This window comes from Photobacterium kishitanii, from assembly GCF_000613045.3.
Classification (GTDB): domain Bacteria; phylum Pseudomonadota; class Gammaproteobacteria; order Enterobacterales; family Vibrionaceae; genus Photobacterium; species Photobacterium kishitanii.
The window spans coordinates 2,303,322-2,418,664 of the sequence record NZ_LN794352.1 but is presented as its reverse complement, the minus strand read 5'-3'; the positions used below and the strand labels follow the sequence as shown (position 1 = coordinate 2,418,664).

Annotated in this window: 100 protein-coding genes, 1 pseudogene, 1 riboswitch and 1 other annotated feature (1 of these 103 only partly in view); of the genes and pseudogenes, 58 read left to right on the top strand and 43 right to left on the bottom strand. The window is 40.0% G+C overall.

The window, feature by feature from the left end; all coding sequences use genetic code 11:
• Positions 1-2,221: the 5' portion of a nitrate reductase gene (locus PPBDW_RS11300; RefSeq protein ID WP_036795559.1), read on the bottom strand. The gene continues 443 nt to the left of window position 1, outside the view; the window shows 2,221 of its 2,664 coding nt (coding positions 1-2,221); its start codon is at positions 2,219-2,221; the stop codon falls past the left edge of the window.
• A 470-nt stretch (positions 2,222-2,691) separates the two neighbouring features.
• Between PPBDW_RS11300 and cobA the strand changes: the two genes are divergently transcribed.
• From cobA to PPBDW_RS11265, 7 genes are all read left to right on the top strand, one after another.
• Positions 2,692-3,516 (top strand): uroporphyrinogen-III C-methyltransferase, encoded by an 825-nt coding sequence (cobA, locus tag PPBDW_RS11295; RefSeq protein WP_181316379.1) that lies wholly within the window; start codon positions 2,692-2,694, stop codon positions 3,514-3,516.
• Positions 3,517-3,530: 14 nt separating this feature from the next.
• Positions 3,531-6,074: a nitrite reductase large subunit NirB gene (nirB, locus tag PPBDW_RS11290; RefSeq protein ID WP_036795558.1), complete on the top strand. Its 2,544-nt coding sequence runs from the start codon at positions 3,531-3,533 to the stop codon at positions 6,072-6,074.
• 12 nt (positions 6,075-6,086) lie between these two features.
• On the top strand, positions 6,087-6,434 hold the full coding sequence (gene nirD, locus PPBDW_RS11285; protein ID WP_036796448.1) for a nitrite reductase small subunit NirD: 348 nt from the start codon (positions 6,087-6,089) through the stop codon (positions 6,432-6,434).
• Between the two features lie 9 nt (positions 6,435-6,443).
• Positions 6,444-7,913, top strand: coding sequence for a NarK family nitrate/nitrite MFS transporter (locus PPBDW_RS11280; RefSeq protein WP_036795557.1), 1,470 nt, complete (start codon positions 6,444-6,446; stop codon positions 7,911-7,913).
• A gap of 27 nt (positions 7,914-7,940) precedes the next feature.
• Positions 7,941-9,710 carry a bifunctional protein-serine/threonine kinase/phosphatase gene (locus PPBDW_RS11275; RefSeq protein ID WP_036795555.1) on the top strand — a complete coding sequence of 590 codons (1,770 nt, stop codon included), beginning with the start codon at positions 7,941-7,943 and terminating at the stop codon, positions 9,708-9,710.
• A gap of 131 nt (positions 9,711-9,841) precedes the next feature.
• Entirely contained in the window at positions 9,842-10,921 is a 1,080-nt protein-coding gene (locus tag PPBDW_RS11270; protein WP_081278767.1) for an efflux RND transporter periplasmic adaptor subunit, read from the top strand.
• The gene (locus PPBDW_RS11265) at positions 10,918-13,998 is read left to right on the top strand and encodes an efflux RND transporter permease subunit (protein WP_036795553.1); all 3,081 of its coding nucleotides are present in this window, start codon (positions 10,918-10,920) and stop codon (positions 13,996-13,998) included. Before PPBDW_RS11270 ends, PPBDW_RS11265 begins: the two co-directional genes overlap by 4 nt.
• 43 nt (positions 13,999-14,041) lie before the next feature.
• On the opposite strand, the gene PPBDW_RS11260 is transcribed toward PPBDW_RS11265, so the two are convergent.
• Complete coding sequence (locus PPBDW_RS11260) at positions 14,042-14,746, bottom strand: GntR family transcriptional regulator (RefSeq protein ID WP_036795552.1); 705 nt, start codon at positions 14,744-14,746, stop codon at positions 14,042-14,044.
• A gap of 354 nt (positions 14,747-15,100) precedes the next feature.
• Between PPBDW_RS11260 and PPBDW_RS11255 the strand changes: the two genes are divergently transcribed.
• The 3 genes from PPBDW_RS11255 to nagE (PPBDW_RS11245) all read left to right on the top strand — a co-directional run bounded on the left by PPBDW_RS11255 (position 15,101) and on the right by nagE (PPBDW_RS11245) (position 18,813).
• The gene (locus PPBDW_RS11255; RefSeq protein ID WP_036795551.1) at positions 15,101-16,438 is read left to right on the top strand and encodes a family 4 glycosyl hydrolase; all 1,338 of its coding nucleotides are present in this window, start codon (positions 15,101-15,103) and stop codon (positions 16,436-16,438) included.
• An 81-nt stretch (positions 16,439-16,519) separates the two neighbouring features.
• Entirely contained in the window at positions 16,520-17,359 is an 840-nt protein-coding gene (locus PPBDW_RS11250; protein WP_036795550.1) for a carbohydrate deacetylase, read from the top strand.
• A 77-nt stretch (positions 17,360-17,436) separates the two neighbouring features.
• Complete coding sequence (gene nagE, locus PPBDW_RS11245) at positions 17,437-18,813, top strand: N-acetylglucosamine-specific PTS transporter subunit IIBC (RefSeq protein ID WP_036795549.1); 1,377 nt, start codon at positions 17,437-17,439, stop codon at positions 18,811-18,813.
• 91 nt (positions 18,814-18,904) lie between these two features.
• On the opposite strand, the pseudogene PPBDW_RS11240 reads toward nagE (PPBDW_RS11245), so the two are convergent.
• Positions 18,905-19,449 (bottom strand): annotated as a pseudogene (locus tag PPBDW_RS11240) (YhgN family NAAT transporter).
• A 599-nt stretch (positions 19,450-20,048) separates the two neighbouring features.
• On the opposite strand from PPBDW_RS11240, the gene PPBDW_RS11235 reads away from it, so the two are divergent.
• Entirely contained in the window at positions 20,049-20,543 is a 495-nt protein-coding gene (locus PPBDW_RS11235) for a hypothetical protein (protein ID WP_036795548.1), read from the top strand.
• 73 nt (positions 20,544-20,616) lie between these two features.
• Here PPBDW_RS11235 and rsmS read toward each other — a convergent pair whose 3' ends face one another.
• The 4 genes from rsmS to dinG form a co-directional block, all read right to left on the bottom strand.
• Positions 20,617-20,787, bottom strand: a complete 171-nt coding sequence (rsmS, locus tag PPBDW_RS11230) for a pleiotropic regulatory protein RsmS (RefSeq protein ID WP_082386824.1) — start codon at positions 20,785-20,787, stop codon at positions 20,617-20,619.
• Positions 20,788-20,855: 68 nt separating this feature from the next.
• Positions 20,856-21,407 carry a primosomal replication protein PriC gene (gene priC / locus PPBDW_RS11225; protein ID WP_036795545.1) on the bottom strand — a complete coding sequence of 184 codons (552 nt, stop codon included), beginning with the start codon at positions 21,405-21,407 and terminating at the stop codon, positions 20,856-20,858.
• A gap of 24 nt (positions 21,408-21,431) precedes the next feature.
• Complete coding sequence (locus tag PPBDW_RS11220; RefSeq protein WP_036795544.1) at positions 21,432-22,205, bottom strand: TSUP family transporter; 774 nt, start codon at positions 22,203-22,205, stop codon at positions 21,432-21,434.
• Positions 22,206-22,234: 29 nt separating this feature from the next.
• Positions 22,235-24,313: an ATP-dependent DNA helicase DinG gene (dinG, locus tag PPBDW_RS11215; protein ID WP_036795543.1), complete on the bottom strand. Its 2,079-nt coding sequence runs from the start codon at positions 24,311-24,313 to the stop codon at positions 22,235-22,237.
• 536 nt (positions 24,314-24,849) lie between these two features.
• Between dinG and PPBDW_RS11210 the strand changes: the two genes are divergently transcribed.
• Positions 24,850-25,833 (top strand): porin, encoded by a 984-nt coding sequence (locus PPBDW_RS11210; RefSeq protein WP_036795541.1) that lies wholly within the window; start codon positions 24,850-24,852, stop codon positions 25,831-25,833.
• Between the two features lie 152 nt (positions 25,834-25,985).
• Entirely contained in the window at positions 25,986-26,627 is a 642-nt protein-coding gene (locus tag PPBDW_RS11205; protein WP_036795540.1) for a YccT family protein, read from the top strand.
• Positions 26,628-26,743: 116 nt separating this feature from the next.
• On the opposite strand, the gene PPBDW_RS11200 is transcribed toward PPBDW_RS11205, so the two are convergent.
• Entirely contained in the window at positions 26,744-27,091 is a 348-nt protein-coding gene (locus tag PPBDW_RS11200; RefSeq protein ID WP_036796446.1) for a dksA-type zinc finger protein, read from the bottom strand.
• A 368-nt stretch (positions 27,092-27,459) separates the two neighbouring features.
• On the opposite strand from PPBDW_RS11200, the gene PPBDW_RS11195 reads away from it, so the two are divergent.
• The 5 genes from PPBDW_RS11195 to recR all read left to right on the top strand — a co-directional run bounded on the left by PPBDW_RS11195 (position 27,460) and on the right by recR (position 31,954).
• Positions 27,460-27,864 carry a YbaN family protein gene (locus tag PPBDW_RS11195; RefSeq protein WP_036796445.1) on the top strand — a complete coding sequence of 135 codons (405 nt, stop codon included), beginning with the start codon at positions 27,460-27,462 and terminating at the stop codon, positions 27,862-27,864.
• Positions 27,865-27,990: 126 nt separating this feature from the next.
• A complete protein-coding gene (gene apt, locus PPBDW_RS11190) occupies positions 27,991-28,536 on the top strand; it encodes an adenine phosphoribosyltransferase (protein WP_036795539.1) in 546 nt (181 codons plus the stop codon).
• Between the two features lie 274 nt (positions 28,537-28,810).
• Positions 28,811-30,985: a DNA polymerase III subunit gamma/tau gene (dnaX, locus tag PPBDW_RS11185; RefSeq protein WP_036795538.1), complete on the top strand. Its 2,175-nt coding sequence runs from the start codon at positions 28,811-28,813 to the stop codon at positions 30,983-30,985.
• A gap of 36 nt (positions 30,986-31,021) precedes the next feature.
• Entirely contained in the window at positions 31,022-31,351 is a 330-nt protein-coding gene (locus tag PPBDW_RS11180) for a YbaB/EbfC family nucleoid-associated protein (protein ID WP_036795536.1), read from the top strand.
• A 3-nt stretch (positions 31,352-31,354) separates the two neighbouring features.
• Entirely contained in the window at positions 31,355-31,954 is a 600-nt protein-coding gene (gene recR / locus PPBDW_RS11175) for a recombination mediator RecR (protein ID WP_036795534.1), read from the top strand.
• Between the two features lie 89 nt (positions 31,955-32,043).
• Here recR and PPBDW_RS11170 read toward each other — a convergent pair whose 3' ends face one another.
• Positions 32,044-32,592, bottom strand: coding sequence for a regulatory protein ToxS (locus PPBDW_RS11170; protein WP_036795532.1), 549 nt, complete (start codon positions 32,590-32,592; stop codon positions 32,044-32,046).
• The gene (locus PPBDW_RS11165; protein ID WP_036795531.1) at positions 32,583-33,455 is read right to left on the bottom strand and encodes a winged helix-turn-helix domain-containing protein; all 873 of its coding nucleotides are present in this window, start codon (positions 33,453-33,455) and stop codon (positions 32,583-32,585) included. The genes PPBDW_RS11170 and PPBDW_RS11165 overlap by 10 nt, the downstream gene beginning before the upstream one ends.
• 192 nt (positions 33,456-33,647) lie before the next feature.
• Between PPBDW_RS11165 and htpG the strand changes: the two genes are divergently transcribed.
• From htpG to PPBDW_RS11145, 4 genes are all read left to right on the top strand, one after another.
• Positions 33,648-35,549, top strand: coding sequence for a molecular chaperone HtpG (gene htpG / locus PPBDW_RS11160; protein WP_036795530.1), 1,902 nt, complete (start codon positions 33,648-33,650; stop codon positions 35,547-35,549).
• A gap of 142 nt (positions 35,550-35,691) precedes the next feature.
• A complete protein-coding gene (adk, locus tag PPBDW_RS11155; protein WP_036795529.1) occupies positions 35,692-36,336 on the top strand; it encodes an adenylate kinase in 645 nt (214 codons plus the stop codon).
• A gap of 216 nt (positions 36,337-36,552) precedes the next feature.
• Positions 36,553-37,524, top strand: a complete 972-nt coding sequence (gene hemH, locus PPBDW_RS11150) for a ferrochelatase (RefSeq protein ID WP_036795527.1) — start codon at positions 36,553-36,555, stop codon at positions 37,522-37,524.
• 150 nt (positions 37,525-37,674) lie between these two features.
• Positions 37,675-38,979 carry an inosine/guanosine kinase gene (locus PPBDW_RS11145; RefSeq protein ID WP_036795526.1) on the top strand — a complete coding sequence of 435 codons (1,305 nt, stop codon included), beginning with the start codon at positions 37,675-37,677 and terminating at the stop codon, positions 38,977-38,979.
• 69 nt (positions 38,980-39,048) lie between these two features.
• On the opposite strand, the gene asnB is transcribed toward PPBDW_RS11145, so the two are convergent.
• The 5 genes from asnB to nagB form a co-directional block, all read right to left on the bottom strand.
• Positions 39,049-40,719 carry an asparagine synthase B gene (asnB, locus tag PPBDW_RS11140; protein ID WP_036795525.1) on the bottom strand — a complete coding sequence of 557 codons (1,671 nt, stop codon included), beginning with the start codon at positions 40,717-40,719 and terminating at the stop codon, positions 39,049-39,051.
• A gap of 322 nt (positions 40,720-41,041) precedes the next feature.
• A complete protein-coding gene (locus tag PPBDW_RS11135; protein WP_036795524.1) occupies positions 41,042-42,637 on the bottom strand; it encodes a cation:proton antiporter family protein in 1,596 nt (531 codons plus the stop codon).
• Between the two features lie 148 nt (positions 42,638-42,785).
• Positions 42,786-44,000: a DNA-binding transcriptional regulator NagC gene (gene nagC / locus PPBDW_RS11130; RefSeq protein WP_036795523.1), complete on the bottom strand. Its 1,215-nt coding sequence runs from the start codon at positions 43,998-44,000 to the stop codon at positions 42,786-42,788.
• Between the two features lie 3 nt (positions 44,001-44,003).
• Positions 44,004-45,140 carry an N-acetylglucosamine-6-phosphate deacetylase gene (gene nagA / locus PPBDW_RS11125; protein ID WP_036795522.1) on the bottom strand — a complete coding sequence of 379 codons (1,137 nt, stop codon included), beginning with the start codon at positions 45,138-45,140 and terminating at the stop codon, positions 44,004-44,006.
• Positions 45,141-45,158: 18 nt separating this feature from the next.
• On the bottom strand, positions 45,159-45,959 hold the full coding sequence (nagB, locus tag PPBDW_RS11120; RefSeq protein WP_036795521.1) for a glucosamine-6-phosphate deaminase: 801 nt from the start codon (positions 45,957-45,959) through the stop codon (positions 45,159-45,161).
• Positions 45,960-46,216: 257 nt separating this feature from the next.
• Between nagB and nagE (PPBDW_RS11115) the strand changes: the two genes are divergently transcribed.
• The 3 genes from nagE (PPBDW_RS11115) (at position 46,217) to glnS (ending at position 52,422) form a co-directional block, all read left to right on the top strand.
• Complete coding sequence (gene nagE / locus PPBDW_RS11115) at positions 46,217-47,686, top strand: N-acetylglucosamine-specific PTS transporter subunit IIBC (RefSeq protein ID WP_036795519.1); 1,470 nt, start codon at positions 46,217-46,219, stop codon at positions 47,684-47,686.
• A 175-nt stretch (positions 47,687-47,861) separates the two neighbouring features.
• Positions 47,862-50,525, top strand: a complete 2,664-nt coding sequence (locus tag PPBDW_RS11110; RefSeq protein ID WP_036795517.1) for a beta-N-acetylhexosaminidase — start codon at positions 47,862-47,864, stop codon at positions 50,523-50,525.
• A 232-nt stretch (positions 50,526-50,757) separates the two neighbouring features.
• Complete coding sequence (gene glnS, locus PPBDW_RS11105) at positions 50,758-52,422, top strand: glutamine--tRNA ligase (RefSeq protein WP_036795515.1); 1,665 nt, start codon at positions 50,758-50,760, stop codon at positions 52,420-52,422.
• 76 nt (positions 52,423-52,498) lie between these two features.
• On the opposite strand, the gene PPBDW_RS11100 is transcribed toward glnS, so the two are convergent.
• On the bottom strand, positions 52,499-53,539 hold the full coding sequence (locus PPBDW_RS11100; RefSeq protein WP_036795514.1) for a linear amide C-N hydrolase: 1,041 nt from the start codon (positions 53,537-53,539) through the stop codon (positions 52,499-52,501).
• A gap of 171 nt (positions 53,540-53,710) precedes the next feature.
• The gene (gene fur / locus PPBDW_RS11095) at positions 53,711-54,157 is read right to left on the bottom strand and encodes a ferric iron uptake transcriptional regulator (RefSeq protein ID WP_036795513.1); all 447 of its coding nucleotides are present in this window, start codon (positions 54,155-54,157) and stop codon (positions 53,711-53,713) included.
• 196 nt (positions 54,158-54,353) lie between these two features.
• Between fur and PPBDW_RS11090 the strand changes: the two genes are divergently transcribed.
• Positions 54,354-54,866, top strand: coding sequence for a DUF4442 domain-containing protein (locus tag PPBDW_RS11090; RefSeq protein ID WP_036795512.1), 513 nt, complete (start codon positions 54,354-54,356; stop codon positions 54,864-54,866).
• 64 nt (positions 54,867-54,930) lie between these two features.
• Here PPBDW_RS11090 and fldA read toward each other — a convergent pair whose 3' ends face one another.
• Complete coding sequence (gene fldA / locus PPBDW_RS11085) at positions 54,931-55,458, bottom strand: flavodoxin FldA (RefSeq protein WP_036795511.1); 528 nt, start codon at positions 55,456-55,458, stop codon at positions 54,931-54,933.
• A 328-nt stretch (positions 55,459-55,786) separates the two neighbouring features.
• Positions 55,787-56,551, bottom strand: coding sequence for an alpha/beta fold hydrolase (locus PPBDW_RS11080; protein WP_036795510.1), 765 nt, complete (start codon positions 56,549-56,551; stop codon positions 55,787-55,789).
• A gap of 104 nt (positions 56,552-56,655) precedes the next feature.
• Between PPBDW_RS11080 and seqA the strand changes: the two genes are divergently transcribed.
• Positions 56,656-57,198 (top strand): replication initiation negative regulator SeqA, encoded by a 543-nt coding sequence (seqA, locus tag PPBDW_RS11075; RefSeq protein WP_036796444.1) that lies wholly within the window; start codon positions 56,656-56,658, stop codon positions 57,196-57,198.
• A gap of 30 nt (positions 57,199-57,228) precedes the next feature.
• Positions 57,229-58,875: a phosphoglucomutase (alpha-D-glucose-1,6-bisphosphate-dependent) gene (pgm, locus tag PPBDW_RS11070; RefSeq protein WP_036795509.1), complete on the top strand. Its 1,647-nt coding sequence runs from the start codon at positions 57,229-57,231 to the stop codon at positions 58,873-58,875.
• A gap of 81 nt (positions 58,876-58,956) precedes the next feature.
• On the opposite strand, the gene PPBDW_RS11065 is transcribed toward pgm, so the two are convergent.
• Positions 58,957-59,742 (bottom strand): DUF1853 family protein, encoded by a 786-nt coding sequence (locus PPBDW_RS11065; RefSeq protein WP_036795508.1) that lies wholly within the window; start codon positions 59,740-59,742, stop codon positions 58,957-58,959.
• A gap of 126 nt (positions 59,743-59,868) precedes the next feature.
• Here PPBDW_RS11065 and PPBDW_RS11060 point away from each other — a divergent pair, with 126 nt between their 5' ends.
• Both PPBDW_RS11060 and PPBDW_RS11055 read left to right on the top strand, forming a co-directional pair.
• Positions 59,869-60,072, top strand: a complete 204-nt coding sequence (locus tag PPBDW_RS11060) for a DUF2517 family protein (protein ID WP_036795507.1) — start codon at positions 59,869-59,871, stop codon at positions 60,070-60,072.
• A 207-nt stretch (positions 60,073-60,279) separates the two neighbouring features.
• Complete coding sequence (locus tag PPBDW_RS11055; protein ID WP_036795506.1) at positions 60,280-61,038, top strand: Nif3-like dinuclear metal center hexameric protein; 759 nt, start codon at positions 60,280-60,282, stop codon at positions 61,036-61,038.
• Between the two features lie 104 nt (positions 61,039-61,142).
• Here the strand turns inward: PPBDW_RS11055 and PPBDW_RS11050 are convergent, their stop codons facing one another.
• The gene (locus tag PPBDW_RS11050) at positions 61,143-62,432 is read right to left on the bottom strand and encodes a citrate synthase (RefSeq protein ID WP_036795505.1); all 1,290 of its coding nucleotides are present in this window, start codon (positions 62,430-62,432) and stop codon (positions 61,143-61,145) included.
• 410 nt (positions 62,433-62,842) lie between these two features.
• On the opposite strand from PPBDW_RS11050, the gene sdhC reads away from it, so the two are divergent.
• The 8 genes from sdhC (at position 62,843) to sucD (ending at position 72,436) form a co-directional block, all read left to right on the top strand.
• Positions 62,843-63,223 carry a succinate dehydrogenase cytochrome b556 subunit gene (gene sdhC, locus PPBDW_RS11045; RefSeq protein ID WP_036795504.1) on the top strand — a complete coding sequence of 127 codons (381 nt, stop codon included), beginning with the start codon at positions 62,843-62,845 and terminating at the stop codon, positions 63,221-63,223.
• Positions 63,217-63,564, top strand: a complete 348-nt coding sequence (gene sdhD, locus PPBDW_RS11040; protein WP_036795503.1) for a succinate dehydrogenase, hydrophobic membrane anchor protein — start codon at positions 63,217-63,219, stop codon at positions 63,562-63,564. The genes sdhC and sdhD overlap by 7 nt, the downstream gene beginning before the upstream one ends.
• Positions 63,564-65,330, top strand: a complete 1,767-nt coding sequence (gene sdhA / locus PPBDW_RS11035) for a succinate dehydrogenase flavoprotein subunit (RefSeq protein WP_036795502.1) — start codon at positions 63,564-63,566, stop codon at positions 65,328-65,330. The genes sdhD and sdhA overlap by 1 nt, the downstream gene beginning before the upstream one ends.
• 15 nt (positions 65,331-65,345) lie before the next feature.
• A complete protein-coding gene (locus tag PPBDW_RS11030; protein WP_036795501.1) occupies positions 65,346-66,059 on the top strand; it encodes a succinate dehydrogenase iron-sulfur subunit in 714 nt (237 codons plus the stop codon).
• 106 nt (positions 66,060-66,165) lie between these two features.
• Positions 66,166-68,997: a 2-oxoglutarate dehydrogenase E1 component gene (sucA, locus tag PPBDW_RS11025; protein WP_036795500.1), complete on the top strand. Its 2,832-nt coding sequence runs from the start codon at positions 66,166-66,168 to the stop codon at positions 68,995-68,997.
• A 26-nt stretch (positions 68,998-69,023) separates the two neighbouring features.
• A complete protein-coding gene (odhB, locus tag PPBDW_RS11020; RefSeq protein ID WP_036795499.1) occupies positions 69,024-70,244 on the top strand; it encodes a 2-oxoglutarate dehydrogenase complex dihydrolipoyllysine-residue succinyltransferase in 1,221 nt (406 codons plus the stop codon).
• A 153-nt stretch (positions 70,245-70,397) separates the two neighbouring features.
• The gene (gene sucC, locus PPBDW_RS11015) at positions 70,398-71,564 is read left to right on the top strand and encodes an ADP-forming succinate--CoA ligase subunit beta (RefSeq protein ID WP_036795497.1); all 1,167 of its coding nucleotides are present in this window, start codon (positions 70,398-70,400) and stop codon (positions 71,562-71,564) included.
• Complete coding sequence (gene sucD, locus PPBDW_RS11010; protein ID WP_036795496.1) at positions 71,564-72,436, top strand: succinate--CoA ligase subunit alpha; 873 nt, start codon at positions 71,564-71,566, stop codon at positions 72,434-72,436. Before sucC ends, sucD begins: the two co-directional genes overlap by 1 nt.
• A 90-nt stretch (positions 72,437-72,526) precedes the next feature.
• On the opposite strand, the gene znuB is transcribed toward sucD, so the two are convergent.
• Together znuB and znuC are read right to left on the bottom strand one after the other, a co-directional pair.
• Positions 72,527-73,312, bottom strand: a complete 786-nt coding sequence (gene znuB, locus PPBDW_RS11005) for a zinc ABC transporter permease subunit ZnuB (RefSeq protein ID WP_036795495.1) — start codon at positions 73,310-73,312, stop codon at positions 72,527-72,529.
• Positions 73,312-74,070: a zinc ABC transporter ATP-binding protein ZnuC gene (gene znuC / locus PPBDW_RS11000; protein ID WP_036795494.1), complete on the bottom strand. Its 759-nt coding sequence runs from the start codon at positions 74,068-74,070 to the stop codon at positions 73,312-73,314. Before znuC ends, znuB begins: the two co-directional genes overlap by 1 nt.
• A 162-nt stretch (positions 74,071-74,232) precedes the next feature.
• Here znuC and znuA point away from each other — a divergent pair, with 162 nt between their 5' ends.
• The 5 genes from znuA to PPBDW_RS10975 all read left to right on the top strand — a co-directional run bounded on the left by znuA (position 74,233) and on the right by PPBDW_RS10975 (position 79,543).
• On the top strand, positions 74,233-75,174 hold the full coding sequence (gene znuA, locus PPBDW_RS10995) for a zinc ABC transporter substrate-binding protein ZnuA (protein ID WP_054262061.1): 942 nt from the start codon (positions 74,233-74,235) through the stop codon (positions 75,172-75,174).
• 2 nt (positions 75,175-75,176) lie between these two features.
• On the top strand, positions 75,177-76,538 hold the full coding sequence (mepM, locus tag PPBDW_RS10990) for a murein DD-endopeptidase MepM (protein ID WP_036795490.1): 1,362 nt from the start codon (positions 75,177-75,179) through the stop codon (positions 76,536-76,538).
• A gap of 253 nt (positions 76,539-76,791) precedes the next feature.
• Positions 76,792-77,019 (top strand): FeoA family protein, encoded by a 228-nt coding sequence (locus tag PPBDW_RS10985; protein WP_036795487.1) that lies wholly within the window; start codon positions 76,792-76,794, stop codon positions 77,017-77,019.
• Positions 77,019-79,304 (top strand): Fe(2+) transporter permease subunit FeoB, encoded by a 2,286-nt coding sequence (gene feoB, locus PPBDW_RS10980; RefSeq protein ID WP_036795486.1) that lies wholly within the window; start codon positions 77,019-77,021, stop codon positions 79,302-79,304. Before PPBDW_RS10985 ends, feoB begins: the two co-directional genes overlap by 1 nt.
• Complete coding sequence (locus PPBDW_RS10975) at positions 79,301-79,543, top strand: FeoC-like transcriptional regulator (protein ID WP_036795484.1); 243 nt, start codon at positions 79,301-79,303, stop codon at positions 79,541-79,543. The genes feoB and PPBDW_RS10975 overlap by 4 nt, the downstream gene beginning before the upstream one ends.
• 147 nt (positions 79,544-79,690) lie before the next feature.
• On the opposite strand, the gene PPBDW_RS10970 is transcribed toward PPBDW_RS10975, so the two are convergent.
• Positions 79,691-80,125 carry an HIT domain-containing protein gene (locus tag PPBDW_RS10970; protein WP_036795482.1) on the bottom strand — a complete coding sequence of 145 codons (435 nt, stop codon included), beginning with the start codon at positions 80,123-80,125 and terminating at the stop codon, positions 79,691-79,693.
• A gap of 169 nt (positions 80,126-80,294) precedes the next feature.
• On the opposite strand from PPBDW_RS10970, the gene PPBDW_RS10965 reads away from it, so the two are divergent.
• A complete protein-coding gene (locus PPBDW_RS10965) occupies positions 80,295-80,900 on the top strand; it encodes a DUF924 family protein (RefSeq protein WP_036795480.1) in 606 nt (201 codons plus the stop codon).
• A gap of 77 nt (positions 80,901-80,977) precedes the next feature.
• Here PPBDW_RS10965 and argS read toward each other — a convergent pair whose 3' ends face one another.
• Entirely contained in the window at positions 80,978-82,708 is a 1,731-nt protein-coding gene (gene argS / locus PPBDW_RS10960; RefSeq protein WP_036795478.1) for an arginine--tRNA ligase, read from the bottom strand.
• Between the two features lie 412 nt (positions 82,709-83,120).
• On the opposite strand from argS, the gene PPBDW_RS10955 reads away from it, so the two are divergent.
• Complete coding sequence (locus PPBDW_RS10955; protein WP_036795477.1) at positions 83,121-83,705, top strand: VOC family protein; 585 nt, start codon at positions 83,121-83,123, stop codon at positions 83,703-83,705.
• A 79-nt stretch (positions 83,706-83,784) separates the two neighbouring features.
• Here the strand turns inward: PPBDW_RS10955 and purU are convergent, their stop codons facing one another.
• Positions 83,785-84,618, bottom strand: coding sequence for a formyltetrahydrofolate deformylase (gene purU / locus PPBDW_RS10950; protein WP_036795476.1), 834 nt, complete (start codon positions 84,616-84,618; stop codon positions 83,785-83,787).
• Positions 84,619-84,824: 206 nt separating this feature from the next.
• On the opposite strand from purU, the gene yoaA reads away from it, so the two are divergent.
• From yoaA to rnd, 6 genes are all read left to right on the top strand, one after another.
• Complete coding sequence (yoaA, locus tag PPBDW_RS10945; protein ID WP_036795475.1) at positions 84,825-86,768, top strand: DNA repair helicase YoaA; 1,944 nt, start codon at positions 84,825-84,827, stop codon at positions 86,766-86,768.
• Positions 86,769-86,783: 15 nt separating this feature from the next.
• The gene (gene tsaB / locus PPBDW_RS10940; RefSeq protein WP_036795474.1) at positions 86,784-87,485 is read left to right on the top strand and encodes a tRNA (adenosine(37)-N6)-threonylcarbamoyltransferase complex dimerization subunit type 1 TsaB; all 702 of its coding nucleotides are present in this window, start codon (positions 86,784-86,786) and stop codon (positions 87,483-87,485) included.
• Between the two features lie 396 nt (positions 87,486-87,881).
• On the top strand, positions 87,882-88,451 hold the full coding sequence (locus tag PPBDW_RS10935) for a Slp family lipoprotein (RefSeq protein WP_036795473.1): 570 nt from the start codon (positions 87,882-87,884) through the stop codon (positions 88,449-88,451).
• A 5-nt stretch (positions 88,452-88,456) separates the two neighbouring features.
• A complete protein-coding gene (locus PPBDW_RS10930; RefSeq protein ID WP_036795472.1) occupies positions 88,457-89,326 on the top strand; it encodes an alpha/beta fold hydrolase in 870 nt (289 codons plus the stop codon).
• A 182-nt stretch (positions 89,327-89,508) separates the two neighbouring features.
• Positions 89,509-91,200, top strand: a complete 1,692-nt coding sequence (fadD, locus tag PPBDW_RS10925) for a long-chain-fatty-acid--CoA ligase FadD (protein ID WP_036795471.1) — start codon at positions 89,509-89,511, stop codon at positions 91,198-91,200.
• Positions 91,201-91,354: 154 nt separating this feature from the next.
• Positions 91,355-92,479, top strand: a complete 1,125-nt coding sequence (rnd, locus tag PPBDW_RS10920) for a ribonuclease D (protein WP_036795469.1) — start codon at positions 91,355-91,357, stop codon at positions 92,477-92,479.
• 58 nt (positions 92,480-92,537) lie between these two features.
• On the opposite strand, the gene minE is transcribed toward rnd, so the two are convergent.
• The 3 genes from minE to minC are packed head-to-tail and all read right to left on the bottom strand — an operon-like array spanning position 92,538 to position 94,347.
• Positions 92,538-92,801, bottom strand: a complete 264-nt coding sequence (gene minE, locus PPBDW_RS10915) for a cell division topological specificity factor MinE (protein WP_036795468.1) — start codon at positions 92,799-92,801, stop codon at positions 92,538-92,540.
• A 6-nt stretch (positions 92,802-92,807) separates the two neighbouring features.
• Positions 92,808-93,620 carry a septum site-determining protein MinD gene (gene minD, locus PPBDW_RS10910; RefSeq protein WP_036795467.1) on the bottom strand — a complete coding sequence of 271 codons (813 nt, stop codon included), beginning with the start codon at positions 93,618-93,620 and terminating at the stop codon, positions 92,808-92,810.
• A 25-nt stretch (positions 93,621-93,645) separates the two neighbouring features.
• On the bottom strand, positions 93,646-94,347 hold the full coding sequence (minC, locus tag PPBDW_RS10905; protein WP_036795466.1) for a septum site-determining protein MinC: 702 nt from the start codon (positions 94,345-94,347) through the stop codon (positions 93,646-93,648).
• 222 nt (positions 94,348-94,569) lie between these two features.
• On the opposite strand from minC, the gene PPBDW_RS10900 reads away from it, so the two are divergent.
• Entirely contained in the window at positions 94,570-94,842 is a 273-nt protein-coding gene (locus PPBDW_RS10900) for a YcgL domain-containing protein (protein WP_036795464.1), read from the top strand.
• A gap of 15 nt (positions 94,843-94,857) precedes the next feature.
• Positions 94,858-95,829 (top strand): lytic murein transglycosylase, encoded by a 972-nt coding sequence (locus PPBDW_RS10895; RefSeq protein WP_036795462.1) that lies wholly within the window; start codon positions 94,858-94,860, stop codon positions 95,827-95,829.
• A gap of 216 nt (positions 95,830-96,045) precedes the next feature.
• On the opposite strand, the gene PPBDW_RS10890 is transcribed toward PPBDW_RS10895, so the two are convergent.
• Positions 96,046-96,441: an H-NS family histone-like protein gene (locus tag PPBDW_RS10890; RefSeq protein ID WP_036795461.1), complete on the bottom strand. Its 396-nt coding sequence runs from the start codon at positions 96,439-96,441 to the stop codon at positions 96,046-96,048.
• A gap of 378 nt (positions 96,442-96,819) precedes the next feature.
• A riboswitch (Lysine riboswitch) is annotated at positions 96,820-97,001 on the top strand.
• A gap of 108 nt (positions 97,002-97,109) precedes the next feature.
• On the opposite strand from PPBDW_RS10890, the gene PPBDW_RS10885 reads away from it, so the two are divergent.
• Both PPBDW_RS10885 and PPBDW_RS10880 read left to right on the top strand, forming a co-directional pair.
• Positions 97,110-98,696, top strand: coding sequence for a Na+/H+ antiporter NhaC family protein (locus PPBDW_RS10885; protein ID WP_036795459.1), 1,587 nt, complete (start codon positions 97,110-97,112; stop codon positions 98,694-98,696).
• Positions 98,697-98,871: 175 nt separating this feature from the next.
• Positions 98,872-99,450 (top strand): thymidine kinase, encoded by a 579-nt coding sequence (locus PPBDW_RS10880; RefSeq protein WP_036795458.1) that lies wholly within the window; start codon positions 98,872-98,874, stop codon positions 99,448-99,450.
• Positions 99,451-99,520: 70 nt separating this feature from the next.
• On the opposite strand, the gene hisIE is transcribed toward PPBDW_RS10880, so the two are convergent.
• The 9 genes from hisIE to PPBDW_RS10835 all read right to left on the bottom strand — a co-directional run bounded on the left by hisIE (position 99,521) and on the right by PPBDW_RS10835 (position 107,746).
• Positions 99,521-100,141 carry a bifunctional phosphoribosyl-AMP cyclohydrolase/phosphoribosyl-ATP diphosphatase HisIE gene (gene hisIE, locus PPBDW_RS10875; RefSeq protein ID WP_036795456.1) on the bottom strand — a complete coding sequence of 207 codons (621 nt, stop codon included), beginning with the start codon at positions 100,139-100,141 and terminating at the stop codon, positions 99,521-99,523.
• Positions 100,138-100,911, bottom strand: coding sequence for an imidazole glycerol phosphate synthase subunit HisF (hisF, locus tag PPBDW_RS10870; protein ID WP_036795454.1), 774 nt, complete (start codon positions 100,909-100,911; stop codon positions 100,138-100,140). The genes hisIE and hisF overlap by 4 nt, the downstream gene beginning before the upstream one ends.
• Before the next feature lie 9 nt (positions 100,912-100,920).
• Positions 100,921-101,655: a 1-(5-phosphoribosyl)-5-[(5-phosphoribosylamino)methylideneamino]imidazole-4-carboxamide isomerase gene (gene hisA / locus PPBDW_RS10865; RefSeq protein ID WP_036795452.1), complete on the bottom strand. Its 735-nt coding sequence runs from the start codon at positions 101,653-101,655 to the stop codon at positions 100,921-100,923.
• A 20-nt stretch (positions 101,656-101,675) separates the two neighbouring features.
• Positions 101,676-102,332, bottom strand: a complete 657-nt coding sequence (gene hisH, locus PPBDW_RS10860; RefSeq protein WP_036795451.1) for an imidazole glycerol phosphate synthase subunit HisH — start codon at positions 102,330-102,332, stop codon at positions 101,676-101,678.
• Complete coding sequence (hisB, locus tag PPBDW_RS10855) at positions 102,332-103,402, bottom strand: bifunctional histidinol-phosphatase/imidazoleglycerol-phosphate dehydratase HisB (RefSeq protein ID WP_081045102.1); 1,071 nt, start codon at positions 103,400-103,402, stop codon at positions 102,332-102,334. Before hisB ends, hisH begins: the two co-directional genes overlap by 1 nt.
• A 21-nt stretch (positions 103,403-103,423) precedes the next feature.
• Positions 103,424-104,464, bottom strand: a complete 1,041-nt coding sequence (gene hisC / locus PPBDW_RS10850) for a histidinol-phosphate transaminase (RefSeq protein ID WP_036796442.1) — start codon at positions 104,462-104,464, stop codon at positions 103,424-103,426.
• An 8-nt stretch (positions 104,465-104,472) separates the two neighbouring features.
• Positions 104,473-105,774 carry a histidinol dehydrogenase gene (gene hisD / locus PPBDW_RS10845; protein ID WP_036795449.1) on the bottom strand — a complete coding sequence of 434 codons (1,302 nt, stop codon included), beginning with the start codon at positions 105,772-105,774 and terminating at the stop codon, positions 104,473-104,475.
• Positions 105,775-105,777: 3 nt separating this feature from the next.
• A complete protein-coding gene (hisG, locus tag PPBDW_RS10840) occupies positions 105,778-106,674 on the bottom strand; it encodes an ATP phosphoribosyltransferase (RefSeq protein ID WP_036795448.1) in 897 nt (298 codons plus the stop codon).
• A 59-nt stretch (positions 106,675-106,733) separates the two neighbouring features.
• Positions 106,734-106,869 (bottom strand) — a sequence feature (His leader region).
• Between the two features lie 352 nt (positions 106,870-107,221).
• Positions 107,222-107,746 carry a YchJ family metal-binding protein gene (locus PPBDW_RS10835; RefSeq protein WP_036795447.1) on the bottom strand — a complete coding sequence of 175 codons (525 nt, stop codon included), beginning with the start codon at positions 107,744-107,746 and terminating at the stop codon, positions 107,222-107,224.
• Positions 107,747-107,960: 214 nt separating this feature from the next.
• Between PPBDW_RS10835 and PPBDW_RS10830 the strand changes: the two genes are divergently transcribed.
• Complete coding sequence (locus PPBDW_RS10830) at positions 107,961-108,857, top strand: sulfite exporter TauE/SafE family protein (RefSeq protein WP_036795446.1); 897 nt, start codon at positions 107,961-107,963, stop codon at positions 108,855-108,857.
• Positions 108,858-108,943: 86 nt separating this feature from the next.
• Here the strand turns inward: PPBDW_RS10830 and lpxH are convergent, their stop codons facing one another.
• On the bottom strand, positions 108,944-109,684 hold the full coding sequence (gene lpxH, locus PPBDW_RS10825; RefSeq protein WP_036795445.1) for a UDP-2,3-diacylglucosamine diphosphatase: 741 nt from the start codon (positions 109,682-109,684) through the stop codon (positions 108,944-108,946).
• 44 nt (positions 109,685-109,728) lie between these two features.
• Complete coding sequence (locus tag PPBDW_RS10820; RefSeq protein WP_036795443.1) at positions 109,729-110,223, bottom strand: peptidylprolyl isomerase; 495 nt, start codon at positions 110,221-110,223, stop codon at positions 109,729-109,731.
• Positions 110,224-110,414: 191 nt separating this feature from the next.
• On the opposite strand from PPBDW_RS10820, the gene cysS reads away from it, so the two are divergent.
• Both cysS and glpQ read left to right on the top strand, forming a co-directional pair.
• The gene (gene cysS, locus PPBDW_RS10815) at positions 110,415-111,794 is read left to right on the top strand and encodes a cysteine--tRNA ligase (RefSeq protein WP_036795441.1); all 1,380 of its coding nucleotides are present in this window, start codon (positions 110,415-110,417) and stop codon (positions 111,792-111,794) included.
• Positions 111,795-112,140: 346 nt separating this feature from the next.
• Positions 112,141-113,223: a glycerophosphodiester phosphodiesterase gene (gene glpQ / locus PPBDW_RS10810; RefSeq protein WP_036796441.1), complete on the top strand. Its 1,083-nt coding sequence runs from the start codon at positions 112,141-112,143 to the stop codon at positions 113,221-113,223.
• Between the two features lie 80 nt (positions 113,224-113,303).
• On the opposite strand, the gene PPBDW_RS10805 is transcribed toward glpQ, so the two are convergent.
• Positions 113,304-114,122: an ion transporter gene (locus PPBDW_RS10805; RefSeq protein WP_036795439.1), complete on the bottom strand. Its 819-nt coding sequence runs from the start codon at positions 114,120-114,122 to the stop codon at positions 113,304-113,306.
• 186 nt (positions 114,123-114,308) lie between these two features.
• On the bottom strand, positions 114,309-114,947 hold the full coding sequence (locus PPBDW_RS10800) for a YchE family NAAT transporter (RefSeq protein ID WP_036795438.1): 639 nt from the start codon (positions 114,945-114,947) through the stop codon (positions 114,309-114,311).
• Positions 114,948-115,343: the final 396 nt, after the last annotated feature.

Genomic DNA, 115,343 nt, shown 5'->3' with positions numbered 1-115,343 from the left:
GATAACCCGCTTTAACCTTTTTACATACCCAATAGAGTGCTGTTGGTGATGGTAAGTCAGCTAATGTCACGGCTTCTGTCGTCGTTAAAATAGCATCAGTGGTGTAGGTGAGTGGTGTCAGTTGAACCGCTGTTGCTTTAAACTGCGGCTGGCCAGAAATAGGATCGCATTGTTCGTCGATGAGGGCGCAGACACTACCTGATGATGACGTTTGTTGGGTCCAATGAATGGCAATAAAAACCTGCCTAGGTTTAACATCAGTACTAATACGTACGCGAAAAATAGCTTTGCTGTATTGACTCGTTACTGTGACTAATTGATTATTATTTAGCTTATAGTGGTCAGCATCTGTTGGATGGACAGATATCAGCGGTTCTTGAATATGGCTGGCAAGAGAAGCCGAAAGCCCTGTACGAGTCATCGTGTGCCATTGGTCTCGAATTCTGCCTGTATTAAGTAATAGCGGGTAGGCTGTTGAATGATGAGTGATGGCAGGGCGATAAGGTGTTGCAATAAAGCAAGCTTTGCCATCTTGGGTAGGAAAAATGCCATCACTAAATAACCGCTGCTGGTTAATACCATCATCATTAATTGGCCACTGCTGTGGTAACAAATTATCGTAATCGTGGTCTGTTAGGTGGCTAAGTCCACTGAGATTAAGTAGCCGTGGCGTTTGGTGAGGGTGATTATTTGTTGCCGTTAAAGCGACATGCTCTGCAAATATTTGTGCTTCATTGGTGTAATTAAAACTATCACCAAACCCCATTCTTTGAGCCACCTGAGTGATTATCCACCAATCAGGTTTAGCTTCACCTTGAGTCGGCAATAAGCGTCGCTGACGGGAAATATAGCGTTCAGAATTAGTGACGGTACCTGATTTTTCACTCCAACCTTGAGCTGGAAGCTTAATCGTAGCGTGACGCAAAGTATCATTATTGTTGACGCAATCAGAGACGATCACACAAGGACATTGGGCTAATGCTCGATTAATTTTATTGCTGTTAGGTAAACTTGCTGCTGGATTAGTAGCGATGATCCATACCGCTTTTATTGTGCCATTTGCAATAGCATCAAACATATCAACGGCTTTAAGACCGGGCTTAGTGGCCAAGTTATTAGTTTGCCAAAAGTCACTCAATAGCTGCCAATGATCTTGGCGATCAAAACTAAGGTGTGCCGCTAATGTTGTCGCTAAACCGCCGACTTCACGTCCCCCCATAGCGTTAGGCTGACCTGTGATTGAAAAAGGAGTTGCTCCCAGTTTACCTATCCGTCCCGTTGCTAAATGACAATTGATGATAGCATTAACTTTATCTGTGCCTGATATTGACTGATTAACCCCTTGAGAATATACCGTTACGGTTCGAGGGTGGTTGGCGAAGAGTTGATAGAAAGTGCGTAGTTTTTCTGCACTGATGCCAGTTAATTGACTGACGTTTTCATCGTTACTCAAGGTTGCTGCTGTTGTTAATGCTGCTTCAATGTTATTGGTGTGCGCATTGATATATTCTTGATCAATATAGTTATTGTTATTTAAGTAATTTAATAAGCCATTAAATAGTGCTATATCGCTACCAGGAGTTATCGCAAGGTGTAAATCCGCAATGTCACAACTTGCAGTATGGCGAGGATCAATCACCACAATTTTAGTGTTGTGCTGTTGTTGTGCTAGTTTAAGTCGCTGAAAAAGAATGGGGTGGCACCAAGCAAGGTTAGATCCAGTTAAAATTACCACGTCTGCCGCTTCTAAATCATCATAACAGCCGGCGACACAATCTTCCCCAAACGCACGTTGATGTCCAGCCACTGCTGATGACATACATAAGCGCGAATTTGTATCAATATTAGCGGTGCCAATAAAGCCTTTAGCCAGTTTATTAACGACGTAATAGTCTTCTGTGAGTAATTGCCCTGAAACATAAAACGCAACGGCACTAGGACCATAGCGATTAATAATAGATTGTAGCTGGGTAACCGTCTCATCCAATGCTTCATTCCAGCTAACGGGTTTATTTAATATTTGTGGCATTAGCATGCGATTATCATTAGTAAGTGTCTCTGTTAAGGTTAATGCTTTAGCGCATAACTTACCTTTATTAGCCGGATGTTGTTCGTCACCTTTTATGTCAAGTTGACCTTGGTTATTTATTCGTGATTTTATTCCACAGCCTACACCACAATAAGCACAGGTTGATTTTACCCATGAGCTTTGATTATTCATTGATGATGGCTCCTTTATTTATTTAGATAAAACAAATAGCGCAGTTAATTAAAGGCAATATATGTACCAATAGTTTCTAAGTTATTGTTTGTTGTCTTTTAATTGAATTTAACTTGTTGATTTTAATGTTTATTTAAGTATTTGTGTCAGTGGTTGTATTATTATTGTTTTTGTCAGCTTTTAATTGTTAATCATTTTGGTGCAGTGCATTGTTAATAATGCACCATAATGGTGTTTGTTATTTTTATAGTGTGTTTTGTTTTTAGTGAATAAGTTTATATTTATTTTTTAATTCAGCGTGTTGGCAGTGTTATTTATTATTTGTCTCGTGGTGGCATTAAGCTTGCTGTATGGATAAATAAGCAAAATAAAATAGGCGAAGTCAGTAAGTTTTCGTTAAAAATAATAAGAGGTGAACTGTGAAGCCATTGAAGCCGCAACAATATTCGTTAGTTACCAATGACGCTAAGATTCAATGGTGTCAGGTGACACAATCGATTGATGATCAAGGTCAACAGGGAATCGTTACCTTAGTGGGTGCCGGTCCTGGTGATCCGGAACTATTAACACTAAAGGCATTAAAAACTCTCGAAAATGCGGATGTAGTGGTTTATGACCGTTTAGTGAGTGCTGCAGTTATGGCGCTTATTCCATCTCATAGTCAAACTATTTACGTGGGTAAAGCCAAAGGGCAACACAGCATAACTCAATTAGGGATCAATCAGTTATTGGTACGGTTAGCCCAACAAGGGAAGCAAGTGTGTCGTTTAAAAGGCGGAGATGTATTTGTGTTTGGTCGTGGTGGCGAGGAAATACAATATTTACGCCAACATAGTATCGAGGTTGACGTTGTACCAGGTATTACTGCAGCAGGGGGGTGTAGCGCGTATGCGGGGATTCCATTAACCCATCGCGGGGTATCTCAAGGCTGCACATTAGTTACTGTACACACTGAAAGAGATCTTGAGGTTCAATGGCAAGCTTTAGCCAAGCTTAACCATACATTAGTGTTTTATATGGGATTATCTAAAGTTGAACTTATCTGTCGCCAACTCGTAAATGCGGGGTTAGTCGCAGCGACACCTGCAGCGATAATCGAAAAAGGGTGTACTGATGAACAGCGAGTGATTAAGGCCACCTTAGCAACGTTAGCTGAGCAAGTTAATCGTCATCAGATTGGCTCACCTGCATTGATTATTATTGGTGAAGTGGTGAGTTTGAGTGACAGCTTAGCATGGCATCAGCCCAGAATGGATGCACTTATGTTGATGAATAAGCCTCAGAAGTTGGCATAGAGAAGGAGATCATCATGGATAGAAAACGGATTGTTATTGTTGGTAATGGCATGGTTGGCCATCATTTTATTGAGCAGGTATTGGCATCTGATGGCGCTGATGGCATAGATTTAGTCACGTTTTCAGAAGAAGATCGTTTAGCTTATGATCGCGTCCAGCTTAGTCATTATTTTAATGATAAAACAGCGGCAGACTTAGCCTTAGCACATGAGGCCGATTATCAACAAGCTGGAGTCAGTTATCATATTAACCAACAGGTGACGGCGATTGATCGTGAACATAAATATATTATCACTGAGCAAGGAAAAAAGATTACTTATGATCAGTTGATATTAGCTACCGGATCATACCCTTTTGTCCCCCCTATTGCTGGTAATGATGCTGAACATTGTCATGTGTATCGTACTATTAATGATTTGAAAGCGATTGCAGCATCAGGTAAACAAAGTCGAGTAGGGGTAGTGATTGGTGGTGGCTTACTTGGACTTGAAGCTGCAAATGCACTGCAAAATATGGCACTGGAAACTCATGTGGTTGAATTTGCGCCACAGTTAATGGCGGTACAGCTGGATGAAGGTGGTGGGGCGTTATTACGTCAAAAAATAGAAGCATTAGGCGTTAATGTTCATACCAGTAAAGCAACTGAGAAAATTGTTACTGGTGATCAATGCCGTTATAAGCTTATTTTTGCTGATGGTACTGAGTTAGATACCGATATGGTGGTGTTTTCTGCAGGTATTCGTCCTCAAGATACATTGGCTAAACAAGCAGGATTATCCATAGGTGAGCGCGGCGGGATAGTGATTAACGATCAATGTCAGACCAGTGATGCTGATATTTATGCTATTGGTGAGTGTGCGTTATGGAATAACCGTATTTTTGGTTTAGTCGCACCAGGTTATAAAATGGCACGCGTTGCTGCTTCGATTGTGTGTGGTCTTGATGCTGTATTTACCGGTGCTGACATGAGTACCAAATTGAAATTATTAGGCGTCGATGTTGCGAGTATTGGTGAAGTACATAATGTTGATGCTTCTCAGGTATTTACCTTGTCAAATGATATTGAGCAGAGTTATCAACGGATTATTGTCTCAGAACAAGGGGATAAATTATTAGGGGCAGTATTAGTGGGTAATGTTGAGCAGTATTCTCAGCTATTGCAACTGACATTGAACCAATCGCCGTTACCGACGCCACCGTCATTATTATTAATGCCAGAGGCGTTAGCAGCGACCACACAAATGACAGCTGTTGATGATGTGCTTGGCGATAAGGCACCAGTATGTTCATGCTTTGATGTTAATAAAGGTCAGATTTGTCAGGCGGTTGCTGATGGTTGTGTCGATATGGCTCAACTTAAAACCATGACTAAAGCGAGTACTGGGTGTGGTGGATGTGCCAGCTTCGCTAAACAAATACTGGAAACTGAATTAGCGGCGTTAGGGCATCAAGTTAATCACCATTTATGTGAGCATTTTAGTTATAGTCGTCAGCAATTGGCCGATATCATTCGAGTTAAAAAGATCAAAACGTTTAGCGCCTTATTAACTGAATATGGCTCAGGGTTAGGCTGTGATATCTGTAAACCTGCTATCAGTTCAATTCTAGCCTCATTTTGGAATGATTATATTCTTGAACCACAACATGTCGGTTTGCAAGATACCAATGATATTTACCTTGGTAATATGCAAAAAGACGGTACTTATTCTGTTGTACCTCGTATTCCTGCTGGTGAAATTACCCCCGAAAAACTGATTATCTTAGGACAAGTTGCCCAACAATTTAAACTCTATACCAAAATAACCGGCGGACAACGGATTGATTTATTTGGAGCACAGTTACACCAATTACCTCAAATTTGGCGGTTACTTGTTGATGCAGGGTTTGAAACTGGACACGCTTATGGCAAATCGGTGCGAACAGTAAAATCGTGTGTAGGATCAACTTGGTGCCGTTATGGTATGGCCGATAGCATGGCGTTTGCGATTGATCTTGAAAATCGTTACAAAGGCTTACGATCCCCGCATAAGCTTAAGTTTGCCGTTTCTGGTTGTACTCGCGAATGTGCAGAAGCTCAATCAAAAGATATTGGCGTGATTGCCACTGAAAAAGGCTGGAATTTGTATGTAGCCGGTAATGGCGGTATGCGTCCCCGTCATGGTGATCTATTTGCATCGGATCTCGATAACGACACTTTGATCAGGTATATCGATCGCATATTAATGTTTTATATCCGCACTGCCGATAGGCTGCAACGAACGTCAGTATGGCTAGAAAACCTTGAGGGTGGAATTGATTATTTACGCCAGGTCGTCATTGATGATGCGTTAGATATTAACGCTGAACTTGAGCAAGAAATGGCATCTAGTTTAAGTAATTACCAATGTGAATGGAAAACTACGCTTGAGTCACCGCAAGAGCTACGTCGGTTTCAGCATTTTATTAATAGTCGTCAACCTGATTTGGGCTTGGCTTACCATACTGTTCGTCAGCAGCGTACTCCCATGACTTGGCCTAAAAGCGGTGAGCCTATTACGATCGTTAATATTACTGAATAAGGATAAATAATGATTAATCAATGGATTACTGTGTGTGATGAAAACGATTTATATCTTGATGCTGGGGTGTGTGCGTTAGTCAATGGTCACCAGATAGCACTCTTTTGGTGTGGTCATAATAATACTCTGTATGCGATTAATAATTATGACCCGGTTGGTAAAGCGAATGTGCTTTCACGGGGTATTCTTGGTTCACTAAACGGCACAGTTGTCGTGGCTTCGCCGTTATATAAACAACATTTTTGCCTTGAAAGTGGTCAATGTTTAGAGCTCGCTGAAACCTTAGTACCTACATACCCAGTGCGACGTTATAACGGTAGTGTTCAGGTGCAATTGATCGTTTCTTTACTCGGTAAATAGGGAACAGTGATGTCAAATTATATTAAGTTTAATTTGTTCTCTTTTCGCGGCAAGATGAAAATACTCCATATAAGTTGGTTGGCATTTTTTATTACCTTTATGGTGTGGTTCAATTTCGCACCCTTGCTGCAAGCGGTAAAAACCTCTTTAGGATTAACCACAGAACAAATAAAAACCTTATTAATATTAAATGTAGCGTTAACTATTCCTGCGCGGGTTGTAGTGGGTATGCTCACAGATAGATATGGGCCTCGAATAGTGTATAGCTTGCTATTAGTACTATGCGCGATTCCTTGCTTTGTATTTGCGTTTTCAACCACCTTTATGCAAGCCGCGATAGCGCGTTTTGCACTTGGCTTTATTGGGGCTGGTTTTGTTATCGGTATTCGATTAGTGTCGGAGTGGTTTCCACATCATGAATTAGGGACTGCGGAAGGTATTTATGGTGGTTGGGGTAATTTTGGCTCTGCTGCTGCAGCGTTTACATTACCAACATTAGCATTATGGTTTGGTGGTGATGAGGGTTGGCGTTATGCCATGGCTGTTACGGGTGGCTTAAGCGTTATATTTGGCGTGATATTTTATTTCACAGTGACAGATACTCCTAAAGGTGCAACGTATTATAAATCAAAACATATTGGTGCAATGGAGGTGACATCTCGAGGAGATTTATGGTTATTAATTATCATGAAAATCCCGATGTATGCCGCGATGGCGTTATTGGTGTGGAAGCTGTCATCACCTGCGATTGGTATGTTAAGGGCTGATATTAGCTATGGTATTTATATCGGCTTAATTGGATTTTATTTATTTGATATTAAACAATTGTGGCAGGCTAATCGAAAGATATTAATTAAGCCAGTGCCAACCATCCACCGCTACTCTTTTCGACAAGTTGCGGTGCTGAATGTGTTGTATTTTACGACCTTTGGTTCTGAGTTAGCGGTGGTCTCCATGCTACCGTTATTTTTTGCAGAGATATTTACTTTAACACCAGTTATGGCAGGAGTGGTTGCGTCTTCTTATGCGTTTATGAATTTGGTTTCTCGTCCCGGTGGTGGTTGGTTGTCAGATAGATTTGGCCGTAAATCAACCTTACTTATTTTAACCGCTGGTTTGGCAATAGGCTATTTGATAATGGCAAATATTAGTGCCAGTTGGCCATTATGGGTCGCAGTAGCAGCAGCAATGATTTGTTCTTTTTTTGTTCAGTCTGGTGAAGGTGCTGTGTTTGCAGTAGTGCCATTGATTAAACGACGTATGACAGGCCAAATTGCAGGGATGACCGGTGCTTATGGCAATGTTGGTGCAGTGTGTTATTTGACTATTTTATCATTGGTTGAATACAGTACCTTTTTTGTCATTATTGCGTTAACAGCCATATTAGGTTTTGTAGCATTATTGGCATTGAAAGAGCCCTCAGGAAAAATGGCGGAGATTAATGATGATGGTAGTGTGACTTTAATTGATGTGGGTTAATGGTGCTGTTGAATAAGGAATAGTGCGATGGGATCAAATCTGGCAGTGTGTTGTGGCGGTTATTCTGATGCTGGAACAAAGCCGCAGAATCAGGATGCTTTCGCGGTGTTATCGCCTTCAAAAACGGTAGAGTTACAACATAAAGGGGTCGTCGCTTGTATTGCCGATGGGGTTAGTTGTAGTCATCGTAGTTATATTGCCAGTCAATTAAGTGTTACTCACTTTATTGAAGACTATTTAGCTACCGCGACCACATTATCAGTAAAAGATGCTGCTTCTTCAGTATTAAATACTCTTAACTTATGGTTGTTTCATCATGATCAACAAGCAGGTTTACCACAAGATGCAGCTGTGACTTCATTTTCAGTGGTGGTTATTAAATCTAATACTGCTCATATATTTCATATTGGAGACTGTCGCGTTTATTTATGGCGTGATAATGATTGTCGTTGTTTAACCCAAGATCATCGTCGTAATCATCATGATGGTCAACATTACCTTACTCGCGCACTTGGTATGGACTCACACTTACAAGTGGATTATCAGGCAGTAGCATTAAATGTGAATGATAAAGTAGTAATGACCACTGACGGCGTTCATGATAGCTGTGATGTTCCACAATCTCTTGATAAGATGTTCTATTCTGCTAAAACACCTTCATCTACTCCAGCTACTTCATCGTTATTTACTCAACAAAGGCGACGGTGTTTAGAGCAACAAGCACATCAGTTAGTGACGAATGCACAGCAACAAGGATCACAAGATAATGCCAGTTGTGTGATCTTAGATATTGTAGCGTTGCCGATGTTAGCCCTTGATGAAGTACTCGCCGAATATGTCAATAAAACTATTCCAGTGGCACTTAATGTGGGGCAAAGGATCGATCAATTTGTTATTTGTCGAGTACTTGATGCTGGATGTCGAAGTCATATTTATTTAGCACAGTCAGATGATGATAACGGTTATTATGTGTTAAAAATGCCATCACCTAATATGGTTGATGACAGTGAATATCTACATTGTTTTGTGCGTGAAGGTTGGCTTGGGCAGCAATGCCAACATGTTGGTGTAATGAAAATATTTAACCATAATGCACAGTCAGTGTTTCTATACCATGTATGTGAATTTGTTGAAGGTTTAACCCTGCGGCAATGGATGATAGATAACCCCCTGCCATCATTGACGACAGTAAGAGTGATTGTTGCTGAAATTGTGACAGTTATACGTACTTTACAACGACAGGGTATTTATCACGCCGATATCAAACCCGATAACATTATGTTGCGCCCTGATTTAAGTGTGACCTTGATTGATTTTGGTAGCGCGTGGATCAATGGCTATCAAGAATTAGCTTCAACACTTATCGGCTATCATCCACATGGTGATTTAAATTATTTAGCGCCAGAATGTCATGCTGGTGGAAAACCATCATTGCTAAGTGAGCAATTTTCGTTAGGTATTGTTATCTATGAAATGCTTACTGGTTCATTACCATACCAACGCTTGACGCCACATTCTGTTGCACCTGTAGCAATGAAAATGGATTACACTGCGATAAGACGCTACCGACAAGATTTACCGATATGGTTAGAGTCTACTCTTAAGAAAAGCTGTCATCCTTATGCCCAATATCGCTATCAAGCACTCTCTGAGTTAGTGATGGCATTAAGTACCCCCGCCTCGTTATCCACTATGTTGCAGCAACCGTTAATTGAGCGAAATCCATTATTATTGTGGCAATGTATTAGCACAATATTATTGGTGATTGTGTTGCTACAAGGTTTTTGGTCATCATAAATGTAAAGCAGCGTAAAGTTGAGTTGTGATGGTGTATTCAAAAAAATAGCTTTGCTAAACTACTATTCCTTTAAGGTATGTAGTGCTGGTTTATCCTAGCGCATGTTGTTGAATGTTCTAGGAAGTAGATCATGATAAAACGAACATTGGTTTCAATGCTGATTATTACCACGTTAGCATTTGTGGTTGTGGGCTGCGATAGCGATTCAAATGCTTCTCCCAATACGGCAAGTGCACCCGCGGCACAAGTTGAAACCCAAATCATCAAATCACGGACATTGATCAAGCAAGTTATGGGCTATGGGGTAGTTAATAGCGCTAATGTCGTGACCTTGAAAAGTTTACAAACTAATAAAATAACCGCAATTTTATTTACTGATGGCCAAACGGTAGTGAAAGGACAACTGTTAGTTCAGTTAGATCCTCGAGTGGCTGCTGCTAAGGTAGCTCATGATCAGGCATTATTAGCGACGGCTAAATTAGCTTGGCAACGACAGGCGCAATTGAGCGCTAAAGGCGTTGTTTCCCGTAGCGCTTATGATAACAGTGAAAGTAGTTATAAGCAGGCATTAGCCTTGTTAACCCAAGATAAAACCTTGTTAGCTGAATTAGCCATTAAAGCACCGTTTAATGGCGTGATTAGCCAAACGGATTATCATGTTGGTGATGTGGTGACGGTTGGTAATAGCATTGCTACCTTATATACCCCACACCAACTAACGGTTGAATATCAATTATCCGCACTACAACGACAAGACTATAAAATTGGTCAGCAAGTTGTTGTGAGTTCAGAACTGGTGCCATCAATTCAGGCTATAGGCACAGTGAGTTATATTGCACCGAATACCGCCACTGGGTTAGTGACGTTGAAAGCACAGTTACCGCCAGATACCCCATTTTCTCCAGGGCAAAACATTAAAGTTGTGCAACAAACGCAATTATTACCTCATCAAGTAACGATTCCGACATCCGCTTTAATGACCAATATCCAAGGCGCACAAGCGTTCGTGGTCGTTAATAATAAGGCACGTTTACGTGACGTTAAAGTCGGGGGATATTACGATGGCTATGTACAAATTGCTTCTGGGTTAGTGGCGGGAGAACAATTAGTTGTTAATGGTCAAAACTATTTACGTACTGATCAAAAGGTTACAATTGTTAACCCTAAACAGCCTCAAGTAAAAGCGCAATCGCAAGTAGGTAAAGCATGAAATTAACTGAACTTTGCTTACGCCGTCCGGTGCTATGTACCGTATTGTGGTTAATTCCAGTATTTATTGGATTGCTGTTTTGTCAAAAATTGCCGTGGCGTTATACCCCTCAAATTAGCCAATCTAAAATTCAAGTATCAGTACATGATAGTGCGCTTGCTGCACAAAATATGATGACTGAAGTGTTGATTCCAATTCAAAATGCGATTGCTGGTACCGAAGGGATCAGCCACCTATCAGCGACTGCACGGCAAGGTCGCGGCAGTATTATTATTGATATTGCTGCCAGTGTTAATGAAAGTGAAATCGATACTTTGGTGAGTGAGATCCATAATGATATCGGTAATATAGAAAGTAAGTTACCCGATGATATTTCTCCGCGTGTTTCCAAATCAGATGATCAGGGTATGCCTGCAATGCTGATTAGTTTAACGCCTGGACCACATCAAGCTGAATATGAATTTCATCAATATGGTATCGATACACTGTTACCTCAGTTAGAACAATTACCTGCCGCTGGTGCCGTCAGTGTTGCTCCTAGTTCAGGGCAATCTGTTTTAATCACTTTAAATCCAGATAAAGTGCAATATTACGGTTTGACGTTAAATAATGTCATTAATAAGATCGCTGATGTTGACAGTATCACTGCGCTAAGTGGTCAAACATCAGGTTCTCAAAGTCAATATCAATTGGTATCGACTGGAGCAATCTCAAATTTAAATGATATTAAAAATACTATTGTTGCGATGTATAACCAGCAACCCGTTCGGTTGTCACAGGTAGCAACGATTGTTATTGGTACTCCAAGCAGCCAGCTTGAGATTAAGCCACTGGTTGATTTTTCAAACCAAAGTGCGATGTTGTTTGTGCTTAATCCCCAGTATACCGCGACCGCAAATCCATTAGTGTTATCGCAGCAAGTTCATCAGTTACTTAACTCAACAGCCTTGCCAAGTGGTATGAAAGCCACGGTATTATTGGATAAATCGACTTTTATTATTACATCACTCAATGACGTCTACTTTGCGATTGGTCTCGCGGTATTGTTAGTCGCTGGGGTTATCTGGCTCTTTTTAGGTAATCTACGGATAGCGTTGATCCCGATTGTAACCATTCCAGTGTGTTTATCATGTTCGTTTATTATTCTCAAACTAGCGGGGTTTAGTATTAACTCCTTAACCTTATTGGCAATGTTATTGGCTGTAGGGTTAGTGGTTGATGATGCGATTGTGGTGGTTGAGAATGTTCATCGTCAGTTGCGGCATCATTCTTCAGTACGTAAAGCCACCGTTATTGCTTGTCGCCAAATTGGGTTTGCGATTATTGCTACTACGCTGACATTAGCTGCGGTTTATATTCCAGTAGGATTAGTTGATGGCATTACGGGACAGCTGTTTCAACAGTTTGCATTTACCTTAGCGGGTACGGTGGTTATTTCAGGAATCGTGGCATTAACGTTATCGCCAATGATGTGCAGTAAAATGATGAATCATCAACCAGCAGGTCGGTTTGAAGTGTGGATTAATGAACAGTTAACTCGGCTGGCAATGGTTTATCAACGAGTGTTAGCTGCGACAATTGATTACCGCAAAACGACCTTAGTGGTGATGGTGGTTATTTTAGCCAGTAGCTATTGGCCATTTATGCAGACACCATCAGAAATGTTACCAGCTGAAGATTCGGGTCAAATATTTTTGTTTCAACCTTTAGTTGGCAGCAATGATGATGCGAGCGAACAAAAAATGATTGATAACATGAATCAACAATTACGCCAGATCCCTGATATTGCACATGTGGCAATTTTAACCAGCAGTGACTTTATTCGTGGTTTTGTCACTTTAAAACCTTGGGAGCAGCGCAAGTTATCGGCGTTAAAAATCAGTGAAATGATCAATGCTCGCTTAAAAGTGGGGGGCAATATGGTGTTTACTGGTGTGATCCCTGCGATTGACACTGGCGGTGGTCGACGCGGCAATAGTAATGGTATTGACATAAATGTTAGTAGTAGTGCTGATGAGCAAACACTGGCAAAAGAAATGACAGAAGTTACTCATAAAATTCAGCAGTCGCCATTATTTGATCATGCAAGAAGTGCACTAAAATTCGATCAGAATCAATTTAGTATTAATATTAATCGCGTATTAGCGTCGCAATATGGTGTGCCGCTGCATAATATTCAGCAAGTGCTTAAGTTAGCAATGAGTGGTAAGTCATTCAGTAATGATATGAGTTACCAAGGTACAAATTATCCACTCCATTTGCAATTAGACTCAGCTTACACTTTAACGCCGGATGCGATAAAACAGCTTATGATCAGTAATAATAAAGGCATATTAGTGCCATTATCTGAACTTATTAGTATTAAAAATCAACTGGGTCCGCGCTCTCTTGAGCAATATGATCGTGCGACATCGGCTTCATTATCAATTCGATTAGCCGATGGTGTCAGTATTGGACAGGGCATAAAGGCATTAAATCAGTTGTTACCAAATGTATTACCCGCGAATGCGCGTTATAGCTATGTCGATAGCGCTAAGCAATACTTAGATGCTAATCAACAAATGTTATTCGTGTTTGTGGCGGCGTTGGTATTTATTTATATGGTGTTGAGTGCGCAATTTGAGAGTGTGGTTGATGCATTAGTAGTAATGCTGTCATTACCAATTACGTTATCTGTGGCATTGTGGGCGTTATATTTTAGTGACTATAGTTTAAATGTGTATTCACAAATAGGGTTAGTCACACTCATTGGTTTGATTTGTAAACATGGCATATTAATTACTGAATTTGCTAATGAATTACAGGCGCAAGGCCTATCACCCCGTGAGGCTATTCTAGAAGCGACAAAAACCCGCTTAAGGCCAATATTAATGACATCACTGACCATGATTTTAGGGACCTTACCTTTGCTATGTGAGGCTGGTCCTGGTGCAAATGCGATGGGATCGTTAGGGATAATTATTATTGCCGGAATGGCGTTAGGTATTGTTGATCCTTTATTTGTGGTGCCAAGTGTGTATTTGATGGTGCAAAAGTTAAAACGAACTAAAGCACCGATTTCAACATCAACGGTTTAAATATACCTGTACGCTAATGGTGGTTGTTACCATTAGCGTATTTTTATCGAGTCGCAATAAATTCAAAGCTGTATTGTTTAAGCGTGAAATAATTAATTGTGTACTCAAATAAACAACCGTCCGCTAATTCACCAGTAGATATTGCCTTAAGTAAGGGGGTTGTTGGTGTAACATTAAGCAGTTTAGCGAGTTCTCTATCCGGCATTTCTGGCATAATTGATTGATAACTATTAGCAATTTTGTAGCCTTTAGACTCAATATAGGCATATTTTGAAGCCATCATCACTTGCAAGGTAAGATCAGGAAAGAGGGCGACTGGCATATAAGTTCGCTCCATCATTTCAGGCTCCCCATCAATATTACGGATACGTACAATATGATAAACTCGTTCATTCGCTGCGAGCTTTAATTTTTCTGCAACAATCGAGTCTGGTTCTAATATTTCAAATGTTAGAACATCAGAAGATGGGGTTTTACCTTGCGCATTAAGTTCTTGATAAAAACCACGTAATGCAATTGCATTATGTGTTGCTTTACATGGGTTTTTTACAAATGTTCCACGTCCCTTAATACGTGTTACTACCCCTTGTTCAACAAGTAGCGCTAATGTTTTACGCACAGTGACGCGGCTGACACCATAACTATGTTGTAATTCTAGTTCAGTTGGTAGCATATCCCCATCAGTATAAATTTGAGATTGAATCTTCTCAAATAGATCATCAAAGATGCGTAAATATATTGGTTTCAAAACGTATTCTCTCTAATCACAGTAGCCTTAGTATACCTAAATCTTGATATCTTCGTCCTAAAAGTTCTTTGAGATAGACCATTATTGTTATTATTGAATGATACATATTGAATACATTTGACTGTTTGGGTTCTATATAATGCCAGTTTTGATGCTGGTGTTTTTATTTTAATCTTTTTAAATCAAAGTTTTGATGTTTATTTTTTGCTGATTTTTAAGTGAATTCTCCATTGTTGAAACCTATATTTATAGTGATGTTGATCATATAAATCACAATTGAAGCTTTAAATGTATCCTATATGTTTTATTGTGTTGGCTCTTTCTAATACATATATAGAACATTAAGGATGACGTATGGAACGTAAAAATCTTACAATCGTTGGTGGTGGCTCGACTTACACTTTAGGCATTTTGATGAGTTTGATTGAAGAAAAGGTTACTTTTCCGCTCAAGTCTATTCGTTTTTATGACATTGATAGTGAGCGTCAGCGGTTTAATGCCGAAGCGGCAAAAATACTGCTACAAGAGCTATACCCTGAAGTAGAAGAAGTGATTTATACCACCAATAAGGATGTGGCTTTTACTGGAGCGGATGTGTTGTTTTTACAAATTCGAACTGGTGGTTTAGAGATGCGTGAAAAAGATGAACAAATCGCGCTTTCTCACGGTTGTGTTGGTCAAGAAACCTGTGGTGCTGGTGGTATGGCTTATGGGCTACGTTCTATTGGCGATATGATTACATTGGTTAAAGATATTCGTCAGTACGCACCAGAAGCTTGGATTTTAAATTATACGAATCCAGCAGCTATTGTGGCAGAAGCAACAACCAGAGTGTTCCCTGATGATAAAAAGCTAATTAACATGTGTGATATGCCTTGTATTATCATGGAAAGTTATGCCGATATGTTAGGTTGTGAGTTATGGGATCTTGTACCTGAGTATTTTGGTCTTAACCACTATGGTTGGTTTACTCGCATTTTACATCGTAATGGTGAAGATCTTACTCAAAAGATAAAAGACTGTATTATTAACCAAGGTTTTTCGGCAACGTCGAACTTTATTGCTAATGAACCATCATGGCAAGAAACCTTTAAAAATATGCAAACCATGTTAAAAGATAACCCTGAATTCTTACCTAATACTTATTTGCAATATTATTTATATCCTCAGAAGATGGCGGCAAAAGAAGATATAAATAATACTCGTGCGCGTCAGGTTATTGATGGTAGAGAAAAAGAAATGTATACCATCTGTAAAGATATTATTGATAGCGGTACGGCAGCGAATGCAAATTTAGAATCAGATACACATGGCGTTTATATGATTCGTGTCGCTGAATCGGTAGTGTTCAATAAAGGTTATCGTTATCTTTCTATAGTAAAAAACAACGGCATTATTAGCAATCTGCAAGACGATGCTATGGTTGAGGTTCCAGCATCTTTGTATAGTGACGGTGTTAAACCTTATGCTATTGGAGAGATTCCAACTTTTCAAAAGGCAATGATTGAAAGCCAACTTGGATATGAGAAGCTTGTTGTTGATGCATGGTTTGAAGGTTCACGCCAAAAATTAATTAATGCTTTAACATTAAATCGTACTGTCATAAATGTGCCTACAGCTATAAAGATTGTTGATGATGTTTTAGCTGCAAATAAAGCATATCTTCCTCAGTTTTTTAATGATAATAAATAACTAAATATAATTATTGATATAGTATAGCTGCAATAATATAACTATTGTTGCAGTTATTTTTATATTTGTATTGAGGTAAATATGAAAATAAAAGTAATTAACAATGCCGATGATTTCGGTTATTCAAATGCTATTAATTACGGTATTATTGATGCGCATGTGCAAGGGATATTAAAATCGACAACTATAATGGCAAATATGCCAGGGTTTGAACATGCAATACAATTATACAAACAGCATTCGACACTCGCTATTGGTGTACATTGTAATTTAACCTGTGGAAATCCTTTATCAAATAATAGTAAATTAATCGATGAATCAACAGGTTGTTTTTTTGGTAGAAGCCGATATTATGAAACAGCTATAGATATTGATCGCCAAGCAATTTATAACGAATTAACATTACAAATCGATCGAGTTTATGCTGCAGGAATTAAACCTACTCATTTGGACTCTCATCATCATATACATACCCATCCACAGATATTACCTATATTGGTTGAGTTAGCTGAGAAATATCAGTTACCACTTCGCAATGTTACTTGGCTTGAATCACAACAAGCAGGGAATATATTTAATTGTAATTATCAGCCGTCATTATGGTATAAAAAGAAAGATATATTATCGACAAATAAAATACTTATTGATGCTTATTTAGATAAATGTGTGCCATTAGATAACTATGATGATCTTGACGATATTATCGTAAAACAAACTATCGATAGATTGGAAGAATGCCGAAATGAAAAAATAGAAGTGGTTGAAATTATGTGGCATCCCGCTTATTTAGATAAAAATATATGTCAGCATTCATCTGTTAATAAACCGCGGATCTATGAATTACAGGCATTATTAAGTGATAAGTTGCGTGATTATTTTAAGATGAACTGTGTATTGTGTGATTTCTCCGAATTAAACTAGATAATAAATAATACCTCTATTGATAATACCGTAATGGTATTAACGCTAACTTCTTATTATAAATAAGGAACAATTATATGAGTCCTCTTGGATATTTCCAAAAGCTCGGTAATGCTATTATGTTTCCTATCGCAGTATTACCGATAGCTGGTATTTTATTGCGAATTGGTCAGCCAGATTTATTAGATATTGCATTTATCGCACAAGGTGGCCAAGCTGTTTTTACTAACTTAGCATTATTATTTGCGATGGGAGTCGCTGCTGGTTTTTCTAAAGATCATTCAGCGGCTGCTGCGATTGCTGCTGCTGTTGGTTATTTTATTATGATGGCAGCAATAAAAACATTGAATGTCGATATTGATCCAGGTGTTGCTGGTGGCATTGTTATTGGTGTTTGTGCTGGTTTGCTTTATAACCGTTTTCATGCAATTAAATTACCAGAGTTTCTTGGTTTCTTTGGTGGTAAACGTTTTGTTCCCATTATCACAGGGTTAGTGGCGCTGATTTTAGCTTATGTATTTAGTGTGATCTGGCCACCGATTCAAGGTGGAATTAACCATCTTGGAGAGTGGATCCTGACCAGCGGTGCACCTGGTGAGTTTGTTTACGGTGTTGCTAATCGTTTATTAATTCCGGTGGGCCTACATCATATTCTGAATAGTATGGTTTGGTTTGTATTTGGTAGTTTCGATCCCGGTACTGGTAAAGTTGTGACCGGAGAAATTTCCCGTTTCTTTGCTGGTGATGCTTCAGCTGGACGTATTCTTAGTGGATTCTTCCCTGTGATGATGTTTGGTTTACCAAGTGCATGTTTAGCTTTTTATGTAACAGCAAAGAAAGAAAATAAAGCGATAGTCGGTGGAATGTTATTAAGTGTCGCATTAACTGCGTTCCTAACGGGTATTACTGAGCCTATTGAGTTTATGTTTATGTTTCTTGCTCCGGCATTGTATGTGATTCATGCGGTATTGATGGGGATCTCGCTAGTTGTCGCTTCAATGTTGAATGTACATATGGGCTTTAGTTTCTCAGCAGGATTAATTGACTATATTCTTAACTATAATGCACCAGCAGCGAAGAATGCATGGGAAATCATACCGCTCGGTTTGGCAATTGGCGCAGTGTATTTTGTGATCTTTGTTGCAGCTATTAAGATGTTTAATCTTAAAACACCAGGTCGTGAAGAGTTATGTCACCAAGCAGCTAAAGGTAAGCAAGATTACGATAGCCTTGCTGTTGATTATCTTGCAGCGCTTGGTGGGAAAGAGAATCTTACTGAGATCTCATCATGCATTACTCGATTACGGTTAGGTATCGTTGATCGTCAAATTATTGATGATGCGAAGTTAAAACAACTGGGTGCGAAAGGAGTCGTCAATGTTGGGCCTAAACATTTACAAGTTATCATTGGTTCACATGCAGAAGGCGTAGCAACCAAGATGAAAGCATTATGATCTTTATTGAGATAACAACGTTTATAACGTTGTAATTGAGCTAAAATCCCCTTTAGTAGTACGTGATCTTTATTGCTACTAAAGGGATTTTCTATTTAATATGTAATAAATAACTTTGTATGCCGTTTAAGAACATTTGTACTGCCAACATGAGTAGTATCATCCCCATTAAGCGCTCAATTGCTTTTAGACCTCGCTCTCCAATCAGGCGTTCAAATACTTCACCAAACATTAAAATGATAGCTGATACGGCCCACGCTAATATTACAGCTAACGACCAATCTAACATTCTGCTGGTATCTTGATGAGCAAACAGGATCAAAGTAGCTAATAAAGAAGGACCCGCAAGAAGGGGGATAGCTAACGGTACAATAAAAGGTTCTTCTCCAGCAGCAGATTGTTTTTCTTGTTCTTGAGTGGGGAAGATCATTTTGAGTGAAATTAAAAAAAGAATAATCGAACCAGCAATAGAGATTGATTCGCGCTGTAATTTTAGGAAGTTAAGGATGGATTCACCCGTAAATAAAAATAATAGCATGATGGCAAGCGCAATTAGTAGTTCTCTAATTAGAATTACTCGCCGGCGTTTTTTTCTATATGACGCAGAAATGATGAAAAAACGGGTAGGTTACCCATTGGATCCATAATGAGAAACAACGTGACTGCTGCTGAAAATATATCCATGAAATGAGACTTTTAAATATGTATTTTGATAAAAGAAACACTATAGCATTATTGATATTATAGTTTGTTACTTTTACTTATTATGCTTAACAAGTGGAATTTTTTTTCAACAAAAATTGATTTTAAAGCATTTTTTATCAACTAATACGATTAAATATGCATAATCATGTAACGAAGAAAACTGTTATTATACGTAAAATTAACTAAACTTGAGTTGATAGGCGAGGGGTCTTAAGGTTGATGTCCGTCACCTTGTGGGTAATATTGGTGCGCTAGGTTAATTTGTATGGATACTAGCTGTTTTGTGCTCAATAAAAAAATAAACGTTGAGGGAAATTAACGTTTTTATATTGCTAGACAAATAGTTACAATTGGTTGATTGAAAATCAACCAAACGGTGCTTTATTTTTGTTGGTGAAAACGGCAGAATGAGCATACATTTGAGCTCTGTCGCCTATTTGAACTAATTTTTGATAAAATATATAGCAGTTTATCGAGTAGGTGGTAATGTCTCACCGCATTCCGAATTCTTAAAGTAAAAGGTTACAAATATGTCTGATGTACCAGAGTCTGTTGCAAACGTTGCCGCTGTAGCTCAGCCAGTTGCTGAATCTTCAGGTTCTATCTGGGGTTATGTTGCAGCAGGTAGTGTAGCGTTATTGGTGCTAGCGGGTATCTTCGCTTATCGTAAAATAAACCAACCAGCATTTGTTATTAAGCAGGTTCGTAAGAAAAACCTAAAAGAAATGAAAAAGCAGGGTACTGAAAACTCTGAGTTTATGGTTGATATGGATCGTTTACTAGATTCTATTCTGCGTTATACAACTGAAAATAAAAAGAAAGGTTCAGATGTAGTGACATTGCTTAAACCATTGAACGATAAAGAGCGCATTAAAACGCCACGTGATATGTATCAATCAATGATTTTCATTGCTAATGACATTAATGATGCGGCACTTGCTAAAGATTTGAAAAATAAATCAAAGCAAGTGAAATCAAGTTCAGCATTGATGGCAGGTTTGTTAAAGCGTGCAGGCATTAACTAATTTATTTTTAAGATAATACCGATACTTTGAAGGGCTGATTTATTCAGCCTTTTTTTATAATTGTTAATTACCATTATGCTGGTTGTGGTTGAAGTTTTTTTTCAAAATCATGACGAACAATATCGAGTGCAGACAATACTATTTTAGGATCGATAGCGTTATCTTCTAATAAGCAAATTAGATCAACGGCTAATTTAATCTCAGCTGGCGCATTTTCTAATGGTGATACTGGGGAGTTACTCATTAATCAATCTCTGGTTAAGTGTTATTTAAGTGTAGTGTGTTAACTAAATAGTATTGGTGCCTGTAAAATTAACCTTTTCTTTCTCGACGATTAATTTCTTCTTCTAGTTTTACTATCGCGGTTTGACAACGGCTTATACGTCCTTCTAATACAAGAATTTCTTTTTGTGATTGTTGTTGTTCAAACTGAGAACCACAGCGATTAAGTAATGCTTCTTTATCTCTTAACATAGATTTTAAGCGTCGTTCCCAATCACGATGTTGATTAAGATCTTGGTAAATTTCATTAATAGATCGTCGCTTACCTATTGCCTGCTTAGGCTCATTTTTACGAATTTGCTGGGTGGCAAATTCTCGTTGAACGGCATGAATTTGAGCGATTAACTTTTCACAAACATGTTGTGTGCGTTCGGGCAATAATCGGCCAGCTTGTTGTTCTTTTTGTAATGCCGCTAATTCTTGTGCAATTTCTGTCACGCAAGGGGTTAATAACTTACTGCGATGACGAAATAATTGCTGATCGAATAATGGTCGTTGTGCTTCACCTCGTATACGGTCGGTTTCTGCAGCTTGGTGTTGTAACTGTTCAATGAGTATTTGTAGTCGAGAAAGATCAATCATTGTAATACCTATAAATGGCGATTATTAAAACCAAGCTTGCCAAGCCAATTTAGCCGCAAGAATAAATACGACAGTAATAAAAACTGGACGAATAAACTTAGCGCCGAAATGAATCGCAGAATGTGCCCCGAGGTAGGCACCTATCATTAAACAGCTTCCCATAATTAAGCCTAATGCAATGTTTACATGACCTAAAATAATAAAAGTCACCAATGAGGTAATATTGCTGGTGAAATTCATCGCTTTAGCGAGGCCACAGGCACGTAGCATATCTAATCGATATAATACTAAGCTTGATACCGTCCAAAAGGCGCCAGTTCCAGGGCCTGCTAAACCATCGTAAAATCCTAAGCAGGATCCTTGTAGCCACTGTTTACATTTAAATGTTTTAGTCACCGCAGGAAGTTGGGTTTGATCTGGATTTGGATGAGGATGCCATAAGCTATATATTGCAACGGCAAAAATAACTAGAGGCAGCGCTTTTTCTAACCAAGCGCCGCTGATGAGGTTAACGATAAGAGTGCCAATAATTGCCCCGAGAAAGGTTGCAACAAAAGATGCTCGCCAAAATAAAGGGTTAAATAATTGCTTTCTATAATAGGTCCATGCAGCTGTTGATGAGGCAAAACTGGCAGCCAATTTGTTGGTGCCAAGTGCAATATGTGGTGGCAGGCCAAGAGAAAGTAGGGCGGGGACGGTAAGCATACCACCACCGCCAGCTACTGCATCAATAAAGCCAGCTGCTAATGCAACAATGCCAAGTATTAGCAAGGTACTTGGCTCAATCATATCAATCATTTAAATGCTTTTTATTATGGTTAAGATGATTAGTTGTATTCAATAACGCGTTTAAATGGAGGCAAAGAATCGAGCAGTGCTTTTCCATAGCGTCGATTGATAATACGACGATCTAAAATGACTACTCTACCAGAGTCGAGTTCTTTTCGCAGCAAACGACCCACTGATTGAATCAGTTTTTTACTGGCTTCAGGTACTGAAATTTGTAAAAAAGGATTACCACCACGGCTTTCTATATATTCAGCGTGTGCTTCTTCGACGGGAGAAGTCGGCACGGCAAACGGAATTTTGGTAATAATCAAGTTTTTTAATAAATCACCTGGTAAATCAAGCCCTTCAGAAAAACTACCGGTACCAAATAAAATGCTTGGCAGACCATTTTTACAATTTTCTTTATGTTTTTTTAGGGTTTCATTGCGTGATTCTTCACCTTGAACTAATAATTGCCATTTGTTTTTCTTGGCGAGTGGGCGCAGTGCATCAGCGACTTTATTCATCTGCCAATAAGAGGAAAAGAGCACTAAACTTGCTGTTTCTCCTTCAAGGTATTCCGGTAACACTTCAATCAGTAAATCGGTAAATTGTTCAGCTTGAGGCTCAAGTTTTAATGCCGGAATGACTAAACGGGCATTATTTTGATAATCAAACGGTGATGCTAATGCGAGAAAGCGGGTACCTTCTGTTTCTGATATTCCAGCTTGGCGGCAGAAGAAGGTGAATTGATTTAATGCGCGTAATGTTGCTGAGACTAAAATCGCACCAGCTGCACGACTCCATAGTAATTGATCGAGTCGATAACCAACCTCTAATGGCGACACTTCAATAATGTAGTCATTTTCACGTTCAGGGCTTTTTTCTATCCATCGCGCGAGTGGTGCCCCTTTTTTATGGTTTGGTTGTGCCATAAGTGACCAAACTTTTTCTAAGTTTTCAAGGCGTTGTAAATAAAAACCAGTTTCAGTAAGTGCTTGCTCACCTAAGCGAGGAATAATGATGTTTTCTTTAGTACGCTCTGCGATAAGATCTTGGATTTTACCTAATGATTGTAGCGCTTTCTTACTGGCTTCTTTACAACCTTTAGCTTCTTCTTCGAGCCATTGTGGTAATTCACCATGCTCAAAGCGATAGACGCCATCTTTGTTAAATTTGCTTGCGTCAATATTATTAGCAATTTGGTTTAAGGTCGGTACCAAGTGTTGAATACTGTCCTGAATCGCGTTCTGAAATCGATTAGCTTTTTGGTAATCAGCTAATTCAGCAAATTTAGATACAATTTGATTGAGCTTTTCAAGCCAAGTTGCCGCCCCTTTTAAACTTGCAGCTGCTGAGGAGAAATCACGCGCAACTTGTGGTAAATGGTGTGCTTCATCAATCACATAAATAGTTTGTTCAGGTTCCGGTAGAATAACACCGCCGCCTAACTCAATATCAGCCATTAGTAACGCATGGTTGGCAACAATCACATCTGCTTTATCGAGGTGCTCACGTGCTTTAGCAAATGGACAGCTACGATGTTTTGGCATTCCTGCATGACAACTGTGTTTATCTGCCATTATTTGTTGCCATACTTTATCAGGGATCGTTGTTGGCCAACTATCTCGATCACCATCCCATTTATTTTGCTCGGTCGCTTTTAGCATGCGCTTGAGTAAGTCGAGATCTGATTTTTTCGGCTTTTCTTCCCACATCCCCAGTTGTAATTCACTATCTGTTGAACAACTAGCTTCTAATTTATGGTTACAACAATAACGTTGACGACCTTTAGCGAGAATAAAACTAAATTCACGGGGAAAAATCTGGTTAAACAGGGGTAAGTCTTTGGTGATTAATTGTTCTTGCAGAGCTACTGTCGCGGTTGAGATCAATAGTTTCTTATTGTTGAACAACGCAAATGGAATTCCACCAATTAAATAAGCTAGCGATTTACCGATACCCGTCCCTGCTTCAGCCACCAGAATGCGATTTTTTTTGTGGTATTCACCCGCAAGTGTTTTAGCAATTTCTGCGACTAAATAATTTTGTGCGCGACGAGGAATAAAGTTATCGAGTTGATGGCCAAGGTTGGTGTAACACTGTTTGATATCGCTTTTTATGGTGTTGTGCAGCATGGTTGAAACTTCATTAGGACCGGGAAATGCATTATAGCATGAAGCGCTAAATGTGAGCGGTAACAAAATTTAAGCTATTTATGTTTTAAAGTGAGGAGTTGCTCACGATTTTTTATTTCAGTTACATTTGCTTTGTAGTTGCAATCTGCATGCAAAATAAAATTCCATAAATGAAACAGTTTGCTAGTTTTTTGTTCTGAGGTTTGTTATTTATTGAGTTTATTAGTTATGCAAAACACATTTATTTACAGCTATTACAGTAATGTTAATTGCATTTTTTTACTTATTTTATTGTGATTAATATCGACCTATTTCTGCTTAAGTTATTGTTTTTGTGATGTGTTTTATGTTTTTTTATATTTAATTTAGATTATTTGACAGAAATATTGAACTTCTGTCAGGATGTGAGCCATAAAGTACTCCCCCAGAATATTTCACTGTATTGTTTTTAAAACAGTACATATATCAGGGGAATATAAAGGACAGGGAATCTCAGGATTGAGATTTACAACAATAAGAAAGGCAGTGGACATATCATGAAAAAAACTCTATTAGCTCTAGCAGTTCTAACTGCAGCTGGTTCTGCAAATGCTGGCATCAATCTTTATGACGCAAACGGCGTTAAAGTTGATTTGTCTGGTGCTGTTGAAGTGCAACTTTACGATAACTTTGAGAAGCACGGTGACTCAACTATCCGTCTAGATGATGGTGACCTAGCACTTAACGCAACAGTTGCTGTGTCTGAGAACCTAAACGTTGTTTCTGGTACTGCATTCAAATACGAAAGCCGTGATCTACAGAACTACGAGCTATGGGCTGGTTTTTCAGGTGACTTCGGTACGCTAACATTTGGTCGTCAACTTCTAGTTTCTGATGATTCAGGTATCGGTAAAGATTATGAGCTAGGCGCTGGTCAAATTGACTGGGTACAAACTGATGGTGACCGTGTTGCTAAGTACGTTTACGATAACGGTACTTTCTACACTGCTGTTTCTCATGAAATGGATAATAACAACAGCACAACAATTACTGATGGCCGTGTTGGTTTCCGTACTGGCGGTCTAGACATTCGTGCATACGGTTATGACGGTAAGCGTATTAGTGCAGAAGGCTTTACTCTTGGTAACAATAACGGTACACCAGTTATTATTCCTGAGAAAGCAGGTGAGAATGTTCGTGGTTACAACCTTGAAGCACAATATGCAATGGGTGCAATTAACCTAGCTGCATCTTTTGGTCAAATTGAGTACAAAGCTGCTGATACTAAAGTAACAGATAAGAAGATTGATCTGTACGAAATCAACGGCTCTTACACTATCGACAAAACAACAATGGCACTTGGCTATGTACGTGGCGAAGATAAAATTGCTCACGGCAACGTAATCAACAACGTATACGCAAACGTAACACAACAGCTGCACAGCAATGTACGTGCATATGTTGAAGTTGGTTATGCTGACGATAAGAAAGATTCTTTAGAAGATTTCGGTTACGTTGCTGGTCTAGAAGTTAAATTCTAATTAAGCCATAACGTATTGATTGATAAAGCCGCCTTCTTGGGCGGCTTTTTGCTAGGTTCATTTTTGCCGATAATCATTGCTATCACACTAATTTATAGTGGTAGTGATAACAATGATCAGCCAATAAAATATAGATATATTAAGGATCAATAATGAAAAAAAAATTATGGCTATTAATGGCGCTGTTTTCAGCCTCTACCCAAGCGGCAACTTTATCTGTAGCAGATAAGATTGAGTTATTAGCTATTGATGGTAAAGAAGTACAAAGCCAAGGTTGGTCGACGGTCGATAGTGTTGAATTATCGGAAGGTAAACACCAAGTAGTGGTGCGTTTTGATGGTGAAGTTAAGCGTGGATCAAAATCAACGATTTATACAACTCGTCCTTATTTATTTGAGATTGATTTAGCGAAAACTGATGTTGAAATTACGTTGCCGCGTCTAACGACTGAATCACAAGCAAAAGCTTTTTTTGAACGAGGCGCTAAGTGGCAATTAGCTACCGAGGACGGCGCGGTACAACCATTAGTTGGTGTTGAACTACAAGGCGAAGGTTTTGCTGCTTACAGTGATATTGAAGCGCTCGTTGCTGCTTATAATAGTGATAATGGCATTGTTATCGAAAAAGGTAATGCGGTAGATTTACAACAAGTTGCCGTTAGTGTTGATAATAAAACGGGTAAAGTTGAAATTACGGGTGATGCTTTAACACAGCTAAAAATGTGGTACACCAAGGCTTCAAATAATGATAAAAAAGCATTTAAAATCTGGATGGCAGAAAAAGACTTTAATTAAGCAATTAGAGAGATTAATCATTCACTACTGATGTAACCAAGTTGTAGCTTTAACGTAAAAGGCAACCGAGGTTGCCTTTTATTGGTTGATATTTAAAGTATAGCCTTTAGCGATATTTAATCATGGTGATAACGACTATGCTCACGACATGCTTTACATCGAGGTTGAGCGGGATCTTGTTCAAGATCACTGTATTCAATCTCTTCTTCGCAGTCGGCACATAAACCATACATACCTAATTTAAATGAGCATACAGCAGCATCCACTTGTTCTAATCGTATTGCCATATCAAAAAGATTAGGAATAAAAGACGATTTAGCCATTACGATGAGATCATTAAGATCTGTATCATTAACTGCTGTAGTATTGTTGTTTAAGTGATTGATTAACATTTCATTTTTTAATTTTTCTGCTAGGGATAGATATTCGGTCTCTAGCGGATACTGAAAATTTTTATAATTCATATCTGTAATAGCCATAGTGATGATATTCAATAGGAAAGCCAGCGAGATAATATGATTAGCTGTGCTTTGATTGAGTGTTGTTATACTGCGGCTAAATAAAAATCTAATGCAGTACCTCTAAGTGTTATTAGTCTAATCGAGATTTAGTATTCTGTTGTGATTTGAATCAATTCTTTAAACGAATTTAATAAATATTGGTTAATTTTTGCTGTGATATAGTACTCATCAATGAATGGTGATAGATGTTAACAATTAAAGTTAATTGTTGTTACAATACGCGAGTTGCGCAATAGAAAAGGTATATAAGTTGTTAAATATATTGATTGAGGTGACAAACCTTGAATGAAGAAGTTGCGGTGAAGAGTCGAATGATACGCTATGTTTTAGTGGCTATTGGCTGGATTGCTGTCGCCTTGGGAGTGATGGGGATTTTTTTACCTTTATTACCAACAACGCCCTTTTTATTACTTGCCAGCGCATGCTTTATGAGAGGATCTCCTAAGCTAAATCAGTGGCTGCATCAACATCCACAACTTGGACCTATTTTAGTTAATTGGCATCAACATGGTGCAGTTACATCCGTTGTAAAGCGACGAGGGATGATAATGATTGTGCTAAGTTTTACCTTCTCAATTTTTATGGTGCCATTGTGGTGGCATAAAGCAATGTTGCTTACTGGTATGATGGTTTTGTTATTCTGCTTTAATCGTTTGCCAGTGGTTGAACTCCGACCTGATTCTACGTCAGTTGCCGAACCAGACGAAAACCCATAAAATGCGTACTTATTACATAAAAATACAGCTGTTATTAACGGCTCTATTTTTATGCTTTCGTCTGCAATCTGCAGGCTCTAACTTAAGATTACTCTGTTTGCAGTAAGAGTAAGTACGGAAAGAATGATGAATCAAGAAACATTAAACCTAATTACTAACAGCATTAAATCAATTCAAGATTATCCTAAGCCAGGTATTCTTTTTCGTGATGTCACTAGCCTAATGGAAGTACCTGAAGCATACCGTGCCACTATCGCTATTTTGGCTGAAAAGTATCAAGATCAAGGTATCACTAAGATCATTGGTACTGAAGCGCGTGGTTTCTTGTTTGGTGCACCGCTAGCATTAGCATTAGGGGTGGCATTTGTACCTGTTCGTAAGCCTGGTAAATTACCGCGTGAAGTGATCGCTGAAAGTTATGAGCTTGAGTATGGTAAAGATACATTAGAAATTCATAAAGATGCGATTGTTGCTGGTGATAAAGTGTTACTGGTGGATGATTTACTGGCTACTGGTGGTACGATTGAAGCAACGACTAACTTAGTTCGCCGTTTGGGCGGCGATGTTCAGGATGCGGCATTTGTTATCAACTTACCGGATATTGGCGGTGAAGCGCGTCTACAAGGTTTGGGACTTAACGTTTATTCTATTTGTGATTTCCCTGGTCATTAATTAGTAATAACACCTTATTATTTTCTCAATTAAGGTGTTGTTGGCTAATCATTGGGCGCTTACTCTAGCGCCCTCTCGCTCACTAACGGGCACTATGCTAGCATTGCGTTGAATTCAATGTTTTACATACCTCATTACTATTTCGTTTATTTTCTTTGTTTTATAATGATCAATATCGGTTACTATCATTATAGCTATGATAGCGAGAATAAAAGAAAGAGTGGTGAGTTTCGTTACACCAGATGCAGTCCAGATTGATTAAGGTTATTTATAAATGAGTTATCAGGTTCTGGCCCGAAAATGGCGTCCCTATCAGTTTGCAGATGTGGTTGGACAATCACATGTATTAACTGCGTTAGGTAATGCCTTAGAACAAAATCGGCTTCACCATGCTTATCTTTTTAGTGGTACTCGTGGGGTAGGTAAAACGACTATTGCACGTATTTTTGCTAAAGGACTAAATTGTGAGCAGGGCATCACGTCTACACCTTGTGGTAAATGTACAACTTGTCGTGAAATCGATGAAGGGCGTTTTGTTGATCTGCTAGAAATTGATGCTGCATCACGTACAAAAGTTGAAGATACGCGCGAATTATTGGATAACGTCCAATATAAGCCGGCACGTGGGCGCTTTAAAGTTTATCTTATCGATGAAGTACACATGCTTTCGCGTCACAGTTTTAATGCCTTGCTAAAAACATTAGAAGAACCGCCTGAATATGTAAAATTTATTTTGGCGACCACTGATCCTCAAAAACTGCCAGTAACGATTTTATCTCGTTGTTTACAATTTCATTTAAAGCACTTAGATCATCAGCAAATTCACGCTCAATTAGATAAAGTATTAACAGAAGAAAAAGTTGAGTATGAAACACGCGCTCTGGCGTTATTAGCTCGTGCTGCCGAAGGTAGTATGCGTGATGCATTAAGTTTGACTGATCAAGCGATTGCATTAGGTAATGGCCATGTCAGCGCTGAAACTGTTGCGGCAATGTTAGGTACACTTGATACTGATCAAGCGCTATGTTTATTAGAAGCGGTTGCGACGGCTAATGCAAATACAGCAATGGCAAGTTTGCAACAATTAGCGTCGATTGGTATTGAATGGGATAGTTTATTGCGTGAATTATCAGCACAATTACATCGTGTTGCAATGTTTCAAGCATTACCCGCAAGCCTTGATGATAGCTTGCCTGATGCCGAGCGAGTGAATTTACTCAGCCAACTGATGACACCACAAGACGTACAATTATGTTATCAGATTTGCTTACAAGGTCGCCAAGATCTGTCGTTTGCACCTGATGGCCGTACAGGCTTAGAAATGGTGCTATTAAGGATGCTTGCTTTCCGTCCTGTGAGTGGTGGCAGTATTACCCCACAGGCAATTGTAGTACCAAGTAGTCAACCGACAGCGAACAATCAATCAACACCGTTAGCTGCGCCTATTAATGCACCTGCGAGTGGTGTTTCGCGAGTACAAGCGTTAAAAGCACAAATGCAAACGCCATCAGTCGCTAATAATGTTCCGCCAACAGCAATGCCTGTTCCAGAACAGCAGCTGCCAGCACCTGTTGCTCCAATGTCAGCATCAGAGCAACAACCAATGGCGCCAGTGGCTTCGGTACCGAATCAGGCTATGGCTGATACAGCATCTGTTACACCAACAATGCCAGTACCAACGCAACCACAGCCAGCCACTGCTCGACCATCGGCCGCATCAGGGTTATTAGCTGCTCGTAATCAGTTACGTAGCCAAACTAAACGTGGTCAAGAAGGGCAAACTGCAGCGGTATCGCCAAAAAAGGTTTTAACGGCGCCAGCTAAAAAAGTCGCAACCTCAGTGATGGATCGGATTGCAAATAAGCAAACGACTATGCCATCAATGAAAACGAATGCGATGCCGGCGTCGACAGCTTCTGATCGGGTTGCAGAAGATGATGAGTATCGCTGGAAGCCAATGGCAAAGCCAGCAGCAGACACTGTGCTTAAGCCTGAGTTGACACCGCGAGTATTGAAGCGCGCTTTAGAACATGAAAAAACGCCAGAGATGGCGAAATTACTTGTCAATGAAGCTGCAAATCAGGATAGTTGGTCACAGTTAGTAACCCAGCTTGATGTGCCAAAATTAATTCAGCAATTAGCATTGAACTCTGCTTTTGAACGTACAGATGATCACATTACATTGTATTTACGTTCTGCCCAGAAGCACCTGCAAGCAGAGCGAGCAACGATGCAATTGAATAGTGCCTTGAATGAGGTGCTACAAACACCGGTACAATTATCAATTGTTTTGGGTGAGCAGGGTCAGACACCACTAGAATTACGCGAAAGTTTGTATCAACAGAAATTGCTACAAGCTCGAGAAAGCTTAGCGAACGATCCTAATGTTAATTTCATTTGTCAGCGTTTTGCTGCACAACTGGATGAAGAAAGTATTAGACCGGTTTAACGATTTTTAACCAGACCAGATAGAGAGAGAGAAGATATGTTTGGTAAAGGCGGTATGGGCAACATGATGAAGCAGGCGCAGCAAATGCAAGAGCGCATGCAAAAGATGCAAGAAGAAGTCGCAAACATGGAAGTTACCGGTGAATCTGGTGCTGGCCTTGTTAAAGTGACTATCACTGGTAGCCATAGTGTACGTCGTGTTGAAATTGACGAAAGCCTAATGGAAGATGACAAAGACATGCTGGAAGATTTGATTGCTGCTGCATTTAATGATGCTGCGCGTCGTATCGAAGATACACAAAAAGAGAAAATGGCAGGTGTTACCGGCGGTATGAATTTACCAGCTGGCTTTAAGCTGCCTTTCTAATCAATGCGAACCAGTCATTTACTGGAGCATTTAATGGAAGCCTTACGTTGTCTACCCGGGGTTGGTCCTAAGTCAGCACAGCGAATGGCTTTTAATTTGCTACAACGAAATCGTCAGGGTGGCTTACAGCTAGCTGATGCGTTAAATCAAGCCATGACAGAAATTGGTCATTGTCGAGATTGCCGTACGTTTACTGAAGATGATATTTGCGCGATTTGCGAAAACCCTCGTCGTAAAGAAAACGGTATTATTTGTGTGGTCGAAAGCCCGGCAGATATTGTAGCGGTAGAAGCGACGGGACAATTTTCAGGACGTTATTTTGTATTAATGGGCCATTTATCACCACTTGATGGTATTGGTCCGGCTGATATTGGGCTTGATACGCTAGAATTTCGTTTGCAAAAAGAAGCAATTAATGAATTGATTTTAGCCACTAACCCAACAGTTGAGGGTGAGGCAACGGCTCATTATATTGCGGAACTTTGTCATGAATATGATGTGCCTGCGAGTAGAATTGCTCACGGTGTACCCGTTGGTGGTGAGTTAGAATTAGTTGATGGCACTACGCTATCTCATTCTCTTGCTGGACGGCAGCGATTATAACTATGGTTATTATTGCGATAAAAAAACCGCGTTCTTTGAACGCGGTTTTTTATTATTTTTTATTTTGTAACTTGTTGTTTATTAATTTTTTACTTTGTTGAGAATAAGACTTTTGAGCCATGAGTGAGGCTAGTCAGCAGTAAAGTATGTTCATTAATCACATCAATACGGCGACTTTCTTGTGCATTCATTCTAAAGATATCTTTAATAATATTGAGTTGTTCACTATCAAAGTCATGGTTTGAACCAGAAGTGATATCTTTAAATTCTAATGGCTCCGTCAGTAAATAGCCTCCACTGACATCCCAGCGGCCAGATTCAGAAATATGAATCGTTAATGGTTGCGGTATATCACTATGTAGCTCAAGGATGGTGATCCGTGAATAGGTATGATTAGGTAAAAAGACCATATTACTGCTTTGTTTTACCTTACGTAGCTCTTGCAGAGAATCTTGTGGCAATGATTCTATCTGGCTAATAGTTGTACTTTGCCATTCACGCGACATCAGTAGCTGTTGTTGCTTGTAGTCTGTTGAAAAGTAGACCCACGAGCAAATCACCATCGAACTAATCAAAATTAGTAACGGCCAGTATTGGCGTAGTAAACGTGTTACTGGGTTTGAAACGGTTAGCGACATAAGTTCGAGTTATCCTTATCACTAGTGAGTAAACGTACCGTTACGTTTTCTGCTGGCACTTTACTATTATGTAAGTAATTCAAATATAACTGGTTGTTTTGACCGCCAGTGACAATAATTTCAAATGGCTTTTGATTCGGACTATTGTGATATTGGATGTAATTACTGACACAGGTTTTTATCATGCTATGCCATTGTTTAATTTCAGGATTATTCTTCGGAGTATAAATTGTCACTCCATCCACATCAAATAAAGGACTAAATGCCGCAGATTTGGGCGGCATACTGATGTTAACAATAATTGGCAATATAAAAGCGACCATTAATGCGAGCCAACCTTTCCACGAGATCAGGGTTGATTTACTTTCTGTTTGTTCTTTAACTTGCTGATAATATGCCGCTGTCGAAAGGTTGAGATGCAAGTCGTTACGTGGCGTAGAGAGTATAGGTTCAAACTCTGGTGGCGTTGAAAGAATAGCCGGTTCATCGACACTAGGTTCTAGCTGTGGTTTTTGACAGACATAGCCTTCTACGCTGGCGATCATTTGATAACCACGTTTAGGCACAGTTTTAACAAACTCAGGTGATTTTGTTGAGTCTTTCAAAGCCTTGCGCAAGGTTGAAATTGCTTGCGTTAGACTTGAATCATCGACTTCAAAACCTTGTTCGCGCCATACATAATCATGAATACGTTGGCGAGTAATAATTAGGCTAGGATCTTCAATGAGCAGACTTAACGCTCGACTTTCATTACTTCCAAGTCGAGTTAATTCATTATTATCACATTTATCTATTAAGCTGTTATCATTTGGATCGAAAATAAAACGATTTCCAATCAAATACTTAGTTGCATTTGTTGTCATTGGTTTAGCCTTGCCAAGGGTTTTATATAAACAGTATTATTATATGTTTTCTCTGAATACTGTCTGAATCTAAAAATATAAAACCGTTACTCAAAAAATATAAAAATAAAAAACATGTTATTTTAGGTTGAAATCATACAGTTTGACCATATTTATCTTTAGATACTACCCATAAATTTTTTTGGAGTCGAAATGAGCGAGCAAACAGTTGATAATCAAAAGGAAACACGCGGTTTCCAATCAGAAGTAAAACAACTACTGCATTTAATGATTCATTCTCTTTACTCTAATAAAGAGATTTTTTTACGTGAATTGATTTCTAACGCATCAGATGCTGCTGATAAATTACGCTTTAAAGCATTATCAAAAACCGATTTATACGGTAACGATGCAGATTTATGTGTAAAGCTGTCTATTAACCCACAAGCAGGTACTTTAACCATTAGCGATAATGGTATTGGTATGACACGTGAACAAGCAATTGAACATTTAGGTACGATTGCTAAATCAGGCACTAAAGAATTCTTTGCACAGCTAAATGAAGATGAAACGAAAGACTCGCAGCTGATTGGTCAGTTTGGTGTTGGTTTTTATTCGGCATTTATTGTAGCTGATAGTGTAACGGTGAATACACGTAGCGCTGATGTTGCAGCAGATGAAGGTGTGTGCTGGACATCAGCAGGTGAGGGCGATTACAGCATTGAGACCATCACTAAAGAAAATCGTGGTACTGATATTATTTTACATCTGCGTGCTGATGAGCAAGAGTTCTTAGATGCGCATCGTTTACGTGAAATTGTTGGTAAGTATTCTGATCACATCGGTATTCCTGTCTTCATTCAAACAGAAGAAAAAGATGAAGAAGGCGCGGTTACTGGTACTAAATGGGATCAAATCAACAAAGCTCAAGCGCTATGGACGCGTAATAAGTCAGATATTAGCGACGAAGAGTATAAAGAATTTTATAACCATGTTGCCCATGACTATGCTGAGCCATTAACATGGAGCCATAACCGTGTTGAAGGTAAGCAAGATTACACGAGCTTGTTATACATTCCATCTAAAGCGCCATGGGATTTAAATAACCGCGATGGTCAGCATGGACTTAAATTGTATGTACAACGTGTCTTCGTTATGGATGACGCACAACAGTTCATGCCAACATACTTACGTTTTGTTCGTGGCTTAATTGATTCTAATGATTTACCACTGAATGTTTCACGTGAAATTTTACAAGATAACAAAGTGACTCAAGCACTACGTAAAGCATGTACTAAACGCGTATTACAAATGCTTGAGCGTATGGCTAAAAATGAGCCAGAGCAATATCAATCATTCTGGAAAGAGTTTGGTCAGGTATTAAAAGAAGGCTTGGCTGAAGACTTTAGTAACCGTGACAAAATTGCAGCATTATTGCGTTTCTCTTCAACAGAAAATGATTCATTAGAACAAACTGTATCTTTAGCTGATTATGTTGGCCGTATGAAAGATGGTCAGGATAAAATTTATTATCTAACTGCTGATAACTTTAATGCGGCTAAACACAGTCCGCACCTTGAGCAATTCCGTGCAAAAGGGTTAGAAGTTATTTTGATGTATGATCGTATTGATGAATACCTAATGGGGCACTTGCCTGAGTTTGAAGGTAAGAAATTCCAAGCGATCACTAAAGCAGATCTTGATCTATCTTCATTTGATAATGCAGAAGAAAAAGAAAAGCAGAAAGAAACAGAAAAAGAATTCACATCAGTGACTGAGCGCACTAAAGCATATCTTGGTGAGCGTGTTAAAGAAGTACGTCCAACGTTTAAGTTGCATGATACCCCTGCGGTAATGGTAACCGACGAGAACGAGATGGGGACTCAAATGGCTAAATTGCTTGCAGCAGCAGGCCATGAAGCGCCAGAAGTCCAATATATCTTTGAGTTAAATCCAGAGCACAGCCTTGTTAAGCAAATGGCTGATGAAGCTGATGAAGAAATCTTCGGTCGTTGGGTTGAACTACTGTTTGGTGAAGCGATGCTAGCTGAACGTGGCACGATGGATGATCCTTCACAGTTCTTAGCTGCCGTAAACAAATTGTTGGTTAAATAACCAATTAACCAATCAAAATCACAGACTATTCTGATAAATCATTCAATCGCGGCTTGGTCATAGTGCCAAGCTTGCGACTGAGCGCTAATCAGTGTATTTTCAATTTTTTGCAAATTTCCACTCTATTTTAAAGGGGAACACAATGCGCATTATCCTTCTGGGCGCTCCAGGTGCAGGTAAAGGTACTCAAGCTCAATTCATCATGGAAAAATTTGGTATTCCTCAAATTTCTACTGGTGACATGTTACGTGCTGCAATCAAAGCAGGCACTGAACTAGGTAAGCAAGCAAAATCAGTGATCGATGCAGGTCAACTTGTATCTGACGATATCATCCTTGGTCTTGTTAAAGAGCGTATCACTGCAGAAGATTGTGCAAAAGGTTTCCTACTTGACGGTTTCCCTCGTACAATTCCTCAAGCTGATGGTCTTAAAGAAAATGGCGTTGTTGTTGACTACGTTATTGAATTTGATGTTGCTGATGATGTGATTGTTGAGCGTATGGCGGGTCGTCGTGCTCACCTTGCTTCTGGTCGTACTTACCACGCGGTTTACAATCCACCAAAGGTTGAAGGTAAAGATGACGTAACGGGTGAAGATCTTGTTATTCGTGAAGATGACAAAGAAGAAACAGTTCGTGCACGTCTAACGGTATACCATAACCAAACTGCACCTCTTATCGAGTATTACGGTAAAGAAGCTGCTGCTGGCAACACTAAGTACCTTAAGTTTGACGGTACTTTACCTGTTGCTGAAGTAAGTGCTCAACTTGAAAAAGCATTAGCATAAATAACGTTGTTAATTAGCTAATTATTCATCATAGCTAATGACGATGTAAATGAACGGGCTTACCGATTGGTAATGCTCGTTTTTTTTGGCTTTAATATTGGAACCGTATAAATAGCGTTGTTATATTGAGTGTTTTTAGTTACGAAAATGTATTCTCGTATGGCTGGAAATAATATAATGATCAGCAGCGAATGCAGATAAAAAGGGCAAATACCGATGACAATGAATAACAATTATGGGGTATTACTGGTTAACCTAGGTACACCTGATACTCCAACAACAGCTGGTGTAAAACGATTCTTAAAGGAATTTTTAAGTGATAAACGCGTGGTTGATATGACGCGCTGGTTATGGTGTCCTATTTTGAATGGAGTGATTTTACCTATTCGTTCACCTAAAGTGGCCAAACTTTATCAATCGGTATGGATGGATGATGGCTCACCATTAATGGTCTATTCGCGTCGTCAACAAGCAGTACTACAGCAAGCATTGCAAGTTCCAGTCGCATTAGGTATGACGTATGGCTCACCAAGTATTGAATCGGGATTAAATGAACTTAAACAGCAAGGATGTAAGCAAGTTATCGTTTTACCTTTATACCCGCAATATTCAGCTACAACGACGGCTGCTGTTTTTGATCGTATCGCTAAAGATTTAAAAACTATTCCAGAATTGCCAGAATTACGTTTTATTAATCATTATTATGATCACCCTGATTATATTTCGGCATTAGCTCAATCTGTTGAGACGTTATGGGCTGAAAAAGGTAAGCCGGATTATTTATTATGCTCGTACCACGGTATTCCTCAACGTTATGCTGATAATGGTGATCCGTATCCAGAACATTGTCATCAAACCACAGTATTATTAGCAAAATCTCTTGATATGCCACGTGAAAAAATGAGCATGAGTTACCAATCTATTTTTGGTCGTGAAGAATGGTTGAAGCCTTATACTGAAGCAACAATCAAATCACTTGCAGAAAAAGGTATTAAGCGATTGGATGTGATGTGTCCCGCTTTTTCAGTTGACTGTCTTGAGACATTAGAAGAAATTGCAGAGCAGTGTAAAGAGGTATTTATTGAAGCTGGTGGCAAAGAGTTTAATTTGATCCCATGCTTAAATGATAGCCCTGCTCATATTATGATGATGGAGAGCTTGATTAAACAACATACACAAGGATGGTAATGGTGGTGTTGAAGGAGTAATTATTCCCTCACGATAACGTTTGCGTTATTATTTGTGGCTATTATTCGTAAAACCCATGATAGCTTTTGCTTTTATGTACCAAATTCTGTGATAGAATTCGCAAAATTTACAACTTGATAGCCCATTGACATGAAATTTCCAGGCCAACGAAAATCTAAGCATTATTTTCCCGTACATGCTCGCGATCCACTTCTAAGTCAAACTAAGATAGAGAAGCGTTTAACACGTACTCATGTTGTGGGTATCGATCAAACGTTGGTTGATATTGAAGCCTACGTTGATGATGAATTCCTGGAACGTTATGAGCTAAGTAAAGGCCATTCATTGGTTATTACTGATGAAAAAGCAGAAGCACTTTACCATGAGCTAAAAGAAAATAATCTTGTTACTCATGAGTTTGCCGGCGGCACTATTGGTAATACTTTACATAACTACTCAGTATTGGCAGATGATAAATCTGTATTATTGGGTGTGATGAGTAAAGATATTGAAATCGGTAGCTATGCTTATCGTTACCTTTGCAATACTTCAAGCCGCATGGATATGAACTATCTACAGCCGGTAAATGGTCCAATTGGCCGTTGTTTTGCGCTGATTTCTAAAGATGGTGAGCGTACCTTCGCAATTAATGAAGGTAACATGAACCAACTTAAGCCTGATAGTATTCCTGAATGCGTGTTTGAAAATGCATCAGCATTAGTGTTAACTGCTTATCTTGTTCGTTGTAAGCCTGGCGATCCTATGCCTGCGGCAACAATGAAGGCGATCGAGTATGCTAAAAAATATGATGTGCCAGTTGTTTTAACACTGGGTACTAAATTCGTGATTCAAGATGATCCACAATGGTGGCGTGATTTCTTACGCGATCATGTGACTGTGGTGGCAATGAATGAAGACGAAGGTGAAGCATTAACCGGTGAGTCTGATCCATTAGTTGCAGCAGACAAAACCCTAGAATGGGTTGATCTTGTATTATGTACCGCTGGCCCTGTTGGTTTATATACTGCTGGCTACACTGAAGATTCAGCGAAACGTGAAACTGCGTTACCATTACTTCCGGGTGATATTGCTGAATTTAACCGCTACGAATTTAGTCGTCCAATGCTAAAAGCAACGTGTGAAAATCCAACCAAGGTTTATTCGCACATTGCACCTTACATGGGTGGCCCTGAGCGTATTAAAAATACTAACGGTGCAGGTGATGGTGCATTATCAGCGTTACTGCATGATATGTCGGCTAACCGTTACCATAAAGAAAACGTGCCAAATTCAAGTAAGCATCAATATTCTTTCCTAACTTACTCATCATTCTCACAGGTTTGTTTGTATTCAAACCGTGTAAGTTATGAAGTATTAGCTCAATATTCACCTCGTCTTTCTCGTGGTCTACCTGAGCGCGAAGATAGTTTAGAAGAAGCTTACTGGGAGCGTTAATGACAGACTGTTGTTAACCATAAAAAAAACCGCCATTGTTAGTGGCGGTTTTTTTATAATTCAATTTATCTATTTTGTGTAAGCTTGGTTGTGAACGGCTGCAATAGCACGGCCTGATGGATCGGCTGCATTTTTAAAACTCTCATCCCACTCAATTGCTTTAGCACTAGAGCAAGCAATAGATGGACCACCCGGTACACATTTCGCGGCACTTTCTAGTGGGAATAGTTCCTCAAAAATCTCACGGTACACATAACCTTCTTTTGTCGTTGGTGTATTGTATGGGAAACGGAATGCAGCCGTTGCTAACTGCTGATCAGTCACTTTTGCTTCAGCGACTTCTTTTAAGCTATCAATCCAGCTATAGCCAACACCATCAGAGAATTGCTCTTTTTGACGCCAAGCAACGGCTTCTGGAAGGTAATGCTCAAAACATTCACGAATAATGTGTTTTTCCATTTTACCGTTGCCACACATTTTATCTTCAGGGTTAATACGCATTGCTACATCTAAGAATTCTTTATCTAAGAAGGGTACTCGCGCTTCTATGCCCCATGCTGCCATGGACTTGTTAGCACGCGCGCAATCAAACATGTTAAGTGCTAGTAGTTTGCGTACTGTTTCTTCATGAAATTCTTTGGCGTTAGGTGCTTTGTGGAAGTATAAATAACCGCCAAAAATTTCATCAGCACCTTCTCCTGATAACACCATTTTAATGCCCATTGCACGAATCTTACGTGACATTAAGTACATTGGTGTTGAAGCGCGAATCGTGGTCACATCATAGGTTTCGATGTGGTAAATCACATCACGAATAGCGTCTAAACCTTCTTGGACGGTATAGGTTAATTCATGGTGAACAGTACCAATAGCATCTGCAACAATTTTAGCTGCTTTTAGATCGGGAGCATCTTCAAGGCCAATTGCGAATGAGTGCAGTGTCGGCCACCATGCTTGTGATTGTTCATCATCTTCAATACGTTTTGCAGCAAACTTCTTAGTGATCGCTGAGATGACAGATGAATCAAGACCACCAGAAAGTAATACCCCATAAGGCACATCTGTCATTAATTGGCGTTTAACCGCACTTTCAAGTGCTTCGGTTAATGCTACTTTATCGGTTTTTGCTTGGCTAACGGCATCGAACTCCATCCAATCTCGTTTGTAATAACGAACAGGCTCACCTTTTTTGCTCCAAAGATAAGTACCGGGAGGAAATTCACTGATAGTTTTACAGACAGGTACCAATGCCTTCATTTCAGAAGCAACATAAAAGTTACCGTGTTCATCATAACCTTGATATAGCGGAATGATACCAATGTGATCACGACCAATAAGGTAAGCATCTTCTTGCTCATCATAGAGAATAAAAGCAAAGATACCGTTAAGGTAGTCGAGTAGCTCTGGGCCCTTTTCTTTGTAAAGCGCTAAAATAATTTCGCAATCAGATTCAGTTTGGAAAGGGTAGTTTGGTGCAAATTCAGCGCGTAGTTCCTTGTGATTGTAGATCTCACCATTTACAGCCAATACATGACTTTTATCTGCGTTATATAGTGGTTGTTCACCACTATTAAGATCAACAATCGCTAAACGTTCATGCACTAAGATTGCATTATCTGAAGCATAAATACCAGACCAATCTGGGCCGCGATGACGCATTTTTTTTGATAATTCAAGCGCTGTTGCACGAAGTGCTGAAGAGTCACTCTTGATGTCAAGGATACCGAATACTGAACACATAATAATACCGCTCCAATGTTATCTTTTTATTATCCATAATTAATGGAAATGTATCATGTAGCAGATAAGTTATCATTATGATAATTGATGTTGCTGCCACTTCTATTTCGCTGCTGTTTGTTAAAATTACGTATTCACTAACTAATTGCAATCATTTATTTTAATTCAATTTAAATAAAGCCTACTTGGTGAATATTATCTATTTAAAGTGCGTTTTAGTGAATAATATTTATTTTGTAACAGTTTTTTAATTAAAAAAATAAACAGTAGTGGTGCTACTGTTTATTTTTCACTGCGAAATATCTAACTTTTGAAGTGTAATTTAATCTGTTTTGAGAGGGGTTATTTGAGGTTGTAAGTGATCACACACGTCTCGTGCAAAGCCGCTACCAGCTTCATTATAAATATTGAAGGCAGCATCAATACCTTGTTGATGTAATTGGGTTTCATCATCACTGTATTTAGCGATTGCTGCGATTTTTCCCTGGAATTGACGGTTTTTGAGTTGATCTAGGGCATAGATATTGGCGGGCCCATTCGGCATTGCTAATAAAATAAGCTCAATATGATGGTTATTGATAACGCGTTCCCAAAAATCTGGATCAGTTGCATCGCCGTGAATCACATTACGGTGCTGATGGCGATGAAGTTCAACTGACTCACAGCGAGTTTCAACCCCAATAATTTGTTTGCCATAACGGTTTTCTAGCTCGTCATAGGCACCTGAACCAATACGACCCATACCTAAAATAAGAATGCTGGCATGGCCAAAATCAATCAGTTTATCGTTACTGTTAAGCCGATCTGGGTCGAACTCTTTTAAGCGTTTTGCTGCTTCTGTGTAGAGCTTATGGCTCATACTATTGAGTGGGGCTGCAAGTAAAAATGATAATGATACAGCTATCGCCATCGCGACGAGAAAGGTGCCTGGCAGCAATCCCATTTTATAAGCAACGCCACCAACAATTAGCCCAAATTCGCTGTAGTTAAATAATGTTAAGGTAGCTAGCATCGAAGTACGCACACGATAGCGACATAAATGGAAAACAGCGTAATAAAGAATACCTTTAAGGGGTAATAGCAGCATTAATACTAGTGCCATCAGCATGCCATTTAAAGTCGGTGATTCTGCGAGACCAATGTTTAAAAAGAAACACACTAATAGTAATTCTTTAAAGTTAAACAGTGACTTAGCCATTTCTGAAGCTTTTGGGTGGCCAGCCATCAGCATACCTAATAGCAATGCACCTAAATCAGGTTTCATGCCGACTATTTCAAATAAGCCAGCCCCTGCGACAAGTGCTAGCATAACTGCATATAGTACTAATATTTCACCGTGACCTGCTTTATCAAGAATTTTATATAAAAGTGGGCGTAGCAAGGGCAGGGCAAATAAACCCAGTGCAGTAATATCCGGAACTTTACCACTGGATATGGTGAGAAACAGTACTGCGAAGATATCCTGCATAACCAGAATACCTATCGCCACAGTGCCGTACTTAGCGTTTAACTCGCCTTTTTCTTGCAGTAGTTTGATAGCAAAAACAGTACTAGAAAACGATAAGGCAAAACCAATTAGTACTAGTTGATTGAATGCCATTTCAGCAAACATGGTTAATCCTAGTTGTTTAAGCACAACTAGAAATAGGGTAAATATCGCTGTTGATAATAAATTATGTAAGGTTGCACCACCCCATACTTCTTTATTAAGCAGCGTTTTTATATCGAGTTTTAAACCAATGGTGAATAATAATAATGTCACCCCAAGATCAGCTAAAGTTGCTAACGCTGGCGTAGAATGAAAGCCAAAACTATTTAATACGAAACCAGCAACTAAAAATCCAACCAGAGGTGGTAATTTACAACGAAGGGCGATGAAACCGGCTAGAAATGCCGCGCTAATATACAGTAACTCCATACCTTGGACTACATCCTTGCAAGATAGTGTGGGAAAAATAATTATGACAATAATAACATTAGGGGGATTAATCAGTTGTGATTAATCCCCCCCTTTAATTTATGGTGATTTTATTAGCGTTTATGGCTAATTCAAGTGTGGTTAATGCTCAATCTTCAAGTAATCGTTGCAGTAACACACCATTAAGCATTGCCCGCTTGATCATTGAAAATGCACCGATGGTTGGTTGGTTATACAGCTCTGATGCGACAATGGGTAACCCATTATTAAAAGCGGCTAAAGATTGGTTTTCAACACAACGACGTATAGCAGGTAAGACAATTGCTTGAGCTTGAGTGATATTACCTGCCAAAATGATCTTTTGAGGATTGAATAAATTAATTGTCATCGCTAATGCTTTACCAAGGTGATGGCCCACTTTGAGTAACACTTGAGTTGCAAGTTCATCACCCTCATTGGCAGCGTCACAGATAGCAAGCATTGTTAGTTCTTCAAGTGCTTGTAAGCTACTTGGATAACCTTGATTAAGCAGTTGTTGTACATGTTCAATCACTGCTGGATCAGATGCAACGGTTTCTAAGCAACCAAAATTACCACATTGGCACTTATCACCGAGTGGATCTATTTGGATATGACCAATCTCACCGACATTGCGGTTTTGGCCAAGGAATACCTGTCCATTAACAATAATACCAGCACCAGTACCATTGTGCATACTGACTAGAATTGAGTCCTTACAGTCACGGCTAGCACCAAAGAAATGCTCAGCAAGTGCCAGACCTCGAATGTCGTTGCCGACAAAAGTAATGATGCCAAAAGTGTCTTGAATAATATGAGCAAGCTCAAAATCATGCACTTTAATGTTTGGCATGTAAGTAACGGTGCCATTTTCTGGGTTAACAAGCCCCGGAAGAATAATGCCAAATGCCACCAGTTCTTTCATTACATTCTGGTTATTATCAATAAATTCTTGAATATATTTGATAAGACCTTCAGCTAATACATATTGATCAGAATATAAAAATGGATAAGCCGCACCGGTAATATGTTTACCACTGAGGTCATAAAGGGTTATTTCAATATAATTGCGGCCAATGCGTACTGCGATAGAATGAAAATCGACTGATTCTGTCGTTAGAGATATTGCTCTTCTTCCACCCGTTGATGCTTGTTGCGCGACTTCTTTTATGAGGCCGCGCTCCAATAATTGGCGGGTAATTTTAGTGACACTTGCTGGGGCTAGGTGGCTAATATCAGCAACCTGTATGCGAGATATAGGGCCTTGCAAGTCGATGAGTCGGTATACTGCAGCACTATTTAGCTGCTTGACCAGATCAACGTTACCAATTTGTCCGCCTGTCATAGTTTAGTTCTGCTCGTATTTACCGTTAACGATTGTCGCCTTAACGTCAAAGTCACGATCAAAAATAGCCAGGTTCGCGACCATACCATTTTTAATAGCCCCCAATTTCTTATCGACACCAATGGCGCGAGCAGGATAAAGGGTAGCCATGCGAATCGCTTCGTCTAAGGCGATGCCTATGTGTTCGACACTATTTTGTACCGCTTCAATCATTGTCAGTGCCGAGCCACCAAGTGTGCCATTTTCGTCAACACACTTACCATCTCGGTAATATACTTTTTTCCCAGTAAAAAGGAAGCTATCGATGTTAGCACCTGCCGGAGCTGTGGCATCGCTCACTAAAACAAGGTGGCTTTGCTTCATTTTATGCGCCATACGAATATTGGCATAGTCAACATGGTGACCGTCAGCAATAACACCCGTATATATTTCATTGCTATCATAAATTGCACCCACAAGGCCTGGCTGACGGTTTTCAATAGACGTCATGGCATTGAATAAGTGTGTTGTGAAGGTTATTCCTGCATCAAACCCTTGGCGTGCTTGTGCATAGGTCGCATCGCTGTGTCCTGCTGATACAACAATGCCAGCATCTACCAATTGTTTAATATGCTCAACGCTATTCATTTCCGGCGCTAAGGTAACTTTAGTTATAACATCTGCGTTTTCACACAAGATATTAATCATTTCGTTAGTCGCTGGGCGAATGAAGTCAGGGCGGTGAATACCTTTTTTCAATACATTGATATAAGGACCTTCGAAGTGAATGCCAAGTGATTGATGTTGGTATTGTTGTTGGTAAGTGCGTTGGGCTTGAATGGCTTGTTTCATGTCTTCATCAGCAGAAGTGATGAGCGTTGGCAGGAAACTGGTACAGCCAGATTTGAGGTTGGTGCGGTGCATGGTATCGATTGTTGCTGGCGTTATTTCATTATTAAACATCACGCCACCACAGCCATTGAGTTGTAAGTCAATAAAGCCAGGGGTTAGGTTTGCACCTTGTAAATCAATTGTTTCGATATCTTTTTTTACGTCGCTTTCAGGGATTATTGCGTGAATATTCACGCCATCAATAATGACGGCGTGGTTATTCAGCACATCGCTACCTGTGAATACTCGACAGTTTATTAGCGCGTACATGAATTATCCTTATATGGATTAGATGTGTGTAATGTTCTCTGCTTCTAGCTCTTGGAAGTACTTAACTGTTTTCACTTTAAGTTCTTGGGTTGATGGTTCATCACAAACGATCATTGATTTAGGGTGAAGCTGAAGTGCAGAAACTGTCCATAGGTGGTTAACACAACCTTCAACAGCAGCTTGTAGTGCTTGTGCCTTGTTGTGGCCAGTGATCAGAATCATTACTTCTTCAGAATCTAATAGCGTACCAACACCAATCGTTAATGAGTACTTAGGTACTTGGTTGATATCGCCTTCAAAGAAACGAGAGTTCGCAATACGTGTTTCATGGGTAAGAGTCTTGATACGCGTGCGAGAAGCCAATGATGATGCAGGCTCGTTGAATGCGATATGGCCATCGTTACCCACGCCACCCATGAACAAATTAATGCGGCCATAGGTTTTGATTTTGTCTTCGTAACGTTGACATTCAGCTTGGTGGTCAGCGGTATTGCCATCAAGAAGGTTGATGTTTTCTTCTTGTATATCAACATGATTGAAGAAGTTGTTATACATGAAGTTACGGTATGACTCTGGATGATCAGCAGCCATGCCAACATACTCGTCCATGTTGAATGTCACTACGTTTTTAAAACTTACTTCACCAGCTTGGTATAGTTCAATCAGACGCTGGTATGTAGCAAGTGGTGTACCACCGGTAGGTAGACCTAGCACAAATGGACGTTCAGCTGTTGGTTGAAACTTGTTAATGCGATCTGCAATGTAGCGAGCAGACCATAGACCAACATCTTTAGCGTTATTAAGCGGGATTAGTCTCACGTTGACACCTCTTTGAAGATAGTTAAAACAGGAAAAATCTGAGCGGCATAGCGCCTTTGTTTCGAATGATAAAATAAGTTTTATGATCGAGCTAGCAAAATCACTCAGTTCTGACCTCGGTCGGTGATTGAGATCACAAATGATGATGTTTTAATTTGCGGAGCGAAATAAAATTCATAAACTGCAAAGGACAAAAAAGAGATGGCAAAAAAAAGCTATCACTATCGCATCTAAGAAAACCATAGGGGGAACTAAGGGTGAATATTCTTGGATATTTTCAAAAAGTAGGTAAAGCACTAATGGTGCCAGTTGCAGTACTTCCTGCAGCGGCAATTTTAATGGGTATTGGTTACTGGATTGACCCGACTGGCTGGGGTGCAAACTCTGCGTTAGCGGCATTCTTAATCAAAGCTGGCTCAGCAATTATCGACAACATGTCTGTGTTGTTTGCGATTGGTGTTGCTTACGGTATGTCTAAAGATAAAGATGGTGCAGCAGCACTTTCTGGTTTCGTAGGCTTCCTAGTTGTTACAACGTTACTTGCACCTGGTGCAGTAGCACAAATCCAAGGTATTGACGCAAGCGCTGTTCCTGCCGCGTTTTCAAAAATCAATAACCAATTCGTAGGTATCCTTGTAGGTATCGTATCAGCAGAAATTTACAATCGTTTCTCTCACGTAGAATTGCACAAAGCGTTAGCATTCTTCAGTGGTAAGCGTTTGATTCCAATTTTGACTTCTGTTGCTGGTATTATTATCGCAGGCGTACTGATGTATGTTTGGCCGTCAATTTACAACGGTCTAGTACATTTCGGTGAAAGTATTCAAGGTCTAGGCGCTGCCGGTGCTGGTATCTACGCATTCTTTAACCGTCTATTGATTCCTGTTGGTCTTCACCACGCACTGAACTCAGTATTCTGGTTTGATGTTGCAGGCATTAACGATATTCCTAACTTCTTGAGCGGTAAAGGTACACCTGGTGTTACTGGTATGTACCAGGCTGGTTTCTTCCCAATCATGATGTTCGGTCTACCAGGTGCAGCACTTGCTATGTACCACACAGCTAAAGCGAAGAACAAAGAGCGTGTTGCTTCACTTCTTCTAGCTGCTGGTTTTGCATCATTCTTCACAGGTGTTACTGAGCCTCTAGAATTTGCATTCATGTTCCTTGCTCCGCCACTATACGTTATCCACGCAGCATTAACGGGTATCTCTGTATACATCGCGGCTTCAATGCACTGGATTGCTGGTTTCGGTTTCTCAGCAGGTTTAGTTGACTTATTCTTATCAACACGTAACCCATTAGCTGTTCAATGGTACATGCTTGTTCTTCAAGGTGTTGTGTTCTTCGGTCTATACTACTTTATCTTCCGCACTGTTATTCTTAAGTTCAACCTTAAGACTCCAGGCCGTGAAGATGACGAAGAAGAGACTTCATCAGTACGTGGTTCAGCTGAAACGGGTGAATTAGCTAAGCAATACTTAAAAGCGCTTGGTGGTCACGGTAACCTAGAAAACATTGATGCTTGTATCACTCGTCTACGTCTAACTCTAAAAGACAGTAGCCTTGCAGATGAGAAGACATTAAAAGCACTAGGTGCAATGGGAGTGGTTAAATTAGGTTCAAATAACTTACAAGTTATCCTAGGCCCTCTAGCTGAAATCGTTGCTGGTGAGATGAAAAAAATCCCAGCGTCAGAAGACCTATCAGCAGTAAAGCTTCCATAATTACCTAAATTCTTAAGTAATTAAGCGACACACGAAATACCGCAACACTTTTAATTAGACCGGTCCTGATATTTTAGTTGTAAGATATCAAGACCGGCATTTTGAGTACCCAACTTTTGGGCTCTATATAGATTTTCCCTTCATTTAAAGGGATATCGGGAGAAAGGAATATTTCATGACTATTAAACTTACGGCGTTAGCATCTTTCATTGCACTAGCAGTAACTGGTTGTGCAACACAAGGAAATGATGATGAGAAGGTTGTTAAAAAATTAGCTAATAACCTTGATGTTACTTATGAAATTGTTACTCAACACGGTGCAGAAGAAGGCCTACAGTGTAAGACGCTAGGCGCAGAGTGGGCATCTTGTGATCTAATTAATTTGACGCTGGAAAATAATGGCCCAGCAGTTACAGGTAAAGACTGGAAAATTTATTTCAGCAGCATTCGCCAAATTCTTGAAGTTCAAAACGACCAATTCAAAGTTACACACGTAACTGGTGACCTTCATACGCTAGAGCCAACTGAAAAGTTTGATGGCTTTGCTGAAGGCGAGAAGGTTGTTATTCCTTACATCGGTGAATACTGGACGCTTTTCGAAAACGATTATATGCCACGCGCATACGTGACGTCGGGTGATGCCGCGCCACAAACGATTAAGAGTACTGATTCAGTTAATCCTTCAGATTACCTAGTACCGCTTAAGGGCGATCAATTTAAACGTGTTAAAGCCGATAATAATGTGCTTGCAACTGCTGAAACACGTTTTGAGAAGAACCAAGACATTAATGTGTTAGCTACAGAAGAAGTGGCAGCAACGATTGTTCCGACACCGCTAAGCACTAAGCTAACAGGTAACACTGTTTCACTAGCAAACGGTATTAAAATCAGCAATTTCACTCTACCAGCCGATATGATGGCAGCAGTGAATGAGCGTCTTGACGTATTAGGTGTTAATACTAAGGGTCAATACCCTGTAAAAGTAAGCCTTCTACCTGGTTCGTTTGCTAAAGATCAACAAATTGCTGGCGCTTACAAGCTAGATGTAACTCCAACAGGCACAACGGTTATTGGTTTTGATGACCAAGGTGCATTCTATGGTATGCAATCACTAATCTCTTTAATGAGCACTGGTGCTAAAAATAGCATTCCTACGCTAGAAGTAACGGATGCGCCACGTTTTGATTACCGTGGTGTAATGGTTGATGTGGGTCGTAACTTCCACTCAAAAGAAGTGATTCTACGTACGTTAGACCAAATGGCAGCGTACAAGATGAACAAATTCCACTTCCACCTATCAGATGATGAAGGCTGGCGTGTTGAGATCCCTGGTTTACCAGAGCTAACCGACATTGGTGGTAAGCGTTGTCACGATTTATCTGAGACTTCATGTCTATTACCACAACTGGGTTCAGGTCCTACATCTGATAACGATGGTTCTGGTTACTACAGCAAGCAAGATTACTTAGATATTCTAAAATACGCTAAAGCACGTGGTATTGAAGTTATTCCTGAAATCGATATGCCAGCGCACGCACGTGCTGCAGTAGTAGCAATGGAAGCGCGTTACAAGCGTTTAGCTGCTGAAGGTAAGATGGATGAAGCGAACGAGTACCGCTTGATGGATCCAAACGATACCTCAAACGTTACTACAGTACAGTTCTACGATAAGCGTAGTTTCATTAACCCATGTATGGATTCTTCTGCAAAGTTTGTTGATAAAGTAATTACTGAAATTCAAGCAATGCATAAAGAAGCGGGTATGCCGCTAAATACATGGCACTTCGGTGGTGATGAAGCGAAAAATATCAAGCTAAATGCTGGTTTCCAAGATATTAACGCAGCAGATCAAACAGCTTGGACGGGGTCTATTGATCAATCTAAGCAAGATAAGCCATACCAGAAGTCACCAATGTGTCAAAAATTGATTGCTGAAGGTGTCGTAAGTGATTATGACCGTCTACCAAGTTACTTTGCTGAGCGTGTAAGTGAAGTGGTTAATGGTAAAGGTATTGAGAACTTCCAAGCATGGCAAGATGGCTTGAAGTATTCAAAAGACTCAAAAGCGTTTGAGACTGATAACGTACGTGTAAACTTCTGGGACGTTCTGTACTGGGGCGGCGGTGCGTCAGCTTATGAGTGGGCTGATAAAGGCTACGATGTGATCGTATCTAACCCTGATTATGTTTACATGGATATGCCATACGAAGTAGACCCATCAGAGCGTGGCTACTACTGGGCAACACGTGCAACAGATACGCGTAAGATGTTTGGTTTTGCACCAGAGAACTTACCGCAAAATGCTGAAACATCACTAGATCGTGATGGTAATGGTTTTGCAAGTAAAGGTACTGTGAAGTCGAAAGGTTTCCACGGTCTATCTGCTCAGCTTTGGAGTGAGACAGTAGGTAATGACGAGCAGTATGAATACATGGTATTCCCGCGCGTTCTAGCTGCTGCTGAGCGTGCATGGCACAAGGGTGATTGGGAAAATGAATACCAAGTTGGTGTTGAATATTCTCAAGATTCAAATCTTGTAAACAAGAAAGCATTACATGACGAGTGGCAGCGTTTTGCTAACGTATTAGGTCAACGTGAGTTGGCTAAACTAGATGCTGCTGGCATTCAATACCGTGTACCTGTACCTGGTGCTAAGATTGAAAATGGTAAACTTGCGATGAACGTAAGCATGCCAGGTCTTGCTCTACAGTACTCTACTGACGCAGGTAAAACATGGAACACTTATGATGCGAAAGCACAGCCAAGTGTGACTGGTAAAGTTGAGATCCGTGCAGTAAGTGGCGATGGCAAACGTTTCAGTCGTGTTACATCACTGTAACCAACTGATGCTGATGTAAGCCAGATCACCCAGTGATCTCTCTAATTGCCGACGATAGGATAACTATCGTCGGCTTTTTATTGCGCGTTATTTATTAAATCTACAACTATTGTCTGCTATAACAGTGTTTTTGATTTTTTGCATAGCGGCATTAAGGTATAGTGTGCAGTCATAGTTCATATTGATGAACTGTACATAATTCTCAATCCTGTAAGTACACGAGGTGTAATAGATGAGTGAATCTGAAGCTCGTCCAACTAACTTTATTCGCCAAATTATTGATGCGGATTTAGCAAGTGGCAAACATACAAGCATACATACCCGATTCCCGCCAGAGCCAAATGGTTACCTGCATATCGGCCATGCGAAATCTATTTGTTTGAACTTCGGTATTGCTCAGGACTATCAGGGTCAATGTAACTTACGTTTCGATGACACCAACCCTGAGAAAGAAGACATCGAATACGTTGAGTCTATTAAAAATGATGTTAACTGGTTAGGCTTTGAGTGGAGCGGTGAGATTTGTTATTCATCAAACTACTTTGATCAGCTTCACGGGTTTGCCATTGAATTAATTAATAAAGGCTTAGCGTATGTTGATGAGCTAAGTCCTGAGCAAATGCGCGAATATCGCGGTACGTTAACGCAAGCGGGTAAACATAGCCCTTACCGTGATCGTAGCGTAGAAGAAAACTTAGCCTTGTTTGAACAAATGAAGAATGGCGAAGTTGAAGAAGGCAAAATGTGTCTGCGTGCAAAAATCGACATGGCATCACCATTTATGGTTATGCGTGATCCGGTTATTTACCGTGTTCGTTTTGCACATCACCACCAAACAGGTGATAAGTGGTGCATTTACCCAATGTACGACTTTACGCATTGTATTTCTGATGCGCTAGAAGGTATTACGCACTCTATCTGTACGCTTGAATTCATGGATAACCGTCGTTTATACGATTGGGTTCTTGAAAATATTACTATTGATTGCATACCACATCAGTATGAATTCAGTCGTCTGAATCTTGAATATACCGTGATGTCTAAGCGTAAGCTAAACCAACTTGTAACTGATAAATTAGTTAACGGTTGGGATGATCCACGTATGCCAACAATTTCTGGTTTACGTCGTCGTGGCTTTACACCTGGCTCTATGCGTGAATTCTGTAAGCGTATTGGTGTAACTAAACAAGATAACACCATTGAAATTAGCTCTCTAGAATCTTGTATTCGTGATGATCTAAACGAAAATGCACCACGTGCAATGGCTGTTTTAGATCCAGTTAAAGTTGTGATTGAAAACTTTGACGGCGAGACTGAAATTCTAACGGTTGCTAATCACCCGAATAAGCCAGAAATGGGCACACGTGAAGTGCCATTTAGTCGTGAACTTTACATCGAACGTGAAGACTTCCGCGAAGAAGCGAACAAGAAGTATAAGCGTTTAGTATTAGGTAAAGAAGTACGTTTACGTGGTGCTTATGTGATTCAAGCTGAGCGTATTGAAAAAGATGCTGCGGGTAATATCACGACTATTTACTGTACTTACGATAAAGATACGCTAGGTAAAAACCCAGCAGATGGTCGTAAAGTAAAAGGCGTTATTCACTGGGTATCTGCACAAGCAGGTATTCCAGCAGAAATTCGTCTATACGATCGTCTATTCACAGTTCCAAATCCTGGTGCTGCAGAAGATTTCGTATCAGTGATTAACCCTGAATCATTAACAATATTGAATGGTTTTGTTGAGCCAGCATTGGCTGCAGCAGAAGCGGAAAAAGCATACCAGTTTGAGCGTATGGGTTATTTCTGTGCTGATAACAAAGATTCAAGTGCTGACCATTTAGTATTTAACCGTACTGTTGGTTTACGTGATACTTGGGCAAAGATTGGTGACTAATTAGTCGTTAATTGTTGCTAAAAAGCGCCTATTTCAGTAATGGATAGGCGCTTTTTTTATGCTTGTTATGGGTAAATTATTTACCTGTAGTGATGATTTTTTGAGTAATATCACCGGCTAGGTCATTATTAACGATATTAAATTTGATCAGTTTTTGTGATTGTTGAATCGCTTTAACGTCATAGTTAAATTGGGTATAAGTATCCCCCCATTGGTAGCGAACGAATGTTTCACCTGACTGTAAATGGGTATTGACTGAGTATTCTGTTGCATAACCAGCCATTTTGCCATTAATTGGACGGTTCGGTGCATCATGTGGAATGCGGAACATGGTTGAGTCTAGTTTCAAAATACCATTAGTCACGCTGCTAGGTTCTTTTAGATGCTTAGAGAAATAGGTCGTATGGATAAAGCGATCTTCAGGGTTAGCGTTACCACCAGTACCGAGGTTCGTTTGGCTCCATTGTTGATCTTGCTCTCCCCAGCCACGTTGTGAACGGTTCACATTAGCAAGATGTTGATCATATCCCGGTTGATTCGTCAGCACTGTATATTGTTTACCATGCCAAATTTGTGGTTTGCCATCACGCCATTCAACAATCGCACTGTCGCCACTTGAGTCTTGAAATGAGATATGTAGTGCAATCCGCACAGGAATACCTGCGATCAATTCTTCAATTGGGGCGTTATCTTTAATCGCAGCAACCAATTCATTGACGTTTTTGTATTGTGACAGTAGATGGCGTAAGTAAGTTATCGCGCCTGCTTTTTGCTGTGGATCGGCTTTTCCTAGATCCATTCCTGCATCATAAAGCACGTTGCCGCCTAATCCTTGTGAGTTAATACCATCAACAACAATGCCATAGGCGGTAATACCAGTAACGGCATATTTAGCCTTAATATTATTAAGCTGGCTTAAATGGGTTGAGTATTCACTACCTTGGGGGAAGTTGACTAATGTTGGCTGGGTTGATTCAGACCAATCCATTGTACGAGCAACGAATGTGCCTTGGTCTTGGGTTTGCCATAAAACACGGGTACAAGCATTGGCAACAGAAGAGATAGAGCTTAAAGATAAAGCGGTAACTAAAGCAACAGTTAATGAATGCAGTTTCATGACGAGTTCTCAATTATAATTAAATAACTGATATATAGGCAATTAATCATTTACTGTCACGTAGTCAATTGTAACGATATTTGAATCGTGATGCTGATCTATATTTGTTGAGCTATAAAAAAACCAGTGATATTGATCACTGGTTCTTAGATAGAAAATAACTAGTCATTGTTATTTTTCATCGTGCAACGTTTCATCAGCATTGCAATCGCCATCCATGCAGTGACCATAAAGGTATAAGCTATGGTTTGTTAGACGAACATTAAAGCGTGCCGCGATGTCTTTTTGGCGTTGCTCAATCATTTCATCTGAAAATTCAATTACTTTGCCACAATCAAGACAAACGAGATGATCATGATGATGTTGAGTGGCTAATTCGAATACTGATTTACCACCTTCAAAGTGGTGACGAGTTACAATGCCTGCATCATCAAATTGGTTAAGGACGCGGTAAACGGTCGCAAGGCCAATTTCTTCACCGATATCGATGAGCTTTTTATACAGGTCTTCAGCACTGATGTGTTGGCAATCAGGTTGTTGAAGCACTTCTAAAATCTTAAGACGAGGAAGTGTTACTTTAAGACCAGCTTGCTTGAGCGCGTGATTATTATCTGACATCCGATTTTCCTGTTGGCTAGCTGCAAAAATGTTGCAGTAGTCTTTCTCATTTAGATTCATTATAAGTGACGCAACGATAACAATAAACCTTAAAAGGTTAGTTATCTAGCAGAAGTGTCACTTTTCTTGAGTTTGCAATATTGTGAAAATTATGTAATAAAATAACTCATCATACCAGTTTGTATGGAGTATTGCCTTGTTTGATTACTATAAACCGAGTTTGGTTAAGCTAGCGTTAAACTTATGGCCTCCATTTTGGGGGGCTGGTATTAAAATTATGGTGATTAGCAATGATTTCCGTTATGTGCGGTTAAGGTTGAAATTGCGCTGGTGGAATAAAAATGCTAATCGGACTCAATATGGTGGCAGTATTTTTTCATTAACAGACCCTGTTTACTCATTGATGCTGATGGGGATTTTAGGCAAACAATACTTTGTGTGGGATAAGCAAGCACAGATTGAGTTTATACGGCCAGGGAATGGTGATTTATTTGCTGAGTTTGTTATCTCAGAAGAGTGTATTACCGAAATTATAACCGCGACAGAGTTAGGTAATAAATATTTACCTCAGTTTAGCGTTAATGTCATTAACGCAAATAATGAGGTTGTGGCACAAGTTAATCGTACACTATATGTTAGAAAAAAACCGCAGTATCGATCTGAGATGATATATCAACCAAGTGATATCAAGTTGGATCGTACTGACTAATTATCTTGAGATAATAAAAAACGCGCTATCAGAGCGCGTTTTTTATTGTGTATCGTAGCAGTGCTTAGTCAGCAAGTTCAGCAAGACACATTTCATCAAAGATTTGATTAACCCATTGCTCAACACGAGGTGCTGTTAGCTCTGGTTGACGGTCTTCATCGATACATAAACCAACAAAGTTTGCATCATCAACTAATGCTTTAGATGCTTCAAACTCGTAGCCTGCAGTTGCGAAGTTACCAACAATTGTGCCGCCTTTGCTTTCAACAATGTCACGCACAGTGCCCATTGCATCACAGAAGTACTCTGCATAATCTTCTTGGTCGCCACAACCAAAAATTGCAACAAGTTTAGTTGAAAAATCAACTTGCTCAAGCTCTGGGAAGAAGTCATCCCAATCACATTGTGGTTCACCATAATACCAAGTAGGAATACCTAGTAGTATCAGATCAAAGTTGTCGATATCTTCTTTGCTGCTTTTTGCGATATCTTTTACTTCAACTAGCTTGCTACCTAGTTGCTTCTGAATCATTTTAGCGACAGCTTCGGTGTTACCTGTGTCGCTACCAAAGAAGAGTCCAACGCTCGCCATAGTAGATATTACCCATATTAAATTGTTAACTGCTATTAGGCAGTTTACAGAAATCAGTATAAACGACGCAATGATAATTAATTTTTGATGGCGATTTAGTGTTTTTTTCGCCCAAATAATATCATTGGTTATTGTTGCCCTTTATCAACAGGGCATGATAGCTCTGAGTTAATAGCGTCAGCTTGCTTACAGGCTGTTTTAATCGCATTACTAATTAGAGAAGACTACCAAACTTGACGCACTATATCACAGTAGAGTGCGGGATTTAATAATTAGTCCTGAGGTCTACTATAGTTAACTGCCGATTATGATGGTGTGCTATTTTAGTTTATTGCTCTAAAAATTGATGAATAATTCGATTTACCGTCTTTGGCTTCTCAGCATGGAGCCAATGGCCAGTGTTAGCAACCACATGTGCTTTAGCGTTTGGAAATTGCGCCATAATTTCACTCCGGTGTTGTGGTTCAATATAATCGGATAGTTGACCTTTAATAAATAATGTTTTACCTGTGAAAGGCTGAGCTGCTGGCTGCCAGTCCATAATGGTGGTGTAGTTAGCAATTAAGCCTTCGACATTAAACCGCCATTGGTAACCCGTGTCTGTTTTTGCTAATGACTTTAATAAAAACTGGCGAACACCTGCGTCTTCGACATATTTGGCTAAATATTGTTCTGCCTCACTGCGCTTTGTTATAGGGTGACGGTTAACTTCACGTAAACCATTAAATACATTTTGATGACGATGAGCGCGGTATGCTACTGGTGCCATGTCGATAACAATCAGGTGATTGATTCTCTGGGGCGCTAATGTTGATAATGTCATCGCAATTTTCCCCCCCATGGAGTGGCCAACAACATCAAATTGATTAATGGCTAAATGATCGAGGGTATCAAGAATATCCTGAGCAAGATCCGAATAGCTAAATTGATCGCTATGAGGGGATAAACCATGATTGCGAAGATCGATACTGATCACTTGGTAATGTTGTTTTAATTCTCGGGCTAAAAGACCAAGATTATCTGCGCTGCCGAACAAACCATGGATCAAAACGATCGTTTTACCCTTGCCTTCAGCACGAAAATGAAGATTCACTGGCTATTTTCTCTAGTTAGGTGTGGTATTTACCATAGAGTATAACCTCGGATCAGGCTATAATCGTACCCAGAATTTTAAACGGAATGATAATGAATAATACCATGAAGACTATTGAGGTAGACGAAGAGCTATATCGTTATATCGCTAGCCAAACTCAACATATTGGTGAAAGCGCTTCTGATATTTTACGTCGCTTGCTTATGGTGCCAGAAGAACAATTGCAGCAAGCTGCTGTTGTGATGCCTGTTCGTCCTAAAGGCATTGTTGTGAGTCGAGATGCTGGTAATGAGCCAACCATGGATCGCGTTAAAGAAATGCGTACTGTGCTAATTTCAGATGAGTTCGCGGCGCAGGAGAAAGCAATTGGTCGTTTTATGATGATCTTATCTTCTCTTTACCGAATTGATTCCGATGGCTTTGCTGAAGCGGCTGCAATTAAAGGACGCACGCGTGTTTATTTTGCTCATGATGAAGAAACATTGCTCGCAAGTGGCAAAACAACTAAGCCAAAATCAATTCCCACAACACCATTTTGGGTGATCACTAATACTAATACTGACCGAAAGCGTCAAATGATTGACCAATTAATGACGAAGATGGGCTTTAGTTCTGATATTATTGATAAAGTTTGTGGTGAAATATAATCACTATTGAGTTTTTACAAGGATAAGACAATGGCAATCCATCCTCGTGCGGGTCAACGCGCTCAGCAAGAAGATATGCATAATATTCCGGCACTTGTTGCTAATTATTTTCTAATTGAGCCTAATATTACCGATCCGCTACAGAAAGTAGCATTTGGTACTTCTGGACATCGTGGTACTGCAGATAAAGGGACCTTTAACCAGCACCATATTTGGGCGATTGCTCAAGCGATTGCTGAAGTTCGTCTAGCTAATGGTTTAACTGGACCGCTATTTTTAGGTAAGGATACACATGCTTTATCTGAGCCAGCATTTACTTCAACATTAGAAGTGTTGGTGGCAAATAACGTTAAAGTTGTGGTTCAAGAAGGGTTAGGTTACACGCCAACGCCAGGCATTTCTCATGCGATTCTTTGCCACAATAAAGTACATGCTGATAAAGCTGATGGTATTGTCATTACTCCATCCCATAATCCGCCACAAGATGGCGGTATTAAATATAATCCTGTTCACGGTGGTCCCGCTGAAAGTGAATTAACGACCGCTATTGAACAGCGCGCTAATGATATCATTGCCAATGGTATGGTTGACGTAAAACGAGTGCCAATTGCTGACGCTTTTGCTTCTGAGCTTGTTGTTCAACAAGATCTAGTCGCGCCTTATGTTGCTGATTTAGTCAATGTTATTGATATTGAAGCGATTCAAAAAGCTAATTTAAAGCTAGGTGTTGATCCTCTTGGCGGTTCAGGTATTGAGTACTGGCGTCAGATTGCACAGCATTACGCACTAAACCTAACTTTAGTTGATGAATCTATTGATCCATCATTCCGTTTCATGTCATTAGACAAAGACGGTGTAGTGCGTATGGACTGTTCTTCACCTTACGCAATGGCAGGCTTACTCGCTTATAAAGATAATTACGATTTAGCTTTTGGTAATGACCCTGATTATGATCGTCACGGCATTGTAACGCCTGCGGGTTTGATGAATCCGAATCATTATCTTGCAGTGTGTATCGATTATTTATTCCGTCACCGTAGTGGTTGGAGTGAGCAAGTTGCAGTTGGTAAGACATTAGTATCAAGTGCTTTGATTGACCGTGTTGTTGCGGCATTAGGTCGTGAACTTGTTGAAGTGCCAGTTGGTTTTAAATGGTTCGTTGATGGTTTATATAACGGCACATTAGGCTTCGGTGGCGAAGAGAGTGCAGGTGCTTCTTTCTTACGTCAAGATGGCACACCTTGGTCAACGGATAAAGATGGTATTCTGTTATGCTTATTGGCTGCGGAAATCACTGCTGTAACGGGCAAAAATCCACAACAATATTATAATGAATTGGCAGATAAATTCGGTAGTTCTGAATATGCACGTCTACAAGCTGTTGCAAATAAAGAACAAAAAGCAGTGTTAAGTAAGTTATCACCGGAAATGGTTGCGGCTGAAACATTGGCTGGTGAACCTATTCTTGCTCGCCTAACACATGCGCCAGGTAATGGTGCAGCGATTGGTGGTTTGAAAGTAACAACTGAAAATGGTTGGTTTGCTGCTCGCCCATCGGGTACTGAAGATATCTACAAAATTTATTGTGAAAGTTTCAAAGGTAAAGAGCATTTAGCCCTTATCGAAAAAGAAGCACAAGATATCGTTAGCAAAGTATTCAGTGATGCTGGCTTATAATTCGATACTATAATTGACGCGAGATACTAAAAAACGCCCTAGTGATTTTCTTTCTAATTGAAAGTGCATTAGGGCGTTTTTTTATAGCTGGTGATTATGACGTGGCCAATGATCTGGGACGATAAACCACACTTGATTATCACTATCTACAGCTTGAATTGGCACAGTTACGTCATTAATTTCGACTGTTGTTGTTAATTGAGAGAATAATGGTGGTGCAATCCATTGGCGTTTTTCTAGTATTTTTAGTGTTAATGTTGCAGCTTGTGAGCAATAACACCAATGGCCTTTAAAACCGGTTGGATTAATCGTAATAGCTGAACCTGATTGTGAATCTGGCCATGCATGAAATAAACGTCCCTGCATAATTAATCGGCGTTGAATCGGATAATGATAATTAAGCTGTTTAAAAGCAGGATGATCGGTGAGTTGAAGCTGATGATCGAGCATTCGATTGATTTTTTTATCTAAATTATCATTGGCATTCGGACCTGGCCATTGATGTTGAAAGTTTAAATAGAACTTAATCGCCACTTCCCAATGTTCGATTTCATCACTGCAATGGTTATGCACTAAAAAATCAATTGCCCCGACAGTTTGTTGTTGCCATTGTAATTGGATTTCTTCGCCAATAAGACTGTAATCGGGATGATGAATGATTAATTGCTGCCATAACCACTGATAATAAAATCCTAAACGGGTGTTACCGTGATAACTTACATTGGTAGGAATAATCGCTCGTTTGGCAAATTGCAGTAGCCACTGGTCACTCATGCTGTAATTACAGTCCGTTACAATATTAGGCATTATTAGTAGCGCATGAAAATCAGCATTCGTTTGATGATAAACACCATGAACTTGTAACATATTGACACATCCCTCAAGGTAAACGTTTTCTTTACTGTTTTCGATTAATCATTGACCGAGTTTTTGTAGTATTCTTTCATTTATTGGATTAAAGTACCAGTTAGGTTTATTGAGCAGGAGTTAACAATGTACACTCAGTTTTCAGTGGCGAATATTATTTCTCGTCGTGTCTATACGGTTTTATTAGGATTGGTGTGTTTACCTGTACTGCTTTTGATGCCTGTTAATAAACGTACACGATTAACAAGTTATATGTATCGTTGTTGGTCACAAACAAGCACGAAGCCACTATGGTTGTCACGCCTTGATCATGGTACTCAACGTCGCTAGTTGACGTAGTAAGTTAAGTCTGACAATTGTTGTTGAAAAAGCTGCCAATGGCAGCTTTTTTTGTAGCTAGTATTATGCAATTGATATCTAATGATTGATATCTAATGATTGATTTTGTTGATTGAGATTGTCACCAAAGGCTGATATTTTTTGAACAAGAGGGTGTTGTTGAATCAATAACATGACGTTATTTAAAAAGGATAAGCGATGAATAACCTTAAATTAGAATCTTTGTTAAATGATTTTTTATCACCACAGTTGATTAAAGATTATTGTCCTAATGGGTTACAAGTAGAAGGTAAGACAGAGATAACGAAAGTTATTACTGGTGTTACGGCTTGCCAAGCCTTGATTGATCGCGCAGTTACAGAAGGTGCTGATGCTATTTTAGTTCATCACGGTTTTTTCTGGAAAGGAGAGCCTGCTGAAATTCGAGGTATGAAATATCGTCGAATTAAGGCTTTGATTGAGAATGGTATTAATCTTTACGCTTATCATTTGCCGCTTGATGTTCACGCTCAAGTAGGTAATAACGTTCAGTTAGCACAACGTCTTGGGTTAACAGTGATTGGAGGATTAGAGTTAGGTAATCCACGTTCAATTGCGATTTATGGTGAACTCGATACACCGTTAACTGGCGAAGAATTTGCAGCACGAATTGCAATGGCATTACAACGTGAACCATTACATATCGGTGATAATGCGCCAGCCAAGATAAAAAAAGTCGGTTGGTGTACCGGTGGTGGCCAAGATTATATTGAACTTGCCGTTCAGCAAGGTTGCGATGCATTTATTTCAGGCGAAGTCTCAGAACGTACCACCCATATCGCGCGTGAATTAGGCATTCATTATTTTGCTGCGGGGCATCATGCAACAGAGCGTTATGGTGTTAAAGCATTAGGCGAGTGGTTAGCACAGGAACATGGTATTGCAGTTGAGTTTATTGATATCGATAACCCAGTATAACAAATCACAACGATTTATTCATATTGTAAAAAAGGTTGAGCTTTAGTCTCAACCTTTTATTTTTTGTTCGAATCCTCGAATCCTCGAATCCTCGAATCTCTTAGTTATTCACGTTCATGGAGTGGTTTAAACTCACGTTGTGAATAACCAGTATACAGTTGGCGTGGGCGGCCAATACGGTTGGTTGGATCACTGTGCATTTCGTTCCAATGCGCAATCCAACCGATAACACGCGACATAGCAAAAATAACCGTAAACATTGATACTGGAATACCAATTGCTTTGAGGATAATACCTGAATAAAAATCAACATTCGGGTATAGCTTCTTACTGACAAAGTATTCATCTGACAGTGCAATTCGCTCAAGCTCCATTGCAACATCAAGCAATGGATCATCAATCTTTAGTTCTTCAAGTACTTCGTGACAAGCTTCGCGCATCACTGTTGCACGAGGATCGTAGTTTTTATATACCCGATGGCCAAAGCCCATTAATCGGAATGGATCATCTTTATCTTTGGCACGTTCAATAAATTCTGGAATATTTTCTACACTACCAATTTCTTCAAGCATTTTAAGGCAGGCTTCATTAGCACCGCCATGCGCCGGTCCCCAAAGCGAAGCAATACCCGCTGCAATACAAGCAAATGGGTTAGCACCAGAAGAGCCAGCTAAACGCACCGTTGACGTTGATGCATTTTGTTCGTGATCGGCATGAAGAGTGAAAATTTTATCCATTGCTCGTGAAACAACCGGGCTGACTTCATATTCTTCACATGGAGTAGCAAACATCATATGAAGGAAATTTTCAGCGTAATCAAGGTCATTGCGTGGGTAGATAAAAGGTTGACCGGTAGTATATTTATGACACATCGCCGCCAAGGTTGGCATCTTCGATAGTAGTCTAAAAGCTGTTATTTCACGGTGAAGATCATTATTGATATCTAATGAATCATGGTAAAACGCTGATAGTGCACCGACCACGCCACACATAATTGCCATTGGGTGAGCATCACGGCGAAAGCCATGGAAGAAACTAGCAATTTGCTCATGCACCATAGTATGACGTGTAACCGTAGTGCGAAATTGTTCATATTCAGCACGTGTAGGTACTTCGCCATAAAGCAGAACATAACAAACTTCTAAGTAATCAGCATTATTCGCTAATTGATCGATAGGAAAACCACGATGTAACAGAATTCCTTTATCGCCATCAATATACGTGATTTGAGATTCACATGAGGCTGTCGCTAGAAAACCTGGATCAAATGTAAAAAAACCGTTTGCGCCTAGTTTTCGCACATCGATTACATCTTGGCCCTCTGAGCCCTCGATAATCGGCAGTTCGATAGGTGCTTTCCCTTCTATATGAAGAGTAGCTTTCTTATCTGCCATAACAATCTCCTTTGTTATTTGTAGAATCCTGAATCCGAAACGGATGTGTATTTGTTGTACCGCTAGGTGAGCCAATTGTCAATTTTTGTATTCACCAATGTGCGCTTGTTAATAACTTTTCTGTGTTTGTATTTTTTTTGTGAACTGTGTGTTTAATCTGGTGTAACTAAGTTTGTTTTTGAATGTTACGCTATGTATAGTGGATTTGACATTTGGTTATGATATAGCTGACATGTTGTTAATAAACTGCGTAAGGAATGCGGTTGAAAGACAAAGCGATTATATTGCTCAATACTTTGCTTTTAATGATAGCGTAGCATTTTTTAGCTGTTTCTTGATGGCTCACTATAGAAACAACCAAAGAGTTTAATAAAAAATAAAATGCTTCAACGAAGCTGAGTGAGCAAAACGTGAAAGTAAAGAAATCCAGACCAGTCAACCTTGACCTACAAACAATGCGCTTTCCTTTAACAGCGATAGCGTCAATTCTACATCGAGTATCGGGCGTGATTACGTTCGTTGCGATCGCCATTTTGTTATGGTTTTTAAACTTGTCATTGTCCTCCCCTGAAGGTTTCGCTACTGCTGCCAGTATTACGGATAGTTGGTTGGTGAAATTTGTCTTGTGGGGAATATTAACAGCCCTGTTTTATCATATCGTATTAGGTCTTCGTCATTTACTGATGGATCTTGGGTATTTTGAAGAAATGGAAACGGGTCTTGCTAGTACAAAGGTGAGCTTTGTCATTGTGGCAATATTATCCGTATTTGCAGGAGTATTAGTATGGTAGCCAATGTCTCTTCTGTTGGGCGTAATGGTGTGCATGATTTTATTTTAATTCGTGCGACAGCCATTATTCTGACCTTATACACCGTTTATTTAGTTGGTTTTTTTGCTTTTGGCCCTGAAATAACCTTTGCATCATGGCAGGACTTTTTTAGTCAACTAACGACTAAAGTTTTCACCCTGTTAGCCTTAGGTTCCATTTTAATTCATGCGTGGATTGGTTTATGGCAAGTGCTTACTGATTATATTAAACCCGCAGCATTAAGAGCTTGTTTTCAGTTTGTTGTTGTCGCGGTTCTATTTATTTACCTATTTTCAGGTTTCTTCATTGTGTGGGGTGTGTAGTGGGCATTGCAGTTCGTGAATTTGATGCTGTTGTTATCGGCGCTGGTGGTGCAGGAATGCGTGCTGCACTACAAATATCAGAACAAGGCTTAAAATGTGCCTTGTTATCAAAAGTGTTTCCGACGCGTTCTCATACGGTGTCTGCACAAGGAGGGATCACCGTTGCCTTAGGTAATTCTCACCCTGATAACTGGCAATGGCATATGTATGATACCGTTAAAGGCTCTGATTATATTGGTGATCAGAATGCGATTGAGTACATGTGTGAAAATGGGCCTAAATCTGTGATTGAACTTGAAAAAATGGGACTACCATTTTCTCGCTTTGATGACGGCACTATTTATCAACGTCCATTTGGCGGTCAATCAAAAGAGTTTGGTGGTGAGCAAGCTGCACGTACTGCTGCTGCAGCAGACCGGACTGGGCATGCATTGTTGCATACTCTCTATCAGCAGAATATTAAACATCAAACCACTATTTTTTCTGAGTGGTATGCACTTGATTTAGTTAAAAACCAAGACGGCGTTATTTTAGGCTGTACTGCTTTGTGCATGGAAACTGGCGAAGTTTGTTATTTCAAATCGAAAGCAACTATTTTAGCGACGGGTGGCGCCGGTCGCATTTATGCATCGACTACTAATGCCCATATTAATACTGGCGATGGTGTTGGTATGGCATTACGAGCTGGCGTGCCAATGCAAGATATGGAAATGTGGCAATTTCATCCAACAGGTATTGCTGGCGCAGGAGTATTGGTCACCGAAGGTTGTCGTGGTGAAGGTGGTTACTTACTGAACAAAGATGGTGAGCGCTTTATGGAGCGTTATGCGCCAAATGCCAAAGATTTAGCCGGACGTGATGTGGTCGCTCGCTCAATGATGGTTGAAATTCGTGAAGGGCGAGGTTGTGATGGTCCATGGGGGCCACACTTGAAGTTAAAACTTGATCATTTAGGTAAAGACGTACTTGAATCGCGTTTACCGGGAATTTGTGAGCTTTCGCGCACGTTTGCTCATATCGATCCTGTTAAAGAGCCGATTCCGGTGATTCCTACGTGTCACTACATGATGGGTGGCGTACCGACTCAAGTATCAGGCCAAGCATTAAAACAAAATGCAGCTGGCATAGATGAAGAAGTTAAAGGCTTATTTGCTTGCGGTGAAATCGCCTCGGTATCTGTGCATGGTGCAAACCGCTTAGGGGGTAACTCGTTACTTGATTTGGTGGTGTTTGGTCGTGCAACAGGCTTACACCTTGGCGAAACCTTAGCTGCTCAAGCAGAAGCAACACCAGCAACTGAAGCTGATATTGAAGCTTCTCTTGCGCGTCTTAATCGTTGGAATAATACCCAAGAAGGTGAAGACCCCGTTCAAATTCGTAAAGATCTGCAAGCCTGCATGCAAAATAACTTCTCGGTATTTAGAGAGGGTGAGGCAATGGCGGCTGGGCTAGAAGAGCTTAAAGCGATTCGTGAACGTTTACAGCATGCTCGACTCGATGACACCTCAACTGAGTTTAATACTCAGCGAATTGAATGTTTAGAATTAGATAACTTGATGGAAACGGCAATGGCAACGGCTATTGCTGCAAATTACCGTACAGAGAGCCGTGGAGCGCATGCTCGGTTTGATTTCCCTGAACGCGATGATGCTAATTGGTTATGTCATTCGATTTATAATCCTGAAACGGAAGCGATGACAAAACGTGCTGTCAATATGACGCCGATTCATCGTGAAGCATTTCCGCCTAAAGCGCGTGTTTATTAACGGGAGACAACAGCGATGAAACTGAATTTTTCAATTTACCGTTATAACCCTGATATTGATGATGCTCCGCACATGAAAGGCTACCAGCTTGATGTGCCAGATGGCTCAGATATGATGGTGTTAGATGCGCTAATTTTGCTTAAAGAACAAGATGCTAGTTTGTCTTTCCGTCGTTCTTGCCGTGAGGGTGTGTGTGGCTCTGATGGTATTAACATGAACGGTAAAAATGGGTTAGCTTGTATTACACCGTTATCTGCGCTAATGAATAGCGATACCATTGTGATTCGTCCATTGCCTGGGTTGCCGGTGATTCGTGATTTGATCATTGATATGGAACAGTTTTATAGTAACTACGCTAAAGTAAAACCTTTTTTAATTGATGATGCGACGTTGCCACCTGCGAGAGAAAATTTGCAGGCACCAGAAGATCGGGCTCAGTTAGATGGTTTATACGAATGTATTATGTGTGCCTGTTGTTCAACAGCATGCCCATCATTTTGGTGGAACCCTGATAAATTTATTGGCCCTGCTGGCTTATTGGCGGCTTACCGATGGTTAATTGATAGCCGTGATACAGCAACCGATGAACGATTATCTGATCTTGATGATGCATTTAGTGTTTTTCGTTGCCATGGCATAATGAACTGTGTAAATGTCTGTCCTAAGGGATTAAATCCTACCAAAGCGATTGGACACATAAAATCTATGCTGCTTAAACGAGCAGTTTAAAAATATCGATATGTTAGTGAGTCGATGCAGTTTGTTGGCTCGCTAACGGGAATGCTCGGTATTAGACCGATGCCAATGGCGATAAATTAGTAGTTAAGGGAAAATAATGCAGAATAGCGTTATGAAGGCATGGCTTGAGTCTTCACATTTAGCTGGCGCCAACGCAACTTATATAGAAGATCTTTACGAGTTGTATCTTAGCGATCCAGAGTTAGTTGATACCCAATGGCGAGAGGTATTTGTCGATCTGCCAGTTGTTAATGACGTAGTTATTGAGCAACCCCATTCTCGTGTGCGTGATTACTTTCGACGTTTAGCAAAAGAAACCAATTTTTTAAGTGCCGTCGTCAATGATCCTGATGTTGATGCTAAGCAAGTAAAAGTATTACAGCTAATTAATGCGTACCGTTTTCGTGGTCATCAAAATGCTAATCTTGATCCATTAGGATTATGGCAACGTGATCATGTTGCTGATCTCGATCCTGAATTTCATTCGCTAACCGCTGATGATTTCAATGAAACATTTAACGTTGGTTCATTTGCGATTGGCCAAGAAACCATGAAACTCAGTGAAATATACGCTGCACTTAAAAAGACCTATTGTGGGTCAATTGGTGCTGAATATATGCATATTACTGATACCGAAGAAAAGCGTTGGATTCAACAACGACTTGAATCGGTGATGGGCACTGGATCTTTTACTGCCGATGAACAACTGTGTTTTCTTGATGAATTAACAGCAGCAGAAGGTCTTGAGCGTTATTTAGGCGCAAAATTCCCTGGTGCTAAACGTTTCTCATTAGAAGGTGGCGATGCCATGATTCCAATGATGAAAGAGTTGATTCGTCATGCTGGTTCACAAGGCGTGCGCGAAGTTGTGGTGGGCATGGCTCACCGTGGCCGTTTAAATATGCTCGTCAATGTTTTAGGTAAAAAACCTCAAGATTTATTTGATGAATTCGCAGGTAAGCATGGTGAAAGCTGGGGAACTGGTGATGTGAAATATCATCAAGGTTTCTCGGCAGATTTTGCAACCCCTGGCGGTGATGTTCATCTAGCGTTAGCTTTTAACCCATCGCATCTTGAGATAGTGAACCCAGTGGTTGTCGGTTCAGTGCGAGCACGTCAAGATCGTTTAGGTGATGATACTGGCGATAAAGTATTGCCAATTACTATCCACGGCGACTCAGCAATTGCTGGTCAAGGCGTAGTTGCAGAAACATTTAATATGTCTCAAGCACGTGGTTACAGTGTTGGCGGTACAGTACGTATTGTTATTAATAACCAAGTTGGTTTCACCACTTCAAATCCACAAGATACTCGCTCAACAGAATACTGTACTGATATTGCCAAGATGGTACAGGCACCTATTTTCCACGTAAATGCAGACGATCCAGAAGCCGTTGCGTTTGTAACTCGACTTGCTTTTGATTACCGTCATGAGTTTAAACGTGATGTAGTGATCGATTTAGTGTGTTATCGCCGTCATGGTCACAACGAAGCTGATGAGCCCAACGCAACTCAACCGTTGATGTATCAAAAAATCATCAAACATCCGACGCCACGTAAGTTATATGCTGATTATTTAACTGAAATTGGTGCGTTTGGTTTAGATGTCGCGACGGGTTTAGTCAATCAATACCGTGATGCATTAGACCGTGGTGAGTGTGTCGTCAAAGAGTGGCGACCAATGAAATTGCACTCTGTCGATTGGGCACCATATTTAGGCCATGATTGGACTGTTGAGTGGGATAGTAAAGTTGATGAACAACGTTTGCAGGAGTTAGGCAGTCGTTTATGTCAATATCCAACAAGTCATCAATTACAGAGCCGGGTTCAAAAAATTTATAACGATCGCTTAGCGATGATCAATGGTGAGAAAGCCTTTGATTGGGGCATGGCTGAAAACTTGGCTTATGCGACATTGGTTGATGATGGTCATCGTATCCGTATTACTGGCCAAGATTCAGGCCGCGGCACGTTTTTCCATCGTCACGCGGTATTACATAACCAAGAAGACGCCAGTACTTATATTCCGTTAACTCATATTCATAATGGTCAAGGTCCGTTTGAAGTGATTGACTCGGTATTATCTGAAGAGGCAGTGCTTGCTTTTGAATATGGTTATGCAACCGCAGAACCGAGTGGTTTAACTATCTGGGAAGCGCAGTTTGGTGATTTTGCCAATGGTGCTCAAGTAGTCGTTGACCAATTTATTAGTTCTGGTGAACAAAAATGGGGTCGAATGTGTGGTTTAACCATGCTACTTCCACATGGATATGAAGGGCAGGGGCCTGAACACTCATCGGCACGTCTTGAACGTTATCTACAACTATGTGCTGAGCAAAATATGCAAGTAGTTGTACCTTCAACTCCGGCGCAAGTTTATCATATGATTCGTCGTCAAGTTGTACGGCCAATGCGTCGTCCATTGATAGTTATGTCACCTAAGTCGTTGTTACGCCATCCATTATGTACCTCAACACTTGATGAATTAGCTAATGGCACCTTCTTAGCTGCAATTGGTGAAGTTGATGAACTTCCAGCCCAACAAGTGCAGCGAGTGGTATTTTGTTCCGGTAAAGTGTATTACGACTTGTTAGAACAACGTCGTAAAAATGATCAAACTGATGTCGCGATTGTGCGTATTGAACAGTTGTATCCTTTCCCGAAAGAGGACGTTGAAGCGGCAATTGCTGATTATCAACATGTTACTGATTTCGTTTGGTGTCAGGAAGAGCCTCAAAATCAGGGAGCATGGTATTCTAGCCAGCATAATTTCTATTCTGCGTTACCAGCAGGAGCGCTTTTACGTTATGCCGGGCGACCAGCATCAGCATCACCTGCTGTAGGCTATATGTCTGTACACTTGAAACAACAAAAAGCGTTAGTTGAAGACGCATTAACTATTGAATCTCAAGACCATTCTAATAATTAGAACGAGAACAAAAGGACAATACCGATATGACAATCGAAATTCTGGTTCCTGACCTTCCGGAATCTGTTGCCGACGCAACTGTAGCCACATGGCACAAACAACCAGGTGATGCTGTTACTCGTGATGAGGTCTTGGTTGATATTGAAACGGATAAAGTGGTACTTGAAGTGCCAGCACCTGAAGATGGTGTATTAGAGGCGATCTTTGAAATTGAAGGAACCACAGTATTAACTAAGCAGTTGATTGGTAAAATCAAAGTTAATGCGGTTGCTGGTGAGCCAACATTAGATGTACTTGCTGATGCTGAATCATCACCAAATAAACGCAATACTGCATCGCTAAATGAAGAAAATAGCGAAGCCTTAAGTCCTGCCGTTCGACGTTTATTAAGCGAGCATGGCGTGACAGCAGATAAAGTTAAAGGTACCGGTGTTGGTGGCCGAATTACCCGTGAAGATGTTGATGCTTATTTGAAAAATATTGCCGCAGCATCAACGGTAACTAAGAGTACTAAATCTGAAATTGAACCAGTATTGCCTTTAGCGCATCGTAGTGAAAAGCGAGTGCCGATGACACGATTGCGTAAACGTGTTGCTGAACGCTTGTTAGAAGCCAAAAATAGTACCGCCATGTTAACAACATTTAATGAAGTTAATATGAAGCCGATTATGGACTTGCGTAAACAGTATAAAGATGTGTTTGAGCAGCGCCATGGTATTCGTCTCGGTTTTATGTCGTTTTATGTTAAAGCTGTTGTTGAGGCACTAAAGCGTTATCCAGAAGTGAATGCCTCGATTGATGGTGATGATATTGTTTATCATAACTTTTTTGATATTAGCATTGCAGTATCAACGCCACGCGGTTTAGTTACTCCTGTGTTGCGAGATTGTGATAAGTTAAGCTTGGCTGAAATTGAAAAAGGTATTCGTGATTTAGCGATTAAAGGCCGTGATGGTAAATTAACCGTTGATGATCTTATTGGTGGTAATTTTACTATTACTAACGGTGGTGTCTTTGGTTCGTTAATGTCGACGCCGATTATTAACCCACCACAAGCAGCAATCCTAGGTATGCATAAGATCCAAGACCGTCCAATGGCGGTTAATGGTCAAGTTGAGATTTTGCCAATGATGTATCTTGCACTTTCTTATGATCATCGCTTAGTTGATGGTCGTGAGTCAGTGGGTTATTTAGTAACAATTAAAGAGTTACTTGAAGATCCAACACGTTTATTACTGGACGTATAAGTATTAAATAGTTGACCGAGTAAGTGCTCATTATTCGGTTAGCTATCTTCCTAGTAATAGGAAACAGTAAATATGCGCAATGATGAAGAGATATCAAAGAATATCTCAAATGGATTTAATGCGTCCCAAAGGGATAAAAACGGATAGAACATTATGAATTTGCACGAGTATCAAGCAAAACAACTATTCGCTGAATATGGTTTACCTGTACCGGAAGGTTATGCTTGTGATACCCCACAAGAAGCAGCAGAAGCGGCAGGTAAAATTGGCGGTGAAAAATGGGTTGTAAAATGTCAAGTTCACGCTGGCGGCAGAGGAAAAGCTGGTGGTGTTGAATTGCATGATAACAAAGAAGGTATTAAGCAATTTGCTCAGCATTGGTTAGGTAAAAACTTAGTTACTTACCAGACGGATGCAGCAGGTCAACCAGTTACAAAAGTGTTGGTGGAAGCGGCTTCAAGTATTGCCAATGAATTATATCTTGGTGCTGTTGTTGATCGTAGTTCGCAGCGTATTGTTTTCATGGCATCGACAGAAGGTGGTGTGGAAATCGAAAAAGTGGCTCAAGAAACGCCACATTTGATTCATAAGGCTGCCATCGATCCTTTAGTTGGACCACAACCTTATCAAGGGCGTGAATTAGCCTTTAAACTTGGCCTGCAAGGTGATCAAGTAAAACAATTCACTAAAATATTCTTAGGGCTTGGCAATATGTTTGCTGAGTGTGATTTAGCATTGCTTGAAGTTAATCCATTAATTATTACTAATGAAGGCACGTTAGTGTGTCTGGACGGTAAAATTAATATCGATGCGAATGCATTATACCGCCAACCTAAATTACGCCAAATGCATGATCCATCACAAGAAGATGAGCGTGAAGCCCATGCTGCCCAATGGGAACTCAATTACGTTGCACTTGACGGTAATATTGGCTGCATGGTCAATGGCGCAGGTTTAGCGATGGGAACCATGGATATTGTTAATCTTCATGGCGGTCAACCTGCTAACTTCCTTGATGTCGGTGGCGGCGCCACTAAAGAGCGTGTAACTGAAGCCTTTAAAATTATTCTTTCAGATAGCAATGTTAAAGCTGTGTTAGTGAATATTTTTGGTGGGATTGTTCGCTGTGATCTTATTGCTGAAGGTATCATTGGCGCTATTGCCGAAGTCGGTGTAAAAGTGCCTGTTGTCGTCCGCCTTGAAGGTAATAATGCTGAAGTAGGTGCTGCAAAATTGGCTGATAGTGGCCTCAATATTATTGCTGCTACTTCGCTTACAGAAGCTGCTGAAAAAGTCGTTGCTGCCGCGGAGGGTAAATAATGTCAATATTGATTAATAAAAACACTAAAGTAATTTGCCAGGGTTTTACTGGCGGTCAAGGTACATTTCATTCAGAACAAGCACTTGATTATGGTACGCAATTAGTCGGTGGTGTTTCGCCGGGTAAGGGCGGAACTACGCATTTAGGTTTGCCTGTATTTAATACTGTGCGTGATGCAGTTGAAGCAACGGGTGCAACTGCTACCGTGATTTATGTGCCAGCACCTTTCTGTAAAGATGCTATTTTAGAAGCTATTGATGCTGGCATTGAACTGATAGTAACGATTACCGAAGGCATTCCAACGTTGGATATGCTAGATGTTAAAGTACGTTTAGATGCTACAGGCGTACGAATGATTGGCCCTAACTGTCCCGGTATTATTACGCCTGATGAGTGTAAAATTGGTATTATGCCAGGCCATATTCATAAAGCGGGTAAAGTTGGGATTGTATCGCGCTCTGGCACACTAACTTATGAAGCGGTAAAGCAAACAACAGATGAAGGCTTTGGTCAATCAACCTGTGTTGGCATTGGTGGTGATCCTATTCCAGGCTCAAATTTCATTGATATTCTTGAAATGTTTGAAAATGATCCTGCAACAGAAGCCATTGTAATGATTGGTGAAATTGGTGGTACTGCAGAAGAAGAAGCTGCTGCATATATTAAAACCAATGTAACTAAACCTGTGGTGTCATACATTGCGGGTGTCACTGCGCCTCCAGGTAAACGTATGGGACATGCTGGTGCGATTATCTCTGGCGGCACAGGGACTGCAGATGAAAAATTTGCGGCTCTTGAAGCAGCAGGCGTTAAGACTGTTCAAAGTTTAGCTGACATTGGTAAAGCATTACGCGAAGTTACCGGTTGGTAAATTTAATCAGCCTTTAGTTATTAAAATATAACAATAAAAAAACCGCCTACCTTATATGGAAGCGGTTTTTTTTATTGAGGACTCATCTTGTTAGCGCTGAGTTGGCTTAAATTGACTTAGCATAAACAGTGCTGCAGCTGATACAACGACTGAAGGGCCGGCAGGGGTATCATAATGCCATGACATTGCTAATCCGAGCACCACTGAAATAGAGCCAATTATTGATGCAATTACCGCCATTGATTCTGGACTACGAGCAAAACGACGTGCTGTTGCTGCCGGAATAATCAGTAGTGAGGTGATGATTAACGCTCCCACAAACTTCATTGCGACGGCAATCACCATTCCAACCATCAGCATTAATAATAACCGCATCAAATCAACGTTAACACCTTCGACTTGTGCCATTTCTTCGCTGATTGTCATTGACAGTAGTGGACGCCATAAGTAGATAAGCAGTGCTAATACTATGGCACCACCGCCATAAATCCACATTAAATCATTGGTGGTTACTGCGAGTAGATCACCAAATAAATACGCCATTAAATCGATACGAACATTATCTAAAAAGCTCACTGCGACTAAGCCAAGTGATAATGCACTATGGGCTAATATTCCTAGTAATGTGTCTGTTGCGACATAACGCTGCTTTTGTAGTGTTACTAGAATAACCGCTAACACTAAACAACAAATCACTAACGCAAGATTTAAATTAATATTAAATAAAAAACCTAAGGCAATACCCAGTAACGACGCATGTGACAGCGTATCACCAAAATAAGCCATTTTTCGCCAGACAACAAATGAACCTAAAGGACCGGCTAAAAGGGCTATCCCAATACCTGCAATTAATGCGGGAAGTAGAAACTCAATCATTATTTATTATTATCCTGATGATTATTGCAGCATGTTGATGGTGTCATTGAATCATCGTGTTGGTGGTTATGTTGATATAACGCTAATTGGTCACTGGCTTGACGACCAAATAACGCAATATATTTAGGGTGATTAGTGACGCTAAATGGGCTGCCAGAACAACAGATATGATGTTGTAAACAAATCACTTTATCAGTTTTTGCCATTACAAGATGAAGATCGTGCGAAACCATCAAAATAGCACAATTAAGTAAATCACGTAATTGTTGAATTAAGCGATAAAGCTCTAATTGTCCTGTAACATCAACGCCTTGTACTGGTTCATCTAATACTAATAAATCGGGTTTTTGTAACAATGCACGCGCTAATAATACTCGTTGCATTTCACCACCCGATAAACGATGCATATCACTATCAATTAAGCGTTCACCATTAACCATTGTTAATGCTTCACGGCGTTGTTCAAGAGAATAACGCCCGGCTAAACGCATAAATCTATCGACAGAAAGTGGCAGAGTCTCATTTAGGTGTAGTTTTTGCGGTACATAACCAATGCGAATTCCTTTTTGACGCACAACTTTACCTAAGGTTGGCTTTTGTAATCCAGTGATTACTTTAACAAGAGTTGATTTTCCCGCGCCATTAGGGCCAATGAGCGTTGTGATTTCACCACGCTCTAATTTGAGCGCAACATTATCTAGAACGTTGCGTCCAGAGAAGGCTACGGTTAATGATTGTAATTCTACTAATGTTGTCATAAAGCGTGCTTAAAATAAGAATTTGCAAAAATGTGATGTTATATTATAACATCGCTATATTACTTGTGTTACTGTTAATACGCGCTGATTATAACCAATTGAGAAAAATTTCTTTGCTGATAATCAACAATTTTTGCTGTTCTACATTTTATGGAAAAAATCATGCACCGTTTAACTTCTCTATTTTGTGCTACTGCTCTTGTTGCTTCTGGATCCGCTATTGCTGCTGATACCTTTAACGTTGTTACAACAGTAAAGCCACTGAACTTAATTGTGAGTGAATTAACTCAAGGCGCTGCAACCAGTGAATTTGTTATTCCTGTTGGTTCATCGCCACACGATTATGCGCTACGTCCTTCTGATGTAAGAAAACTGAAACAAGCAGATCTTGTGGTATGGGTCGGTCCTGAGTTGGAGTCATTTTTAACCAAAACCATGGCCTCAAAACCTGAAAATATCGCATTAAGTAAACAACAAGGCATTAACTTTCGATACTATGCTGAAGATACACAAGAACATAGTGGGCATGAGGATGATCATGAAGGACATGAAGGACATGAAGGACATGAAGGACATCATCATAATCATCATGGCATCGACCCACATTTATGGTTAGGTCCAGAGCAAGCGGTTCAAGCTGCAAATGTCATAACTAAGGCATTGATCAAGTATGATCCGTTGCATAAAAATACATATACCGCTAATCTTTCTACATTCACAACAGATGTTCAGCAAGCGGTTATTGAGCTTAATAAGCAATTAAAACCTTTAAATAATAAAGGTTACTATGTTTTCCATGATGGCTATGGCTATTTTGAACAACAATTTAAGTTAGATAATCTTGGCCATTTTACGGTTGAACCGGATCGTCGTCCGGGCGCAAAAACACTGTTATCTATTCGTCAGGCATTAACGAATAATGAGGCATACTGTGTTTTTAGTGAGCCTCAGTTTTCGCCTGCTGTTGTGAAATCAGTGACCAAAGGAACGAATGTAAAAATAGGGACTCTTGACCCAATGGCAACTGATATCGTTGAGGGCAAGGGAGGATATGTCCGTTTTCTTAATGAACTTGGACAACGATTTAGTAAGTGTCTTAATTAATCATGAAATATTATATCGCTGCGGTAACATCATTAAAGATGTTACCGCTGCAGCATAAAATTGCGTTATTCTCGACAACAATTTTGATGGTGGCTGCTATTGCATGGCAGCCATCTAAACCTGCAATACCTTTCCCGATATTAAAAAAACCGCCACCTATTGCTGTGCCTATTAATATTACTCCGGCTGAAATATCAGAACCCGATAGTGAACCAATGGGCGCGTCTCTAGATCAAAATGATCCTCAATTTCAAGCGCCAAAAGATGAAATTGAGCAGCAATTAGTACAAGCACATGCTGAAACCGAATCTAAACATCGAGTATCATCAGGGGAAACCTTGGGGGTCATATTCTCTCAATATGGCTTACCGATATCAGAAATGTATCGTCTAATTGATGCTAATAAATCAGTACAACAGCTACGCGTTGGGCAAACATTAGAATGGGAAGTCGATGCTGATGGTAAGTTGACATCGCTGAGTATTATTCGTAGTAAGAAAGTGACAGATACTTATACGCTTGGTAAAAAAGGCTATAGCTATAAAGAAGTGGTGCAGAAAGGTGATATTAAGCCTGTGGTATTAACTGGGCGAGTATCCGGTAGTTTCTATAATTCAGCACGAGATGCTGGGTTAACGCCGACGCAAATTGGTAATGTGGTTAAAGCACTACAATGGAAGATGAATCTTGGCCGTGATGCCCGTAAAGGTGACTCGTTTGGTGTGGTGCTAGATCGTGAATTTATTGATGGCAAAGCTGTGGGTAAAGGTAAAATGAACGCCTTTTACTATAAAAGCCAACGCCGTGGGCATTCAATTTTTATTGCTCGTGGTGCTGATGACCAATTTTACGATCAAGATGCGCGTAGTTTGAATCGTGGTTTTAAACGGATACCATTACTCAAATCATACCGGATTAGTTCTTCATTTAATCCTAATCGTTTGCATCCGGTCACTAAGCGTCGCTCCCCACATAATGGGACCGATTTTGCGGTACCAATAGGCACTACTATTTTGGCTGCTGGTGATGGTGTCGTGGTTAAATCACGTTACCATCCGTTAGCGGGTAATTACATTGTTATCAAACATGGGCGGGAATATATGACTCGCTACTTGCATCTAAGTAAACGCCAAGTCAAAGTTGGTGATAAAGTTAAAATGGGTCAGCGAATTGCAAAAAGTGGTAATACTGGACGTTCAACAGGCCCACATTTACATTTTGAGTTGATCAAAAATGGACGTCCTGTTAATGCAATGAAAGTTCCCCTACCGCAAGCAGAGCCGTTGCGAGGTAGCACTCGAACACAATTTATGCGTAGTGTTAAAGCGTATAAAAAACAATTAAGCACTCAGATGCCGAGTTAAAACCAATATAAAGAGTTGTTCTTAAAGCGTATCGAAAGGTACGCTTTTTTTATGTGTGTAAAAAATAATGACAAAAGAGTAATAATGCAGGCTTATTGGTTATTTATATCGAAAAGTCGCAATTAATAAGTGATAACTATTATTTTAAATCAGTCATGGAATAATTGATTTAAGACAAGACTAATTTCGTATCAAAGTGTAAACTTCGCTACATCGTAATGAAAATAATTCTTATTAAGGTAGCCGTTTAACTATGAAGCTGTCAGATATGTCGTGTGGCCACAGCGGTACAGTAATTAATATGTCTGCGTTACCAGCGGTAACGCGTAAAAAATTAATGGTTATGGGGTTATTACCACATACAGAAATTACTGTGGTTCGCTTAGCCCCATTAGGAGACCCACTTCAGGTTCGGGTACGTGGTGTTGATATTGCGCTCCGTAAAAAAATTGCTGAAGATATAGAAGTTGAGGTTAAATAATGCAATATGACATTCTTACCGTTGGTAATCCAAATAGCGGTAAAACGACACTGTTTAATGGATTAACAGGTTCAAAACAGCAGGTGGGTAACTGGGCTGGTGTTACTGTTGAAAAAAAGACCGGTCGTTATCAGCATAATGGTGATGATTTTTCTCTGACTGATCTTCCTGGTATTTATAATCTTGATAGTGCTAATGATGCTAATAGTCTTGATGAAGCGATTGCGTCACGCGCGATTTTAACGACCCCTGCAGACGTTATTATTAATGTTGTTGATGCATCATCGCTTGAACGTAGTTTATACATGACGTTACAGCTGCGTGAATTAGGTCGACCAATGGTGGTTGTGCTTAATAAGATGGATGTATTGAAGCGTCAGCAACAAGTTATCGATCTTAAAGCTTTAGAAAAAGCTTTAGGTTGTCCTGTGGTTGCATTGTCTGCTAATAATATGGAACGTATTGGCGAGTTTAAATCAAAGCTACATAAAATGCTGATTCAAGGTATTGTCGTTTCAGACTTTTCACTTGATTATGGCAATGATTTTGAAGCAGCGGTTGAGCTATTAAAGCCTTTATTTATCCATGATGAAAAGCTCAACCCTCGCGCACAATCGATTCGTGTATTAGAAAATGATACTTTAGTTATTCACACTTTATCAGAAGAGCATAAGCAACAGGCTTGTGCTATTCGTAGTCAAATGCTGGAATTAGTTGATCCGGATATTCAAGTTGCTGATGTGCGTTATACGTTTTTACATCAATTATGTCAGAAAGTTCGTCGTCAAGAAGGCCGATTAAGTCATAATCTAACTGATAAAATTGACCGCGTATTATTACACCGTGCTATTGGTATCCCATTTTTCTTCTTCGTAATGTACGTTATGTTCATGTTTGCAATTAACGTGGGCAGTGCATTTATCGACTTTTTTGATATTAGTTTCGGTGCAGTGTTAGTTGATGGCGGTCATTATTTATTAGATAACCACTTGCCGGTATGGCTAGTGACTATTATTGCAAATGGTGTCGGTGGTGGTATTCAAACCGTCGCAACCTTTATCCCTGTGATTGCGTGTCTATATCTGTTCCTTGCCGTTTTGGAAAGTTCAGGTTATATGGCTCGTGCTGCTTTTGTGCTTGATAAAGTGATGCAAAAAGTAGGTTTACCCGGTAAAGCGTTTGTGCCACTTGTGCTTGGTTTTGGTTGTAATGTACCCGCTATCATGGCGACGCGTACTTTAGAACAAGAGCGTGAGCGTAAACTTGCCGCAGCAATGGCACCGTTTATGTCATGTGGTGCTCGTCTACCGGTATATGCATTATTTGCCGCTGCTTTCTTCCCTGATAATGGTCAGAACGTTGTTTTCACACTCTATATTTTGGGTATAGTCGCCGCAGTAATGACGGGACTGATTTTGCGTAATACGCTTTACCCAGGAGCAAGTGATAGCTTTATCATGGAAATGCCAAACTATGAATTACCAACAATACGTAATGTGGTGATTAAAACATGGCAGAAGTTAAAGCGCTTTGTGTTTGGTGCCGGTAAAACGATTGTGGTTGTAGTAACAATTTTAAGTTTCTTCAATTCACTCGGTACTGATGGTTCATTTGGTAATGAAGACACTTCAAAATCAGTGTTATCACATGCCGCACAAGTGGTTACTCCAGTATTAGAACCGATTGGTGTTAAAGCTGATAACTGGCCAGCAACTGTGGGTATTATTACCGGTATTTTTGCTAAAGAAGCGGTAGTAGGTACATTAAATAGTTTATATGCTCCAGCGCTTGATGGTAAGAGTGAAGAATATGATCTTATTGGCAGCCTAAAAGAAGCCGTTGCTTCTATTGGGGATAATTTATCCGCGCTAAGCTTCAGTGATCCTTTGGGTATTGAAGTAGGCGATCTTGAGAACAAAACTGCTGTTGCTGAAGAGCAAGGTGTTGATCAATCTGTGTTCGGTAATATTCAGTCACGATTTGTGAGTGGCGCTGCGGCAATGTCTTACTTAATCTTCATTCTGCTTTATACGCCATGTGCTGCGGCAATGGGTGCGTATGTACGTGAGTTTGGTAAGAAGTTTGCTGGCTTTATTGCTGGTTGGACAATGTTATTGGCTTATACTTTTGCATCATTGTTCTACCAAATTGCAGATTTTGCTCTACATCCAGCTAGTAGTTCGTTCTGGATTGCGTTCTTCATTGTTATCAATGTCGGGATCTACTTGTTGATGAAACGGCAAGGTAAAAAGCAGTCTCACTTAGAAGGATTATTGCTTGAATGATCTTACAACAGTTAAAACAGTATATTGCACAGCATGGGCGTGTGAGCCGTAAGCAGTTGGCTCTTCATTTTGGTATGTCAGAAGATGGCGTTGATGCAATGCTAGCGGTCTGGGTACGAAAAGGCGCGATAGGCAAAGAATTGGTCGGTTGTGATAGTAGCCAATGTTGTCAAACTGCTAAAGATGTGTGGTATCGATGTTTAGCGGCTAATGAGTTGTCAGTAACCGTTATGCGTTAAATATTAATAGTGATCACTAATAAGCAGCCTACGGGCTGCTTTTTTTATCTCCATTTTTATATCAATCAAGAGAAGCGCATTATAGCGACAGATTGGTTAACAAGAGTAGTAAGCGTAAAATGATAGCTACGCTTACTAAAGTCGAGATTACGCGTTGATAGCGGTAAAACCTGCAATGTTACTCAGTTCTTGACGCAGTTCTTCAGCAAGTGCTTGTTGTACATCATCACTACGCTGAATACCGTTAGTATTGCCCCAAATTGGACCTGGCCATGCGATGTCATGGCTAAAGCGTGCGATATGATGAATATGAAGCTGAGGAACAAGGTTGCCAAGTGCACCAATATTAATTTTTTCTGCTTGATAGTCTTGTTCTAACAAGGCAGCAACAGCGGATGATTCACGCATTAGCTGTTGTTGATCTTGTTCTGATAAATGGTGGATCTCACGTAGTGCATCATAACGAGGCACTAAAATAAGCCATGGGCCAAGGGCTTCTTTTACCAGTAATACTTGTGATAAAGGTAAATCGCCAAGTACCGTTGTATCTGCCATTAATCGAGGATGAAGAATGAAACTCATGTAATTATTCCTTAACAGTACATTCTAGCTCACAAGCTTGAGCAATATTTATTATAGTAAGCTTAATTTAGCGTAATTGGTATTATCCTTTAGGGTATGCATAATCGTCGCTTAATTAATAATGATTATCCTATAAAAACGTAGTTAAAGTGTATTAATGGGGGCTTAAATGGTAGCTGAGTATCAATTTATTCTTGATTACTGGTTTGGTGAACTAAACGGCGAAGTGACCCGTGAAAATAAAAATGTACTATGGTTTTTAGGGGGAGCTGAAGTTGATGCTGAAATTACTTCTAAGTTTCAACGCTGGGTAAGTATGGCGGGTAATGGGGAACTTAATCATTGGAGCGATACTGCGCCTGGTCGTCTTGCTTTGATTATTTTATTGGATCAATTTCCACGTAATATTTATCGCGGATTAAATGCTGCTTTTCGTTATGATCTATTAGCTCTTGCTATTTGTAAGCGTGGCTTAGCTCTTAATCAAGATGCTGAACTTGCAGCAATTGAACGAGTATTCTTTTATTTGCCCTTAGAGCATTCAGAAGACTTAGAAGATCAAGAAGAAAGTGTATTTCGATTTGATTTACTACGTAAAAATGTACAACTTGAGAACGTTACGGTGTTTGATAGCTTTTATGATTTTGCTGATAGTCATTTTCAGGTGATAAGAGAATTTGGGCGATTTCCACATCGAAATGCAGTGAAAGGACGGTTATCCACTAAGAAAGAGTTAACGTGGTTGCATGATGGCGGACTACGTTTCGGCCAATAATCAATTATGTTTGTGCTATTAAAAAAGCCTTCACGAATGAAGGCTTTTTGTTATCTAGCTATCACAATAAATCGTAATTACATACGCTCTAGTGTTTCAATGCCTAGTAAATCTAAACCTTTCTTGATTGTGTTAGCGGTTAGTAGTGCTAACTTCAAGCGGCTTTGCTTAACGGCTTCTTCAGCGTTAAGAATAGGGCATGCTTCGTAGAAGCTAGAGAACAGACCTGCAAGTTCAAACAGGTAAGTACACATTAGGTGTGGCTGACCTTCACGTGCTACAGACTGAACAGCTTCTTCAAATTGAAGTAACTTAGACAATAGTGCTTGTTCTTTTTCGTCATTGATTACGATAGGGAACGTTAGATCTTTCAGTTCAACATTTGCACGTTTGAAGATAGACGCTACACGTGTATATGCGTATTGCATGTACGGTGCAGTGTTACCTTCGAATGCAAGCATGTTGTCCCAGTCGAAGATGTAGTCTGTTGTACGGTGCTTAGAAAGATCTGAGTACTTAACCGCAGCCATTGCAACAGTTTGTGCAATGTTTGCTTTTTCTTCAGTGCTTAGCTCTGGGTTCTTTTCTTCGATTAGCTTGTTAGCACGTTCAACAGCTTCATCAAGCAGATCTGCAAGACGCACAGTACCGCCAGCACGAGTCTTAAATGGACGACCATCTTTACCTAGCATCATACCGAATGCGTGGTGCTCTAGAGAAACTTCTTCTGGAACATAACCTGCTTTACGAACGATAGACCAAGCCATCATTAGGTGTTGGTGTTGGCGTGAGTCAATGAAGTAAAGTACACGATCTGCGTGTAATTGCTCATAACGGTATTTTGCACAAGCAATATCAGTTGTGGTGTATAGGTAGCCACCATCACGCTTTTGGATGATAACACCCATAGGCTCGCCATCTTTATTCTTGTATTCGTCAAGGAAAACAACGGTTGCGCCATCACTTTCAACGGCTAGACCTTTTTGTTTTAGATCTGCAACAACAGGTGCAAGCATGTCGTTGTACATTGACTCACCCATAACGTTATCATCAGTCAATGATACGCTTAGACGATCGTAGTTACGCTGGTTTTGTTTCAGTGTGATAGCAACAAGTTGACGCCATTTCTCAAGACAGTACTCATCACCGCTTTGAAGACGAACAACGAAGTTACGTGCTGTTACGCCAAACTCTTCATCTTCATCGTAAAGTACTTTTGATTCACGGTAGAATCCTTCAAGATCGCTGATGTTCATCGAAACATCGCTGCCTTGTTGCTCTTTACGCTGCATGTTAGCGATAAGCATACCAAATTGGGTACCCCAGTCACCAAGGTGGTTAGCACGAATAACATTGTGACCTAAAAATTCTAGAGTACGTACAACAGCATCACCGATGATAGTTGAACGTAAGTGACCTACGTGCATTTCTTTTGCTACGTTAGGCGCTGAATAGTCAACAACAATCGTTTGTGCTTCGTCAGTGTTAACCGCTAGACGCTCGCTTGCTAGTGCTTCTTCACCGCGAGCTGCTAGCCATGCTTTATCAAGGAAGATATTGATAAAACCAGGACCTGCAATTTCAACTTTCTCTGCAATACCATCTAGCTCTAGGCAGTCGATAACTTTTTGAGCGAATTCACGTGGATTCATACCCAATTTTTTAGCTACGCCCATTACACCGTTTGCTTGGTAATCACCAAATTGTGCTTTTGCTGACTGACGAACTGCTGCTGGACTACCGGCAGGTGCGCCTGCAGCTTCTAATGCTTGTGATACTTTATCATTAATAAGTGCTTGAATATTCACTCGCTGTTCCTTAATCGTTTGTAACGCCAATCATATGTATGTGGCAAAAACGTCTGCGTATAGCAAGATATGCCGCCAAAAATACTCACGGAGCTAAAGTGTTTTTTGCTTCACTAAAAAAGCGGCCAAAGCTACGTGAGTATTTTTTGATGGTAGTGTTAATTTAGTTTAAACACCAATATCTTGAATAAGCAGCGTGCGTTACCCTAATAATACCCACATAGTTAGGTACTTTGGCAACTGGAAAAAGAGATTGTAAGCAATTTTTTTTAAAGTTTTTCAAATAGGCTAAAATAAAGCCAAAATTCAACAGTGATACGGGCTACCTCGTGGTAGTTTAGTTATTGGCAATGCGAAAAGTGTGAGTAATTATGCGGTTGTTTATTAAATGTTACGTGGTTGGAGAGACGAAATGCAAAATTTGAAACAATTAGGCTTACATCCTGAGCAAATGTTAGCTGATTTACCCGCTTTTATGAATCGCATTATTTGTTTAGCTGATGAGATCGGAATTTCACTCTCATCGTACGTAGCAGATCATATTGCATTAAGAGTGAATTCACAGGATATTGCACTGGAACTTCATCAGGCATGGTTAGCCTACGGCACTGAATGGTCACAGACGATTATTAATGGTCGTCCGATTGTAGTGATTGGTTTTGATAAACCACTTCGAGTCGGTGATTGGACGATTGAAGCGTTAGAGTTACCTTACCCAAGCGATAAGATTTATCCACAGCAAGGATGGGAACACGTGGAGTTTGTTATTCCGGGTAATGCGATGTCGCCTGAGCAATTAAAACAGTCTATTGATATTACCTTTCCGGCATTAAATTGGCAGCAGTTAGCAAGTAAGGGGATTAAGGTTAAAGCCAGCTCTCCAGCGGGCGAGCATGAACGTTTACCTAATCCTACTTATGCATTTAAAAAAGATAATCTATGTATTAAATTGCATTCACATTCTTTAGCCGCGGTTATTGCGAGTGAGCAAGAGTAACGTATTTGGTTACTGCACATTAAGCACAAAAAATGCCACAGTTAAATAAAGCTGTGGCATGTATTAAAGTATCTATTCTTTAAAGAATCACAGTACGATTGCCGTGAACAAATACGCGATCATCTACCACTAATCCAAGTGCTTTACTTAATACTGATTTTTCAACATCACGGCCAGATTTTGCCATTTCTTCAGCGCTAAAGGTATGATCTACTGGAATCACGTTTTGAGTAATGATTTGACCTTCATCAAGATCATTGGTGACAAAGTGAGCGGTAGCACCAATGATTTTCACACCCCGTTCAAAGGCTTGTTGGTAAGGCTTGGCACCAATAAATGCTGGTAGGAAGCTGTGATGTATATTAATGATTTTATGTGGGAATTGGGCGACAAAATTAGGCGTAAGAATACGCATATATTTTGCTAATACTACATAGTTAGGGGAATATTGCTGTATTGCTGCGAGTAATTGTGTTTCATGCTGTTCACGAGTTAGCCCTTCATGACATACATGGTGGAACGGCACATTGAACTTTTCAGTTAAATCTTGCAGCTTATCGTAGTTACCGACCACAGCTGCAATTTCAATATCTAGTGAGCCGTCAAATGTTTTTACCAAAATATCCCCTAAGCAATGGGCTTCTTTGGTAACCATAATGACCACTTTTTTACGCTCAGAACTGATTAAGCGACGCTTGCTACCTGAAGGTAAAGCACGATCGAGATCTGCTAATAACGTTTCATCATTGAAATACCCTTCGAGATCGGTACGCATGAAGAAGTGATTTTTAGCGTTATCAACATACTCTTTATTATTAATAATATTGAGCTGATGTTTATGACAGATATTAGTAATTTTTGCGATAAGGCCCATATTATCAGGGCATTCCGTTAATAATGTTTTCTTTTCCATATGTGTTCCTGATGGCGGCAACGCTGTGCACAGCCTAAAAATCATAATTTATCACTATGACGCTTATACTATGTTGGGGTCAAATAGTTTATTGAATGTGCTGTTTCATCTATACGAAATAGCACTTTAGATGGCTAGTCGTGACGTAATAAAATAGGCATAATAGAACGATTGATACTGTATAAATAACCAATAGTGCGAAGTGAATGATAGCTAAGTTTTTTGCCGCTGGTGGTGCGTTAGATAAAGCCATTCCCGGATTTCAAGCTCGACAATCTCAAATTGATATGGCAAAAGCTGTTGCTGATGCGATTAAGCAGCAATCACAATTAGTGGTTGAGGCTGGTACTGGTACGGGTAAAACATTTGCTTACCTTGTACCTGCATTAGTGAGTGGTAAGAAAACGATTATCAGTACAGGCTCAAAAAACCTACAAGAACAATTATTTCATCGTGACTTACCATTAATGGCAAGCGCGTTAGGTTTTACTGGTCGAGTCGCATTATTGAAAGGGCGCTCAAACTATCTATGTGTTGATCGTCTTAGCCGTCAAATCACTGAAAGTCATGGTGATCATTCTGATCCGATCATGCTGAGTCTATTAATTAAAACCCGCCAGTGGTCTTCGGCATCTAAAACGGGTGATCTTGGTGAATGTGAAGATATCGCAGAAGATAGCCCTGTTATACCAATGATCACTTCTACCAATGATAATTGTCTCGGACGAGAATGTCCGTCTTTTGATGATTGCTTTGTGGTTAAAGCGCGTCGTAAAGCAATGGAAGCAGATGTGGTCGTGGTTAACCATCATTTATTTCTGGCTGACTTAGCAATGAAAGATAATGGTTTTGGTGAATTGATCCCTGAAGCTGATGTGTTTATTTTTGATGAAGCTCATCAGATGCCAGATATTGCCAGCCAATATTTCGGTCAAAATTTGTCTAGTCGTCAGTTAATTGAATTGGCTAAAGATATCGAAATTGGTTATCGCACTGAAGCCAAAGATATGCGTCAACTGCAAAAAGCCGCCGCTCGTTTACAACAAGCTGCATTTGAAATGCGGATTATTTTAGGTGATCCCGGTTTTCGTGGCAATTGGCGTGAAGCATCGCAAACACCAGCCGTACAACGTGAATTAGTACGTTTGAATGATGCACTTGATTTAATCTATGATGTGCTTAAATTAGCCTTAGGGCGCAGTCAATTATTAGATGCCGCTTTTGAGCGAGCAACGTTGTTGAAAGCACGCTTAAAACGAGTGGTTGATACCAGTATTATTGGTTATTCATATTGGTACGAATGTACACCACGTCAATTTAGTTTGAATATTACGCCGTTATCAGTGGCTGATAAGTTCAGTGAGCGCATGGCTGAGCAGAAAGGGGCGTGGGTATTCACTTCGGCAACACTTGCTGTTGATGATGATTTTAGCCACTTTAGTCAGCGTTTAGGATTACAACCTAAGCAACAATTCTCTCTTGAAAGCCCATTTGATTACGCCACCCAAGCATTGTTGTGCGTTCCTCGGCATTTGCCTGAGCCTAACAGTTATGGTTTAGCAGATAAGTTAGTTGAAATGCTAACACCCATTATTGAAGCTAATGATGGTCGCTGTTTCTTTCTTTGTACTTCTCATCAAATGGTGCGTGATCTTGCCGAAGGCTTTCGAGCACGATTAGATTTGCCAGTATTAGCACAAGGTGAAACCAGTAAGCAAAAGTTATTGGCTGAATATTTAGAGCGGGGCAATGCATTATTGGTGGCAACGGGAGCATTTTGGGAAGGTATTGATGTTAGAGGCCAAGCCCTTAGCTGTGTTATCATAGATAAATTACCGTTTACAGCGCCAGATGACCCGCTATTAAAAGCACGAATCGAAGACTGTCGCTTGCGAGGTGGTGATCCATTTGCAGAGGTACAAGTACCCGATGCGGTGATCACTTTAAAGCAAGGTGTTGGTCGATTAATTCGTGATACGCAAGATAAAGGGGTATTAGTGATTTGCGATAATCGTTTAGTCACTCGTGCTTATGGCGCTGTATTCTTAAGAAGTTTACCGCCAATTCCGCGCACACGTAGTGTCGTAGGGGTTAGCGAATTTTTGTCGAACTTAACCGATACTCAGGTATTAGGAAGTGACGATACCTAACATTCAGAGGCTTGAATGAGCACCAAAATTCTGGCAGTAGATACTGCAACTGAAAACTGTTCTGTCGCGCTAATGATCGGCGATGATGTTATTTCTCGTTGTGAATATGCTCCTCGTGAGCACACCACGAAAATTTTACCAATGATTGATGCGGTACTGGCTGAGGCTGGTATTAAATTAAAGCAGCTCGATGCACTTGCTTATGGACGTGGTCCGGGTAGCTTCACTGGGGTGCGTATTGGTATTGGTATTGCGCAAGGTTTAGCCTTTGGGGCTAACTTACCAATGATTGGTGTGTCTACTTTGGCTGCAATGGCACAAGGTTCATTCCGTTTACACCAAGCAGAGCATGTGTTAACGGCGATTGATGCGCGTATGGGTGAGCTTTACTGGGGACAATACCAACGTAAAACCGATGGTGATTGGCTATTAGTGGGTAATGAGCAAGTGATTGCACCTGATGTATTATTAGCAAATGTACAGGCTGATGCTAATACATGGCTAACAGCAGGTACAGGATGGGAAGCTTATCCTGAACTGTTAAATCAACTGCCACTAAAAGCGCAGTTAGGCAGTGTGTTATATCCCGATTCACAAGATATGGTGCATTTAGCAAAATACGCTTTTGGTCGTGGTGAAATCGTCGCAGCAGAAGCCGCTAGTCCCGTTTATTTACGTGATACGGTGACATGGAAAAAATTGCCGGGTCGTGAGTGATCTAGCACTATAAATTTGTGTGATATGAAGAGTGGCAGTATATAGACTGTCACTCTTGTGTATTTATTATCTGTAATGATTCGTTCTTCTTCTATAACCTCTGCCACCATAGTTATATTTCACGCAATATCCCCTCACACCGATAGCATCAACTATTATCACTTCTATTTTATTTTGAACGAGTTTCTGTCTCTGTACTCTTAACGATACCAAATAAAGTATTGTTCGTTATTAATTATCATACAATTAATTTGCGCTTTAAGAATCGATGTTTGGGCGTGAATAGCATTAATAATATTGAGGATAACAGTGTTAGGTAATCAGTAGCGATAGGACGAAAGTAGTGATATATGTTATTTTTTGTTGAGTTATTAAACAAATATGTGGAGGTTTTAGATGTTTGGTAAGCTATTTCTTGGGGTGATATTAGTGTTTATGGTAGGCTGCGCCAGCTTACCTGCAACTTTGGTTACGAAATCGAAAAACCCGATTACAGATTTAACGGTTATTCTACAACACCCACAGGCGAATAAAGGTAAAGAAGTTCGTCTTGGTGGTGTTATTGCTTCGATTCGTAATGAACAGCAGCAAACCCGTATTGAAATGGTAGCGATGCCTTTAACTGCGGACGGTCGCCCAGTACTACATGCACAATCCCAAGGACGGTTTATTGCGTATATTCATGGCTTTTTAGAGCCACTTGAATACGCTAAAGGACGCCTGTTGACTGTTGCTGGGCAATTTTCCGGTGATGAGCAGGGAAAGATAGGTAATTACCCTTATACTTTTCCTGTAGTGCAAGTATCTGGTCAGCAATTGTGGCAAGTACAGCAACAGATACAATTAGATGATCCTTTTTGGACTCATCAACCTTGTTACTCATTTAATTGTGATCCATGGGGCAATGATTTGATGATGCCTAATTTTGGTATTAACGGCCGTATTGTTGAGCGAGTAGTACCATAATCGTGATGAACGAAATAACCTTTACGCTAGCGGAATATAATCTTGCTGGCTGCAGTAATGTCGATATAGCCACGGCACAGGTAACCTCAAAGCCGATGCTGATATTACTGCATGGTTGGCAAGATAACGCAGCTACTTTTGCTTCGTTATGGCCACGGTTAATACAAGATTACGATGTTGTTGCATTCGATTGGCCTGGACATGGTAAATCTGATCATAAAAGTGCTGATAATTATTATCATTTTTTTGATTATATTGATGATTTGCACCAAGTTATCGTTCAGCTAAAGCGTGAAAAAGTACATATAATTGGGCATTCACTAGGTGCTATTGTTGCTGGTTGTTATGCCGCAATATTTCCTGAAAATATCGATAAAATTGTACTAATTGAAGGATTATCACCGTTAACAGAGCCGCCTCACATGATTGTGGAGCGGTTACGGATGGGTATTGTTAGTCGCCAGCGTTATCGTCATCAACATCTGCGTTTAAAACAGCGTTCGATGGAAACATTTACTGACGCATTAACGCTTCGTGCTTCTGTTAATCGGCTACCTGTATCGTTATTGGAAGCGGTGGTGCAAAGAGCAACGATTGAGCGTGATGGACGCTGGTATTGGCGTCATGATCCCCGTCTCCGTTGTGATTCGCTATATCGAATGGCGCAGCAACACGCACAGGCATTGTTGAATAGTATTCAAGCTCCTGTGTTATCCATTATTGGTGACAATGGTTATGTTGACCTTCGCAAAACTGAGGTCAGTGACTGGGGGATTAATAATTTTACTCAAGTGATGGTGTCAGGGGGACATCATTGCCATTTACAAAGTTCGAACGATGTCTACCGCCATATTCGAACATTTATCCCCACTTAATTCGATTAATTATTATGTTTTATGCTTGGCATCAAAAGTTGAAGTCATGGTGTAACTATCAGATTTTAATCAAAAGTTAAATATGCTGTAATGATGATGTAAATATTCGCTTTGTTTATACCATTACGGTTTTGTTAGTTTAATAGGCACACACAGCAGTCTAATTATAAAGGAGAGTGCACGTGGATAAGGTTTGGCTTAGCCGCTATCCGGACGATGTACCGGCAGAAATTAACCCTGATGAATATTCATCTTTAGTCGACATGTTTGAGCAATCCGTACGCAAATACGCAGATCAAACGGCATTTATCAACATGGGACAGGTTATGACCTTCCGTAAGTTGGAAGAGCGTAGCCGTGCATTTGCTGCATACTTACAAAATGAGCTTAAACTTCAAAAAGGTGATCGTGTTGCTATTATGATGCCAAACTTGTTGCAATATCCAATCGCATTGTTTGGTATTTTGCGTGCAGGTTGTGTAGTCGTAAATGTTAACCCACTTTATACACCACGAGAATTAGAGCACCAACTTAATGATTCAGGTGCAAAAGCGATTGTTATCGTATCTAATTTTGCCCATACATTAGAAGCGATAGTTAAAAATACCAGTGTTAAACACGTTATTTTAACTAGCCTTGGCGACCAATTATCACGCCCGAAGGGAACTTTAGTTAACTTTGTGGTGAAGTATATTAAGAAAATGGTGCCGTCATATCACTTGCCTCACGCAACATCGCTGCGTATTGCTTTACGCAAAGGGCGAAGAATGCAATATGTTAAGCCATTTATTACTGGTGATGACATGGCATTCTTACAATATACCGGTGGTACAACAGGCATAGCCAAGGGAGCGATTCTAACTCACTATAATATGGTGTCTAACGTCATGCAGGCAAAAGGGGCTTATGGTCCAGCATTGACTGAAGGGCGTGAGTTAATCGTTACTGCACTGCCGCTATATCATGTGTTTGCACTAACTGTTAACTGTTTATTGTTAATGGAAAGAGGGGGGCAAAATTTATTGATCACTAATCCTCGTGATATTCCGACCTTTATTAAAGAATTACAGCGTTATCCTTTTTCAGCCATTACAGGCGTTAATACCTTATTTAATGCATTAGTTAATAATGAAGATTTTCACGAATTAGATTTTAGTCATTTACACTTCTCTGTCGGTGGCGGCATGTCAGTTCAACGAGCTGTTGCTGAAAAGTGGCAAAAAATCACCGGTAACTATTTACTGGAAGGTTATGGTTTAACTGAGTGTTCTCCTTTGGTTGCTGCTTATCCTTATAATTTAAATTATTATAATGGATCTATTGGCTTACCTGTTCCTTCAACAGATATTCGTATGATTGACGATGACGGTAATGTTTTAGGATTGGATCAAGTCGGTGAGTTGCAAGTCCGTGGCCCTCAGGTGATGAAAGGCTATTGGCAGCGTCCTGAAGCAACTAAAGAAGTCTTAACTGATGATGGTTGGCTATCAACGGGTGATATCGTTAAATTTGATGATGATGGTTTCTTACATATTGTTGATCGTAAGAAAGACATGATTTTAGTGTCAGGTTTTAATGTATACCCGAATGAAATTGAAGGTGTAGTTGCACTGCACGATAAAGTGCTTGAAGTCGCTGCTATCGGTCAAGCTCATGAAGTGTCAGGTGAAGTGGTTAAGCTTTGTGTGGTGAAACGAGATCAAAGTTTGACGCGAGATGAGATTATTGCCCATTGCCGTCAGCATTTAACCGGTTATAAAATCCCTAAAATTGTTGAATTTGTGGACGCCTTACCTAAGACGAATGTGGGTAAAATTCTTCGTCGAGTATTACGTGAAGAGTCAGATCAAAAATCCCAGCAAGCCACAAAATAATATTTTTACTGACATAAAATGACGTTAATTTGATAAAATAGTAGTAACGGATTGTACTAGTACGTATCTAATGCCGGCTTTGATGCCGGCATTTTACTATAAAATATTTAATAGGCTCTACAACGGGGTCGTTCTGTAATCAAAAAGGTCCATTGTGAATTTCGAGATTGTTACAACAACCGAACAACTTCGCCAGCGGTGTGAGTCAGCATGTCAGCATGCTGCTGTTATGCTTGATACTGAATTTGTACGTACGCGAACGCTTTATCCTCGTTTAGGTCTGATTCAAATGTTTGATGGTGAATATCTATCACTTATTGATCCGCTTGAAGTGCAAGATATGACGCCGCTATGGGACTTACTACGCAATCAAGCGGTAATTAAAGTCCTTCACGCTTGCGGTGAAGATCTTGAGGTGTTCCAGCATCATGCTGGTTGTTTGCCGACACCTATGCTTGATACCCAAATTATGGCGGCTTTTCTTGGCCACGGTATTTCAACGGGTTTTGGCGCGTTAGTTAAAGAATATGTTGGTGTTGAACTTGATAAAGGTGAAGCACGTACTAATTGGCTGGCTCGACCGCTTACCGACAAGCAACTTGATTATGCTGCTGCTGATGTGCATTACCTTAAACCATTATATGAAACGTTATTAGAGAAAGTTGAAGCAGCTGGTTATATGGAAGCGCTACACCAAGAATGTAATGCGATTATGCTGCGTCGAACTAAAGTACTTGATCCGAATAAAGCGTATCTTGATATTAAAAATGCATGGCAGTTAAATACAAAACAACTAGCGGTGTTACAGCAAGCTGCTGCTTGGCGAGTACGTGAAGCAAGAAAGCGTGATATTGCACTTAATTTTATTGTTAAAGAATTACATTTGTGGAAACTTGCACGATTAGAAATAAAGTCACGTTCAACGCTTGAAAAAGAAGGTTTTGAACCGATGGAGATTCAGCGACATGGTAACCGTTTATTGAAAATGGTACATGACTGCGATGCGATTAATTGTGCAGATTACCCACCAAAAATTGAGCGGTTGGTTGATTTTGCTGGCTATAAACAGATGGTGAAGCGTTTAAAAGACGTGGTAGCAGATGTTGAGTTAGCAACAGGGTTAGCGCCTGAATTTTTAGCCTCTAAAAAGCAGATTCATCAATTGTTATCGTGGGCTTGGAAGCATCAGCGTGCTGATGAAAAACGTCCAGAAATGCTTAAAAATTGGCGTCAAGGCTTATTTGAAACACGAGTATTATCTATACTTGATGAAAAATAAACGTGGCAATATATAAGATAATAAAAAGCCCCGCTAAGTATCACTTAGCGGGGCTTTTTTATTTTTCTTCGTCAGGTAATGTGACGTTGAGTTCTAGTACCGATAATTCATCACCGTTATGGTCTAGATTTACTGAAACATGTTCAGGGTTAATTTGAACATATTTACTAATAACTGCTAAAATATCGCGCTTTAATTGTGGTAAGTAGGCTGGAGATGCTTGCCCAGCACTACGTCTTTCAGCAACAATAATTTGTAGCCGTTCTTTTGCTACATTTGCAGTTTTCGCTCTGCGTGGGCGAAAAAACTCGAGCAGTGCCATGGTCAATTAGCCTCCAAATAGACGTTTTAGGAAGCCTTTCTTTTCTTCTTCTAAGAAACGGAAAGGACGTTCTTCACCAAGTAAACGTGCAACTGTGTCTTCATAGGCTAGTCCTGCATCAGAACCTTTATCAAAGATAACAGGTTCACCTTTGTTGGATGCATTCAATACTGCTTGGCTTTCAGGAATAACACCTAGTAGTGGAATGTGAAGGATCTCTTCAACATCTTGTACACTTAGCATTTCCCCCTGATTAACGCGAGTAGGATTGTAACGTGTAAGTAAAAGGTGCTGTTTAACAGGCTCGCGGCCTTTTTCTGCACGACGAGACTTCGAATCTAGAATACCTAGAATACGATCTGAGTCACGAACTGAAGATACTTCAGGGTTCGTAGTTACAATCGCTTCATCTGCAAAATACAGTGCCATTAGGGCACCCGTTTCAATACCAGCAGGTGAGTCACAGATAATAAAATCAAAACCCATTTTTGCTAGTTCTTTAAATACTTTCTCAACACCATTGCGAGATAATGCATCTTTATCGCGAGTTTGTGATGCTGGAAGCACAAATAAATTATCAACACGCTTATCTTTAATTAGCGCCTGACTTAGATTTGCTTCGCCATTAATAACATTAACAAAGTCATAAACGACACGGCGTTCACAACCCATAATGAGATCGAGGTTACGCAGGCCGATATCAAAATCGATGACTGCAGTTTTTTTACCGCTCAGTGCTAGACCAGATGCAATAGCAGCACTTGATGTTGTTTTACCAACGCCGCCTTTACCTGAGGTAACAACGATAATTCGTGCCATTTACTCAATTCCTTCTTAAAACTTTTTATAAAGCTAGGTGTTCTATACTGAGATTACTGTCTTCAAGAGATATGACAACACCTTTGCCCCAAAACTCTTCCTGAATGTTATCACTCAGCCAGTAGTTTCCCGCAACAGAAATTAGTTCAGATTGTAAGTTTTGACAGAAAATTGTCGCACTTTGCTCACCGCTTGCACCCGCAATTGCGCGACCACGTAGCGTGCCATAAATATGGATACAACCATCAGAAAGAATTTCTGCACCAGCACTGACATTACTGAGAATAACGAGATCACGATTACGAGCATAAATTTGTTGTCCGGAGCGAACCGGAGTACGAATAATTAACGTTGGTTCTTTATCGGTACTTGCTGGGGTATCTAATGTTTCAGCTAAAAATTCAGATGGCTCATCTTTAACAGGTCTTGCAGCATTCATAATAGCAAAACCAGCGGCTTTTGCCTGTGTTTGCTGTGTTTTATTTTTGCAACCACCGATACCGACAGGAATCATTCCTGCATCAATAATGCCAGCTTTTAGTTGTTCAAAGTTAATATCAGCATCAACTTGTGATATATCAATAACAACAGGGGCTGAAGCAAAAAAATTTGGTGCGAGTTCAACTTTGTCTTTTAGCTGATTAGTTACTTTACTAATGTCATTATCAACTAAATGAAGTGCAGAGAGCGTGAACGAGCTCCCTTTTAGTTCAGCTATCTTGGTCATAGGTATATTATGGCTAAGATTTTAAATTAACCATTTAGTTCATTATCACAAAGGTACTAGCATGGTATATTCACTAGCCGTTAGGGGCAAGCTATCCTTGCGTTGACGTTTGTTTTTCAGACAAACTTCTCACACTATTTACTTAAAACTGAGTCAATAGTGAATGATTGCTTGTAATAGTACTCTGAAATGTATGGCGCATAAATGAAATAGGCTAATTATATGTTGTGTTCGATCTACAAAAGTTTAAAAAAAGACAATACTTATTTATACATTAATAAAAAAGATGATTTTGCGGATGTACCTGCACAATTAATGTCGACATTTGGTAAACCTCAATTTGTGATGGTGATCAAACTTGAGGGAAGAACATTAGCGCTGGCTGATGTAGAGAAAGTCAAAGAAGCATTAGCGACTGTCGGTTTTTATTTACAAGTACCGCCACCAGTGACTAATTTATTGGATCAATATAAGGCAGATAAAGCTGCTAAATAATAAAATAAGGCTATTATGCATAAGCGTTTGATATCGATTTTTGTTGCCATAGGAATGGGATTGTCCTCTTCTGCATTTGCCAGTGAAGAAGGATTCGATGCCTACGTAGATAAATTAAAAGTTGAAGCACGTGGTAATGGTATTTCAGAGCCAATAATTGATGCTGCATTTGACGGCATTAAATATACAGCCCGTGCAGTCAAAGCAGATAATAATCAGCCAGAGAAGAAACTGTCGCTAGAGCAATATATTACTCGCGCAGTTCCTGACTGGAAAGTAAAGCAGGCCAATCGTCTTTACCAACAAAATAAAGTGGCACTAGAACGGATTGGTAAACAATATGGTGTACAGCCACGGTTTATTGTCGCTTTATGGGGTATTGAAAGTAATTTTGGTAAAATCCAAGGTAATTATCATGTTGTTGAAGCCTTAGCGACATTGGCCTACGATGGCCGTCGTGAAGCATTATTTCGAAAGCAAGTAATGGCTGCATTAGAAATTTTGCAAGATGGTAATATTTCTATAGCTGATATGAAAGGTTCTTGGGCTGGGGCAATGGGTCAGTGTCAATTCATGCCAACGTCTTACCTTACGTATGCTGTTGATGGTAATGGTGACGGTAAAGCCGATATTTGGAATACTAAAGCCGATGTTTTTGCTTCTGCCGCTAATTATTTAAAACTATCTGGATGGGATAGTGAATATACTTGGGGACGTCCAGTTAAATTATCAAAGGTCTTAGCTGATAGCTACGAAGGTACTGAAACTGAAAAAGGAAAAACATTAGCTCAATGGCAACAATTAGGCGTGATGAGTAATAGTCGCGGAACATTGCCGAATGCTGATATTCAAGCATGGTTGATTCAGCCTGATGGTGGTGAAGGTAAGTCGTATCTGATATATGAAAATTATAGAACATTACTAAAGTGGAATCGTTCGCATTATTTTGCTTTAGCAGTAAGTGCATTAGCTGATCGTATTCAATAAATTAATTACCATTATACTTAATATACGAGTTTAAGTAATAACTAAAAAGTCAGGCGTTAATGTCTGGCTTTTTTGTTGGCGTTATATTAATGGGCTAAATAAGAATGTTGTTTTATTCTTATTCGGGATATTTGTACGTGAAATAGTAATCATATAATTATTTGCAGATATAAAAAAAGCCTAAATAGTTTAGGCTTTTTATTTATTCTTTATATATTAGATCTCGAATTCTTCAAGAGCTTGACCATCATCTAGTGCTTTCTTTAGAGCGCTAGGTGTACGGCCTTGGCCTGTCCATGTTTTTTCATCGCCATTCTCATCGATGAATTTATATTTAGCCGGACGACTTGCACGCTTTGCTTTTGGTGCTTTAGCTAAACTTGCTAGTAATTCTTCAGGGTCAATACCGTCAGCTAAAAGCATTTCACGATATTGAGCTAGCTTTTCATTACGTTCATTTTCTTTTGCTTGTTCTTCAGCTTCAGCTTCAGAACGTTCAGTAACAACTGTTGTTAGTTTATCCAACGCTTCTTCAAGTTGTTCTAGTGTATATTCACGAGAAAGTGCGCGTAGGCTACGAAGATTTAAAAGCGCTTTCATTGCATCAGACATTTTATATTTCCTGTTATTTTTAATTAACTATAAATAATAATAGCAGCGTTAAAACATATTTTGCAATAGTAATACTTTTATACATTCAGTGTAAAACATTTTAATCACTTCTTTAATTTAAAAAGTATTTATATTTAGTATATGAGACTATTTATAAAATGTATCTTCATTAATAGTATAAATACAAGCGGAATAGTTTTAGTTATTGTTACAGCGTTTTATATGTTAAATGATAATAAAATTTAAAATGTTATGCTACTTCATTATTATTGGATGGTTATGGTTACATTTGGTCTATTTATGATTTTTGTTGTTAATTTTTTAGATTTCCGATGTTGCAATATTTCGCTATTTACGTAGAATGATTTATTCCTTAACGATAAGGGTAGAGGTGCATTGTTTATCAGTAACTAATACGAGGGTGATACCGATGACTATTAGCGAAAGGAGCCGATGCCGAAGTGAGATATAGCTATCAAATATTCTTACTGGGGTTGCATTGAAGAAGTGCAACACTGCCATAGTAGATAAACACATAACTATGGAGTGCTACTGTGGAGGCTGGAAAGGCTAACCTTCTTTCCTTATACTCAAATTAATATGCCATTGCGCCTATATCAAGCAGTAGATCTTCTAACCAAAATTGGTTGTCTTAGAGATCATAAACTTTGATAGATTTTTCCCATTCCTTAACATCCATTATTCCGCCGTTAGTTGCACTTGGCTTGGCGATTTTAACCCGTAGAGTGTTATTGTCTTTAGGTACTGGTGTTGTACTTGGAGCATTATTTCTTAACGATTTTTCTTTCGCAAATACAGGATCTTACCTTGCCACATCAATCAAAGGGCTGTTTATTTCTGATGGTGGTATTAATACTTGGAATATGAGTATCGTACTATTTTTAATATTGCTGGGAATGACGACAGCCTTATTGACACTTTCAGGTGGTACGCGTGCTTTTGCTGAGTGGGCACAAACTAAAATTAAGACCAAACGTGGGGCAAAACTTCTCGCTGCTTTTTTAGGCGTATTCATTTTTGTCGACGACTATTTTAATAGCCTTGCTGTTGGTTCTATCGCTCGCCCTGTTACTGATCGCTTTCAGGTATCACGTTCGAAATTAGCCTATATTCTTGATTCTACTGCCGCACCTATGTGTGTATTAATGCCGGCATCAAGTTGGGGGGCATATATTATTACCTTGATTGGCGGCATATTAGTCACTCATGGCGTTACGGAATATACGCCATTGAGTGCTTTTATGACGTTAGCACCAATGAACTTCTATGCTATTTTTGCGTTAGCAATGGTCTTTGTCGTGTCGTGGTTCCAATGGGATATTGGGCCGATGAGAAAGCATGAACTTGCTGCGAGTCATGGTCGCGGTACAGATGTTGGTGGTGACGTTGACGAGCAAGCTAAAGATTTAACCGAAGAACTCGATATAAAAGAAAGTCAGAATGGTCGCGTTGGCGATTTAGTATGGCCAATTGTTATTCTTATTATAGCGACGTTCTTTTTTATGGTGTTTACCGGCTATCAGGTACTAGCAGCAGAAGGTAAGCCGTTTGCACTATTAGGCGCCTTTGAAAATACCAATGTCGGTCAAGCATTATGCTTAGGTGGAGCCTTTGGTTTAGTTGCGGCAATCATACCGGTGTTTCGTCAGCGAATTCCAGTATCAGATATTGGTAACACATTATGGATTGGCGCAAAATCAATGTTTGGCGCGATATTAATTCTACTATTCGCATGGAGTATTGGTAGTGTTATTGGTGATATGAAAACGGGGCAATATTTATCGACCCTTGTGCAAGGAAATATTAATCCAGCATTATTGCCAATGATTTTATTTTTACTCTCAGGGATTATGGCTTTTTCTACCGGCACCTCATGGGGTACTTTCGGTATTATGTTACCAATAGCGGGTGATCTTGCTGGCGCGACGGAAATTAGTTTAATGCTCCCAATGCTGGCGAGTGTTTTAGCGGGTTCAGTTTTTGGTGATCACTGTTCTCCAATTTCGGATACTACAATATTGTCGTCTACTGGAGCACGCTGCCATCATATTGATCACGTAGCGACTCAACTACCTTATGCATTAGCTGTAGCTATTATTTCTGCGATTGGATTTTTAGCTTTAGGTCTTACTGACTCATTGGCGCTAGCATTTTTAGCGGCGACAACTGCGTTTACCTTGATGTGTTTTTTCTTAGCTTGGTTATCACGTCAACCTAAGAAAGTTAATGCATAAAGCTAAATGTTATTAAAATAACCCAATGGGTTTAAATTGAACCAGTTGATGATGTCAGCTGGTTTTTTTTATAACAACAATAACAGTTGTTGATATAGATACTTTTCATTGGCGATGATTTTATGTAGCATCGGCGCGATTTTTTAAACGTAATCAATATTACTAGGAAAGCCTAATGGCCCAGATGTATTTCTATTACTCAGCAATGAATGCTGGGAAATCGACCACATTATTACAATCGTCATTTAACTATCGTGAACGAGGCATGACGCCAATTATTTTCACTGCTGCAATTGATGATCGTTTTGGTAAAGGTAAAGTTAGCTCTCGAATTGGTTTGCAGGAAGATGCCGAATTATTTAATTCTACAGATGATCTTTATCAGAAATTAATTCAGCTTTCAGGCGCAGGTAAAATTGATTGTGTATTAATTGATGAAAGCCAGTTCCTAACTAAAGAGCAAGTTTATCAATTGACTGAAGTCGTCGATAAATTAGATATTCCTGTTTTATGTTATGGCTTACGGACAGATTTTCTTGGTGAGTTATTTGAAGGTAGTCGCTATTTATTATCATGGGCTGATAAATTAGTTGAGCTAAAAACAATTTGTCATTGTGGCCGTAAAGCGAATATGGTTATTCGTCAAGATGCTGCTGGTAATGCGATTGCTGGCGGTAACCAAGTTGAAATTGGTGGCAATGATCGTTATGTGTCAGTGTGTCGTGCCCATTATAAAGAAGCGTTGGGTCTGTAATACAGATTGACATAAATAAAAAGGAAGCCGAGCTTCCTTTTTTTATGAGTGATGATAATACTCGGTGTATTTATTGTTGATGACGTTGTTTGAGTTTATTAATAACATCTTCAAGTGCGAGGTCTTGATCTTGTAATAATACTAATAAGTGATATATAAGATCTGCTGATTCACAGACTAATTCCGCTTTATCACCTGAGGTTGCCGCAAGCGCAACTTCAACACCTTCTTCACCTACTTTCTGCGATATACGCTTGGTGCCACGGGCATAGAGACTGGCAGTATAAGAAGAGTCGGGATCTGCACCTTTACGATCAGCCAGTACTTGCTCAAGTTGATGAAGGAATACTAAACTAGGTTGAGCGTTAGTATTATTATCGTTATCAAAACAGCTGGTGGTGTTTAAATGACAGGTTGGGCCAACCGGATCGACTTGTATTAATAATGTGTCTTGATCACAATCGAGCTTAATACTTTTAAGCTGTAACACGTTGCCGGATGTTTCCCCTTTGGTCCACAATCGATTTTTAGTACGAGACCAAAAAGTTACTTGCTCTGTGGCTAGAGTTTTGGTGAGGGCTTCATCATTCATATAACCAAGCATTAAGACTTGACCACTGTTGTTATCTTGAATAATAGCAGGGATCAATCCGGCTACTTTTTCCCAATCAATAGTTGTTATTAAACTCATAGTCGAATTTCCACCTGTTGTTGTTTAAGATATTGCTTTAACTCACCAATATTAATAATTTGTTTGTGAAAGACGGACGCTGCCAGTGCACCATCAGCATTGGTAAATTGAAAGGCATCACGAAAGTGGAACATTTCACCTGCGCCACCAGAAGCAATTAGTGGCACCTGACACACATTACGTACCATATTCAATTGGTTTAAATCATAACCGTTACGAACGCCATCTTGGTTCATCATATTCAATACGATTTCGCCAGCACCACGTCGTTGTACTTCTTGTACCCAGTCACAGGTTTGCCATTGGGTTGCTTGAGTGCGGTGCTCATCCCCCGTAAATTGATAAACTTGGTATTGACCTGTTGCGGCATCAAAATAAGAGTCGATACCCACCACGATGCATTGCACGCCAAATTTATCGGCAAGTTCGGTAATCAACGCTGGATTTGCAAGAGCAGGGGAGTTAATGGATACTTTATCCGCACCAAATTGTAGAATTTGACTGGCGTCTGCTACTGATTTAATTCCGCCAGCGACACAAAATGGAATATCAATCACTTCAGCAACTCGTGATACCCAACTTTTATCAACCACTCGACCATCACTTGAGGCGGTAATATCATAAAACACCAGTTCGTCAGCGCCTTCTTCAGCGTAGCGTTTAGCCAGTGGAACAATATCGCCAATGATTTCATGGTTACGAAATTGAACCCCTTTCACCACTTGACCATCACGAACATCTAAACAAGGAATTATACGTTTAGCTAACATTGGCTCTCCTTAACTATTCCAGCAAGTGAACGCTTGTTCAGCGGTAAACTTGCCGTCCAATAACGCACGACCAACGATCACACCCGCAACCCCTGAATCTTTAAGGGCAGCAATATCTTCAAGTGAACCGATGCCACCGGATGATTGAAATTGTACTTGTGGATATTGGCGGCATAAATCGATATACAGTTCAACATTTGAACCCGCTAACGTACCATCTCGAGAAATATCAGTGCATAGCACATGTCGTAAACCGACTTTAAGATAGTCATTAAGTAAGGTTTCGATACTGACGCCTGAATCTTCTTGCCAACCGGAAACCGCGACAGTACGTTTACCATTGACATCAATGTTAATATCAAGTGCTAATACAATATGTTCAGCGCCATATTTTTCAATCCAACCTTTGACCATTTCTGGTTGTTTAACCGCCGTTGATCCAATCACAACCCGCTGTGCGCCAGCGTTAAGTAAATCGCTAACGTCTTGCTCGCAGCGCACACCACCACCAATTTGAACATTGGCTGGTGTGCTAGCAAGTAATTGACTGATTAGGGTTAATTGGCGTGCATGAGTATCTTTAGCGCCAGTTAAATCAACCAGGTGAAGCCAGTTAGCACCAGCCTGATGATATAACGCAAATTGCTCTGCAGGGTTAACTTTATATTCAGTTACTTGTCCGTAGTCGCCTTGAAATAAACGAACGACTTGGCCCTCAATTAAATCTAATGCAGGAATAATCATTACAGGTCCTTTGGTTATGGTTATAGTTCAAGGAAGTTTTTTATCAGTTGCGCCCCTGCTTTACTGGAGCGCTCTGGATGAAATTGAACCCCATAATAGTTGCCACTTTGTACTGCTGCTGTAAATGCTTGACCATATGTCGTCGTTGCAATGGTTTGCCCACCGTCGCTATCACGGTGATCAAATACTGGCATGGCATAGCTATGAACGAAGTAAAAATAACTGCCAACGGGAATATTATTAAATAGTGGATGGTTAGGTTGCGGTGTAATCGTATTCCATCCCATATGAGGTAAAGGTAACTCAGGGGCGTTAATTTTCTTAACGACGGCATTACATAATCCCAAACAAGGGACAAGATCGGTGCCATTCTGACCATGCTCTTGTGACTGTTTACCTAATAACTGCATCCCTAAACAAATACCAAGTAACGGTTTAGTGATTTGTTTAACGAGTGTAATCAAATCACGTTGCTCAAGGTTATGCATTGCTTCGCTAGCAGTACCTACACCGGGTAAAAATAGCTTATCAGCCGCTAATACCACTTGTGGATCTTTGCTTATTTCTACTTGATAGCCCAAGCGTTCAATGGCAAATTTCACCGAAGATACATTGGCACAGCCGGTATCAATAATAACGACTCGTTGCTCAGTGTTTGCGATTGATGGTGCTGTCATTACAACACTCCTTTGCTACTTGGAAGATCATTACCATCGACCTTGATCGCTTGGCGTAAAGTGCGTCCAAAGGCTTTAAATAAACTCTCGACAATATGGTGATCATTATTGCCTGTTGATGACAGATGCAGTGTGCAGGCAAGGGTATCAGTTAACGAACGGAAGAAGTGTGGCACCATTTCTGTCGAAAGATCACCAACTTGATCACGACTAAATGTCGCATCAAACTTAAGGTATGGGCGACCAGATAGATCTAAAGCACATTGAGCTAAACATTCGTCCATCGGTAAACTAAATCCAAATCGGCCAATACCACGCTTATCGCCGAGGGCTTGGCGTAATGCTTCGCCTAATGCGAGTGCTGCATCTTCAACACTGTGGTGATCATCAATGTGTAAATCTCCATCGACTATTAATGTCATTTGGAATCCACCGTGAGTGGCTATTTGATCTAACATATGATCAAAGAATCCCAATCCCGTTGAGATAGTATTGCCACCCGTTTGATCGAGATTCACTTTGACGCGGATATCCGTTTCTTTGGTGGTACGAACCACTTCTGCGATCCGTGGTTTTGTGGTGAGATCTGTCACGATCTGTTGCCAATTCATAGTTTGAGGGTGATATTGAATGCCACGGATTGCCATATTTTCTGCTAATTGAAGATCCGTTTGACGATCGCCGATCACCGCTGAGGTTGCAAAATCAACTCGGCCTTGCTGTAAGTAGTCTTTGACTAGCCCTAGTTTTGGTTTACGGCAGCTACATTGCTGGTGGTCAAAGTGGGGACAGATCAAGACATCACTAAAATGAACCCCTTGTGAGCTGAAAATATCCATCATCATCGTATGAGGGGCATCAAAATCTACTTGGGGATAACTGTCCGTACCAAGACCATCTTGGTTAGTTACCATTACTAAGTGATAACCCGCATTTTGCAGAGCAAGTAATGCTGGAATAACATTCGGTTCAAATTGCAGTTTGTCTAATCGATCAACTTGAAAGTCAACAGGAGGCTCAACAATTAAGGTGCCATCACGGTCAATAAATAGAATTTTCTCTTTGCTCACAATTAATGTCCTTATTAATTATTATTGTAATTGGCTGCGAATAAATGCGAGGGTTTTTTCACATTCATCACGATTACCCACACTGATACGAATACAATTTTCAATTGGTGAACGACGTAAAATAATGCCGTTATCCCATAAGGTATTGAACAGCTTATCGGCATCAGCAAATTTAACTAAAAGGTAGTTACCATAACCATCAAATACCGTTACACCGGCTAACATACTAAGCCCAGCTTGCAGGTAAGAGCGGTTAGCGCACAAATCTAATACTTGAAATTTAGTACGCGCACGCCCAGCGACTGATAAGGCTTGCACTGCAATTTCAGTTACAGGCACGGGGACAGGGTAAGGGGCGATCACCTTGAGTAGTATTTCTATAATATCGCTATTAGCTAAAGTAAAACCGCAGCGTAGACCCGCAAGTGCAAAAGCTTTGGAGAGCGTGCGTAAAATAACCAGCTGTGGGTATGTTGCTAATAAATCTTTGACGCTATCTTGGAGACTAAAATCAATATAAGCCTCATCAATAACCACTAATGCTTTATCTGTTGTCATTTCTAATAAGGCAATAATATCTTTACGAGCAAGTAAATTACCGGTGGGGTTATTGGGACTACAAGCAAAAACAACTTTAACCGTTTCAAGGTTGTTGGCTATAGCACTAAGATCAAGTTGCCACTCAGGTGTTAGTGGCACTACTTTGGCATTAACGGCATTCGTTTCTGCACTAATGGCATACATACCATAAGTGGGAGGGCAATATAGAATGCTATCGCAGTTTGGCTCACAGAAGGCCTTAATGATAAGTTCAATACCTTCGTCGGCGCCGCGTGAGGTTAAAACTTGCTGTGGTTCAACCCCTGCATAATCAGCATAAGCGTTGATTAATTCCTGCGGTTGGCACTCGCTGTAACGATTTAATCTCGCAAGGTTAATATTGTATTCATTGGCGAACGGTGACTCATTAGCATTGAGCCAAATATCACCTTTACCGCCTAAACGACGTGCTGACTGGTAAGGGGTTAATTCACGTACGTTTTTACGGGCTAGTTGAGCGATGGCCATGATTAATTCTCTTGTTGTGTGGTTAATTTATTAACCCGAATAGTGACTGCATGTTTGTGGGCGTCAAGACCTTCTGCCTCTGCAATTGTGGTCACTGTTTTTGCAATACCGAGTAAACCATCGGCTGATAACTCTTGTACTGTCATTCGCTTGCTGAAATCAGCTAAACCAAGGCTTGAATAAGTACGAGTGTATCCATAAGTAGGCAGCACGTGGTTGGTGCCTGATGCATAATCACCGACAGATTCTGGTGACCATTGACCTAAGAAAATAGAGCCTGCATTGTCCAGTAATGACACTAGTTCTCGTGGCTCACAGGTTTGTACAATTAAGTGCTCTGGGCCGTATTGATTAGAAATTGCAACACACTGGAGTATGGTTTCAGTCACAATTAATAAACTTGAAGTTAAGGCTTGCTGGGCAATATTCGCCCGTGAGAGTTGAGTTAATTGACGCTCAATAGCAGCAGCAGTACGGTCAGCAATATTCTGGCTTGGCGTAACTAATATGACTTGCGAGTCTGGTCCGTGTTCTGCTTGGCTTAATAAGTCAGCAGCAATAAACTCAGGATCTGCTGTGTCATCAGCAATCACTAAGACTTCAGATGGGCCTGCTGGCATATCAATCGCCGCGCCTCTAAAATCATTACTGACTTGGCGTTTGGCTTCAGTAACAAAAGCATTTCCAGGACCAAAAATCTTATCAACTGAGGCGATAGTTTCGGTGCCATATGCCATAGCTGCAATAGCTTGTGAGCCGCCAACGTTGTAAATATCATTAATACCACACAGTTTTGCGACATATAAAATTTCATCGGCAATTGGCGGTGGTGAACATAAAGTGATTTGACGACAACCTGCTATTTGCGCCGGAACACCTAACATTAGAACGGTAGATGGCAATGGCGCACTACCGCCAGGGATATATAATCCAACAGAGCTTACAGGGCGAGTGACTTGCTCACAAATTACACCTGGTTGTGTTTCCACTCTTAGGGGTGGTTGCTGTTGAGCAAGGTGGAAAGTCGTAATATTACGGTGTGCCTGTTCTAAAGCCGCTTTCATTTCGTCGTTTAAGCGGGCGCAAGCTGCGTTAACTTCAGACGATGAAACGTTAAGTGTTGCGGGACGTAAACCATCAAATTTTTCAGTTAATGCCAACAGCGCTTGATCGCCTTGCTGACGGACTTGATTTATTACATCACTAACAATGGCCGTGATATTCGTACTATTGCTAACCGCTGGACGTGCCAGAAGCTGTTGCTGCTGGTCTTTAGTAAGAGATTGCCACACTACTGTTTTCATACCTTACTCCATCATTTTTTCAATGGGTAAAACTAGGATAGAGCTGGCACCTAACTCTTTGAGTTGTTCCATGGTTTCCCAAAATAGATTTTCTGAACTGACAAGGTGAATGGCTACGCGACTGTTATCGCCTGCGAGTGGTAATACGGTAGGGTCTTCAGCACCTGGCAATAAACGTTTTATTTGATCAAGGCGATCTGTTGGTGCGTGTAACATGATGTATTTAGATTCTTTAGCTTGAATAACACCTTGTATACGAATAAGTAGGCGCTCAATTAAAGCTTGTTTTTCATTACTGATGGTTTCAGTTGATTGGATTAGTACCGCTTTAGAACGCAGAATGACTTCAGCTTCTTTTAGACCGTTAGCCTCAAGAGTTGCCCCCGTTGAAACGAGATCACAAATAGCATCAGCTAAACCTGCACGTGGTGCAACTTCGACGGAACCATTGAGCATACAAGTGGTAAATTTAACACCGATATCATCCATGTAACGTTTAACTAATTGCGGGTAAGTGGTGGCGATACGTTTGCCATTAAGATCTTGGGGACCGTTGTAATCTGCATCTTTATCAATCGCAATTGATAGGCGACAACCACCAAAATCCAGTCGACGTAATTTAATGTAATCACATGCTTCGTTACGGGCTGCACGTTCAAGACCGACTTCTTCAAGTTCATTTTCACCAATAACGCCTAAATCAACCACACCATCCATGATCAAACCTGGAATATCATCATCACGTACTAATAACAGATCGATTGGCATATTTTCAGCGTGAACAACCAGCCGTTCTCCCATCATATTGAATTTAACACCGCAGCGTTTTAATAAGTCTTGGCATTCTTTGCTAAGACGGCCTTTTTTTTGAATTGCAATGCGTAATCGTTGGGTTTGCATAGTTATATTCCTTGTCTAAATTCATTCATATAATCAAAATTTCAAATTGAAAATTAGGTATTAAAAAACCCTCGAAAGAAGTTTCTTCCGAGGGTCTGAATGTGATATTCCGTTATGACCACTGGAAGAAAAAATGCGTCTTCCAGGGTGAGGCGTATCCTCCCGAAAGACTAGTCAGGATGATGATGGTGATGAAATGTAATCATTTGGATACGCATAAATATTTACTCTATTAAGATCAACGCAATTCGTTGTTGTCCTTCACACTATCGAAGCTGATTGTTTTTTGCAACAATAATTTTAGCTAAAAGTTAAATTAAATGTTAAATAATGGTGTAAATGCCTTAAGGGGATATATATGGGGTAAAACAAACTAACCTTATGAACTTTAATGGGTTATTTGTTTTGTTTGAATAAGGTTGATTTTTGTGATGTAAGGAAATGTGAGTTTTTTCGTGGTTGTTTATCAATGGTGTAACAATTTTATCGCCAATAAACGAGAACCTCATGGTTCCCATTTATTGATTAAATGCAGTAATGAGTTTGTTCAACCACAGCATTTTTTATATTTTTTTCCGCTACCGCACAAGCAAGGATCATTTCGACCTATGGTTTTATTGCTGGTGACGGGAGCTGGAGGTGCAGGTTGTTCGCTTGGTGGTGGTTGTGGGTATTCACCATCAATATAAAACCAATATAACTCACCATTTATTTGCTGCTGTACAAACCGAGATCGCTCTTGTAGGACATATTCTTCACCCTCTTCTTTATAGCCAGCTTTAAACTCGACGTAGCCCTGTCCGTCGGCAGCGATTTCACTGCTGATGACTTCGAGCCCAAGCCATTTTAGAGCGATAGATTCAGCAATGGCAGCACGGTGTTGTTCAGCTTCGCAGCTAGAGTGATAAGTCTGCACCACAAAATCAACTAAACCTAATACATGAGCGCTGTAGCGTGCACGCATCAGTTGCTCGGGGTGGGTTGCTAATGCATGATTAAGATGAATAGGCTTACAGCATTCAGTAAGGGTTTTATGGCTGCCACAAGGACATTCATCATTATGTTTTGACATGTTTTTAGCCGATCTTAGTAAAGAAATTAGCCTTAGTTTACGTTTTTATCATCTTGATTGGCAATCGGTGTTTATATTTGGCGCAATATATTGATTGGGTGATTAAAAAAATGGAAACTGATAACACATAGGTACATAATATCGGTCACTGGAATAAAATCAGTGACGTGCACAATTGTGTGCCTCGAATAACCTTCTCGCATTTGTAGTAGTTATGTCCATATTTACCTTGATACAAGCGGGATTGCTTGTTGGTGGCGGTATTTTTAGCTTTATGCTGTTTATAGCATGGCAGAAAAACCGTAAGCAGGAAGCAGAGACACGTATTATCCCTATTGCCATTGTTGGTGGTTTTGCCCATTTTTGCGATACTTTAGGCATTGGCAGTTTTGCCATTATGACTGCGGGTTATAAGCAGTTTAAGTTAATTGATGATCAGCAGTTACCCGGAACCCTTAATTGTCAGTCAGTGATGCCAACTGTTTTTCAGGCATTTATCTTTATGACAGCGGTTTCGGTTGATTCGGTAACGTTATTAAGCCTCGTCGTTGCTGCTTGTGTTGGTGCAACTATTGGGGCGCGGTTAGTCTCAAGTTGGGATCGACAACATATTCGCATCGTAATGAGTGTCGCATTATTAATTGTGGCGAGTTTAATGCTTGCTGGACAATTAAAGTTGTTTCCACTTGGAGGTAGCAGCCTAGGTTTAAGCGGTTGGAAGTTAGCCATCGGTATTGTTGGTAACTTTATTTTTGGCGCGTTAATGACGGTAGGTATTGGCTTGTATGCGCCATGTATGGTGATGATTTACTTGTTGGGGATGAATCCATTAGCGGCTTTTCCGGTCATGATGTGCTCATGTGCGTTTTTAAGTTTCTTCTCATCGGCAAGTTTTATTCGCCACAATCGATTTAATAGCCGCGCGACAGTGACTGTGGCGTTGGTTGGGCCGATAATGGTGATGGTTGCGGCTTATTTAGTGAAATCATTAGATATGCACGTACTCGCGTGGTTAGTGTGCGCCGTGGTATTTTACACTTCTGTGACCATGTATCGTTCATGGGCTGCGGATAGAAAAATTATGCCAAGTGCGGTAATGAAACCACAATAAGTCTAACGTTCGTAACGTGTTATTTATGAAAGCAAAAGGTACGCATGTCGTACCTTTTGCTTTTTTTATGATTTAGATATGAATGATCAGTTTGAGATTGGGGCATTAAAATTACGGGTTTCTAGTTGATAACCATTGGCGTCATATACGAGTACTGAACCGTGATCATACCAATCACCAAGTACAATACGCTGTGCTGGTAGACCATCAATATTAAGGTTATGAATATCAGGTCGGTGAGTGTGACCGTGAATCATCTGGGTGACATTAGCATCACGCATTATACGTATGACTTCTGCCTGAGTGACATCCATAATTGATTGACTTTTAGCTTGATTATTTTTACCACTACTCTGACGAAATTTATCACCGACTTTAATACGGTACGATAATGGTAATCGTGCAAATAACCATTGAATAACAGGGTTATGGACTTTTTTACGGTAGCGTTGGTAGGCCTGATCTTCGATGCAGAGTGTATCACCATGTAAAATTAGCGTTGGTGTACCATAAAGATCAACCACAGTATGTTCGGGCAATACTATTATTCCCGTTTCGCGGCTAAATCGTTTACCAATTAAAAAGTCACGATTACCATGAATAAAGTAACAAGGTGTGCCAGCATCTGTCAGCGTTTTGAAGGCTTGTTTGACTTGCTGTAAGAAAGGGGAGTCTTCATCATCGCCAATCCACATTTCGAATAAATCCCCTAATACATACAAGGCGTCGATAGCGTGGGTTTCTTGTGCCATAAAGCGTAAGAAACAAGCGGTAATGTCTGGACGTTCAGCACTTAAGTGCAAATCTGAAATAAATAATGTGGTCATAAGTGATTAAGAAAGGGCGGTAATTGACCGCCCTTTGCGAAGTATTAGTCTTCGATTGTTACGTTTTCGATGATAACGTCTTCAACAGGCACGTCATCGTGGTAACCGTTACGGCCTGTTTTTACTGCTTTGATTTTATTTACTACGTCCATGCCTTCAACAACAGCAGCAAATACACAGTAGCCCCAGCCACTCATGTTCTCGCCTGTGAAGTCTAGGAAGTTGTTATCTTTTACGTTAATGAAGAACTGTGAGCTAGCTGAATGCGGTGCGTTTGTACGCGCCATTGCTAATGTGCCTGTTTTGTTGCTTAGGCCATTGTTTGCTTCATTGTTGATTGTTGCGCGTGTTTCTTTCTCTTCCATACCAGGAAGCATGCCGCCGCCTTGAACCATGAAACCATCAATAACACGGTGGAAAATAGTACCGTTATAGAAACCGTCACGGCAGTACTGTAAGAAGTTAGCACAAGTTACCGGCGCTTTATCTTCGAAAAGGTTAATTTTGATATCACCAAAATTTGTGTGAAGGGTAATCATGATTTTTTCCTTAAATGGAGTGTTTTCTTTAAGCGTGAATATTAACTTACCTTAGCCTTGTCAGACAAACATTACCCGCTTAATCTGCACTAATTGCTAAAATAGCATCCATCCAAGGATTTTCCTTGCGATCAAATGCTATAAAAGGTGTAATTACCGACAAATTCGAAATTAATGAGTAATGCTGAGACATGTTAAAGATCTATAATTCGCTCACTCGACAAAAAGAAGTATTTACACCCATCCATCCTGGCAAAGTCGGTATGTACGTCTGTGGCGTTACGATCTACGATTTATGTCATATTGGACATGGTCGTACATTTGTCTCTTTTGATGTGGTGTCGCGTTATTTGCGTTACTCAGGCTACGATCTTACTTTCGTGCGTAATATTACAGACATCGACGATAAAATCATTAAACGTGCTGCTGAAAATGGTGAAAGCTGTGAATCATTAACTGAGCGTTTAATTGGTGAAATGCACGCTGACTTTGATGCTTTAGGTATGAAACGTCCAGATGTTGAACCACGTGCTACACAATTTATTGCTGAGATTATTGCACTTTGTGAGCGTCTAATTGAGCGTGGTTTTGCATATGTTGCCTCTAATGGCGATGTGATGTTTGAAGTGAGCAAGTATGACGATTATGGTCGTCTTTCTAAGCAAGATCTTGATCAACTTCAAGCAGGCGCGCGCGTTGATATCGATATGGCAAAACGCAGCCCATTAGATTTTGTGTTATGGAAAATGTCAAAGCCAGGCGAACCTACATGGGAATCACCATGGGGACCTGGTCGTCCGGGTTGGCACATTGAATGTTCAGCGATGAACTCATCTATTCTTGGCGATCACTTTGATATTCATGGTGGCGGCTCAGATTTACAATTCCCTCACCACGAAAATGAAATTGCGCAATCATGCTGTGCTCACGATGGTCAATATGTGAATACATGGATGCACAGTGGCATGGTAATGGTTGATCGCGAGAAGATGTCTAAGTCATTGGGTAACTTCTTCACCATTCGTGATGTGTTAAACCACTACGATCCTGAAACGGTACGTTACTTCCTAATGTCTGGTCATTACCGTAGCCAGCTAAACTATAGCGAAGATAACCTTAAGCAAGCTCGTTCAGCGCTTGAGCGTTTATATACTTCATTACGTGGTTTGGATACGACAGTAGAAGCTGCTGGCGGTGAAGAGTTTGTTGCTCGTTTTAAAGAAGCAATGGATGATGACTTTAATACTCCTGAAGCGTACTCAGCATTGTTTGATATGGCACGTGAAATTAATCGCCTTAAAACGGATGATGTAGTTGCAGCTTCTGTATTAGGCGCTCGTATGCGTGAATTGGCTGATATTTTAGGTTTATTATCTCAAGAGCCTGAAGTTTTCTTGCAAGGTGGCGCTGGTGAAGATGATGTTGCTGAAATTGAAGCGTTAATTCAACAACGCTTGGATGCACGAGCAGCGAAAGATTGGGCTGCGGCTGATGATGCACGTGATAAGTTATTAGCAATGGGTATTATTTTAGAAGATGGCGCACAAGGTACAACGTGGCGCCGTAAGTAATATTTATTAGCTTACAGTCATTACTATAAAACCGAGGCTTTTAGTCTCGGTTTTTTTATATCCTCATTTTATCTATTATTCTTAGATTTTTACGTACTGCAGTTATTTGCTGGGCTTATCATCAAATTTAATATTATTAGTGAAAGAGGTTTCTTCGGTGAATATTTAATGACTTTATTCTACTTTGGAATCAACGTCACTATTCGAGAATAAAAAGCATGGTTTTACGTATTATTATTGTCATATACGTATTCGATCGCAATATTGTCATTAATTATTTGTATCATTGTTTCGAATGAAATTATTAATGTTCGATATTGAACAATATGTAGTTGAAGGAATAATGATGAAGAAAGTGATTTTAGCGACGTTGATCGGTTGTGCGGTATTATCAACAAGTGCTATTGCCCAACCTAATACCGATAAAATTGTTATTGCCCATCGTGGTGCGTCAGGTTATTTACCAGAGCATACTCTGCCAGCTAAAGCACTTGCGTATGGTATGAAGCCGGATTATATCGAGCAAGATGTGGTGATGACTAAAGATGATAAGCTGGTAGTACTTCATGATCATTATCTTGATAGAGTAACCAATGTTGCGGCACTGTTTCCAGATCGAGCTCGTAAGGATGGTCGCTACTATGCGATTGATTTTACGCTCGCTGAAATTAAGCAATTGAGTGTGACGGAAGGCTTTAATATTAAAGACGGTAAGCAAGTCCAAGGTTTCTCTGAACGTTTCCCTATTTGGAAGTCTCATTTTACAGTGCCAACGTTCCAAGAAGAAATCGAAATGATCCAAGGGTTAAATAAAACCTTAGGCTATGATATTGGCCTATATCCAGAAATTAAGGCGCCGTGGTTTCATCGTCATGAAGGTAAAGATATAAGTAAAGCGGTATTAACTGTGTTAAAGCAATATGGTTATATAGATAAAAACAGTAATGTTTATCTGCAAACTTTTGATTTTAATGAATTGAAACGTATTAATGATCAATTAATGCCAGCCATGGGCATGGATCTAAATTTAGTGCAGTTAATGGCAGAAACTGACTGGAACGAGACCATGGTGTACGATAAATCAGGTAAAGCACATCCGTATGATTATGATTGGATGTTTAAGCCTGAAGGGATGAAAACGTTGTCTCAGTATGCTGATGGTATTGGGCCATGGAAACCAATGATAGTGAAAGACAGCTCAAAATTGGGTCACATTGAACTCACCGATATGGTTAAAAATGCTCACGCTAATGGTATGGTTGTGCATCCTTATACTTTCCGTGCAGATAAAGATCGTATTCCAACCTACGTCAAAGATTATAATGGCATGCTCGAGGTATTTTATAATCAGGCTGATGTTGATGGTGTATTTACTGATTTTCCTGATAAAGCAGTTAGCTTTTTGCAACAACAAACTCAACACCATTAAATAACTACCTACTAATTAAATAGTTATTTTCTCGTTATTCGTAGCCCGTTCCATTTATTGGTACGGGCTTTTTTATAGCGTTATAACGTCTCAGGCAATTGCGTGCCGCACTTTTTGCAATATTCAGCATCCATTTCATGGCCGCTGGTGGCGCAATTCGGACAGCGAATAAGCCCGCGATGTGTTTTCATTTCTTGATTTAATTCTGCAGTAATAATACCTGTTGGTACTGCAAGAATTGAGTAACCCAATAGCATAGTTAATGATGCAAGTGCCTTACCCATGACGGTATGTGGCACAATATCGCCATAACCCACAGTGGTGATAGTAACGATTGCCCAGTAAATACTTTTTGGAATGCTGGTAAAGCCATTATTTGGTCCTTCAATAATGAACATCAATGAGCCAAATACCGTAACGAGTATTAATACTGAACTAAAAAATACAAATATTTTGCGTTGAGCATGGCGCAGTGAGCGTAACAAAATATTTGAATCTTTAAGAAAACGCGCTAATTTTAGAACGCGGAAAATACGTAGGACGCGAATTAGGCGAATAATTAATAAATAATTTGAGCCTGGAATTAAAAACGCAATATAGGCTGGAAGAATAGCGATTAAATCGATAACGCCATAGAAACTGCGAGCATAAGCTAATGGGCGAGGAGAGCAATATAAACGTAAAATGTATTCAATGGTAAATAGGATGGTGAATCCCCATTCAGCACCTACGAGTAGATGAGAGTATTGCGACTCAATGCTAGCAACGGATGAGATAATTAATATTATTTCAGAGCTTACAATGGCAATAATTAAGGCAATATCAAACAATTGTCCAAAGCGAGTAGATGTACCGAAAATAACTTGATATAGACGTTGTCTCAAGGTTAGTTTTGTCATAATTCAAATAGTATTTATTAACAAGTAAAACGCAACGTAGTATATAGAGGCTGCGCAGTGCCATTAACTGGCTTGGATGACTTCAAGTATATCAAAACCTCGCATCGACTTAAGCTTTTATTGAGTGCTAAAAAAGCCCCAACGTTATGTTGAGGCTTAGTATTCTCATCGAGATAAACCGTGTGATTAACTCAAACCCGGTAACATCACTCGTAGACCGTTAATAATAAATTCAATTCCAAGTGCAGCAAGAATCAAACCCATGATACGAGTAATGACGTTAATTCCTGTCTGGCCTAAAAAGCGTACTATGTAAGGCGCTGAACGAAATAATAACCAACAGCAAAAAGCAAATACTGCAATAGTAATCGCAATTCCTATGGTTGAGGTAATGCTAGGATAGCGAGATCCATACACTATGGTTGAGCTAATCGCGCCAGGACCTGCCATTAATGGCATTGCTAATGGTACGACACCGACTTGTTCACGACTGATTGATTCTGACTTCTCTTCTTTATTCTGTTTTACCTCGCCTATTTTACCGCTCATCATTGAAAAAGCGATGCTGAGAAGGAGTAAACCACCGGCAACACGAAAAGAGTCAATTGAAATACTGAATAGGTCCAGTAAATGCTGCCCAGCTATTAATGCGATAATCAAAATAATAACAACGGCAACATTGGTTGTTAATGCGGTCTTATTTCGTTCCTCTGGACTCATAGATCCCGTAAGAGAAACAAAAACAGGCATGATGCCAACAGGGTTTACCGTTGCAATAAGCCCCACGAAAAAATGTAAAAATATAGCTATATCAAAAGCCTGCATGGTTATGCCTGTTCGGTGACCTTAATTTCTTATGGTGTGGTAAGAAGTAAAATAGCCATTTAAATCTTTTATATTGGTAATAAAAATTAAACCATGAAAGGAGTAATTGACCGTCAATATGTATTACCTAAGTTAGTGATCTATAAGGGCGTATGTGCAAAAACTATCGTTGTTACAATATTTTAATCTAAGCTAGCTATTTCAGCCACTAATAAAAGCTAATTTGTGCAACTTAAGACGTGGATAATTTTTATATTAGATTGATTATGTAAAGTGAATTTTTGTGTATTAGGATTAATGGGCAAATGACGTGCTAGGTAATATGCAACAAATATTGAGCGGTTAGCGTGATAAATCGTGATTTCTGTCACAACTGGATGTGATAGGGGCTAGTAA

Excerpts from the sequence above, each read along its gene's own strand:
- nirB (WP_036795558.1), top strand. The coding sequence starts at position 3,531 with ATGGATAGAAAACGGATTGTTATTGTTGGTAATGGCATGGTTGGCCAT.
- PPBDW_RS11280 (WP_036795557.1), top strand. The coding sequence starts at position 6,444 with ATGTCAAATTATATTAAGTTTAATTTGTTCTCTTTTCGCGGCAAGATG.
- PPBDW_RS11275 (WP_036795555.1), top strand. The coding sequence starts at position 7,941 with ATGGGATCAAATCTGGCAGTGTGTTGTGGCGGTTATTCTGATGCTGGA.
- PPBDW_RS11270 (WP_081278767.1), top strand. The coding sequence starts at position 9,842 with ATGATAAAACGAACATTGGTTTCAATGCTGATTATTACCACGTTAGCA.
- PPBDW_RS11265 (WP_036795553.1), top strand. The coding sequence starts at position 10,918 with ATGAAATTAACTGAACTTTGCTTACGCCGTCCGGTGCTATGTACCGTA.
- PPBDW_RS11255 (WP_036795551.1), top strand. The coding sequence starts at position 15,101 with ATGGAACGTAAAAATCTTACAATCGTTGGTGGTGGCTCGACTTACACT.
- PPBDW_RS11250 (WP_036795550.1), top strand. The coding sequence starts at position 16,520 with ATGAAAATAAAAGTAATTAACAATGCCGATGATTTCGGTTATTCAAAT.
- nagE (WP_036795549.1), top strand. The coding sequence starts at position 17,437 with ATGAGTCCTCTTGGATATTTCCAAAAGCTCGGTAATGCTATTATGTTT.
- PPBDW_RS11235 (WP_036795548.1), top strand. The coding sequence starts at position 20,049 with ATGTCTGATGTACCAGAGTCTGTTGCAAACGTTGCCGCTGTAGCTCAG.
- rsmS (WP_082386824.1), bottom strand. The coding sequence starts at position 20,787 with ATGAGTAACTCCCCAGTATCACCATTAGAAAATGCGCCAGCTGAGATT.
- priC (WP_036795545.1), bottom strand. The coding sequence starts at position 21,407 with ATGATTGATCTTTCTCGACTACAAATACTCATTGAACAGTTACAACAC.
- PPBDW_RS11220 (WP_036795544.1), bottom strand. The coding sequence starts at position 22,205 with ATGATTGATATGATTGAGCCAAGTACCTTGCTAATACTTGGCATTGTT.
- dinG (WP_036795543.1), bottom strand. The coding sequence starts at position 24,313 with ATGCTGCACAACACCATAAAAAGCGATATCAAACAGTGTTACACCAAC.
- PPBDW_RS11210 (WP_036795541.1), top strand. The coding sequence starts at position 24,850 with ATGAAAAAAACTCTATTAGCTCTAGCAGTTCTAACTGCAGCTGGTTCT.
- PPBDW_RS11205 (WP_036795540.1), top strand. The coding sequence starts at position 25,986 with ATGAAAAAAAAATTATGGCTATTAATGGCGCTGTTTTCAGCCTCTACC.
- PPBDW_RS11200 (WP_036796446.1), bottom strand. The coding sequence starts at position 27,091 with ATGAATTATAAAAATTTTCAGTATCCGCTAGAGACCGAATATCTATCC.
- PPBDW_RS11195 (WP_036796445.1), top strand. The coding sequence starts at position 27,460 with ATGATACGCTATGTTTTAGTGGCTATTGGCTGGATTGCTGTCGCCTTG.
- apt (WP_036795539.1), top strand. The coding sequence starts at position 27,991 with ATGAATCAAGAAACATTAAACCTAATTACTAACAGCATTAAATCAATT.
- dnaX (WP_036795538.1), top strand. The coding sequence starts at position 28,811 with ATGAGTTATCAGGTTCTGGCCCGAAAATGGCGTCCCTATCAGTTTGCA.
- PPBDW_RS11180 (WP_036795536.1), top strand. The coding sequence starts at position 31,022 with ATGTTTGGTAAAGGCGGTATGGGCAACATGATGAAGCAGGCGCAGCAA.
- recR (WP_036795534.1), top strand. The coding sequence starts at position 31,355 with ATGCGAACCAGTCATTTACTGGAGCATTTAATGGAAGCCTTACGTTGT.
- PPBDW_RS11170 (WP_036795532.1), bottom strand. The coding sequence starts at position 32,592 with ATGTCGCTAACCGTTTCAAACCCAGTAACACGTTTACTACGCCAATAC.
- PPBDW_RS11165 (WP_036795531.1), bottom strand. The coding sequence starts at position 33,455 with ATGACAACAAATGCAACTAAGTATTTGATTGGAAATCGTTTTATTTTC.
- htpG (WP_036795530.1), top strand. The coding sequence starts at position 33,648 with ATGAGCGAGCAAACAGTTGATAATCAAAAGGAAACACGCGGTTTCCAA.
- adk (WP_036795529.1), top strand. The coding sequence starts at position 35,692 with ATGCGCATTATCCTTCTGGGCGCTCCAGGTGCAGGTAAAGGTACTCAA.
- hemH (WP_036795527.1), top strand. The coding sequence starts at position 36,553 with ATGACAATGAATAACAATTATGGGGTATTACTGGTTAACCTAGGTACA.
- PPBDW_RS11145 (WP_036795526.1), top strand. The coding sequence starts at position 37,675 with ATGAAATTTCCAGGCCAACGAAAATCTAAGCATTATTTTCCCGTACAT.
- asnB (WP_036795525.1), bottom strand. The coding sequence starts at position 40,719 with ATGTGTTCAGTATTCGGTATCCTTGACATCAAGAGTGACTCTTCAGCA.
- PPBDW_RS11135 (WP_036795524.1), bottom strand. The coding sequence starts at position 42,637 with ATGGAGTTACTGTATATTAGCGCGGCATTTCTAGCCGGTTTCATCGCC.
- nagC (WP_036795523.1), bottom strand. The coding sequence starts at position 44,000 with ATGACAGGCGGACAAATTGGTAACGTTGATCTGGTCAAGCAGCTAAAT.
- nagA (WP_036795522.1), bottom strand. The coding sequence starts at position 45,140 with ATGTACGCGCTAATAAACTGTCGAGTATTCACAGGTAGCGATGTGCTG.
- PPBDW_RS11110 (WP_036795517.1), top strand. The coding sequence starts at position 47,862 with ATGACTATTAAACTTACGGCGTTAGCATCTTTCATTGCACTAGCAGTA.
- glnS (WP_036795515.1), top strand. The coding sequence starts at position 50,758 with ATGAGTGAATCTGAAGCTCGTCCAACTAACTTTATTCGCCAAATTATT.
- PPBDW_RS11100 (WP_036795514.1), bottom strand. The coding sequence starts at position 53,539 with ATGAAACTGCATTCATTAACTGTTGCTTTAGTTACCGCTTTATCTTTA.
- fur (WP_036795513.1), bottom strand. The coding sequence starts at position 54,157 with ATGTCAGATAATAATCACGCGCTCAAGCAAGCTGGTCTTAAAGTAACA.
- fldA (WP_036795511.1), bottom strand. The coding sequence starts at position 55,458 with ATGGCGAGCGTTGGACTCTTCTTTGGTAGCGACACAGGTAACACCGAA.
- seqA (WP_036796444.1), top strand. The coding sequence starts at position 56,656 with ATGAAGACTATTGAGGTAGACGAAGAGCTATATCGTTATATCGCTAGC.
- pgm (WP_036795509.1), top strand. The coding sequence starts at position 57,229 with ATGGCAATCCATCCTCGTGCGGGTCAACGCGCTCAGCAAGAAGATATG.
- PPBDW_RS11065 (WP_036795508.1), bottom strand. The coding sequence starts at position 59,742 with ATGTTACAAGTTCATGGTGTTTATCATCAAACGAATGCTGATTTTCAT.
- PPBDW_RS11060 (WP_036795507.1), top strand. The coding sequence starts at position 59,869 with ATGTACACTCAGTTTTCAGTGGCGAATATTATTTCTCGTCGTGTCTAT.
- PPBDW_RS11055 (WP_036795506.1), top strand. The coding sequence starts at position 60,280 with ATGAATAACCTTAAATTAGAATCTTTGTTAAATGATTTTTTATCACCA.
- PPBDW_RS11050 (WP_036795505.1), bottom strand. The coding sequence starts at position 62,432 with ATGGCAGATAAGAAAGCTACTCTTCATATAGAAGGGAAAGCACCTATC.
- sdhD (WP_036795503.1), top strand. The coding sequence starts at position 63,217 with ATGGTAGCCAATGTCTCTTCTGTTGGGCGTAATGGTGTGCATGATTTT.
- PPBDW_RS11030 (WP_036795501.1), top strand. The coding sequence starts at position 65,346 with ATGAAACTGAATTTTTCAATTTACCGTTATAACCCTGATATTGATGAT.
- sucA (WP_036795500.1), top strand. The coding sequence starts at position 66,166 with ATGCAGAATAGCGTTATGAAGGCATGGCTTGAGTCTTCACATTTAGCT.
- odhB (WP_036795499.1), top strand. The coding sequence starts at position 69,024 with ATGACAATCGAAATTCTGGTTCCTGACCTTCCGGAATCTGTTGCCGAC.
- sucC (WP_036795497.1), top strand. The coding sequence starts at position 70,398 with ATGAATTTGCACGAGTATCAAGCAAAACAACTATTCGCTGAATATGGT.
- sucD (WP_036795496.1), top strand. The coding sequence starts at position 71,564 with ATGTCAATATTGATTAATAAAAACACTAAAGTAATTTGCCAGGGTTTT.
- znuB (WP_036795495.1), bottom strand. The coding sequence starts at position 73,312 with ATGATTGAGTTTCTACTTCCCGCATTAATTGCAGGTATTGGGATAGCC.
- znuC (WP_036795494.1), bottom strand. The coding sequence starts at position 74,070 with ATGACAACATTAGTAGAATTACAATCATTAACCGTAGCCTTCTCTGGA.
- znuA (WP_054262061.1), top strand. The coding sequence starts at position 74,233 with ATGCACCGTTTAACTTCTCTATTTTGTGCTACTGCTCTTGTTGCTTCT.
- mepM (WP_036795490.1), top strand. The coding sequence starts at position 75,177 with ATGAAATATTATATCGCTGCGGTAACATCATTAAAGATGTTACCGCTG.
- PPBDW_RS10985 (WP_036795487.1), top strand. The coding sequence starts at position 76,792 with ATGAAGCTGTCAGATATGTCGTGTGGCCACAGCGGTACAGTAATTAAT.
- feoB (WP_036795486.1), top strand. The coding sequence starts at position 77,019 with ATGCAATATGACATTCTTACCGTTGGTAATCCAAATAGCGGTAAAACG.
- PPBDW_RS10975 (WP_036795484.1), top strand. The coding sequence starts at position 79,301 with ATGATCTTACAACAGTTAAAACAGTATATTGCACAGCATGGGCGTGTG.
- PPBDW_RS10970 (WP_036795482.1), bottom strand. The coding sequence starts at position 80,125 with ATGAGTTTCATTCTTCATCCTCGATTAATGGCAGATACAACGGTACTT.
- PPBDW_RS10965 (WP_036795480.1), top strand. The coding sequence starts at position 80,295 with ATGGTAGCTGAGTATCAATTTATTCTTGATTACTGGTTTGGTGAACTA.
- PPBDW_RS10955 (WP_036795477.1), top strand. The coding sequence starts at position 83,121 with ATGCAAAATTTGAAACAATTAGGCTTACATCCTGAGCAAATGTTAGCT.
- purU (WP_036795476.1), bottom strand. The coding sequence starts at position 84,618 with ATGGAAAAGAAAACATTATTAACGGAATGCCCTGATAATATGGGCCTT.
- yoaA (WP_036795475.1), top strand. The coding sequence starts at position 84,825 with ATGATAGCTAAGTTTTTTGCCGCTGGTGGTGCGTTAGATAAAGCCATT.
- tsaB (WP_036795474.1), top strand. The coding sequence starts at position 86,784 with ATGAGCACCAAAATTCTGGCAGTAGATACTGCAACTGAAAACTGTTCT.
- PPBDW_RS10935 (WP_036795473.1), top strand. The coding sequence starts at position 87,882 with ATGTTTGGTAAGCTATTTCTTGGGGTGATATTAGTGTTTATGGTAGGC.
- PPBDW_RS10930 (WP_036795472.1), top strand. The coding sequence starts at position 88,457 with ATGAACGAAATAACCTTTACGCTAGCGGAATATAATCTTGCTGGCTGC.
- minE (WP_036795468.1), bottom strand. The coding sequence starts at position 92,801 with ATGGCACTGCTCGAGTTTTTTCGCCCACGCAGAGCGAAAACTGCAAAT.
- minD (WP_036795467.1), bottom strand. The coding sequence starts at position 93,620 with ATGGCACGAATTATCGTTGTTACCTCAGGTAAAGGCGGCGTTGGTAAA.
- minC (WP_036795466.1), bottom strand. The coding sequence starts at position 94,347 with ATGACCAAGATAGCTGAACTAAAAGGGAGCTCGTTCACGCTCTCTGCA.
- PPBDW_RS10900 (WP_036795464.1), top strand. The coding sequence starts at position 94,570 with ATGTTGTGTTCGATCTACAAAAGTTTAAAAAAAGACAATACTTATTTA.
- PPBDW_RS10895 (WP_036795462.1), top strand. The coding sequence starts at position 94,858 with ATGCATAAGCGTTTGATATCGATTTTTGTTGCCATAGGAATGGGATTG.
- PPBDW_RS10890 (WP_036795461.1), bottom strand. The coding sequence starts at position 96,441 with ATGTCTGATGCAATGAAAGCGCTTTTAAATCTTCGTAGCCTACGCGCA.
- PPBDW_RS10880 (WP_036795458.1), top strand. The coding sequence starts at position 98,872 with ATGGCCCAGATGTATTTCTATTACTCAGCAATGAATGCTGGGAAATCG.
- hisIE (WP_036795456.1), bottom strand. The coding sequence starts at position 100,141 with ATGAGTTTAATAACAACTATTGATTGGGAAAAAGTAGCCGGATTGATC.
- hisF (WP_036795454.1), bottom strand. The coding sequence starts at position 100,911 with ATGTTAGCTAAACGTATAATTCCTTGTTTAGATGTTCGTGATGGTCAA.
- hisA (WP_036795452.1), bottom strand. The coding sequence starts at position 101,655 with ATGATTATTCCTGCATTAGATTTAATTGAGGGCCAAGTCGTTCGTTTA.
- hisH (WP_036795451.1), bottom strand. The coding sequence starts at position 102,332 with ATGACAGCACCATCAATCGCAAACACTGAGCAACGAGTCGTTATTATT.
- hisD (WP_036795449.1), bottom strand. The coding sequence starts at position 105,774 with ATGAAAACAGTAGTGTGGCAATCTCTTACTAAAGACCAGCAGCAACAG.
- hisG (WP_036795448.1), bottom strand. The coding sequence starts at position 106,674 with ATGCAAACCCAACGATTACGCATTGCAATTCAAAAAAAAGGCCGTCTT.
- PPBDW_RS10835 (WP_036795447.1), bottom strand. The coding sequence starts at position 107,746 with ATGTCAAAACATAATGATGAATGTCCTTGTGGCAGCCATAAAACCCTT.
- PPBDW_RS10830 (WP_036795446.1), top strand. The coding sequence starts at position 107,961 with ATGTCCATATTTACCTTGATACAAGCGGGATTGCTTGTTGGTGGCGGT.
- lpxH (WP_036795445.1), bottom strand. The coding sequence starts at position 109,684 with ATGACCACATTATTTATTTCAGATTTGCACTTAAGTGCTGAACGTCCA.
- PPBDW_RS10820 (WP_036795443.1), bottom strand. The coding sequence starts at position 110,223 with ATGATTACCCTTCACACAAATTTTGGTGATATCAAAATTAACCTTTTC.
- cysS (WP_036795441.1), top strand. The coding sequence starts at position 110,415 with ATGTTAAAGATCTATAATTCGCTCACTCGACAAAAAGAAGTATTTACA.
- glpQ (WP_036796441.1), top strand. The coding sequence starts at position 112,141 with ATGAAGAAAGTGATTTTAGCGACGTTGATCGGTTGTGCGGTATTATCA.
- PPBDW_RS10805 (WP_036795439.1), bottom strand. The coding sequence starts at position 114,122 with ATGACAAAACTAACCTTGAGACAACGTCTATATCAAGTTATTTTCGGT.
- PPBDW_RS10800 (WP_036795438.1), bottom strand. The coding sequence starts at position 114,947 with ATGCAGGCTTTTGATATAGCTATATTTTTACATTTTTTCGTGGGGCTT.